This is a genomic window from Bacillus pacificus (assembly GCF_020861345.1).
In the GTDB taxonomy this organism is placed as follows: Bacteria; Bacillota; Bacilli; order Bacillales; family Bacillaceae_G; genus Bacillus_A; species Bacillus_A pacificus.
Map to the genome: position 1 here is coordinate 3,050,130 of NZ_CP086328.1, position 115,343 is coordinate 3,165,472.

A 115,343-nucleotide genomic window follows, 5' to 3' on the forward strand; every position below is an offset into this window, starting at 1 on the left:
AAAATCTTCAGTGTATAATCATTATACACATAAATTAAAATGAGAAGAGTTAACACATAAATTAGAGCACACTTAATTGCAATCCTCTTTGTTTTACTAAAAAATGATGAGGATTCTTCTCCCGTATTAAATGCCCCTTTACTTGCCTGTCTAAAAGTATCAATAGTCGCTAAAATATGTAATATGACTGCACCTAAAAATAATAACCCAACATACATTAATGTAATTTGATCAATTGAATAATTTGACATTCCCGGGATTATCAACATTGTAAATGTAATAGTACCTAGCTGAAACGCATATAACAGTACCACAAGTGTTTGTAGTTTCTGAAATTTAAATGGCATCTTAGGAAACAGATAAATAATTAAAAAAATTACTTGAAGACTATAAAGCACTAACTCAAGGCTAACAATTATTTTATCAAAGAGAGTCGGGTAATAACTCCAACCAAACCTTATTAACCCTACAATAAGAAAAAACATTATTAATGAAATAAAAAACATCGTTCCAAACATAAACCCTGTAGCCCAGTCGGGACTTAAGCGGTTCTTACAAGTACTTTTAAATTCATTTAAATCTTCTTCTTTTATATTCCACATATAATTACACCATCTTTTCTAAAATCATGTAATAACTCTATTTTTGTAGACAAACTGAAAGTAAATAAATGTTTTTAGTATTTCATATTAAACTAGCCTTTTTTACTTTTTTTAACAAACACAAAATACAGCGATAGCATTAGTATTAAGCCTATTCCACAAACCAATACACCTCCATATTCTTTCTGGTATAAAAAAATAAACATAGTAACAATATAGCTCGGTATTGACAAAATAATGAGCCACTTCCCCAGAAACTCTGCTATTTTATATAGAATTAAAAAGATAAACATAATCCCAACAATAATAGGTGCTATTACACCTTCAAAAAAACCTTTTTCTTTTTTTACGGCTTTAGAATCTTTATTCAAGATCTTACATTCCTCCCTTTACTAGTTAATTTATGAATAATGTATTCATTCTATCTTCAATATAAGTTTACGAGTATCATTTACAACTTTCATTTCAGTTTTTGTTTCGCTTTTGTTCTTTCTCTCTTATTCTTTTTCTATTTGCTATAAATTCTTGGCATTCCTTTTCATGTTGTTCCCACGTAATATTAAATGATGGAAATTTAAAGCGACAATACACCAATAGGACGAATTCTGCTGATACTACAGCGAATATATATAATATTATTGTTTGTACAACATAAATTGCTATTTGGCTAAATGTATAATTAAGATTTAGAAAAATTAATATAAGTAGAACCATTACACCAATTGTCATTCCAATCGATAAATATAATTTTGCGTTAGTAAAAAATGAGACAGCTGGCCCTTCCGATTTATATCCTCCATGTTTTGCCTTTTTAAAAACATCAATTGTAGTTACAATGTGAGTACAAAGCGCCCCTAACATTATTAAACCAATATAAACTAACGTTTTATTATTACTTGGAAAATCAAACATTCCTTCAACCATCATAACGATAAATGGTAATGTTGCTAATTGAAAAGAATAAAATAAAGTCACGATGGCTTGGAGTTTCTGTAATTTAAAAGCAACCTTTGAAGACATGAAAATTATTAAAAAAATCAACTCCAAAATGTATAACTTTACCTCAGATCGTACCAAAAATGTTTCAAATGGTGTTAAAGAAATCTTATCACCGTTCAGCAAAACACCTAAAAACATGATGAACATTGGTATAGAAGTATATACAAAAACTCCCCCATAAAAGATTCTTATATAATCCGGACTTAATCGATTTTTATTTACAATTTTGAAAAAACCTAAATCTTCTTCCTTTATTTTAAGCATTCATCTTTCCTCATTTCGACGCAAAACTTATTTTATTTCTTTGGCTTGCTTTTTTTCCTTTTCTTCATAAAGCTTTAGTCTTTTCTGACGTTCCCTTTCATGCTCCTCCCACGAAATATAAAATGATGGAAATTTAAATCTACAATAGGCTAATAATTGGAACTCTGCTGCACCTATGGCTACCGAATATAGTATAAGGGTCAATACGGCATACCAACCTATTTGCTCCATCGTATAATCATTATTAATATAAATTAAGATTAAGAGAGTTAATACACATAATATAGAGGCAATCATTAAAAAATCTTTTGTCTTACTAAAAAATGAAACTGAATTTTCCCACTTACTAAATGCGCCTTCGCTAGCTTGCTTAAAGGTATTAATCGTTGTAAAAATATGAATAATAAAAGCTCCTAACAATAATAAGGCTACATAAGTCAATGTAATACGATCATTTGAATAACCAAAAATACTCGAAACAACTACTGTTACAAATCCTATAGTCGCAAGCTGAAGTGCATATAACAATATAACTATAGCTTGTAACTTTTGAAATTTAAAACGGGCTTTGGGAAATAGATATACAATAAGAAAAATGATTTGTAAGCTATACAAACATAACTCTATTTTAATAATTGTTTCCTCTAGTAAACTAGGATATACTGACCAACCAAATTTCACCAAACCATAAATTACACCTAACATGATTAATGAGGTGTATATGATTGAACCTAGCATAAAACCTACAGTAGCCTCAGGACTTAAACGATTTCTACATGTTATTTTAAATTCATCTAAATCTTTTTCTTTTATATTCCACATCCAAGTTTCCCACCTTTAACTACCTTTACTTAAATCATATAGATTAAAAATAAAAACCTTCTTATAGCCTCCATATTTTTCTTTTTTTAAAGTATGGATTGTAATTACAATATGAGTAGTAATCGCTCTTAATAATAATAGACCTATATAACATACGGTTAAATTTTCACAAGTATATCCAAATATCGCTTCAATTAATACATACGCATACCCTACCGTTGCAACTTGAAACGAGTTAAACACAATTACAATGGCTTGTAACTTTTGTAATTTAAATCTTAATTTCGGAAATGAATAGATAATCAAAAAAAGGGTTTGCAGAATATATAATACTAACTCTACACAAACAAATATTCGTTCAAAAGATTTTGGATAAGCCTCCCAACCAAGTTGTAAAAACCCAAAAACAATAAAAAACATCGGTAATGAAGCGTATACAAAGACTCCAACTAAAAAGGCCATTACACCATCAGGACTTAATCGGTTTTTATTTGTAATTTGAAAAAAGCCTAAATCTTCTTCTTGTATTTCAAGGATTCACCTTTCCTCATTTCGATGCAAAACTTATTTTATTTCTTTTTCTTTCTTTTCTTCTCTCTCTTTATAGCGCTTTAAGAATTCCTGGCGCTCCCTTTCGTATTCCTCCCACGAAATATAAAATGATGGAAATTTAAATCTACAATAGGCTAATAATTGGAACTCAGCTGCGCCTATGGCTATCGCGTACATGATGAACGTAAATATAAAGTAACCAAACATTATGCTCAATGAGTAATTATTTTGTATATAAATTAAAACGAGAAGAATTAGTACATAAATTACCACACCAAACATTACATTTTTCTTTGCCTTATTAAAAAATGAAGTAGATCTTTCTCCCATATTAAACGCACCTTTACTTGCTTGTTTAAAAGTATCAAATGTTGTTACACCATGAACAAGTATTGCTCCTAATACTAGTAAACCTACATAAATAAGCGTAATAAAATTAATAGAATAATTACTCATCCCTGGAAGAACAAATGCCGTAAGACCTATAGTACCTAACTGAAACGCATATAATAATATCACCAATGTCTGGAGCTTTTGAAATTTAAAACGTACCTTAGGGATCAGATATATAATAAAAAAGATTACTTGTAGGCTATATAACAACAATTCCATTCTAACTATTACTGTGTCAAAAAGAGTCGGATAGTAATCCCAGCCAAATCTAATTAATGCTACAAAAATAAAAAGCATCAATAACGAACTATAAAGCATTCCACCAAACATAAACAACATAGCTCCTTCAGGGCTTAAACGATGTCTACATGTTATTTTAAATTCATCTAAATCTTCTTCTTTTATGTTCCACATCCAATTGTCCCACCCTTAACTACATTCCCTTAAATCATGTAGATTAAAAATAAAAACCTTCTCATTTTGATGAAAAGAGAAGGTTCTATTAATCTCAGATATTGTTACATTATAATAATGATTCTTTTTAAGCTATTTCATAGTGCTCTGCTATTTTTTTACACATCTTTTTATATTCCAGCATCCACTCTGCTATTTCTTCTTTCTCTTCGTCAGTGGATTTTTTCTTATATTTAAAACCAATCACTTTCATATCCGAAAATACTTATTCTTCCATTTCCTCATCTACCGGAATACATTGGATAATAACTTTTGTTGTGTTTGAAACTTGTACAAAAATTTCAAATGTACCAACAAACATAGCAACCGTTCGGGATAATTCTTTATTACTCATATATAAAACCCTTGCAAGTTCTTCTGCAAGTTCAGGATATATAAACAATACATCAATCATTTCAGCAGCTATTATGCAATCATCTACTGATACTTTCTCCAATATTTGCTGCTTAATTAATTCCCCAGTTTTATCCTCACACTCTTGCTGAAAATACACAGTTTTTTCTTTTGAAAATAACCACATATGTAGGCCCCTTACTACTAAAAACAACAATTAGAACTCTTAATTCAAGAATACCTTTATATACTTCTATAAAACAAAACTAAAATTAGGGTTTTACTTTTCATATCTTTATTACTAAAAGTGTACTAAATTATTATTGTGTATCTACTGCAATTTTTATTTCAACATACTGTAACTCTTCATCACCACTAAAAATATGGTAAATAGGTGAGATCATATCAAGTTCATTATCTTCCATATACTGAAGAATCTCAGCATATGCATACTCTGTTAATGTTTCAAAATCTCCTGCATATCTTTTCATTAGCATGTTATCAACATAGTAATAACTTCGAAACTTCATTGTTTCTGATTTAGGAATACTACTCTCATATACTGGCATAAATAATTCAATAAACATATCTCCATCTGATGGTACATTTTTCAGCGCATAAAACATTGGACCTTTGACCGTTAAATTCGCTTGCGCAATTTCTGTCAATAAATCTTCTATTATTTTTTCCATATCAGTATAGTGAAAAAAATATTCTCTCGATACAACATTTGTATAAGCAATGCTTTGTTCCTCAACTATCATCGCACTAATTCACCTACTTCAATAATAGGAGCATAAATATCCAACCACATATCACCATATACATCTAAACATACGTGATAAAAGCTACTATCTAATTTCATATGATTCTGTTCAGCAAATTCATTTAAAACACGATAAGCGTCTTCAATATCACCATCTTCATCTGAGAATCTAACACAAAGTGCTTCTTCAATAAGAATTGCATCAATATACTCATAAGGTGAATCCTCTTCCATATTTACCCTTCCATTCACTGGGACACAATACATATATTCACCATATTCCGGTTCATTCTCTAATGGTGAATACGTAAAAAGAACAGGTCCTATTGGGTATATATCGTTATGAACTACTTGATTTCTAAGTGCGATAGCTGGTAACAACCAATCATCTTTTTTTACTATTTGAGTGATGCTTATTAAATTTAAAAGCGATAATGCTTTATACTGAACTTTCATAATCTCTACCCCTTATACAGTGATTTATTTATTTCTTCACAAATAGATTCTTCCACGCACATAAAAAAAACAGTTTATGACTATCATTTACAAATCTCATTTCAATTTTTATTTTTCTTTTGTTCTTTTTCTCTGATTCTTTTTCTATTTGCTATAAATTCTTGGCGTTCCTTTTCATGTTGTTCCCACGTAATATTAAAAGATGGGAATTTGAAGCGACAATACACCAATAGGACGAATTCTGCTGATGCAACGGCAAATACATATAATATTATTGTTTGTAAAAAATAGAACACCATTGGCTTTAGCGCAAAATGAATACTTGCAAAGATTAATATCAAAAGGACAACTATATAAATAAACATTCCAATTAACATCCAAAGTTTTGTATTAGTAAAAAATGAGGCTGACTCCCCTTTTAACTTATAGCCTCCATATTTTGCTTTTTTAAAAGTATGGATTGTTATTACAATATGAGTAATTATCGCTCCTAATAATAATAGACCTACATAAAATACTGTTAGATTTTCACAAGAATATCCAAATATTGCTTCAATTAATACATACGCATACCCTACCGTTGCAACTTGAAACGAGTTAAACACAATTACAATGGCTTGTAACTTTTGTAATTTAAATCTTAATTTCGAAAATGAATAGATTATCAAAAAAAGGATTTGCAGAATATATAATGCTAACTCTACAGAAACAATTATTCGTTCAAAAGATTTTGGATAAGCCTCCCAACCAAGTTGTAAAAAACCCAAAATAATAAAAAACATCGGTAATGAAGCATATACAAAGACTCCAACTAAAAATGCCATTACACCATCAGGACTTAATCGGTTTTTATTTGTAACTTTGAAAAAGTCTAAATCTTCTTCTTTTATGTTCCACATTCACTTATCCTACTTTCAAATTTTATATTCATCACCAAAATATTGACTTCAATTTTTTTATAACTGTTACATTCTCTTTCGTAAATTCTTTATAATTTCCAGACTTTAAATTATCGTTCATATTTACCGCCCATTTTACTAATTTCTTTGTTCCGCTAACTACACTTTCGCCTCCCAATCTATCAGATTTTGTGTTTAAGCCTACTGAGATTAGAACACCAGCCACTGCGCCTACCGCTCCTCCTGCCAAGGTACCAAGTGGTCCTAACGCAGTCCCAATCGCTGCTCCAGTTGCTGCTGCTCCCGCTGCATATGCTAAGTCCACACCTGTATCTAATGCAACATCTCTTACATCCTGTAGCTGAAATCCATCATCTTGTGACTGTATAATATTATCTACAACTGTCAACCCCGTTCCCATAATTGCCACACTTTTGAAGAGCGTCCCAGTACCTTTGAGTTTTTTAAATGTCTCTGGCCATTTCTTAAAATTAAATTCGTCAATGCTCTTTTGAAATTCGGTCCCAAATGAATCTGTCCATTTATTTTTAAATGCTTTTAAAAAACCTTCTTCCTTCCGAGTCATCATAAAATCTTCACCCGCTTTAAATTCAGGCAATTTATAAATATCTTTTTTTGCTTGTTTTATTACATTTCTTGTTTCGTTGTTGTACTTGACTTTAAATTTATCTTTAAAAATAAATTTAAAAATAGCATCTTCATTTGCATCTGTAGCTAAAAGTTTGGAAGCCGCTACAATATCGGCATCGTTTAAAGTTTTAAATACATATGCCCCTTTTCCTTTTCGAGCATTAACATCAAAATCAACACCAAATCCCAAATTTTTTTTCATGTAAACAAGGCGTAAATAACCAGAAAATAATCCGACTACTCCTTTTTTCGCTTTACCCGTATATCCCGCAATCATTTTAGCTACTCCAACTATAGATGCGAAGGTTCCTTCAGACATAAGTTTTTCGGTTGTATCACTAGAAAAGTTCCCTTCAGTCTCTTGTATTTGTCTCATAGCACCATCTAATCCGCGTAACATGTCATCAAAATTTTGAAGATCATTTTGTTGACTATTGTAAGCCTCTAGTTTTTCTAACGTATCACTGATTTCTTTTTGACTTTTTTCAACCCCTTCAGAAATTCCTGATGATGGGGGATAATGGATCGGAACAATATCATTAATTGAACTGATAGTCTGTTGTGCTAATTCATTTGATTGATTAAAACTGTTACTATACCCATTAATTTTTTGCTTTACATTATCTAAATAACTCCCATAAATTTTCGTATCTGCATCACTATCAACAGAACTATTAAAATCTTCTATTGCTTTTTCAAATTGCATGCTTAAGCTTTCTGCTGCGACCATACAACCTGAAATAACACTTCCATGAACTCTAGATAAATGGCCTTTAATTCCATCAGCAGCAGCACCTTGAAATGAATTAATCTCACTAAAATCCGCTATCTTTCCTAATAATGATTCAAACTGTTGATTCAACTCAGTGGCACTTGCTTGAAATCTACTTTGAAGTTCTTTTACTTCTTGTAACTCTATATTTTTATCCACGTTTCTCCCTCCCTATTTTGCATGATAATTTGAATCTATCATTCTTAATTGCTTCTCAAGTTGTTCGTCTTTTTCAACTATTTTCTCCCCAGTTTGTTGTATTTTATTTAAGTCATTTTCTAATATCTGTTCGTATCGCTGCACCTTTTGAGATAACTGTTCAATTGCTTCACAATATTGAATCAGCCTAGTCAAATTCGTACGATGTAACTGCATACCATTAAATTTAGTCTTACCTAAATCACTAGCACCACTTTTCAAATCACTTACTTTCGCATCAAATACCCCTTTATTTAATTTAATTTCCCCCATTTATCATTTCCCCGCCTTCTGTACTTCTACTTGAATACTAGCGTCAACCATTGAAACACTTCTACTTAGAGAAAGAATACTAGACTCACATGTAGCGATTTCTCTTTCAAGCCGCCGTATAGCTTGGTCGATGTCTTCTTGCACTCTCCCTAGTTCTCCGATAAACTTCCCTAAATTCGAAATGACTTGTTGTTCATATGTTTCTTTAAAAGTAGTTGCTCTTTGCCCCTTCCAACTACTCTCGTTTATTTCTAAAGACTTAAATTGCTCTTGATTTTGTTTAATTGCTTCAATATTATTTACAAATTTCCCCTTAGCAGTTATTAGCCTTCGTAGTTTCATTTGTAATTCAGCCAATTGCCCTTGTTGATGACTTATACTACTTAATAAACCCGATTTTTGACTATTTAATTCCTCTATCCCCATGCAAATCCCCCCTTAAATAGTTGGCACTTTAATTCTAGTAGCAAAACGATTTTCAACAAAATACCCTTCAAATGGATTTAATTTTGTACTACTTAAATCTTTATTAGATACATCGAAGACCATTTGGCCTGATGATTTTCTAAGTAAAATAACATGAGATTGCGTTTTTATTGTTTTTGAAACTAAGTCGTATCGACTGTCAATTGAATCAACATCACAGCCAATTACGAAGTGGATGCCCATAAATGCACCATTTGTTATTAATTCCGCTAAACTATATATATCGCTATCTTCTAAATTACTTAAAATATCATTTACATCTGCAATTACGATTACAATCGGCTTAAATTTCTTAATAAATTCTGCCGGATTCACTGTTTCACTTGATGCTTCCTGCTCCTCTTTAAACGCCGCTTCTCTCGATTTATAAGCGTTTGTAACTTGTTTAATCGTTTTCTCAATTCCTGTTTTTTCAGCTACATATAAAGCAGCGCTCTCTCTATAGTTTGAGAAATTTCGTGTTCTTGTATCAATTAAACCTAGGTCAAAGTGTCCACTGTCTGCTAACTGTTGAAGGAATTGATGAACTACATTTTCAACTTCATCTTTCTTAATTCCCCCTACAACAATATTAGACGCTTCCGTTAAATCTAATTTGAGAGGCGTAACGTTTTCTGTCTCTACACCAAATGTTAGTTTGCCTGCTTCAATAATTTTTCTTGTTTCTGGCCATGCAATGAATTCCTTGTATTCCAGAACTTCAGGTACCATAGGAATTGCTTTCGGTCTTTCTCCATCCCAGAAGGAATCCATCTCTTTTCCTTCAGCTTGTATATTTTCAATTCGAGTAAGGACATCTTCTCCATTTGTCGGTAAAGCTGTTTGGAAGATTGTTGGTTCGTCAATTTTAACTAAACCACGGCCTGCTAATTCTTCAATTTTTAAGTCTGTTCTTCCTACAATAGCTCTAGATTCTGCCTCATCTATCATATATAGAGCAATTTGTAGTTTAATATTTGTATTTACTTGTACTCTCAATGCATTTTGACGTGTAGCCGTAAGCATTAAATGAATTCCTACTGCTGCCCCTTCACGTACAATTTGTGCAATAATGCGTTCAAAGTCTTCGACAAATCCAGCTTCTCTAACAGCATCATAGTTATCTAACGTAATTAATATTGTTGGTAATACTTCTTTACTAGCTCTCTCATACATTTCAAGACTCGCAACACCATATTTACTTAGCAATTGCTTTCTATCTTTTAATAGGTCTTCTATGCGACGAAGAAATTTCTCGCATTTTTCAACTTGGTCTAATGTAATGATGTCTGCCACATGCGGTAAAGATTTTAATGGCATTAAACCGTTCGTTCCGAAGTCTAATAAATACACATGCAAATGCTCCGGACTATGCTGACGAGCTACATCCATAATGACTGATTGTAAGAATGTTGATTTTCCATAGCCTGGACTTGAGAAGACCGCTACGTGCCCGTCTTTACTAATATCTAGTGTTAATGGTGTTTGTGATTGTAATTCAGGCTGATCTAGTAGACCAACTGTTGCTTTTAATGGTTTCTTTTCTTTCGTCCATGCTTCTTTGAACTGAATAGCGTGTAAGTCTTGTAAATATACGCTTTCTGGAAGTGGTGGTAACCACGGTCTAGCTAACGCTTCAATTTCATTTACTTCTGCGTAATCGTGAATGTAGTCAATAACAGCATCCAGTTCAGATGGTACGCTTATTACTTCTTTACTACTACCAAGTCCACTTAAGTCTTCGCTTAATATTTCATATTGTCCTAGATCATTTATTGCATATATTGTTGCGTCTAAATGTTCTTTATCTTCTTTGTTTTCTACATAGTCTGCTCCACTCCAAGCTGATTGGAATAGTTCATATATTTCATTATTCCCAACTTGTAAGTAAGCACGTCCTGGTAATGTAATTTCAGCAGCATCTGGTGTTTTTAAAATTTCATTACTATCTGACGTATTTTGAACTTTTAATGCTAGTTTAAATTTCGAGTTACTCCAAATTTGATCATCTACAACACCACTCGGTTTTTGCGTAGCTAATATTAAATGGATTCCAAGTGAACGACCGATACGCGCTGTTGAAACTAACTCTTTCATAAATTCTGGTTGTTCTGACTTCAGTTCCGCGAATTCATCACTAATTAAAAATAGATGTGGCATCGGTTCACTTACTAAGCCTTCTTTATACAGTTTTTGATACTGATTAATATGGTTTACATCATTTTCGCCAAATAATCGTTGTCTTTTTTGTAATTCAGCTTTAATTGATGCGAGCGCTCTCATACTTTGTGCTCCATCTAAGTTCGTAATTGTTCCTAATAAATGCGGTAAGTTTTTGAATAAATTCGCCATACCGCCGCCTTTATAGTCAATTAATAAAAAGGCTACTTCGTACGGATGGAAATTAACTGCTAGAGATAAAATGTACGATTGTATAATTTCCGATTTACCTGAACCTGTTGTACCTGCTATTAACCCGTGTGGTCCGTGTGCTTTTTCGTGTAAGTTTAAGTTTACGATATCTTCTTTACCACGTAATCCAAGTGGTACAGCTAAAGATTTATGCGCTGCATTTTTCTCCCAGCGACTTGTGATATTTAGTTCTTTTACTTTCTCAACACCGTACATCTCTAAAAATGTTACACTTTCTGGGATACTATTTTTTAAGTTTTGCAAATGATTTAAAGGTGCTAATGCTCGTGAAATGTCTTCTAAATTGAACCCTTTCGGTACGTGATTGAGTTTAAATTGACGGTTTACAAGCTCTCCTTGTTCTAAGATGATGTTCCCTTGTTTTGCATCACTTATATCAATTACCGTTTTCACGTGCTCTGGTAAACTTTGCATAACATCTTGTACAAATACAAGTGATACACCTAATTGACTTGGATCATCATTAAAGAATTCCATAACAACATGGTCTAGTATTAGTTTTTCATCTGTAACGAGAACAACATAGTGCGGTGCAAAGTACATTTTTTCATTCGTTGAACTTTTTTCATCTAGTTTTAATTTTCGTTCTTTCAATATTTGATACAAACTATTTAACACTTGATCACGGCTACGGTCATGGTATACAAATCCACGTACATTTATATCGCGAACACTTCCATGTGGTAACCAGCGCATCCAATCCCATTTTTCTTTTTCTTCTTCCGGAAAAATAGTAATAAACTGCAAGTCATAATAACTATGGAATAAAGCTGTTTGTGCAACTAATAATTGTAATTGCTCTAACACTAAAGAACGTTGGCCAATATAACCGACTGGTCCATTCATTAAATCTGTTACAACTGGTACATCTTCCAATGATAGATAACGCTGTCTTAGTTCACGTGCTATATCAATTAATTCATCTTTCGTTTGACTAAATTCTTCTTCATTAAATTGAATTTCAAAACTCGTATTAGCTTGTCCTGTTCCAACGCTAAATGTTAAGAAATCATGATGTAACATTGTTTTTTCATAAATACGTGGATTTACTTGCATAGCCATATTACGTATCACTTCAACATTTGGATAATGATAATGTAATGCATGACGCTGTTTTTCACTTTCTGCATGTAAATCTTTCGTTTTTTGTTTTATATACGCTCTATAACTTTTATCACGTTCAACAATGTCAATTTTATATTGCTTTAAATTTTTTATATATGATGTGACAGAAACAATAATTGTTACTAATGTCATCGCAATCGATGCAATAATAAACATCCCATATTTCATAAAGATAGCAAGTAATACTGTTACGACAATCATGACAAGAGAAGGTGCAATAATTCTCGCCAAATGCTCAGTCGGTTTTGATGGCATACTTGAAGGTTTTGCAATTGTCATTTTCTCTTCTGGTTCACGGTAAATAATACGCGGTGAACGATGATAATCTGGATAACCACTTTGATAATTTGTTTCTGATTCTACTAAAATAGGTAACGTAGATTTCACGTTCTCTTCTGAAGAAAGTACTTGAATGTCTTCATTGCCTATTTCTACTAAAACACCATCAAAATATAATACGTCTCCCGCTTCTAACATAACGCTATCTTTTAGCTTCGTATAATTATGAAATACATCCCCATCATATACATTCACTTTAAAAGAATCGTACAACGTTTCACGAGATAGCATTAAATCTACATTTGTCCCAATAATAGAAATATCATCATAACTGTTTTGACTAATTGTAAGAGAATGTTTCGTTCCGATATCAAACACTTTAGTTGTGCCGATAATAGAGATAAAAATTTTCAAGCTCACATCTTTAGATTTTCCAATCTCAAATTCCTTATTGAATTCTATTAATTGATTTTGTACCATCCAAGCATTTACTTCATTATTCCACTTTAACTCTACTTCTTGTTCTAAACTTGGATTTGTAATATCATTTGTCCACTCTTTTCCAATCGACACTATTGATTGCTCATTTGGATGTAATGTGCACTTATATATTTTGTCTCCATAAGTCAATACTAATAGTTGCTCCATGCCTGTTCACTGCTCCTTTTCAACTGTCTCATCAAGTGCTTACTCTTTTTTCTCTGTGTCCGACAAATTTTTATCACTTGATGAATTGCCATATTTCTTTTTATATTCATCTAATTGTTGCTCATATGTTTTTAATTTTTGATCACGTTCTTCTCCTGATAAGTCCGGATTATTTTTCAGTGATTCAATTTGTTTAACAAGGCCGTACATAATAAGCTGCGGATCATCAAGTGTCTTAGCTAAATCTAATGATTTATCAAAATTACCTTTTCCGTTATACATCCAATACAGCAAATACTTTTCATCACTTTTCAAACTAATATTTTTCATAATTGATTTCTTTTGATCTTCACCTAGTTTTTCAACTGTAATGTATGCAAATGCTAACTCATATTTAGATGCAATCGGTAATGATTCAAATTCCTCTTCACTTAACTGCGTAATGACTTTGTCATAATCAGTTGCTATGAAACCCGCATTTGCTTCTAATAATTTATTTTGATAAGGAAGTTTTATAAAAGTGAAATATATTAAAGGAGCAGCTAAAATAACTGTCGCCGCTATGAAGGAAAAAGCTAAGTATTTAAACGATTTATAGCTTTTTTTAGGTACTAGCTGCATATTTTTTTCTGTTTTTGTTTGTTCCTTCTCAAAGCTGTCATCAAGAAACTGCAGTAATGCATCTAAACTTTCCATTTGAGCAACTGTCTGTTCAAATGTTGTTTCTTTTGCATCTTTTAGTAACCCAGCATATAAATCATCAAAATTGTGCTTTTCGGAGAATAAAGCAATGATTAGACACTTATATTGTGTTAAAAATTGCTCTTCTAATAACGGGGTTGGTGGAACAATATCTCGAATTCCTCTATGTATAATACTTGGTATTAAATTAGCATTAAAAACTATATTGGCTGGATGTAAAAAGAACGTGATTCGTTTATTTAAATATTTACGAAACTGCGCAACATTCCGAAGTAGTCTTAATTTCTCATTTCTTCTAAAACGGCTAAGATCGTCCCACTTATATAATTTTTTATCTACTTGATATAGAAACGTAAACATATCATCCGTTTCTTCTATTGTTAATGGTACAAATTCAGATGATACGCCCGTAATTATATCGAATTGACGGAAGTCTTTTATACGTGTTTGAGATTTGGTCATCTCCAATTTCCAATTTTCTTTTTCTATTTGAAATTGATAGTTCATTGCATCAATTTGAATTATTTTTTCCGTCATGTTTATCCTCTTCTCCTTTTCTTTATAACCAGTAATAACTTATTTTCAAAAAACTAAAAGTAAGAAATATTCTTTATAAAATTTGTAAAATATCTCCGTCTGTTATTTGGTGATCAATTAAACGATCATTATCTGTTAAAACAATTGACTTATTTTTCACTTTCATTACAAAATGTGAACCTTCATGATTATCAATCTTTAGCGTATCTAATAAGTTTTTCAATAAATATTTAATAGATTGATGATTCGGAATACGCAAATCATATGTATTTCCATTCCATTTACGAAAATCTACCGTTACATTAATATGCGTTTGTATTGCCATTACTTTACCTCCAATTTTTCCGAAGAACCGTATAAATACCTATACAAATAAGTAAAACACTGCCACCTAACAATATGATTACTGTTGTACCGATTGGCTTTTCATTCATTGTTTGATTACTTGCTACTTCATCAGCGCTTTTTCTTACAATGTATTCACTACTAAACAAACTATTTTTCGTATCTTTAACACGATTATTTTCTTTTTGTTTTATAAAAAGAGAATCTCTTAAGGATTCCATCTCTTTTTGTTCTTTCTTTTTCTTTTTTTGAATTTCTTCTTCTATATCTTTATTAAATAATTCAATTGATGCTTTATCTAATTCCGTTTCCTTATGTTCCTTTTTATTTTTTTCTTGGTCTTTATCTTCAAAGCGTTCTACTTTAAACTGAATCTTTCCATCATCACCAAGATAACTGTCGGCCGCGCTCCTTATCGGTAGCGCGACAAACAGTAAAAGGAAACAAATAAATGATAGCTTAACCACTATGCTCCATTGTTTGATCATTTACTTCTTTTTCCTCCCATTTCTTGTGCCATACAAATAGATTACTAACTAATCCTATAATGGCAATTACAAACAATACGATAAAAATAACTTTTCCTGTATCTTTACCGCTAATAAAATCATTTAGAAAACCTTCTATATATTGAAGCGGTGAAAATTGACGCAATTTACCTACAGAAGACATTTGATCTACTTTACTTCCAACTGCTTCAGTTAAAAATAGATACATACTTAAAAATACTAGTAAAATAAACATCCCTACCATTTTTATTTGTCGCAGTAAGTATGTTGAAACCAATACAAACGCCATCATAATGATTGTGATAAACGCAATCCATAGTAAACTTTGATCCTGGCCAAACTTTAAAAGACGGCCCGAAATGATTCCTATACTGATTCCTTCCACAATCGATATTCCAAATGCTACTACTGTAGTTGGTACATTCATATCAATTAAAGAGAATCTCTCTTCAAAATGATCTGATTGCGTTCGTTTCTTTTCTTGATTCGCAATTGCATACGCTGTAAATAACGCAACAATGAAACAAGTTAATACGATTAAGTATGGCGTAAAAGCATTACCTGCTACAATTACCCCATCATTTTGTTTCTGAACTGGACTAGCTAAAAACTCATATAGCATCTCATTTTGACGATCTCCAATACGACTATTCGCCAAAATCTTCGTAAAGTTTTTCGAGAATGCTTTATCATCTTCCATTTTCTTCGTAAAATCATTTAATAACGAATCTGCTTTCGAAACAATTGTCGTTCCACTTTCCTGAATTTCTTTTGCTTGTCCATTAATTTGATCAAATGTTTTATACACATCATCTGATGTCGCTAAACTATGCTTCGAACTCTCTACTAATGACTGAGTTTGCATCGTTAAAGATTTAATACCAGAGTCTAATGATAGTACAGCTGTTTGTTCACCTGCATTATTAGTCGTTAATACTTGTTGTTCTTCAGCTAGCTTTAAGCTACTCTCACGCCATTTCGCTAAACCTTTTAAATATTCACCTAAGTTTTGATTCATACTAGTTGCTTGCTGCATCGTTTCATTTAACTTCTCTGCTAGTAGTATTGAATTTTGATCTGCACTAGTAATAAGTTGTTGGTAAGAGTCTATTTTTTGTTTTAACCCCATCATATCTTGCTTTACTTCACTCGTAATACTAGCTGAAACAAGATTTGAAATTAAATCAATTACACTTTGTTTATTTAACATATAATACAATGAATGATCCGTCGCAATCGCATCTAAACTTCCCTCTTCAAGCTTAGGACCTACATCATTTGTTCTTAAATCAATCCCATAATACACTTGATAAAGACTCATTAAACCTTGATAACTTTGAACGGTCTCAACTGCTTCTTTAATTAATACATTAGATGTATTATCTGTTAACTTCTCAGTCTTTTGATGTACAACATGATTATTTGTACGTTCAATAACTGTTGAGCCACCACCTTGATTTTGGTTTCCACCATTTCCATTATCTGTTCCCGTTCCGCCTCCTGGGTTTCCACCATTTCCATTATCTGTTCCCGTTCCGCCTCCTGGGTTTCCACCATTTCCATTATCTGTTCCCGTTCCGCCTCCTGGGTTTCCACCATTTCCATTATCTGTTCCCGTTCCGCCTCCTGGGTTTCCTTCGGTATTATTACTCTGTTCTGTCTTTTGAATGATAGGCTTGTTAACAGTGTTTACTAGCGGCATTATTCCATACTGCGTTTTATGAAATACATTTTCTACTTTTCTATTTTCTGTTTTTGTTCCTTCATTCTTTTTATTTGGTTCTTCTTTTTTAGGTTCTTCTTTTCCGGTACTAGTTTCTTTCTCGTAATTACCATTCAATTTCCATTCCCACGTTACTGGAGAGAAAACATCTATATTGATACTTGGATCTACTAACTTCACATGAAGGCTAATTTTCAAATCTCCCTCATTACGTGCTGATATTGCAACTGCTCCGTTTTGCAAGAATTCACTTGTACGGTCCACACCATCAATTAATAGTGAATCTGTATTACCATATAACTCAAAGCCACTCGGAATAGTAATATTCATAGTTTGCGAAGAATCCATTCCAATTACTTTCGCTGTATCACTGAATGTAATTCCATCTTTAGCCAAACTTTCTTTTACTTTTTTAATTGGGTTTCCTAAAGATATTTTATTGACTGGATCATAATTAAAATTATTTTCTTTATTATATTTATTCGTAAATTGGATTACGTTTTTCAGTTGTAATTTCGTTACATCCGGCAAATCACTTTGAACGATTTCTTCCATGTTCAAACTAGGCAACTTCGCAATTAAATTTTCAATTTGTTGCTTAATACGAAGATCTGGTTGTTTCATTAACGAATTTATAACTACTTCGTGTTGTCCATCATTTGATATAGACTTTTGTAATCGTTTAAGAATTGTCGCTTGTATGTCACTCTCTAATTTCCCTGCAAGTTCTGTATCATATTCTGACACTTGTTTTTTTACATCTGTTAAATATTTTTGTATTGCTGAAGCATCTGCTAAAATATTAGGATCTTTCTCTGAAAGCGTAAATTGATTTGCGATAATTTTATTTGCAGATTCCAATGCGCTTAACTGCTTTAAAGTATCCCCTGAATTCATATCGCTCATATACTGATTAAATTGATTTGTAAAATTATTCGCTAACAGATTATTATCAGTTTGCATTTTTTGAAAGTTATTAAATCCTTCTAAATACGTATTATTAGATTTATTCCCTTCTTCTAATGCTTGACCAAACCCTTTTAAAACATCTTGGAATCCTTTAAAACTATTAACAGAAATACCAGTGTAATCTTGTACCGTTTTAAATTGGTTTGTGTAATTTGCCAGCGGGCTATGTACATCTTTTTTATACATAGTCGTTTGATTGATCCCTTTTTCAATTATTTTACCTATATTATCTTGTGCACCTTGCAACTTACCGATAACACTTGCAAAATAAACATCGATGATTTGCTTATTAAAATCTTCTAAAATAGCAGAGGCTGTATTTTCTGCCTCAGCTTTCAAATCTTTATTTCCAGTTGCATTTACTTTGTAATTTAATGTTAATTTCTCTGGAAGTTCTGAATCAATCGCAACAGCTTTTCTTGAAAAATCGTTAGGTATTACAATCATCATATTGTAATTATTATTTTTCAAACCACTTTCTGCTACACCACGACTCACTACGTACCATTCTTGTTTCGTGTTTTTATTTACATTTTTTACAAATTGATCTCCAAACGCTATTTTATTCCCTTCAAATACAGTACCTTGATCTTCATTTACCAATGCAACTGTCATTTTGGGCGTGGTGTTCTCATTTGCTTTTTTAACATTTTGGTTTAACGCTAAATAGGAGATCCCTGTTGATAACACAAGAGCTAAAATAATAAACAACAAGATGCTCCACTTGAACTTTTTCACTACTTATCACTCCTGCAACTGCGAGTCTATTAAGTTAAAGACTTCGTATCTTACTCTAGTTTTAAAGTAATTTAGCCATACAACCTATAGTTGCATGGCTAAATTATATATTTCTTTTTTATCTGTCTTATTGTAGACCGAAATTACGAGAAAGATCTTCGTCATGTCTTGCAACAGCTTCTGCAGTTTTATTAAGCTGCATATTAATTTCTTGTAATAGCTGTGCGAAGTTTTGTACTTTTGGCTTTAATTGATTGAACTGTTGATCAAAGCCTTCGAAAGCACGACCTTCCCATTCTCCTCTTAATTCATTTTGTAAGTTTTGTAATTGACGTAAAATGTCCTCAATTTGATTTGCACTTTGTCCATATCGAGTCGCTTTCGATTTAAGCTCCTCTGGTGACATGCGAATTTGTCCTGCCATTATTAAATCCCCCTTAAAATTTAAAAATAGTAAAATTAACCAATAATCAATTCTACAAATTGATTATATCAATAATTTAAAAATTTCTAAACAAAAAAATGATATTTTTCCAAATTTTCTCTTTTACTATAATAACATTATATTATATAATTCTAATTTAGTATTTTTGAGGCATACTCTATAAATCGACTATAAATTTAAAGAAAACCTTTTATTTTATATATCTTTAAGAACTTATCCATTTTTTATTCCAACAATAAATTGGTTACTAAATCATGATTTTCCCACCTCCCACTCACGATATTTTTCTCACTTCAAAGTCATAATTACCTGTCTTTCAACAAAACCAAACTCTTCGTACATCTCTTTCGCAAAATTTCCAGCAAATACATTCAAACGAATTTCTGAATAATTCTTTTTTAATTCCTTAATACCAGCCTCCATTAATTTTCTTGATAATCCTTTCCCGCGGTACTCTGGAAAAACATACAATTCATATATAAAACCTAGTTTTTCATGAGAAAAATAGTCCGTATTTTCTCCTATTAATATCCATCCCATTACATTGTTTTCTTCTTTAACGACTAAATAATATGCTCCCTTTTCTACAATCGGCCTTGTAATTTCAATTGCTTTCTCTGTACTTAACTGACAATTTCCCCTCGTGCCTTCAAAAAGCGATTGAGCTGCATATTGTATTATTTCGTTCGTGTCTTCTCGGTTTGCCTTTTCTATCATTTTTCACAACTCTCCTCTTTAATAGGCATTAATATTGCTTGTTCAAGTTCCTCCGACTCAACCACAATTGCCATCAATCCCTTTTCCGTACTCGTTTCATGAAATTCGCCCTTCTCCCAAAACACAGCTTGTCCCGCTTCCACCTTCACTTTTTCTTTATCTGCCCCACATACATATCCTTCGCCGTCCACAATAAGAAGCAGTTGCGATACAACTGCTTCATGATATCCAATTATTCCATTCTCTTTTAAATGCATAGCACCGATATGTATATTCCCTTGATGATTTACTATTTTCGACATTATGAAATTAGATTGAAATGCTGTGATTTGCTTTCCTACTTTTTCACTAAAATCAAAAATCTTCACTTCTAGTCCTCCTTATATGTATAAAACCATCCTTACTGTCTGCATCATATGTCCTTCAAAATCTTCTTCAAATTCCTCTAATTGCGCAAAACCTTTCGCTTCATAAAAACGTTTTCCTTTTTCATTCGCTGCTTCTACATGAATGTATAGTTTCCGAATTCCTTTTAATACCGTTAACCCTTTTTGTAATAAAGCACTTCCTATCCCTTTCCCTTGTTGATCTGGTAACAAATAAATCGCGCCTAATTCTGCTTCGTTTTGCAGTCTAACAGGTGAAAAATTTGCAAAGCCAATTACTTCTCCCTCCTCTTCTGCAACGAATAAATGTGTATTCTCAAGACGATATTTCATTTTTTCGTCAGAATAAGCCTCGTCTAAAAAACTGTCTTGAATCTCTCTCGGAATAATGCCTTCGTATGTATCATACCAAGCTATTTTCGCTACTGATTGTACAGCATGAATATCTTCTTGCTTCATTTCTCTAATTACATATGTCATCTCGATGTCTCCATTCTCTTTAAATTATATTCTGCTAATATACGAGAAGAAATGGCAGAACCATTTTCATAATCCACCTTTATTAATTTTAATTTCTCAATTGAAGCTGTTGCATGATCAAATTTTTCATAAATATATTCCATTACACGTAAAAACTGCTTTGTATATAATCTATTTGCAATCGTACAATGCGGAACCCATTTTCCCGGTACGTAATATGAATTTGGGTTGTCATGAAAAATTTTTAAATAATCATGAAAAGAATGATGAAGTTTTAACAATTCATCGGTAACAGTCGGTGCTAGAAAGACCGTTCCGTTAGTAGGAAAAACTCCAACAGAAGGAAAAGTTACTGGGTCCGTATTTTCTTGCATAGCTACAAACTCTCCTAATTTCTCCTTATACAAATGAACATCTAACTCATTATAATCAGCTAACGTAATATGAGGTTCTACTCCGGCTAATTGATTTTTGCCAATGATATTTGTTAATTCATTTTGCAATTCTGTAATTTTATTAGTAAACACACGATCAAATGTAGCAATAATAGCGTACATATCCCTTCACCTCTTTGTTACACATAGTGCTTCCCATTCTTCACGAATCATCCCCATTCGAATAGAATCATAGTACGTTCCGTTATAATAACGACATTTGCGCATTCTACCTTCTAAAGTCATTCCTATTTTCTCCGCTACTTTCATCATTCGTTCATTACCAGACCAAGTCGTGAGCCCTACTCTACCAATCTCCATCTTTTCAAATAGTAAATCCCGATATAACGTTAACGCTTCTGTACCGTAGCCGCCATTCCAGTAAGCCGGATTATAAATGACAATTCCCATCTCCAACCAACGCGTCGGTTTATACTCCCAATAAAATCCGACCGTCCCTATAACTTGACCGTTATTTTCTATAATTAAATTGGATAGAGGTTCTTCTTTTAAACGAGTTTGCATCTTCTCCTTATAGGATGAGTATTCTTGCATTGAAAACGGAAAATACGGTGCATCCCATTTTTTCCATTCTGGATTTTCTTCTTTAAACACGAGATTCCATAATGTTTTTATATCTGATTCTTCAATTGTACGAATTGTTACTCTATCCCCTTTTACGATTACGCTTTTCATAATTTCCTCCTACGTTCCTCTTTATTTCATATATAATTATAATATTTTTTCTGAAAAATCAAAACAAATATCGTTTATTATATTGTATAATTTTGTTATAAGATACCAATTATTCATGTAGAAAGCTGGTGATTCAATGAATAATCGATTTAGTATCACTTTGTTTCTCACTATTATTACGACAAATATTATTCTCTATTTCTTCTTACCATTACGTATTGTTACGAAATGGGACTTCAATGGAACACCTACGTCAATGATGGATAAAAGTACTTTTGTGATCGTAAATATAATTATATGTTCCTTCTTATTCTTTTTATTTTTAGCTTTATCTAAAGCAGCGAGTAACGAGAAATTTCTCCATTGGATCGGCAACACAATGTTACTATTCTTATTTTTTGTTGATATTGTCATTGCCCTTATCGCCCTTGGCTTTTCACTTCCTCTTGATTATTTCATATTTTTAGCATTAGGGCTTTTATTTATATTAATAGGTTATTTCAGTTCCAAAATTGATACGACTAAATCAACCGTTTCATTGGAATGGAATGATAAGCACCTTGAAAAAAGAGCTTCAAATATTTGTAGTATTTCAATGATGATAGCAGGTATTTTCCTAGCGGGGCTTCCATTTATCGTCTCTGCTCCATATAGAGGTTATGCTATACTAGCAATTATTTTAGGAATGACGCTTGTCATTTTACCGAGTACGATTTATTTACTTATTAAAGATAGCAAGCAATCTACTTCTTAAAAAAATAGGAGGTTACATCCCTCCTATTTCAGCTAAATATTTTCTTTTTCGTCTTTTCTATCTCAACTAAAATTCCTTTCTCTATCCAGCCTTCTACTCCATCTTTTTTAATTAAATCATATCCTGAGCAGCTACCATCAATGAGAGAAACAATATCCCCTTTTTTTACGCTTATTTGCGCACAAGATATATCCGTTTTCACTGTGTATTCACCTGAATCAAGTTGCCTAATGTATTCATCTTTCACAGAAAGTAATGTATTCGTTTCCTTTTGCCTACATATTGTGTAATCTTGCTTCTTCTCAATAGGCTCTATGTAATAATGTGGATAGGTAACCCCGCCCTGCATTGTTGCATCGGCATGAAAATCTGCTATTACTTCATACTCTGGAAAATAATCAACATATGTATAAGAAAACTTATCACTTGCGCTTGTCCTCTGAATAATAAATGCATTTAATTGTCCTGCCTCTTTAATCGCATTTCCGCCGTCAATTGCTATAATCTTTTTCTCCTTATCAATAACTGGATTGTTAGACGGTGCCTTCTCTGAGTAGTTTACAACAGGCCAATGACCAACAACTACATACTTATTTGCTTTATGTGATTGATTGAAAAACTCCGGCATTGCTGTTGCATTTTTTCGTTCTGTTTCTTTCCAATCCTCTCTATCTTCAAGGCCAGCATGTACAAAGATATAATCTTCCGTTTCAATCGCTGTTGGTAATTCTGTTAGCCACTTTATTTCTTTTGAGAAATGACCCATCAATATGTTTTTCACTTCACAAATATCACTTTCTTCATGAACGGTAACATTCAATTGTGCTAGCCATTCATTGAAAATTGTATTTTTTCGCGTACACAAATAATTTATTAAAGCAGGATTTTCATTTACAAGCGCTTCAACTATAACTTCACAATTCCCTTCAACAACATGAACATTTGAATTGTTCTTTACAATATTCATGACATAGTTTACGACGCCAATGCTATCTCTTCCTTTCTCACAAAGATCACCATTAATAATTAAATAATCTTCATCTTTAAAATTAACTTTATGTAGTAATTCCTTAAAAAGATCTAATTCTCCATGAATATCAGAAATAATAATGACTCTTACATCATTTGGTATAAATAATTCCTTTATTTTTTCCAAGTTTAAACGCTCCTAACATTCTCTGAATTCAATATTCCGTTGTTAATCTCTAACATTCGACAAATTATATTACTAGACCTGTCCCTAATCCAAATCTGAAAAAGAAAATAGGTTCCATATATTTTTACATACGGAACCTACTTAATATTATAACGCTTTATAAAAAGAATAGCTTACCTTATTAAAGCCCTCTCTTTCATAAAAACGATGTGCATCAATTCTTGGAAACGCAGATGTAAGAACGATAGAACTGCATCCTTTTTCTTCCCCCCATTTTTCTACATATGACAGCAGAACCTTACCATACCCTTTTGATCTGTGAGCTTCCGCAGTTACAAGGTCATACACAAAAACATGTTTCTCATTATAAAAATTCGTACAAATCGCTACACCAGCTAGACTAACAACTTCTTCATCTTCATTACGTAGCGAAAATAGTTTATAATTTTCTTCTTTCATTTTTTGAAATAAAGAACTTGCCTCTTCTCTTGAAATTTTCGTTCTCAATTGTTGTAATACGGGAAATACATCGTGTAAATCTGCTTCTGTTACTACTGCTTTAACATTCATTATGATTCGCCCCTTACTATTTATAAAATTTTCTAAATGTTATATCATCATTATAGAAAGAAACTGCCCTTAGTTTAAGTGACAGTTTTATTCTTTTTTATAAGGCCAGTATTAAAAGGAGCGTCTACAAATGGATCTGACTATCCCATTAGTGTTACAAAGTAAAACACCTATTTATTTACAAATTTACGAATATATAAAACGAGAAATCTCTCATGGATCACTACGTGCTGGTACACGCCTTCCTTCTCACAGAAATTTAGCTATACAACTTAATGTAAGCCGTATTACAGTTGAATCCGCTTATCAACAATTACTAGCTGAAGGTTACGTAGAAAGCAAACCGAAACGCGGAATTTTTGTTGCGGAAGTTGATATTGATGTCATTCAAAAGAAACAGCAAATTGCATCAAACAGTGCTAACAATAAAGAAAAAGAACAATATGATTATGATTGTAGTCAAGGACTTATTGATCAAAAAGCTTTTCCGATAACAAACTGGAAAAGAGCATTACACGAAACTTTATTTCAGTATGAAGATGAATTATTTGCTAAAGAAGATCCACAAGGTGAGCTCGTTCTACGAGAACATATTTCAAAATATTTATATCATGCTCGCGGGGTACATTCTTCACCTGATCAAATTATTATTGGAGCAGGTACGCAGCCTCTTCTTTGGCTACTCCTTCAACTACTTGGTTCAAAAAAAGAATACGGAATCGAAAACCCTGGATTTCACCGTATACCTGCTATGATTCAAAGTTCTGGACTTCCTGTTCACCCTATCCCTTTAGATGATAAAGGAATTCATATTTCTGCTTTACGTGAATCGGGTTCCAATGTGGCATATGTCACTCCATCTCACCAATTTCCACTCGGAATCATTATGCCGTTATCTAGAAGACTCGAGTTATTAAAATGGGCGAATGATTGTAAAGGGTATATTGTTGAAGATGATTATGATGGAGAATTTCGCTATATTGGAAAACCTATTCCTTCTTTACAAGGACTAGATTCAAATGAACGTGTTATTTATATGGGAACTTTTTCGAAATCTTTTTTACCTTCTTTACGAATGGGATATATCGTTTTACCACCTCATCTGCTAAAAACCTATAAAGAACTTGGTGGTATGTATAAACAAACAGTTTCTACAATGCAACAACTTACCTTTGCTACCTTTATTCAAAGTGGGGATTGGGAACGTCATATTAACCGAAGTCGTACGTTATATAAAAGAAAGCATATTTCTTTAATTAAATCTATTACAAACGAAATGGGGAATAACGTGCATATACTCGGTGAACAATCTGGACTTCATATTGTACTTCACGTTCATAATAGTATGAACGAACAAGAACTTATTCATGCAGCTGCAAAACAACGTATTAAGTTATACCCTCTCTCGACATACGATTCTGTTCATAATGTGAGGGAGGAGTCATATGTATTACTTGGTTTTGGTAGTATTCCAGAGAATCGTATCGAAACCGTTGTCCAATTATTGAAAGAGGCCTGGTTCCCCAAATAAGAATAGCTCCACGTAAGTATAACTTACGTGGAGCTATTTCATTCACTATTTTTCTGATCTCGCTGCCCTTCCCGGACGTTTGACACCAGTTGTTTCTGTTGAATAAGACGCTTCAATTATAGCAGTTGGATCTACAGAGAGAACGAGATCTTTCATTTTCGGATAAATGAAACGGTTTGTAATACAGTAGATGATTCTCTTATGTTCTCCTAAAAAACCACCTTCTCCATGTAGATATGTAACGGATAATTGCAGTTCTTTCATAAGTAGATCGCCTATTTCTTTATTTTTACCAGAAATAATCATAACGCTCTTTCCTTGATTAATACCATCTAATATGAAATCAATCATCTTCGTAACAATATAGAAAATTGCTAATGAGAACATCGCTTGTTCAATTGAAAACAAAATGGCAACAAAGATGAAAATAACTGCATTTACAGCAAGTAAAAATGTACTAATTGGCACTTTAAAATGTTTATTCATCCAAACAGCTAACATTTCTGATCCATCAATTGCTCCGCCCATTTTTACTACAATCCCTACACCAACACCAAATAGAACTCCTCCATAAAGAACAATTAACAATTCAGAAGTTGTAATTGCTGGAAATGGTTTTAAATAAATCAATCCGAGTGTTGTCACAACGTTTGCATAGGACGTACGGATAAAGAACTTCTTTCCCATTACTTTTGCAGTAAATAATAAAATCGGGATATTAATTCCTAAGAACACCCCATAAAGCGGTAACCCAGCAACTTTATTCGCCATAATAGCAATAGCCGTTACCCCGCCATCTACTAATCCGTTAGGTGCTAAAATAAGCTCCAATGAACCCGCTACAATAATCGAGCCAATTGTTAATAATATGTATTCAAATACTTTCTTCATTCATTACCCCCAAAACTTATATATTTTCTTAGTATTATTTTAACGTAATTTCAATGCTAATTCAAAGATATCAGTTTATATACACAAAAGTTTCACCTTTACAATGATTTTTTATGTAATTTATTTATAGAAACACACTTACATATTACAGTAAGTGTGCTCCAAACATTTATTTAAGTTTTGAGTATGAATTCATTTTCATTTTTAATATTTCATCAACTGCCCTATTATAACCACCAGCATTTCGAAGTGACTCTCCAACTTTACGACTTTTTTCCTTAAACGTTACATCATCCATCACTTTCTTTACAGACTCACGTAACATTTCAGAAGTTAATTCTTTGCGATTAAGCCTTATTCCAGCCCCTACTTCATTTACTCGTTTCGCAACTAAAGGCTGATCTCCTGTTACCGGAATTACAACTAACGGGACACCGTAATATAGTGCTTCACTCGAACTATTCATACCGCCGTGTGTTACGAATACATCAGCATACTGTAATAGTTCTAATTGCGGCACATAATTATACAACTTAAAGTTATTCGGAATGTTTTCAAATTGACTTATATTTATCTTCTTACCAACAACTAATACGACTGTCGCTTCTACATCTTTAAACGCTTCAAAACATTTTTCATATAACTCAGGTTGTTCATTAAAAACTGTTCCCATAGAAATGAAAATCAATTTTTCATCTTTTAAATCTTCCATAGGAAAGCTACCTACTTCTTTTCGAGTAGCAATTGATGGGCCAACAAACTTATACGATTCATCGAATACATCTGAACGCGGCTGATATTCCTTTGAAGTATACACAATTGTAATATCACCAGGATGGTTCATAATATCATACATACTATTACATTTCATTCCATACTGTTTGTTCCATTTTTCCATTCCCGCTAAACACGATTGATACAATGGATTCGTTTCATCTACTTCTCTTGATTCATGTTCATCGTTAAAAGTAATGTACTGATTAAAAGCAAACGTTGTACAAGAAGAAACACTAGGTAACTTTAAAACATTGGCTATAATACGTCCTACTGGAAAGTGATTATCATATATCAAATAATCGTACTTTTCCCCTTTTGTTTCTTCTACAATTTGAGTAACAATACGTTCTGATGCTTCCATCATATGAGACAGCATCGTCAAAGGACTCCCACCTTCATTTACTCGTTCCATAATATTAATTTGAGAGAGGAAATTCTCAAACACTCGGAATTGTGCACCCGTTGCTTCAATCTTCTTTCTATAATCTTCAATACAATACGAAACAACTGTCTCCCCTCGCCGAATTAACTCACTTACAATAGCTAAAGTCGGATTTATATGACCTTCTCCAGGGAAATTTATTACGAGTACGTTTGCCATCATATTCTCTCCTATCTAATATTATTAATAATTAATTATATTAATCAATTTAAAACTATTATAAAGGAATCTATTCTATTTCTTCACATTTTTCTCTTCATTTTATTATTGAGAAATATTTTTCATAACCTCCGTTATACCTCTATTGAAAGTCCGCTTAACTCTTCCTTTACTGAAAAATATTAAATTTATATTTGGGTATTTATACAGATTTATCATCAGAAACATTATTTTGATAATTCATACAAAAGTAGAAAAATATAATTTCTACACTAATTTCTCACCATGAATGTATTTAAGTTCTATATTGTCCCTATCATTATCCACTTGCAACATATTCTGTTATATAATGAATTTATCGAATTTACAGAAAAAAGGAGCCTCTTCATGCTACAACAATTATTTACTTCACCTATTTTATCTGTTCAAACTTTACACCCAGGTTATGAAGATCATGCAAGCGATGTATTTCTCGTCCAAACAGAAGATGAAGAAGTCATCGTTCGTTCTTCTAAAATGACTGAAGAACCAAACAATGATTTTTGGTGGGGATGCAAAAACCTTTTTGGAATCGATCCAAGGAACGTACATCATTTAGAATATATACACGAATTATTGAAAAAGCATACTAACTTGCCCATCCCCACTATTTTGCAAAAACATATTTTAAATGGCCGAAAGTATGTTAGTGTCGAAAAACTAACAGGAAGTACGCTGCAATCCTTTGTCGGACAATCTGATTCAATTTTATTCAGCCTTGGAAAAGGACTAGCAGAAATTCATTCGTTTCAAGCAGAGTTTATAGGAAATCCATCAGGTACTTTCCAAGTTCCACTAGAAGAATTTAAGTCTCACATATTAAAAGTCAGTAAAGAACTTGTAAATAGGTTTTATTCCGATAATACGAGCATCCGTAACGCATTTCCTACTTTTGAACAACAACTTTCTTCCTTACCGGTACCAAAGGAAGCAACGCTCGTTTTAATTGATATGGACCCTACTCAGTTTTTATCAGATGGCGCAACTATTACAGGTTTAGTAGATACAGAAGCTTACGCAGTTGCTCCCCGAGAACTTGATTTTATCAGCTTAGAATATGTATTTACAGAAAAGGAAGCTCATGCTTTTAAACAAGGTTACGAAACCATTATGCCTATTCCTAATCTTGTAGAATGTAGACATCCCTATCGATATTTGTACCGGTTATTATCTATTCAGGGCAGTGTGGAGTTAGAGAAGTGGCTAAGTCATCCATCCTATTTTTAAATACGAATGTGAGGAATTATAAAATGAATATTGAACGAAAAAGTGATAGGAACGATTACAGTTTCGAAGCAAGAGCAATCTACTATACTATCAGGATTTGCCGTTCATCCTTCCTATCAAGGTAAAGGATACGGAAAAGATATTCTTAGTTATATGGTACATACCCTTATTACAAAAGGAGCTTCAACAATTGAATTAGACGTTGAAACGAAAAATAACAATGCTTTACAACTCTATACACAATGTGGTTTTGAAATGAAAACGAAGCATGACTACTATAATGTAATGAATTTTGAGGTGAATGCATGTGTCTAAAAAACTAATATATTCTGATTATGATATTTTCGCATCCATTTATAATAAACATTGGGGGCATTTTGCTGAACACTCCTATCTACTTTTGGAAAAACTTGTTTTACAATATGCACCACCACATTCTCATATTTTAGATCTTTGCTGCGGGACTGGTCACCTAACTAAGAAATTAATCGATAATCATTTTGTAGTAACTGGTATAGATGGTTCTGCCCAAATGATTGAATACGCACGTCAAAACGCTCCAAACGCAACCTTTATCGTCGATGATGCTCGCTATTTCAATATAAATGAGCAATTTCAATATGTTATCTCTACTGGCGATAGCTTAAACCATATTTTGAAATTAGATGAATTAAAAAGTGTTTTTCATAATGTCTACTCCGTATTGCATAGCGAAGGTACATTCGTATTTGATATGAATATGGAAAAAGGATTTCTTGAAAATTGGATTGCTTCATTTCATATTTCAGCGGATGAATATGTTTGTACGATTGATTCTACATATGATGATGAAAATAAAAAAGCCATCATGAACTTTATACTATTTCAACATGACATAGATAATAATTGGGCAAGAAGTGATTTTTCTTTTGAAGAAGCTTGTTATTCAAATGAAGAAATAATTTCTTCACTAGAATCCGTAGGTTTTAAAAACATTCAAACACACGGTACAAACAGAGCGTTTTTCATTTGTCAAAAATAAAAAAACTGAATCATATCGATTCAGTTTTTTCTTAGTATATTTACAATAGCAGTCGTTTCATTATTTTCTTTATAAACTCGCGGGATTCTTCTGTCTAACATACATGTAACTTCATAGTTAATTGTACCTAACATATCCGCTATTTCTTCTACTGCGATGTTTTCTTCGCCTTGTTTACCGTAGAATACTACTTCGTCTCCCACTTGTACTGGCATTGCTTTTGAAACGTCTAACATAAGCTGATCCATACAAACACGACCAATAACAGGTACTCGAACTCCATTTATTAATGCATACCCTTTATTAGATAACTGACGGTTATAGCCATCAGCATAACCAATCGGTACAGTGGCAATCCATTCTTCACCAGTCGTTACATACGTATTCCCATAACTTACACCGCGATTTTTCTTCGCATGCTTAATATGGGCTACTTTTGATTTTAACGACAACGCAGGCTGTAGAGAAACAACTGAATGATCTACCTCTTTTGAAGGATACATTCCATAAATCCCAATACCTACACGAACCATATTTTGAAATGTATTGCTAAGTTCCATTGAACCTGCACTATTTGAACTATGAATATATGGAATATGAATCCCTAATTCTTTTGCTGCATTGACAGCTTTCTCAAATAAACTTGTTTGCATATTCGTATATGATTTATCGATTTCATCTGCCGTAGAGTAATGTGTAAACATTCCTACTACCTCCACATACTCCATACGTTTTAATTCTTCTAAAAATGGTTTAACCTCTTCTTCTTGTAAACCGATACGACTCATCCCTGTATCAATTTTCACTTGAATTTGCGCTTTCTTTTGAAGACGGTTTGCGATTTCATTTATACCTTGTAAATCTTCACTTCTATAAACAGTCATCATAACGTCATATTGAATTGCTTCTTCCGCAGCCGCTACTGACGTATAGCCTAAAATTAAAATCGGCACGTTAATTCCTGCTTCTCTTAACTCTATCGCTTCATCTACAAATGCAACTGCAAGCTGGTTTATTCCCGCTTCAATAGCAGCTTTCGCAACTTCAACTGCTCCGTGGCCATACCCATTCGCTTTTACAGCAGCCATCATTGCAATATTTTCATCATTCACACGTTTTTTAAATTCTTTTACATTATGTTTTACTGCATTTAAGTCAACTTCAACAATTGTATCTCTTCCATATTTCAAACTCATTGGTCTAACTCCTAACTCAATAATTGCATTCCATTCTACTTCACGTTTCATATGACCTTTTACAATATAATACTTTTCAATATGCTAGTCAAACTACTAGAATTTTCGGAATTTTGAGTATGATATAATACCCTCAAGAAACTATTATATACGGAGAAGAGGAGAATTACAATGTTTGTACAATCTGCATTGCATCAACTTAAAGTTGCTGTTGATACTTCTATTCAAATGCTGGATCAATATACTGAAATTGATTTGAAAATAGCTCCGATTCAATCGAAGCGTTCATTATTTGAAATGTATGCACATCTTTCTCTTATTTGCCATGCTGATTTACTCATTTTAAATGGTAGTACGGAAAAAGAGCTGCATACTTTCTATAAAGAACAAACACCCGAAACAATTGCGCAAATGCAAAAAACGATGATACAGGGCTACGATTTACTTTCTAAAACTTTTTTATCCTATTCCAATGAACAATTAGCAGAAATGAAGACTGCTTATTGGGGTATTTCTTACTCACGCTTTGAATGGTTGCTGGAAATTGTTGCCCACTTTTATCATCATCGTGGGCAAATTCATCTTTTATTATGTGAGCATATAAAAGATCCTAACATACCTTTATTTCAATAAAGGTATGTTAGACGATATGAAACTTTTCTAAGGCGAATAAAATACCACCTTCACTCGCTTTCTTTGTAACAAAATCAGCTCTTGTTTTTAACTCTTCTCCACCATTCCCCATCGCAATACCTAATCCTACATACTGCAACATCTCAATATCATTTCCCCCGTCGCCAAAAGCAACCGCTTCTGATTTACAAATATTTAAATGCTCCAATACTTTTTGAATTGCAGTTAACTTCGATACTTTACTATCTTCCAATACATTTATGACATAACCATGAAAACGTTCGAATGTAAGCATCGGGTACTTTTCAATAAATTTTTGAGATTCCATTTCATCCGCATACAGACATAAACAATAAATCTCTTTAGACAAATCCTTGCTTTTTTCAGGATACTTCTCTAAATTCAACGTCTCGCTAAGCGCTTGCATTACACGCTCATTATCCGAGGCTATTCCGTTCATTGCAAAATCCTCGGTAAAATAAGAAATACCGTGACCATGTAATTCAGCAAATCTCGAGATATCATGAACGATTTCACGTGAAAGTACTGATTTATGTATAACTTTTTCACCACATTTTATATGGGCACCATTTGCAGAAATAAACGTATTTATGCCTAGTTCCATAAATTGCGAACATAAGCTATATGGTCTCCCTGTCGTAACAACTACATGAATCCCTTTATCTATTAACCTATGTATCGCTTCTTTTGTACTTTCGTGCATACTTCTATCAATCTCACTTAAAAGCGTACCGTCAACATCGAAAAATACAACTTTGTACATAATTTTCTACATCCCATCCAAATGATTCGTATCATTAATAAAATGTACCGTTTTTTGTTCGCCATCCATTTCAATTAAGCTTATTTCCGTATCTCCCATTTTAAAATAATAATCCATTGAAATGGGCATTTTGAAAAACGCACGTAATAGACTATTTATTACACCACCGTGTGCAACAATTGCAATTCGGTCATACGTATTCTCTGTCACGATTTTAGAAAAGATGCCTTCTATTCTCATTCTAAATTCAATAAACGATTCCCCGTTTTCAAATCGGTCATGAAGAAACTTTGGCTCGGGATGTTTCTTAGCTTCTTCAAATGAAAGACCTGCTTGAACTCCATTATTGAACTCCATTAATTCCTCTTCTAATTGAATTGGGCACCCAATTCCCTCTGCTAACGTTTCACCTGTTTCGCGAGCACGTTTTAATGTACTTGCCCAAATGAAATCTGGTGGAAAATCTTCTTTCACTTTCTGTACAAGCCTTTTCACTTGTTGTCTTCCCTTTCCTGTTAATTCAAAGTCAGCTCGTCCTTCATGTACGTTTAAAATATCAGCTTCTGATTCTCCGTGGCGTATTAATAATATTTGCACTGGTTTCCCACTCCCCCATTTAATATCCACAAAATCCCATTATATCATATTTTAAATTTTCTTTAACAAAAATATATTACTTTGACAGTTTTTTAACCCATCTAGTAAACGTGTTAATCCACTTAACAATCCCAAGCACTCTAAACTTATTATTCTGTCAAAAATGACAAACAACAAATTCCTATCCATAATGACAAAGGACTAATATTTTTATCCTATCCAAAAATAAAAAGAGAAATGCCACACCCCATTTCTCTTTTCACTCCTATTATTCTTTTGGTGTATCTGAAGAAGGTAATCTCTTCGCCTGTTTTTCTTTAAAAATTTCACCAATCGCCCCAAGAGTACCAAGTGTTTCAATTGCATTAGATGGAATAAAGACTTTATTTGCTGGCCCTTTCGCAACTTCAGCTAATGATTCAAATGATTTGTAGGCAAGTATACGTTCATCTAAATTCGCCTCGCGAAGTAATTCAATTCGATTTTGTTCTGCTTTTGCAATTTCCTCAATCGCTCTTGCTTCCCCTTGCGCTTCTAATTCTTTTGCTTCTTTAATACCTTCCGCTTCTCGAATACGTGCTTCTTTATCCCCTTCAGCCATTAAGATTTTACTTTGCTTCTCCCCTTCAGCACGAAGGACTTTATCTTGTTTTGCAGCTTCAGCTTCTAATATGATCGCACGTTTATTACGCTCTGCTTTCATTTGTTTTTCGATTTTATGCGAACGTAAACAGTTAGTGAAATGACATAAATGTTGTTATATCAACGATGATGTTCTATTTCCCTAACTTTATTAGGGAAATAGAACATCAAATTCTCAGCAATCATATTTTCAATGGTCATCCTAATTTGCCTATTCTTGAATTTTAAATTTAACCTGTATTAAACTCTAACAATTGTTCACGATTAATAAAGATGTTTCTTTATACAAACACCCCTGGAATATTTATATTTACACTTTTAGGCTACTAAGCAAACCCTCTTAGCTGTCCCCTCTTAAAACACTTATTTCAACTCACTTTCAAGTGTTAATATGCATATCATATAGTGGGACTCGGCATCCTACATTTCGTTAGGATACCCGCATATACTATTATGGGTGCATTCTGCATTAACACTGGGAGGTTCTTTTTTATGTCTCTTAATGACGAGGACAATTTTCTAGAAGACGATGATGAAGGAATTGAATTAAAAACAATCCCCATTTCAGAGTATGTAAAACTACGACGTGAACAACGAAAACAAGAACAACAAACATTTGAAGACAAACTAAAAGTCCTCAAAGAAAAAACAGCTAGATTAAAAAAAGAACTAGGATACTAATATTAAAATGCCTCCGAATAATTTAATTCGAAGGCATTTTTTCTTTTTATAAATCAATATTTTTTTCCATTGCCATAACATCTACAAATTCTCCGTCTAACTTACCTTGGTTTTTAAAAACTCCTACTTCACGATACCCCATAGAACGATATAAACCTTGCCCTAATGCATTAAAAGGAAACGTAAACAATACAATCTTATAAAAATCATTTTGTATAGCAACCTCTTCAATCTTTTGTAATAGTCGTTTTCCTATCCCTTTACCTCGTTGCTCTCGGTCAATATAAATAGATAAGTCAGCAACACCGTTATACGCACAACGATGAGAATAGGGATTTAAAGACACCCACCCTACAATTTGTCCTTCCATTTCCGCCACTAATACCGCATATCGTTCTCCGCGTTTTACGAACCACTCTTCCATATCATGAATGGTCTTTTCCTTTTCTTCTAATGTAGCAATTCGATCTTTTATTCCTTGGTTATAAATGCGTGTTATCGCTTCAATATCAGTACTTTGACACTTCCTTATCTCCATATTCATACCCCTTTTTCAAATTTATAAGAAAATTATAAAGGAAAATAGTTGCATTTTGCAAATATTATTGTATAGTATAACTATAGCAAAGGAGGAATTAGTAATGAACGATGCAAGAGAACTATTTCAAGTATTCGCAAGACGTTTTGGTTTTTTAAATAAAAACTGTTGTAGTATTGGTGGGGTAGAGATTTCACTTGTTCAAAGCCACATCTTATATGAAATTAGCAAACGTGATCAACCCTCTATGCAAACCGTATCAGAAACTCTAGGTATGGATATTACAACATTTAGCAGACAAATCCAAACACTTGTGAAAGGAAAATTTGTTACAAAAACGCCTTCTCCACAAGACCGAAGAATTTATACCTTGTCCCTAACCACAGAGGGAACATTTGCTGTTACTACAATCAATGAACAAATGAATCAATATTTAAATGAAGTGTTCTCAAAAATGAGTCCATTTGAAAAAGATATGATATTAAATTCTATTCAGTTGTTAAACAACGCAATGCAAGATACTGATGTTTGCTGTAAGCCACTTGCTTGAGCAAAGTATTTTGCTCTTTATTTTAAACCAATACTTGCAAAATGCAACTATTTTAAAAGGGGGAATTAACATGTGGGAAACCATTCTTCGCGATTTCTTTTCTATCGCACTTGAATTAACGCTCTTATTTGTTGGTATTTCGTTCTTTATTCAAGTCATTCAAAGCTTTTTGCCATACGACAAGCTAGACGTATTGCTCTCTAAATCAAACTTTCTATACAGTTCTTTCATTGCTATCGTATTTGCTTTTATTACACCATTTTGCTCTTGCTCAACGATTCCAATTGTTGTGAACTTATTGAACAAAAAAATTCGATTTGGAACAGTTATGGTATTTCTGTTCTCTTCACCAGTCCTTGATCCAACGATATTAACACTTATGACTGCAACGCTAGGTGTAAAAGTGACGCTTACATATACGGTCATTACATCCCTATTATCCATTATCATTGGCTACACACTTGAAAAATTAGGATTCGAAACAGAAGTCAAACAGGTAATTATGAGTGGATATGAAGAAAAAACACAATCATTTAGCTTAAAAAACGCTTTTGTTGAAGTGTTTCAATTAATGAAGACAGTATATCCTTACCTAATCTTTGGTGCACTAATTGGAGCTGTTATTCACGGAGCTGTACCTACTGAATGGATTACAAACTATTTAGGAGGTGATAATTGGTGGCTTGTTCCGATTGCTGCTATTATTGGTATCCCATTATATATTCGTCTTTCTACGATGATTCCAATCTCGCAAATCATGATTGCAAAAGGAATGGCATTAGGTCCAGTTATGGCATTAATGATTAGTTCTGCGGGTGCAAGTTTACCAGAGATAACATTGCTAAACAGTATTTTCAAAAAGAAATTAGTCGTAGCATTTATTCTTTCAGTAATGAGTATGGCAACACTTTCAGGATTTTTATTTTATTTCATATAAAACAGAGGAGGAATTACCATGAGTATCTTTAAAAAACTATTTCAGAGCAAAGAAAAAGATTGTTGCAGTATTAAAATTGAGGAAGTAAAAGAAGAAAAGAATGATTCAACTTCTAAAAACACTGATAATAAATCAAAGTGCTGTAAATAATAAATATATAATAAGAAAAACATCTGCCTATGCGTCAGATGTTTTTCTATTGCGTAATATCATTTCTTATATCATTACTCAATCATGTTTTAATTTACTTTTTTCCACACGAAAAAGAAAGGAATCCTGCTGTTTTGCACAACCACTTACAAAAAACTCAATTTCTCCCTGTTCAATTTCTTTCTTAATTATTTCTTTACAAACATCAGTCTCTACACTTTTATTTTCCCCAGCAAATTGATCGCTTAAATTGTCATAAGTATATTTCAAGGATTTTCCATCAAATTTCAAATCTTGAAATATCGGGTCTCCTTCATGTGTATAGTTTGTCACTCGTATCGTATCTTCTTTTTTGTTAGATAGATTCATTAAGAACTGTTCAAATCTTGCTAAATTAGCAACTTTGCTTTGTTGATACACAATGTCGCCTCTTTTTATTGCTTCCTTAGAACTATAGCCTTTACTATTTGAACAACCGAAGGTAGTAATAACAATCAAAAATAGAATCACAGTGAAGAACAATTTTTTCATTTTCTCCTCCAAACTGATTATTTAGATTCATCCCCTTAACCTTTAATATATTCCAACATTCATCCTTCATTGCTTTAATTCTAAAATATAATTACATTTCCCTTTAGCTATTTTAAATAATGATTTAATAACATTACCTTATTAAAAAGATACGAACTGGATTACACACAAGTACTTTTATTGATTTATCAGCAAAAATAAAGACCAAATCGCATAATGATTTGGTCTTTATTTTTATATGATTACTTTTGCTTTAAAACAAAAGAACTATTTAATATTTAACAGCAGCTTTCTCCACCGTGGAAGACTAACCCTGATTCTTCGCCTTTTCCTTCAAAATCAATAGTCAGTTTATCTACTGTATCTACAATTTTTTTATCAATTGCGATCTCTACCCCATTAATTGTTTGTACAATATCATCTTCCTGTGCTGTAGCTAACGCCATTCCCCAACTCGGCCCGCAACATCCTGCACCTTCAAATGAAAAACGTAATGTGGATACACCGTGTTCTTTCATAACCTCTTCAATATATGCCTTTGCTCCATCTGTAATAATCATAGTATTCTCTCCTCTTCTTTTTTATTTTTACACTGTTAAGTGTTTCAAATTTTCATAGCCAACAATATCTTGTGCTTTCCAAGGAATCACCACATATTGTTCATTCGATTTTTTTTCAATTTCACGCATCCACTCTATTTCGGACATCGCTCTACCCTGTAAAATATGGTCTTTTGTGTTTGTTGCATATAAACTTTGATTAATAACCCACCAAGTTGGTGTAATACTCGCACGTTTTAAATCTTCTTGTAGACGACTCGCTTCAAATACAGGTGTAGCTTCTGCTAACGTAACAATCACAACTCCTGTTTCTTTCGGATTACGAAGACGTGGTAACAATTGCTGTACCGAAACTGGAACTTCACCCGTAGAACGTTCAATTTCCTTATGATATGAATGTGCCGCATCTAAAAGTAATAATGTATGTCCTGTTGGTGCTGTATCAATAACAACAATTTCATTATTTGCTTTTTCTACAATATTGGCAAACGCACGGAAGATTGCAATTTCTTCTGTACAAGGAGATCGTAAATCTTCTTCTAAATATGCTAAACCTTCTTCGCCTAACAACTCTCTTGACTGATTTAGAATCTCTTCTCGGTAATTTTCTACCTCGACCTTAGGATCAATACGACTTACAGATAGATTTCCATGTAGGGATTCATGGTGCATAACATGTTCTAAGTGAGCCGCTGGATCAGTAGTCGTTAAATGAACCTTGTGTCCCTTTTCTACCAAACCAACCGCGACTGTAGATGCGACCGTTGTTTTACCTACACCGCCTTTTCCCATTGTGAAAATCACCCGTTGTCCTGTTTGGTGTATATTCTCAATCAAGTCTTTTAAAGGTGTTGTTTTTATTTCTTTTTCTTCTAATGTACCTACATTAAAAGTAGCATTATCCATGAATAACTTGCGAAGATTTTCAATACCAGTGATATTAAATGGCGCTAAAGGAACCTCGTAAGTTATAATTTGTTTCAATTCATTTGGCATTTGTTCTAATGCCTTTGTTTGTCTCTCATAGAACGCTTTTGATACTTCATCCTCTTTCACATGATTTTGCATCATACCATTAATGAGTAACATTTGATTCTGTACACCAATGTCTCCAAGTTCTTTTGAGGCTCTTGCCGCTTCTTGTAATGGAGATATATCTGGTCGGGTTACTAACACCAACGTTGTTTGTTTCCCGCTAGATAGAGCGGTAACTGTTGCTTCATACAATTTTTTCTTCTCACCTAATCCAGCAAGTGGCCCAAGACAAGAAGCACCATGTGTACTTTCTTCTAAGAACCCACTCCATGCCGTTGGAAGTTGAAGAAGACGTAATGTATGACCTGTTGGTGCTGTATCGAAAATAATATGATCGTACTGTTCTGTTAGTTTTTTATTTGTTAATAACGATGAAAACTCGTCAAATGCAGCAATTTCTACAGTACATGCTCCTGATAGTTGTTCTTCCATTTGATTAATAACCGCTTCTGGAAGTTTTCCACGATACGGACCCACCACACGCTCTTTATACTCATTTGCCGCTGTTTCAGGGTCTAAATTTGCTACGAATAAATTGTTTACACTAGGAATTTCTACTGGATGATTCGTTAGTTCCATATTAAACACGTCTTGTAAGTTTGAAGCTGGGTCTGTACTTACAAGTAACACACGTTTTCCTTTATCAGCTAATGTAACTGCCGTTGCACATGCAGTTGATGTTTTCCCCACACCACCTTTTCCAGTAAAAAATAAAAATGGCGTAAATTCTATTGTCTGTGGATTATATAAACGAGTCATGTCCATACCTTCTTTCTCTTTACTTTTTCACGTTTAAACCTAAACGTACACGAGGCTTTTGACTTAACTCTTCTTCTGTTAATCCTGTTAATGTAACAAATTCATCATTTGATAAGTGTGTTTGTTCTTTCACTACTTCACCATCAACAAGAGTAACAGGAAGTACTTCAGGACCTTTTTCCATTAACAATTTACTAATCATTTCATTTGAAGCAAATGCATCTGGTTCACTTGCTAGGTTGTAACGTGTAATATCAAAACCTTTATTTTTTAAATTGTTAACAGCCACAGAAACTCGAATTAACTCAGGGTCTACACTTGGACCACAAACACCTGTTGAACAACACATTGCTGGATCATAAATTTCAATTTTTTTCATAGTTCTTTCCCCTCCTATATAAGAAGCCGAGAACGAATTCTCGGCTATGTTTTTGATTACTCACCTGTTTCTGCAAATTTCTTAATGCGTGCACTAATCTCGTCACGCACACGTTGAAACACTGACCAATCTTGTCCTGCTGGATCATCAAATCCCCAATGTTCATGTTTCACATGTGGAGGAATTGTTGGACATACATCTCTCGCATGTCCACACAATGTCACAACAAGGTCTGCTTTATTTAAAATGTCGAGGTCGATTATATCTGATGTTTGACCTGTAATATCAATATTTACTTCATTCATTGCTTTAATTGCATTTGGGTTCACACCATGTGCTTCAATTCCTGCAGAGTATACATTCCATGTATCTCCTAAGTATGTTTTTCCAAATCCTTCAGCAATTTGGCTACGGCAAGAGTTACCTGTACATAAGAAATAGATTGTTTTCTTTGTCATGTTTGTTCATCTCCTAATATTTCTGTTAGTTACAGCAGTTATCATCACAAGTAGTTGCACCTTGAGGTAGGTCTACATGACGAATCATATCTTGAACCAATTCATAGTATTCACTTTCTATATTTATGGAGTAATAAATCCATTGTCCACGTCTTTCTTCTTTTACAAGCCCCGCATCTTTTAGCTTGCGTACATGCTGACTAATAGAAGGTTGGCTCATTTTAAATATATCTACAAAGTTACAAACACAATATTCTTGTTCATATACCATTCGCATTATTGCTAATCGCGTTTTATCTCCTAGTAATTTCAGGATACTTGATACCTTTTCAATTTCTAATGTTGTTTTTTGCATATCTCAACCTCCTTTTCTACATCATAAGTATATAAGCATTTGCTTATATATTCAACCAAAAAGAACCCATTATTCACTAAAAAACGTTCTTATAAATTTATAAGAACGTTTTTATAAGGATTACCTTGACAATTCAATCCAATTAATTATTCTCAAAAAAAGGAGGGATGATTTTGAAATATATTTTATTATTCATTTTATTTTCTTTATATGCTTGTTTACTGTTCAGTTATTGTCGTATTAGGATTAATAACTTATATTTCAGTAGTTTATTCAAAGCAATGTATTACATTAGTATGTTATCCACATATTTTTTCATCCTCTATATTTATATCATTTATCAAAATCTAATATTTTTGGTTAGTTTCTTTTTATTGATATTTTTACACTTATTAATAACATTATATATAAAACTAAAATATTAATTACATGTTAGTAACATGTGCGATAACTAACCCTATCAAGGGTACTAGTGAGACAGCAGTAATTATGACTCTATAATTATTTCGAAACTTCTTGCTTTCTTCCTGTAATACTTTTAAGGTACTGTTGTAGATTTGTAGTACATTTCCAGAATTCCCATAATGTTTGAGTGCATCCTTTAAATATTTATTAATTAACAATTCAGCATTTTGATCTGCAAACTCCTCATCTTTCGTTTTTATAGCAGCAAAATAACCACCCAATGTTACTGATACTAAGCTCATGACTACCAAAAAAACATACAATACATCATACGAGAATCCTTGTATATAAATATAACCTAAGTAAAAAAGAGCATAAATTATACTTATACCTGCAAAAGTAAAAAATAAGTATTGAAATAATAATAACTTTTTAAACCAACTGGGATTATTAATATTATTAACCAAATGCCCTACCTCATGTGCGATTGTTTTATAATTACCTGGTTTACTTCCCTCACTATCCATATCTGTTAAATTGAAAACTGATGTATGTTTAAGGCTATATTTTAAATGACTTTGTTTATTAGTCTTACCAATTTTATATGTAGCACTATTTTGATATTGCTGCACTAATATATAATCCAAAAATTCTTTTCCCTTCATGGATAACTCCCTTTACCGTTTTTAAATAATTATATCTCTTCCCTCCAATTAATAATATAAAAATCCGAAAAAACATTAGTTTCATATTTTACAATATTCATCTCTCTGACTAAAAATTTCTTGTCCATTCAAAATACTTGAAAAACATATAATCAAACGCTAATATAAGCGTATACTTATATAAGTGATTGATTATATATTTCAAGGAGGAGAATAAAGTGGGGAAAGTCAGTAAGAACTTATCTTTTCTAGACCGCTATTTAACATTGTGGATTTTCCTAGCTATGGCATTAGGTGTATTCATTGGCTATGTATCACCAAGTTTTGTTGATCATCTAAATTCTTTACAAGTAGGAACAACATCTATTCCGATTGCAATTGGACTTATTATTATGATGTATCCACCACTCGCAAAAGTTCGATACGAGGAAATGTGGCGCGTATTTAAGGACTGGAAAGTGCTATTATTGTCTTTATTTCAAAACTGGGTCATTGGACCGATTTTAATGTTTGTATTAGCAATCGTCTTTCTACAAGACTATCCAGAATATATGGTTGGTTTAATCATGATTGGTTTAGCACGTTGTATTGCTATGGTTATTGTTTGGAATGACCTTGCACAAGGCGACCGTGAATACACTGCTGGTCTTGTTGCCTTTAATTCCATTTTTCAAATTTTACTGTACTCTGTATACACATATGTATTCGTCACAGTATTACCGAGATGGTTAGGTATGGATAGCTTTGTTGTAGATATTTCAATGGGTGAAATCGCAAAAAGTGTTGGTATTTATTTAGGTATTCCATTTATTTCAGGTATGTTAACACGATTTATTTTTGTAAAAACAAAAGGACGCGAATGGTATGAATCGACGGTCGTCCCTCGTATTAGTCCATTAACTTTAATCGCTTTACTATTTACGATTGTAGTGATGTTCTCTATTAAAGGTGAAATGATTGTTCAGTTACCAATGGATGTTGTACGAATTGCAATCCCATTACTTATTTACTTTATCTTAATGTTCTTTGTTTCATTCTTCTTATCTAAGAAAATGGGAACAAGTTATCCTGTTGCTACTTCTTTATCATTTACAGCAGCAAGTAACAACTTTGAATTAGCTATCGCAGTTGCAGTTGGAGTATTTGGCATTCACTCAGGTGCAGCCTTCGCAGCAGTTATCGGCCCATTAGTAGAAGTTCCTGTATTAATTGCACTGGTTAACGTAGCTTTAAAATTAAGAGACAAGTTTTCGCATAGAAAATCATTATAATTTTATGTGGTACTAAAAAGAGAATTTATATAAAATTAAAACATTATATAAATAAACAATTAAGATAGATAAAGCGTTATTTTCTTTATCTATCTTTTTTACTACAATATAATTTCATTCGTTTTTTAGCAATTAAGTTTTTATTGAACCAATAAAAATTAAATAAAAGCAATGCAAATGCTGTTAAATGTTGTTAAATCTTCTTAAAGATATTATATAATATAAATAATAAGCTTTTAGGAGGTGAATATTTATGGCAGGAAATAATTCTTTAGATAAAAGCAATCTGACCGATCGTTTAGATCGACATCTCGACTGGATTAAAAGTTGTGATACTAAAGCATCTATTGTAATTGCAGTACTTGGTGTATTTCTTACAATATTTACATCAGAGAATTCTATTAAAATGTTAAAACAGATTCTTTCACAACCCCTTCAACACATTAATTTTGCAAATCTTTTATATCTATTATTATTTGTTATTTCGTGGGTTATTTTTATATATGGAGTTTATTGCTTAGTTAGAGTGCTGGTTCCTCGATTAAGTAAAGATACACTAGCATATGAAGGCATTTATAATGATTCACTTTATTTTTTCGAAAGTATAGCTAAAAATAACTTTAGAGAATTTAAAGATAAAATGAATAACTCTCAAGACGATGACGAAATAACAGATATTTTGTCACAAATTTATGTAAACGCCAAAATTTGTACAATTAAGTATTCTTATTACAGTAAAGGTATTAAATGTGCTGCTCTTGGAATTGGAGGCGTACTAATTTTATATGTAATGGGAATGATTTTAGTGATGCTAGGGGGATTTAAGTAATGGATTTCAAAGATTATGACTATAAGGAACGTAAGAAAAAAGTAGAAGAAATTCTTGATAATACAGATAAAGTTAATGAAGTAGATAAATTCCCACGAGATGAAGATTTCACCTATACTAATGGTTATAAAGCTTGGGCTGGTGCTATTTTTGTAGATTTAAGAGATTCAACGACTCTGTTTTCAGGAGAAAATGATGTAGATATAGCGAAAGTAATACGAGGATTTACTTCTGAAATTATAGAAATTTTAAGAAAAGATACGGATAATGATTTAAAAGAAATTGGAATACGCGGAGACTGTGTATATGCGGTATATTCAACACCGCTTCAAAAAGATCTTTATGATATTGCAAATCGAGCTTTTCATATAAATACTTATATGAAAATGTTGAATAAACTACTAGAGGAAAGAAGCCTTCCTACGATAAAAGCAGGGATTGGTTTAGCAACAAATAAAACTTTAGCTGTTAAAGCAGGTAGAAAATCCTCTGCAATTAATAACTTAGTTTGGATTGGTGAATCTGTAACGATAGCCGCTAAATTGTCTGATTTAGGTAATAAAAATGGAATTGGTGCAATTGTAATGTCTAGTACGTTTTATTCAAACTACATAGAAGTCCAAAAAAAATTACAACCCAATGACGGTGTGGAGAACTGGTGGACAAGAGTATACGATAGTTCTTATGGAACGTATTATCATGGCAAACCAGTCAAAACACATTTTAATAAATGGATTGATGATGGAATGAAGGACTGAATGTATGATTAATTTGTTAATTATACTTTTCAACATTACAAAAATAAAAGAGCTTAGAAGTTCTAAGCTCTTTTGTTTTTTATTCTGTTAGCAGTTTCTTCTTTAAAAACCATAATCGTCTGCAATAGAACCTGAATTGCTTTCTTTTAATGGAACTACTTTCATTTCCTCTTTTTTTGTTTCATTATCATTAAAATTATAAAGAAGAGTCATATCACCAGCAAACATAGACATTAATACATCCTTCACAACAGGGTCAGCCGTTTTTCCCATGTTCATAACATTGACAAGAGAGTTTTTATGCGATTTGCTATGATGAAAAAGTGTTATTATCCCCTTTTGCAGTTGTTCGATTTCCTCTTGAAGTTTACGTTTTTCTTTTAAAAGTTCTATATTTTCTTTGTTTAATTCTTTGATTGATTTTCTGTCTTTCTCCATTAAACGCATAATTTTTTTTGCTAATTGTTGTGGGTTAGTATGATGATCATCTACTAATTTTGCGATATCAACAAAATCCTTTCCAAAACTACCATCAACCACTTCAATTAATGTCTTATTTTTCATTTCGTCGATTAGTTCTTTTCCTCGATATGGAGAACCTCGATATTCCTTTGACCAAAAATCCTGTGAATATCCTTTAAAAGGGACACCATTTGCCCTTATTTTCTTATCTTTTACCAATTGTTTATTTAATTGAAACACACTGTTATATGTTAGCTTTAAATGGTTACCATTTAACTCCTTTAATCGTAATTGAATAATTTCATGTAACTCTTGTTCATCGAATACTATTGGTTTTCCAGCCATTTTTCTTCCTCTTTCTCAATTAAATTACTTACTTCTAATACGTCTTCATTTGACTTTAATGCTACAAATAACTGCTGTATTAAAGCATTTAATTCGTTTGCTTGTTCATTTATTTTTCTTTCTGTATGTGGTCTTATATCAACTTCTTTACCAAAGCTCTCTAATTTAAGTTCTTGATGCATTTGATAAATAAAAGCTGCCTTTTCTTTAATTTTTTCTACAGAAGGTTTAATGGTTTCTTGACGTATTATCTCTTTTTGTTTTTCAATATTTTCCCGCTTTGGTTCCACCCACCATTTGGAGCAAAACACACAGTGTCTAGAATGTTCACAAGGCATTGATAAATCTGTACAGTGACCTAAATCCATTTCAACACATTCATTTAAGGGAACTGGAGGAGAAACTGGCATATTGTTTATCTTTTCTCTTATTACGATATCTTCAAAATCTAATCCTTTTATACCATCTTTCGATAGTTTATAAATTTCTGTATCCACATAGAACCCGATATTTTGTTGATAATGATATTGTGCTTTTAATGTTGTATGTCCACCCAGTCTCGCAATTTCTATTGGTGATATACCTTGCAAAAGTAATGAAGTAAACGTAATGTGCCGAGTATCATTTAAATTTACTTTCTTTTCTACTGTTAATTTATATTTTTTGAACACTATATCTTCATAAAATCTTCCTACTAACGTAGATAAAGCTTGCCAATTAAAAATTTCATGGTATATTTTATTTTCTCTGCCTGTTAGTTTAAATTTTTTAGCAGCGAATACAATAGAAGGGTAAGAAATAAGTGTTTTGGTTTTTCCATAGCCTACTGTTAAATTGATATAATTATTAATTAGTTCGTACATTTCCTTATCTATTTCTAACGTATCAGTTACACCTAACGTCTTTTTTTCAAAATTAGGATTTCTTTTTCTACGAGGTAGTCGTAAAAAGAAGCGATTCCCATCACGATTGATACAATCTCTTTTTATATTACAAAACTCTATAGGCCGCATAGGTATAATATTTGTTATTTTCCACCACAACTTCACTGGAAGGAAAAACAAAAGCTCTTCTTTTGATAAATCCTCTTTAAAATATTTTTCTATACAATTAGCCAATTTAAAAACGTCTATTGCTCTAGGAAGTTCCCTGACTCTCGTTTCGGCGGAAAGACTGTTTTTTAAAGAAATAAATAGGTTCTTATATTTCTGTAACTGCTCTATTTCACAGAAGTCAAGAAAAAACAACCAACTTGTCACCTTACTTCTCTTAGTTTTAGAAACTTCAGCTAAATCACGAATTCTTTCTTCCACCACATCAGGTGAGTCTTTAAAATAATTTGTAATTTGTAAAAAAACCAAAATATTAGCATATATACCACGAATGTGTTTAATTGAAAATTGTCTACTCAAATTAAGAATCCAACACTTAACGATAAGTACAAAATCCTCTGAAATATGACTTTGAAATTTAATCATATTCTGTAATCTTTCAAAATTAAAGTGAGCTCTTGCAGCTCTTTCTTCCATCAACCAAATCCATTTCTCGCTTTCAAAATCCCCCTGTAAAACAATACCTTCTTCAACTAAACTTTCATAAATAATTATTGCTTCTTCTATACTTTTCTTCAAATCAAAACGTTCATCTGAGAAACTATCAAAGTCTATTTCATGCTCAAAAAAATCAAATTCTATATCTTGCATATGTCTCACTTCCTTTTACTTGATAAGGTCATAAAACGAGAATCTATTTCTTTTGGATATGGTACTTGATTGACAAGTGCACGAAATTCTTCTGCGTTTGGTTTTATAAAATCATAAACTATTTCTTTTCCGAATTCTTTTATCGCTTCTGATAATAGCTTCAATTCCAAATGAATAAGATTCGATTTTTTTAATTTCATCCCTGTTCTTGTTTCATTCACATAATCCTTGATTCTTGCAACAATACTTTCCCCAAGTGAACTTAATGCATAAAAGGTTGGAATAGCATAAGGACAATGAAAGCAGTTTTCTAGATGAGTATTTTTACAACCAGATTTTCCAAACAAACAGTGCACATTCTCATTTCGACTTGGTAATTGTTCTGTATACAATAAATGTAATTCTCTCGTTGCTTCTTCTAATGTTTTCCCTCTAATATAATCGACTACTGATTTTTGCTTCTCATCAAACTCATTCATAAATCCTGCGGTTGATTCAATTTTAAATATGTCACCAAATTTTTGAGTTAATTCTATAATTTCATTTGTTCTTTTTTCTCTATTTGATGATTTCCCCAATACTTTCTCAAGAAAAAGATCAGGAATAAATCCGAATTCTCCTCTTTGAAACAGTTGTTTAGTTAAAAAATGAAATTCTTCTTTCGGAATATGAACATAATGTTTAATTGTTTCTACATCCTTATGTCTTCTCATTAATTTCACCAATGTTGCCGATTTTTCACCTTTCTCTTGTTGTGCAAGGAGAATATAAATAATTGTCATTAGTGTTTCATTCATTTTTCTTGATGAAAAAGAAAAATTATCTTTATGTTTAAAATTAGAAAAAAACACTTTATGATGTCGATCAGTAAACATATTATATTTCGTATTAAAGTTTATTAGAAAAGGATGATTAGAACCTTGTTGTTGATAATAAGATTCCAACAATAAAACAACTGTAGCAAATGCTTCTGCTAAATCGTCAGAACAAATAAAATATCCTTTTACTTGTGTCTTAGAAATAAGTAATTCTTGTTGTCGCACTCGATTTACAATTAAACGTGCCGTTTGGAAATCAACTCTATAATTAATCATGTCCTGGACGCTAGGAATATATATATTCGTCAAATCTATTCGTTTAAATGATGTGACGTCTCCATGCCTCCATGCGTTATTTAAATGAATGATTACATACAACCATGTTGAAGCATATGTACTATCATTTTCTTCAATCAACATACGAACACTTTTTTCCAAATGAATATCAAATTCATTTACATACTCTTTTAAATCCTTATATATATCGTATTTGTATATTTCTTGTTCCCCTTCACTCAAGGGGTCTTTTTTCTTTTGTTTTGGTATGTTGATTTTATTTATATTGAATGATTTTTTCGCATACCCATCTTCAACTACATCATAATTCACCTTTTCTAAAAACTTACACAAGATAGCTCTTCTTGGGGTCGAATCACTCATACTATGATTCATAAATAAATTAATATCATTCGAAGTAAGAGCATAAATTTCTGTCACTTCATTCTCCTTTAGGAGTTTAATAATAAGTTGCGTTACTTTTACGAAATTTTTAATTTTGCTATTCATTGTTTTTTCTGCGGCATGAGAGGAATGTAGTATTTCAAAAACATGTGTAAACCATTTTTCTTTTGTATATTTTGTTTGCTCCCCAAATGATATTTTTAACAGTTTCAGCCTATACTTAAAATTTTCATAGTGGCTTTCTAGCGAAGTATTTTCTAATTGCTGTTCTACTTGACGTTGTTCTCTTCGTTTCTCAACATCTTGTTTTAAAAAGGCATGTTCAATGGTTGATAACCCCTTATAACGAGCATATCTTGGAATTTTATGTCGCTCCAACGAACAGGGGGATTCTAAAGCACTCCTTGAACCAAGAATTTCTAAAGTTTCTGCATTAGTATAGTGTCTATTCCAAAATTCCTCTTGTTTTTGAACATAATACTGTACGTCTTTTTTTAAATAAAAAACAGCTCGATTAGTGGGGTTTATTGAATTAATACGGTATTCTTTTAACATTCTTCTAAATTGCGGTTCTGTCATATTCAACAACTGTAATGTTTTCTCTTTTGTTAAAGTAACTCTTGATCCAGATAATTTCTCTTCTTCCTGTTTTCTTATTATTTCTTCCTTTATTTGATTAAAATCTTCATTCCGATAGAAAAAAACCCTTCCATTAATCTGAATAGGAGTAATATTGCACCTTGCTTCAATATAAAGTAACGCACTCGTACTTATTTTAGGAAATTTTTTCATTAGCTCTAATCTTGTTTTGTGATGTTCTAAAAATTGATGAAGGATTTCTTTTCTTATAAATCTTCTGTGATTTCTAATAGAAGCAATTGTATAATTAATGGTCTTTATGGGTAATCCTAAATTACTAAAAATTGCATCTATTTTATCTCCTTTCGCACTTTTTATCCCTAGCAATTGGGTTGCTTCTTTAAGATTATAATGATTTTGAATAATGTCGTTTTCTTCCTCTATAAATGCTTCTAAACTATTTAATTCTATTTTTCTACCTTTATATTTCACTAAACCTTTTACAACTAAACTTCGAAGTTGATCTCTAGACTTTTTATTTTGAATATGCTTATATTTTGGATTCGTTAGCAATTCTTTTATTTTGATGTAGTCTCTCTCCATTATTCCACTCCTTTTCAATCCTCTACATAGATTTCAACTAGAGACAAATTATTGATTGCGTCTGATAGTTCCTCTTTGATTGTTAATTGATCTACATATGACATTACTGCATCTAATGTGCTATCACCACGGGCCGCAGCTACTTGAGCTGGAGACAATTTTGTTTTTGTAAATAATAAATTAGTAAATACTCCTCTACCTATATGTGTAGACCAACTGGAGTCTTTAAGTAATAGATAATCACCATATCGGCTAGGATTTTGTTTAAGTAATGCTATAAAATGTTTTTTAATGTCATTAAACCATTTTGAATACACTTCACCTGTCATTGGAGCTCCTTCTTTATTAATAAAGAGTGCCTTTTTATGTCTATTCTTTACTTTTAACAATTGTTTCATATGATCTTCAAATAGTAATTCAAATAAAGGATTATAAAATAGTGGTTGTTTACGTTCTTTCTTTACCTGTGAATGTGCAGTATTTACATTCCCAAATAATAAGTCTTGTCTATCAAACACATCCAGTGTCACCGATTTACTTTCTCGATGTACAGCATCAATCGTTAGATTAACTACTTCTCCCCTTCTCAAACCGCCAAACATTTGCATATAGATGCCTAATACCATAGATGGATACATTATTTTAGCTAATTGCAGGAACTCATTTATCAATCTATCATTTAAATGTGTTAAAGTATTACTTGGTTTTTTATTTTTTGGCGGATAAACAGTACTAAATGCAGGATGGCGGAAAGGTGACTCTAATGTTTGCTTATTTGAACCTTTTATGAGTTTTCTCTCTAATTCAAATTCAGGTTCAATTATGCCTTGCTTTATCAGATATTCATAAAAAGCAGTTAAAATAAGTTCTCTCTTTTCCACTGTCTCTCTTCTATTTTTTCTCTCTACAGAAAGACTGGTTATAAATCTACTTCCATGGATATATTTCAATCCATATAATCCCTTATCTCTTAAAGAAAGAAATGTTTTATCCTCCTCTTTTACTTTATCTCCTATAAAATTTAAAAATATACATATAGTAGTTGCTACATCCTTTTGATAGTTAAATGACTTCCCTCTATACTCATACATGGTTTTAATAAAATCTGTTACAGGACTAGGGTATTTTCTTCCTGTTTCTTTACTTTCTATCATTATAGTAATGACTCTTTCATATCCCCCTTCTCCATTAATAGAAGGTATATTATCTTCTTGAACCTTATATCTCATTTTTCTTCCTCCCCCATAAAACGAAAAAAAGCAACTCCTCTTCCATAGGGTTACTTGTTATATCACTAATTCTATTATTCTTTAGGAAATTACAAAACCCTTCATATATCAACAAATCCAGGCAATTAATCTATCAATTTTCTTAATTCCCAAAAAGCTATCCGCATAATCCATTGATGCTTGCACATCTTTCGGCGGATTAATATCGACAACTTCAACACGTTCAATGCGAACGCCCCATTTTTCTGTAGCTTCATCAAGTGCTAAGCGAATTTCTGTTGAAATTTTTTCACGACCAGATAACGTTTCATCCAGTTCCATTTTACCAATGATTTGACGCATCGTTGCTGAAGTAATGTTACGTACACCGTATTCATAGTTCGAAATACCATATGTCGCAAGTTCCGGTTCAACGACTTGATAGAAAATAATTGTATCAATTTCCACTTGTACATTATCTTTCGTAATTACCTTCTGCGGTGGTACATTCGTTTGTTGAATACGCAAGTCGTGATATACGCGAACACGATCCACAATCGGAATTAATAAATTTAATCCCGGCTGCATAACACGCTGAAACTTACCAAATCTTTCAACGACTCCAACTTTTTGCTGTGGAATAATTTTGATTGTTAATGCGATAAATGTAACAACAATTAGTGCGAAAATAATCGTTAACGTTAATGCTACCATATTTATTCACTCTCCTTTTTTACTTGTAATATAGTACTATGCCTCTTTATAACAATAACTTTTTCTCCGGCATCAATTGGATCATCTGCAATAGCTGTCCAAGTATCTCCATCCACTTTCACAATGCCGTTCGCCTCATTTGTAATCGCTTGCATAACAATCCCTTTTTTACCTGCAAGCATATCTACTGTATCAGTAAAACCTTTTGCTTCCCGAAAGTTTTTTGATATTCTTTTCGTAAAGAAAGTCAATGTTAAACTTACAATCGCACCAGCAACAACTTGTAACAGTAGTGCTTCAGGAACAAACAAAGCAATAAGACCTCCGACAACAGCTCCAATTCCAAGCCAAAGCATGTAAAATGTAATCGACAGCATTTCCGCAATAAATAAAATACCAGCTATTATAAACCAAATTACCCAAGCAGCCATATGCAACCCTCACTTTCTTTCTCATTTTCTATATGTATATGAAGAAAAGAATGGTTTATCCGCCCTTTCTCATACGTGGGCGCTTACTACAAGCTATTGTACATTTTCACTGTTACAATGAGTATTATTAAAATACTATATTAATATATTCTTCATTATACATGAAAATCCCTTTCAAAAAGTGACAAAAAATTTAATTCTTTCAAAATTTATTTTTTAAATTATAATTATTATAACTACTGTCACATTTTCCCCAGAAAGGTTGTGTGCTTATTGCAAAAACATTCATTGACTTACTATCTAGGATCGAAAATATGCATTACTCTCGCTGACATCGTATACGTAATGATTATTACAACTCATATGTATATCACAACGAAATCAGCTACATTAACTGCTCTTTTTCCATTATTACAAGTCATAACTAATCTTATAGCAAATATATCTGCACCACTTATAATGAATCGTTTTCCATCTTATTCATTACTTTTTACACTGCAGTGGATAAAAACTGCTCTATTATTTTTATTAATGATATTATTCCCGATCCTTTCCACAAACATTGTAGTACTATTCATTTTCATTTTTTTCATTTCATTATGTAGTGGCTGGAGCGCTCCATTACTATACGGTATTCTTCCGCGCCTTACACCGAAAGAAAAATTAGTAAAAGTAAATAGCATTTTTTCCTTTTCCACACAAATTGCACAAGCCGCTGCTTATTCATTTACAAGTGTTATTGTGCTTCTTATCGGTGCTTCTTCTACACTCATGATGAATAATATTTTGATGATTTTCGGATGTGTTGCACTACACTTTTCATTACGTTCCATACATACTGAACGAGTAATAGAGCCTTCTTCTTCAAAAGGTGATACTTTATTGGAAGGTTGGAAGCTCTTATTTCAAAACCCTTCTCTCCGTACTGTTACATGTATGGACTTAATTGAAACTTTTGCAGGGACGATATGGATGGGTGCTATTACGATGGCTTATGTAACAACTGTCCTTCATAAAGGAGAAGAATGGTGGGGATTTATTAATACAAGTTATTATGTTGGGACGTTAATTGGCGGTCTATTAGCGTGGAAAATGAGTACATACATTCAAAACAATTTAATACGCTCTATGGCGGTAGGCTCTCTTCTGTTTAGTATTCTTACATTTTTATATGGTATGACAAGTAGCGGCTTTATTGCGCTTTTTCTGTGCGTTCTAATGGGACCATGTTATCAAATTAGAGATATTTCTCAAACAACAGTTCTACAATCAAGTGTCGCTCCTTCTTTACTATCAAAAATGTATACAGCTCATGGTGCTCTTCTTTCGACAGCTTCTGGTCTTTCTATGCTGAGTGTTGGCATTATTACCGATTTGTTCGGTGTTCGTACGATTTATATTCTCGCTTCAATCCTTATATTGTGCTCTGCTTGTTTATCATTTAACTTATTAAAATATGATAAGACAAAGCAAAAAAACATGTCACTTTAATGAACAAAATAAATAGGACAGGATTTCCTGCCCTATTTATTTTATTTATGATAAGTTAGGAGATTTCCGATGCTTTGTCGCTTGTTCAAAAGCGTATGCGAGTTTAATTAAAGTCCCCTCACGAAAAGCAGTGCTTGCAAGCGTAATTCCAAATGGTCTCCCGTTATCCATATATCCCGCAGGTATTGCTATAGACGGATAACCTGCTTTCGCACATATAGTGGAGCCTATATAAGAAGGGAACAGAATCGCATCAAGATTATATTTTTTCAGTGCAAAATCAATGCCTTGTTCTTGTGAAAAATATATATCTTCTAATCTTGCATTTAAATATTGTGGATTTCTTAACGTATTAGGAAAATCTTTTCTTCTTTCTAACTTAGTTTGTCCATATCTCAGAGCTCTTTCTGCTATGTTTTCATTAAACTCCATTAACTCTGAAATAGAATGTACTGGTATAGTAGAAGGCAATTTGGAAAGATAGTTATCTAAACTATGCTTTAATTCATAGAGTGATACACCCCAGCTCCATTCTCTATGAAAAGACGGGATATTAATATCCTCTACTACTGTCGCACCCTTACTACGTAATACTTCAATTGTTTCCTTAAACAATTTCTCATCATACTCACCAGATTCATAATAATCTTTTGGTGCATTGCTATATACACCAATTTTCGCTCCATTTAAACCATTAACATCAAGGTATTTTGTATAATCATGCTCTGCTATCCCTTCACTTTTATAAGTAGCTACGTCTTTCTCATCTACCCCAGTTAGCCCCCCTAGTAAAATAGCGGCATCTGTTACTGTTCTAGCAAATGGGCCGGCTGTATCTTGCGAATATGTGAACGGAATAATACCTCTACGACTAATTAAACCAACAGTCGGTTTAATACCGACTACAGAGTTTTGAACAGCTGGACTCAAAATAGAACCATCTGTTTCTGTTCCAACCGATACTACTGTAAAGTTAGCAGCAACTGCTATGGCAGATCCTGTACTTGAGCCACCAACAAACATATCATCCTCACCCGTACCGTAAGGGTTTATTGTTTGCCCACCTCTCGCACTATATCCAGCCCACATTTCAAATGACATTGCATTTGCTAATTCTGTCATATTTGTTTTCCCTATTATCACTGCTCCTGCTTCTCGCAGCTTCGTAACGAGAAATGCATCTTCACTACTTATATTTTGTTCTAACGCAATCGTACCTGCACTTGTATGCATAGAGTCATTCGTTTCAATATTGTCCTTAAGTACAACAGGTATACCGTGTAGTGGACCTCTTACACCTTTTGTTTTTCTTTCATGATCTAGCGCTTCTGCAATAAAGATAGCCTCCGGATTGATTTCTAAAATAGAATTGATTTTCGGTCCGTCTTGATCATACTTTGCGATTCTATGAAGGTAATACATAACTAATTCTTTTGAAGTTAATTGCCCAGCTACCATTGCTTTTTGTATATCATGAATTGTTAATTCTTTTTGTAGTAGTGTATTGAACTGAATCTCCATCGTCATTCTCCTTCTATAAAGCCTTTTATTGATAACATGTATCTATTACTTGTTCATTTTCTCCGCTCCTCGCATATACAAATACAATCCAATTAAAAGAATTCAACTCACCACTGTAAAAACCTTTTATTTCCTGAAAAATAAAAAAAGTCTGAAACGAATTAACTTCCGCTTCAGACTCTTTTATTATTTTACATATACCTCATCTAACAAATGTAAAAACTCACCTTGTTTCCCCTCTAATTCAGGGCATTTTGCAATATCAATCCATTCGTAGCAAAATACTAGGCCTTCATCTTCCTCACCGGCACTGACAATATGTTCCCAACGATTTTTTACATCTGTTAGTAATGTTACGTGGAAGAAATGACGTTTTTGATATTCCTTTTTTTCTTTCACATGTATGATGTAATCAGCTAGGAATCGTTCTATGCATAAATGACGTAACCCAGACTCTTCTTGTACTTCACGTAAAATCGCTGCTTCTAGCGTTTCCCCTTCGTCAACTGTTCCCCCTGGCACTTGTATACCAGCTTCAGGTATATCACGATGTTTAAAAACAAGCAGTTGCATAACTCCTTCTTTTTCTCTTGTCACATATGCGTGTACTTTTTTCTTATATAACACCGTCATAATCCTTCTCTCCCCTCAATTGTTCACTGCGCTACTTCTTCAAGTGTCAGTTGATTTTCATATAAATATGTAGCTTGTGGATTTCCCACATACCTCACGTGCCATGGTTCAAATCGATAGCCCGTAATCGATTCTTTCTCTTTTGTATATCGAATGACAAAACCAAATTTATGGGCATTTTCAGAAAGCCACTGCCCTTCTTTCGTTTCACCAAAAATTGTCTCTAACTGAAACTTAGCAGATTGTGATGTGATATCCATAGCTAGTCCAGTTTGATGTTCACTCGTTCCAGGAACTGCACTCGACATTGCTGTTTTTGCTTCTCCATCTTGTTTTTTATACATTGTATTTAACGCTTTTTGCCGATCAAAAGATCTAAATCCAGAGACTGCAAATAAGAAAACACGCTCCTTATCCGCTTGCTGAAACATTTCCTCAAGCGCACCGGCTGCCTCTTTCCTCATTTTTTTCTTTTCTTGATCACCTTCACTAGAGTAGCGCACTTTCGGAATAACTAAATCTGGCGGTCTATACCCGTCTGGTAAACGCCTACTTTTATTCACAAGCACAAGCATCGAATTCGGATTACTAATTACCGCAATATCCCCATCCATATTCGCAATCGTTTCTTTTGCCTTCGGAAATATGTTATTTACATTCACCTCGCGTGCTTGCTTATCCTTATACATTTTATAATTGATTCCCGCTACTCCAACAATGAGTATCGCCGCTACGATACCAAGTAGTATCCATCTTTTTTTCATATAACGACCTCTTATTTTAATAATTTGGCCATTTCATACTCATCGATGTTCTCTCCATCGATAATAAGAGCAGCTCTTTTGACACCTTCCTTCTCAAATCCAGCTTTTTTATATAGTGCCTGAGCTCTTGTATTGTGGGCCATTACCGTTAATTCTAAACGCCATACACCATGTAATCTTGCCCACTTCTCGACCTCTTTAAACAATTTAGTCCCAATACCTCGCCCACTATACTCTTGCAAAATCCCAATTACAATACTTGCTACATGTCTCTTTCTTTGAATATGATTTCCATTCACTAAAATAAACCCTACTATTCTCTCTTCTTCAACTGCTACCAATATTGTTGCATATTTATTTTCTACAAAGCGCTGAATCATTTGCTCTTGTTGCTCGGCTGTGAATTTCCTTTCTCCTGGTTCATACAACATAAATTTTGTTTCTTCATCTAATTGCTTACTTAATTGCAAAAATGATGCTGCATCTTCTACTTTGATTTCCCTAATCATTTCAATCACCCTACCAATTTCATAATAAAAAGCTTTCCTTGTAAAAAGATTTTCTCTACTTTCCCGAAAATCCCTTTGTAAATCTCCCAGTATAATTTGACAAATTTCGATATTACTATAACATGGACAAATTATGTCTATTCTGTGACACATCATTAATTACAAAAAAACGCAAGCATTACACTCACGTTTTTTCAGACTCTCGCATTCATTTCTGTTTCACTTTATCCATTCACTTTTTCTGCCTGCCAGAAATATTCACCAAACGCTTTAGCTAGCGCATCAATCGATCGATTTAGTTCTTCCTCTGTATTATCTACGCCACCAACTTCAATTAATATCGCTTGTCCTGACAAATCTTGATTGTAGACACCATTTCCTGTTTGGAATCCTTTTTGAATGACACCACGACTAACGCCTGGATATTTCTTACTAATCGTCTCATGTAAAGCCGTTGCTAATTGCAAGTTTTTTTCATAGTTTTTGTTACCTTTCCCTACTACAAACGCAAGCTTCGCATATGATTTATCACCGATTATTTTTGTCGTGACATTTTTCCGAGCACTATCACGATGTAAATCAAAGAAGTATTGTAATTCTTTATTGCCGGCCATTGCTTCTTGTACAATTTCCCGTGACATTTTATAAGAACTATTACTATTTAACCCTTTACTAATCAACTTTTGACCAACATCAGTCTTGTCGTTAGTTGCTCCGATTCCTTCATTTGCTAATTGTTCACGAAATCGGTCGCCGACTATTGAAATATTCGTTACGGAACTTGTGGCTTTATTCGGATTTGGATCATTTGTTAAATTCAATAATGGCAAATAAGATTCCCAGCTATGCGAATGATAAATAAATGCAACTTGTCGTTTTCCTGTCGTTTGAGCTGGTTGCTTTTTCTCTTTATTCGTATCCGGCTTTTGAGCCTGTCCACCTTCTCCAGTCCGTTCTTTTACTACTTCTTCAAGTGGAACGCTCGACTCTATAGGCAAGTTAGAATAATTTGTTCCTTCCCCCGCAATAACAATTTCTGTATCGTACTTACCGAAACCAGGTAGCTCTTTGCCGACAAAACTGCGTACATCGTTAAAACGAATATTCGTAGCCATAGAAAAGAGAAACGAAGATATTGAAAAATCTTGATTTAAATTTCGATATTCCTGTGTAAAATAATGATTCTCTTTCCCAAGAACGTACATGTAACCATTCATTGATAACTCATTTAACCAATTATATAAATACGTTGACTTCGTCTCTTTCATAGAGGTTACCATCATACTAATAAGAAAAAAAGTCGCTAGTACTGTAGCAATAATAAATAATACTAACTTACGTACACTCGTGAATTTCACATAAAAAAAGCCTCGATTCATACTATCACCTCTCTATTTCAAGTTATGTACAAGCTCTAGAGAATAGACCGTCTAAATTCCGGCTATATTGTTAATGAGGTGAAATGAATTGAAACTACTAATAGGAACACTACCCGTTGTACTATCATTTATTTTTTATTGGCTTGCTAAGCATCCTACCATCCGTGTTGCGTTACATATTTCAGCATATCTAGCACTTTATGTACTCGGTACAATCATTTCTATTCATATATATGATGTTTTAATACAAGACTTAGTTTTTATGACAAGTATTCATGGGATTTTACTAAATCCATTTTTTCTTATATCAGGAGCGTATATAGGGATATACACTTTGTACCTACTTTTGTCCTACATTATTACAAATATAAAAAATGGAGCGTAATGAAATGCAACCACCGTTCATCTGTCATACATGCAAAAAAAGAATTACGCGAAAGAAAGATCTTATTACTACCACATGGTACTTCCGCTTTTATGTATTTCATAGTGATTGTTTTAAACGACAGCAAGTTTTTATCTCACGATTTATCCCTGTGAATACACTTATTAATTTCTTTCTTATTATATATGGGCTGATTGTTGGTAGCATTCTTATGACTACAGAGCCATCTATCATTTGGCTTGTTTTCTTACTTCCAATTTTATATCGGTTTCTTTCCTATTATTATGTTGAACGCTTTTTCTCTAAATGAAAGTTAGACTTTCCTCTAGGAATACTTAAACATTCCCACTCATTTTCTTTTAACATTTTACCGATGTAAATCATTTGTCCAATATGCAAAGCATAATGAGAAATTTGTCTTTCAATTGCTTGCATGACAGTATGTGCTTCCCCGCGAATATATACTGTCTGCAATAAATGTTCTGACGTTAGTGCATTCATCGTTTTAAAAACATATTCCCAACCTTCATTCCATGCTGCGAGTACCTCTTTCTTAGAAGAATAACCACCTTCAAATTCAGCATCTCGGTTACGATCTATTTTTTCACCGTCAGATGTTAAAAAATCCGTCCATCTAGAACGCATATTACCGTGCAGATGCTTAATTATAATTGCTATGCTATTTGTTGCTTCATGAGAAGACCATTCAATCTGTTCATATGATAATTGTGAAAGCACCCGTTCCCCTTGTTTCTTTGTTGCTTCAAAATTCGAAATAGCACACTGTACGTATTCGCGTCCAATATCCATGTTCCCCCGCCTTTACATTAACTAATTTTTGTTCCATTTGGTAATTCCATATTAGGCTGCAGTAATACAACATCACCCGCTTCAGGTACTCCTCCTAAAACAAGTACTTCTGATTTAAATCCCGCTACACGCTTTGGCGGAAAATTTACAACAGCAACGATTTGCTGACCGATTAAATCTTCTGGGTTATATCTCTTCGTAATTTGAGCACTTGACTGCTTCATTCCAAGCTCTCCAAAATCAATTTCTAGTTTAATCGCTGGAACTCTCGCTTCTTTAAATTCCTCTGCATGTGTTACAGTCCCAATCCGTAAATCCAAAGTTAAAAAATCTTCAAAATTAGCCATTTTATCACTCCTTTCATTTATTACTTAGACAAAACAAAAAAATCCCCTTTAAAAAAAGAAAGGCGCCTAAGCACCTTTCTTTTGTAGTTCACTTGATTCATTTGATTTATAGAAGAAGAAACCGAGGATCCCGCCAATACATGATGGGATTAGCCATCCTATTCCTTCATTATATAATGGTAACATTTGTAGTACGTTAGAAATCGCGTCAATTTTAATCTTCGCACTTTCTAAACCGTTAAAGAAACTAATTAATAATGCACCTAAAATAGCTCCAATATAAATGGTATTGCGCTTCCCAATCCATTTATGGAAGTAAGAAAGTACGATTAATACGATTGCAACTGGATAAATGATCATTAACACTGGTAAAGTAACTGCGATTAATTGCGTTAAACCTAGGTTAGATACAATTAAACTAAATACACATACCATTGTTACAATCGTTTTATGCGAAAGTTTTGGGAATAAGTTTGTAAAGAAGCCAGCACAAGCTGATGTTAATCCAACAGAAGTTGTTAAACAAGCAAGTACAATAACAAGTCCTAATAAAATTTTACCACTTGTTCCATATAACTCATTTACAACATTCGTTAAAATAAGTCCACCATTCTCTGATACCCCAAGTGATGTACTTGTTGAACCAAGATAAGCAAGTGATAAATAGATTAACGTTAAACCAAGTACAGCGATAATACCTGATACTACTGTTATTTTTGCAATTTGATTACTCTCTTTTATTCCTTTAGAGCGGATAACTTGTACAACTACAATTCCAAATACAAGCGCACTAATTGCATCCATCGTTAAATATCCTTGAATAAATCCACCAAAGAAAGCATTTTCCTTGTATGCCTCTAGCGGTGCAGCTGGTTCTCCAATCGGATCAACAATTGCCTTTCCGACAATTACAGCAACAATTAATACTAACAATGGTGTAAGAAATTTCCCGAACCAATCCACTAATTTTGATGGATTTAAAGATAAATACCAAGTTATTCCGAAGAAAATTATAGTGAAAAGAAATAGCATGTACCATTCGGAAACTAATGCCTCTGATAAAAATGGCTTCATACCCATTTCAAATGAAACGGCTCCCGTACGCGGAATCGCGAAAAAAGGTCCAATCGCTAAATAACTAATCAATGGGAAAACAAACGCAAATATAGGGTGAACTCTAGAAGATAGCGCTTTCAAGTCCCCCTCTACAAACGCGACAGCTGTTACAGCTAATAGGGGTAATCCGACTCCCGTTACGAGGAATCCAATTGTAGCAACCCAAACATTCTCTCCAGCTTGTTGCCCTAAAACTGGTGGGAAAATTAAATTTCCTGCTCCTAAAAATAGTGCAAATAACATTAAACCAATTGCTACCGTATCACCTGGCCTTAAACGTCCCTTCATGCTTTTCATTTGCATAGCACTTTTTCATTGTTTATCTCTATTTTCACAATATGCTATGCATCCTCCTCTCTGTTCAAGCTGATAAAATATGCCCCTTACAAAGCAGTGTCTTTCTCCATAATTTCTCCAATCCCCTTATTTTTACTCTAATTATTAATTTTTGATTTTTTTGAATTTTTAAATCATTAGAGTGGTATTGCGTGGAGTATAGTTGTCAGACCTCTTTGTTTTTATCACACATATAGTAACATATTTAGTTGAAAAATAAAAACATATTTTCAAATTGACTTTTTTGAAAATCAAAATTATCTACATTTTTTATTCTTTTGCACAAATATTGTTTCAGACTCACTTATTACCCTATCGTTATTTTCAAATAATTTTATACACGTAACATAACAAAAGCCATCCAACATAATTAGACGGCTTTTGCATATTATTCTATCGTTTCAACTTCACGTGGATTTTTCATCTCTTCCACATACACCACTCTAAATCCGTGATCTTCTAAATCTTTCAATAACGTCTCTAATTCCCCATCGTTAAACTCTTCTCCTAATGTAAACATAATTCTACGAACTAATAAGGCATCGTTATCAAAAGTCATTAAACTTTGGATACCTGTATATTTTTTTAATACTGTCGATAATTTTTGAATAGCCCCATTATAATCTTGTGTCCCAATCATGACAGAATATTTACTAGAATGAACGCCCCAGGCATCTTCTAATAGCTCAAAAACCTTTTTATGCGTTAAAATCCCAAGAAAGACTCCTTTTTCATCAACTACTGATAAATAAGGTAATTTTTTTATTGTAAAAAATACTTTAAAGAACGAAGAGTCTTCTCTGACATATCCTTCTTTATCGTTTAATAATCGTAATACATTTTCTTCCAGAGAACCTTTATATTCTAAAATATCTACTTTATATATATTCCCTAAATATTTCTCTTTTTTTTCATCTAAAACTGGTACACAACGATAACCAGTTTTATTTAAATGTTCTAGTGCTTCCCCTATCGTAATTGAACTTGAGCAAAATAAAACTTCCCTTTTCGGCACATAATTCCCTTTAATCCTCATAAACAGCCTCCTTATGTTAAAATACTTTCTGTGCCATAACTATATTATATTTTCAGAAAAAAATAAATGATTTATTTTATTTTTCTGAAAATTATTCATTTTCTTGTCATAATTTATTCACCTTTCATTCAATTCTATCCACTACAATACTAAACTTCTTTAAGAAAAATATATTGTAACTTACTCCGAAAAAAGCTAAAATAAAAATAAGAATCTTCTGAATATTCAAAGAGTAGGTGGTTACATGTCTTTATTGCGCTCACACATATATAAATTTATCGTTGGTGTTCTCATTATATTTATCATTAGTCCTATTCCAGCTTTATTCATTACACATAAATACTCATACATCACCGGCTTTATAAGCATTTTCCATAACTTCGCACAACTTTCTTCGATGACAATTCCAAAGATTGATTGGATGCACGAATCTATCTTTTTCTCAGCAAATCAGATGGTACATACTGCTAATCAATCAACACCGTTATTCCCTTACATGTGGGAAATATATTTTTTATCGATTGTTCGTTTTACCTTTACTCTTGCAATCGGATTCTTCATCAGCTTAGGGATTGGCCATTTATTTTTTAAAGCACCTCAATCGGTTAAAAAGTTCACTTCTTTATTAAGATGGATTCCTTATTCTTTATGTACTGTATTATTACAATGCGCAGTCTTATTACTACTCCTATACATCACAAAATTTATAAAGATTCCTTACTACTCATCTTTTATCATCGTTTGTAGTACTTCCATGATTATCGTTATGCAAGCAATAAAAAAATGGATTCCTTTCTTAAGTAATACAAATGAATATGAAATAAAACAAGCTTCTTTCCTTGTAGATACATTGTTTTTAGCGCTTACTTCGAATCATAAATCTATTTTAGGTTCCATTATTCTTTCATTCGTTTTTATGGAATGCGTTTTTCACGCAAGTGGACTATTGCAATTTATCGTTCAATTCGGCGGAAATGCACCTATTATTGTTACAATTAGCTTATTACTTTTGTATATCCCGTATTGTATACTCTCATTCCTTCAAACGCTATGGACGACAAACCACTTTAAACAACAATCATACGCTTTAACGAGAAGTATTCCAAAACCTTAATTTGAAATAACCCTCTAGAATCTGAAAGTAGAGGGTTATTCCTTTTGTATAGCGGACAAAATAACAGCAAATTCAAAAACCATTGCAGAAACATACCAATATTTACCCTTTTTCTTTGACTATTCTTTTCATTTGGATTTATTATAAAAGTATAACATAATTGCAGGAGGTGACATCTTTATTCCAAGCGACGGAATAGAGAATACACTTGGACATATTAAATATTTTTCTCATCATTGTACTTATCCTTATTTCCGGCTTTTTCGTTGCATCAGAATTCGCTGTTGTAAAAGTACGAAAAAGTCGAATTGACCAGCTTGCAAATGAAGGCAATAAACAAGCTTTAGCTGCAAGAAGTGTCATATCTAATTTAGATGTTTATTTATCAGCTTGTCAGCTCGGGATTACAATCACTTCTTTAGGGCTTGGTTGGCTTGGTGAACCAACTGTGGAACATTTACTACGACCGCTCTTTGAAAAGATTAATATTACTGGAACAATGGCAAATACTTTATCCTTTATTATCGCTTTTAGCGTGATTACATTTTTCCATGTTGTATTAGGTGAATTAGTTCCAAAGTCTTTTGCAATTCAAAAAGCAGAGGCAATCACACTTAAGTTTGCACGACCACTTATTTTATTTGATAAAATTATGTACCCGTTCATTTGGTTACTTAATAGTACGGCTATCTTTTTCACAAAACTACTCGGTTTAGAACCTGCGAAAGAAAATGAACTGGCCCATTCTGAAGAGGAACTACGACTCATTTTAGGTGAAAGTTTCAAAAGCGGCGAAATAAATCAAGCCGAATATAAATATGTAAATAATATTTTTGAATTTGATGATCGAGTTGCGAAAGAAATTATGGTCCCTCGTACAGAAATGATTTGCTTATCTACTGAAAATACGTTAGAAGAAAATATGGATATCGTCGCAACTGAAAAGTATACACGCTACCCTATCATCGAAAAAGATAAAGATGATATTATCGGTATGATCAATACGAAAGAAGTATTTCATGATCAAACGAAAGGCATTCATAAGCCACTTGAATCTTACATACATCCAGTACTAACTGTCTTTGAAACTGTTCCAATTCGCAAAACGTTAGTTCATCTACAAAAGAATCGCGTTCAGATGGCAATCGTTATGGATGAATATGGTGGTACGGCTGGACTTTTAACAATGGAAGATATTCTCGAAGAAATTATTGGAGAAATTCAAGATGAGTTTGATGTGGATGAATCACCTATGATTGAAAAGCGTACGCCGAAGCTTACTGTTTTAGACGGTAAGGTGCTCATTTCTGAAGTGAATGATATGTTTGGCCTACATATTGATGATAGTGATTTAGATACAATTGGAGGTTGGCTCCTCTCTCAAGCAGTGGACTTAAATATTGAGGCTGGTTATTCCATTGAATTTGCCGGTTTTCAGTTTAAAGCACTAGAACTTGATGGACATCAAGTGAAAAAAATTGCGGTACATAAATTAGACACGAAGAAGGAGCTATAAAGTGACAGTATTATTAACAATCTGTATCATTGCCTGTTTTATTGTTTCATTTCTTGCCTTTATTTACCCTATCATTCCAGGCATACTCGCTGTCTGGGCTGGATATTTCATTTACCATTTCAGTATAAATGGTGGAGAACTAACAACTTCCTTTTGGATTATTCAAGTCATTTTCACACTATTCATTTTCGTTGCTGATTTTATTGCAAATGGATATTTCTTAAAAAAATACGGAAGTTCTAAATGGGGAGAACGTGTCGGTATGATTTCTATCATTGTCGGCTCTTTCTTTTTCCCACCATTCGGTTTAATTATCATACCGTTCTTATCGGTATTTATTACAGAACTCATGCATAAAAAAGCGCCAAAAGACGCCTTTCTAGTAGGAGTTGCTACTGTAGTTGGTTTTTTAAGCAGTACAGTAGCGAAAGCCATTCTCCAAATCATTATGATTATCATATTTGTATGTTATATCGTCTTTTAACCATCCCAATTGCGGGATGGTTTTTTAATAGGAAATACCTACTCGGCTATTCTCATATTTGTTTTTACTACATAGATTCCACGTAAATTGCGCTGTATCACCAACTGTTATTTTTGCTCCTCCTTCTGGTAATACATCTTTTTCAGTTCGATATATACCTGTCACATCACCGTCAATTAAATGCGTCGGACAAACGACCGTCCAGCATAAATTACTACTACTAAGTATCTTATATGCAGCTAAATGATCTTCTGCTGCTGTTGTCGACTTTCTCTTTGATTCCGTTGATTGAAAACGATATAAATTTAGATTTGTTCTTGCTTGTAAAATACCGGCTGTTCCTATTGTAATGATTTTACGAACTCCTTCTTCTTCCATTTTCTTTATAATTTGTGGCATACTCTTCGCTAACGTCCCATTTTGATCCGTTCCAAGTGCACTAATTACTATATCGCTTCCTTCTATCGCTTTCTTTATATCATTTTCATTTAATACATTACCTTCTATAACTCGTAATCTTTCATGGTTTATTTCTACTCTACTTGAATCACGCGCTAATGCAGTCACTTCTGCTGAATCTTTTAATGCTAATTTAATTATGTTTGAACCTACTCGCCCTGTTGCTCCCAATATGCACACTTTCATTTGTTTTCCCCCTCTTTCATTCTTTCTCTATTTTTCAATAATCTTAATCAATTTACAACAAAAAAGCTTCCTCACATAAAAGAGGAAGCTCTATTATTACATTATTTCTTTTCTTTAGAATCCGTAGACTTCTCAGTTCCACTTGTTTCTTTATCCTTTTTATCCTCTTGTTGTGTTGTTGTATCGTCTTCTTTCTTCTTGTCCTCACCTTTACTACAACCTACCATTAATAAAGAACTTGCAAGTGCCATAGCAGTTAATGATTTAACCCATTTGTTCATTTGCGTTTCCTCCTTTTGATAGAATATGTACAATCCCATATTACTCTCTATTTTTAAAGGAAAGATTGAAAAATAGTAAATAAACGGTAAATATTTGTAAATTTTCTGATAATAGATATATACATATAGTCATTTTTTCTCCACAAAAAGTAAAAAACTAAGGCGCCTATCTTTCCGCCTCAGTTTCTTATGCAAACTTCTCCTTTTCATATACATGTTTAATCTTATACTCTTTCTTCACGACATATTGCCATACACTATAGGCATAACGATTCATTTTCAGGAAGCAGTTTTCTAAAAACGAGCGAAATTCTGGATTTGCAACTTCAACTGCCACTTGAGCAAACTTTAACGCTAACCGTTTCAAATGCGAAATATAACAAGTTGCAATATAAATATCACCTGTATATTTACTATCAGTTTCCTTTTCCATTTCATGAAAATGAAATGAAATTGGTTCACAAGTTATATGCTGTACATTCTCTCCTTCTTGAAAATTCACTTGTTCATTATATGCTTGCAACATATATGGTAAATGATGCTGTAATAGCTCCTTTAATTCTTCGTCTCTTACCTGTCCTGTATACTCCCCAACCTTATATATAAGCATATAACTATACCTCATCAATTCTTTCATACAATCCATGAAAGTGCCTCCCTACTTTTTGTCTATATGCTATAAATATGATGCTATAACATTTGCTATTCTTGCTAAAAACCAATCCCATTTACTAATTTTCTCAAAATCTTCTTCCGAAAATCTTTTTGATTTATGGAAGTCTTCTTTTAGTCGATCCCATACGTCAGCAACAACTGTTTTATCATATACGACACAATTAGATTCACAATTTAAATAAAAACTTCTATTATCAAAATTCGCTGTACCTATATCAACAATTTCTCCATCAATGATTGTTACTTTCCCGTGAAAAAAACCATTCCGATATTGATAAATCTCCGCTCCAGCATGGTTCATCTCTCTCAAATACGGGTAGGCAGCTTGTTTTAACAATACTGCATCACTTTTAAATGGTACGAGAATTTTCACATTGACACCGCGGTTTAATGCACCTTTTAACTCTTTCATCATTTCTTTACTTGGTACAAAATATGGTGTAGCAATAATTAAAGACTTTTTAGCCTGCTTTAAAAGCGCTCCATATTTTTCCCATAACCCTTTTCCATCTGAAAATAAATATTGATATTTTACATTCCCAATTGCAGGTAGACTTTCATGTACAGGCATTTTTTCTCCTGTATCTTCTTTCCAGTCAGCAGCAAATTGTCTTTCCATATCCGTGGCACCATTCCCAATGACTCGCACATGATAATCACGCCACGGGCCAAATTTCAGATCTTGTCCAAGGTATTCCTTTCCGATGTTAAAGCCGCCGATATATGATACTTTTCCGTCTATCGTAACAATTCGTCTATGGTTTCGCTGATGCAACGAATAGAATAAATGTTTCAATTTAGGTTTTTTACTAAACGTAAACTGGACACCGTTGCTTTGTAGTTGACGAATTGTCTTTTTCTTCAGCTTATATCCACCTATTCGATCGACTGACAATTGCACTTCTACTCCGCTAGATGCCTTTTTCTCGAGCAACTGTAAAAACTCTTTGCTTATTTCATCTTTACCTACAATATAAAAATGGATATATATGTACTTCTCCGCCTTACGTATATCCTCAAATAAATTCGTATATAACTCTTCACCGTTCGTATACAGTTGAAATTCACCTAATCGAACTTGTCCTACTTCATATTCACTAGCCATTTTTTTCCCCATTTCCACATCGATGTTCATCCAAATGAATACACCTATTACACAAAGGATTACAACGAAAAAGTGTTTCATGGATATTTTCCTTTCTCCACTTACTGTTATTTCTATATCTTCCCTTTTTTAATACAATATCATTCAAGAAAATATGTCATTGCATGATATATGTCCATATCAAACGATAGCTCATTTGCATATTGTATGTTGTATCTTAAAATAAAAGGAGGAAATAACAATGGGCTTCGCACATGGTAATGGATTCGCGCTATTAGTCGTATTATTTATCCTCTTAATCATCGTCGGTGCTGCTTGCTTCTGCTAAGTAGTTACAGTCATATGATATGTGGATGAAAAAACTATAAAAGCGGACACCTATTGTTAGGTGTCCGCTTTTCATATGAAAAACATTTCAGTCCGTTATAATACCTTTAACGACTTAATATTCAACTTAAAAAGTTAGTAATGTGGCTACTTTCTTACTCTCCGCCTTACGTATATGACGTTGTTCTGCACGCAATACAGCAATGCGATGTAATTCTTTCTCTTCTTCTGTTTCAGGAATTACTCGAGGAACTGGAACTGGATTGTTCTCCTTACTAAGTGCAACGAAAGTAACAAATGACGTTGCTGCGATGCGCTTCTCACCTGAAATTAAATCTTCTGCTACTACCTTCACAAATACTTCCATAGACGTTCTACCCGTCCAAATTACAAAGGATTCATAACTCACACAATCGGTAGAACGAACAGGATGTAAAAAATCTACCCAATCCATAGATGCTGTGACGCATTCTTTTCTTGCATGCCTCGTCGCTGAAATAGAAGCAACCATATCCATCTCGGCTAATATCTTTCCACCAAATAACGTATTATGATCATTTAAATCTGTTGGAAATACTCGGCTCGTTTTGAACACCCTTGATTCATTGGCTGTTTTCCCCTTTACTTCTGTCATTGTTATCACCCCTTTAATGATGTATCCCTAATATCTCAATAATCACTATACTAAATGAACTACACGTTTAATATTAACAACATTCAGAACTCTTAGTCCATAAAAAAGAACCGATGTTATCAATCGGCTCCTCTAAATACATATTGCTCTTTCGGTTGTTCAACTTTATTCCATTTCGTTACTTCTAAAACAGGAATATTCGCATGGAATGGCTGATAAAATTCCGTTGATATTTCTCCTTCAACTTGAATCCAATCATCATTGGTCCATTCTACCCCTTCTGGCTTTTTCACTAACATACCATATACACCAGAATCCGCTACACAATGTATAATACCGAAACGGAATAAGAAATATTGTTCTTTTTTAGAAGAATCATCTTTGAAAACAAACCCTTTAAAAGATAATTTCTTCCCAGTAAACTCGCCAGGATAATTATAAATTGTTTCCATCCCTTTTAAGAAATCTTCATCTTTTAAAGCAATACTATCTTTCGTAACAAACTCTTTCTTTCCTTTTTCCATTACACCACGGTATCCTTCTTTTCCGTAATATATACTCGTGTCAGGCCTTAAAAATTGCCTTCTCATAAATGGATCTGTACTTTCCGCTTGCGCAACAGGAAAATGAAATCCTTTCGCCTTAACAATATCTGAATCTAACGTTGCAATCGGGAAAAACAAACCTGAGACAATTGGAAAACAAAACAATGTGTACGAAAATGCTTTTTTCCACCATGTGTTTTCATCTTTTGAATGGTCATGTCCGCAATGGCTATGATCACAACCACAATTATGCTGTTCTCTTTCTTTTTGATGTTCTTTTTGGAAAACGATTATAATTTGAACAACAGTTAAAAAACCTAATATAATAGCTGCTGTTTTTGATAAGTAGGCATACTTCATATTAATATACTTCGTAATATTACCTGAAATATGAAGCTGCGCGATTAAGATTGTAAAACCTAATAATATATATGCTCGAAACATAACCTACCACCCCATCGCATAAATGAGTAGTGAGCTTGCATAAACAACAAGTGTAACTGTAACTGTAACGACAATTACAAATTTTGTTTTAAATGTCGCAAGCATCATAAACATATTTTTAATATCCACCATCGGTCCATATACAAGGAACGCGACAAGTGACGCTGTTGAAAATGTACTTTGGAATGACGAAGCAATAAATGCATCTGCTTCTGAACAAAGTGATAAAATGTAAGCAAGTCCCATCATAACAGCTGGTGAAGAAAACGGACCTTGTCCTATAGCAAGAAGTGTTGAAGTTTGTACGAACGTTTGAACTGCTGCTGCAATTAACGCACCTAATACTAAATATTTCCCCATCGAGAAAAATTCCTCAACAGCATGCGTACATACATCCCACATTTTTTTACGTAATGGACGCTTATGATTCACTTCTGGGAAGTGATCATCTCGTAATTGATGTTCTTTAAACATAAATGATAATATAATTCCAACGATAATTGCTACGATAATCGCTACAATAGAACGATACCATACCATGTGCATACTACTTCCAAAGGCAACGTATGTTGCAAATAATACGACTGGATTAATGATTGGTCCAGTTAACATAAATGCAATCCCGGCATATGGCGGAACCCCTTTTCCAATTAATCGCCTTACAATCGGAACGATTCCACATTCACAGCCTGGAAACATCATCCCTAAAAAAGTAGCCATTAAAACAGACAGAAATCGGTTTTTCGGCATCCATTTTGCTACCATATCTTCTGTAACAAACATTTGAATGAATCCTGAAATAAATACACCAATGAGCACAAAAGGAAGTGCTTCGATCAATATGGAGATAAAGATTGTATTCATTTGCAGGAATGCTTTCGGTAATTGAAACAATTCCATGATGTATTTCCTCCAACTTTTCATTAACAATATGTAATTTTAACCCTATTTCATTAATTGAACAAGACTTATACGAAATTCCCCTCTATCATATACATTACATTTCATAAGCTATATTCTATTCAAAACTTTCGATTTCATAGCAAAAAAGCTGCTCTAGCGCAGTTATATAACTATGCTAGAGCAGCTTTCTTATCGTTAAAAGTAACGTTTCTTCCAAAAAACAAATGCTAATGTGAAAGATAGTGTTACACATATTATAAGTACAATTACAAAACCGTGCGCTTCCCCTTCAAACGGAACTTTTACGTTCATTCCAAAGAAACTAGAAACCATCGTTGGTAACGATAAAATGATTGTAATAGACGTTAACAGTTTCATAACACTATTTAAGTTATTTGATATAACGGAACTAAAAGTATTCATCATTCCACTTAAAATGTGACTATATATTTCCGCCATTTCAATAGCCTGTTTATTTTCAATTAATACATCTTCTAATAAATCTTGATCGTCTTCATACATTTTTAAAAATGTACTGTTACGCATTAACTTTTGAATTACGATTTTATTCGCCTTTAATGATGTGGTAAAGTAAACTAAACTTTTTTCAAGACCTAGCAATGTGAAAATCTCTTTATTTTTCATCGACTGATTTAATTGATGCTCTAAATCAATTGTTTTTCTGTTAATTTGCTTTAAGTATCTTAAATAATAAGTAGAAATCGTATATAAGAGCTGAAGTGCAAATCGTGTCTTTTTAAACGTATAAAATTCTTTAATACGTTGATTAATAAAACGTTCAAATATTGGGTTTTCCTCTAAACAAATTGTCACAAAACAATCTGGCATAACAATCATACCTATTGGAATCGTGTCATAAATCGAATTTCCTTCTTCATCATGTCTAACTGTTGGAATATCCACGATTATTAAAGTATTACTGTCTTCCTTTTCAATACGAGAACGTTCTTCGTCATCTAAAGGGTCTTTAATGAAATCTAAGTCTACATTTAAAGTTTGTACTAGATATTGAATTTCTTCTTCCGTTGGATGAAGTACATTAATCCAGCAACCCTTTTGCATTTCCTCAATCTCTTGTAGTTTTCCGTTTCGGTCTGTTAAATAAATATTTAACATACTATCACCCCGATTCTTTTTACATGTAGGAATCTACCTCTCTTACATAACAGTTTTTGAACCGCCATTCTCAGCATATGAAACATACGTTTAAATTTCAATAGAAAAATTATTTTGAAAACGTTTTTACAAGAAAAATATTTTAAACAAAGAAAAAGACAGAGCGCTCTCTGCCTTAAAAAGCTTATGTTGCCTTTATAACATATTTAGAAAGCATCCACAAGTTAAAGCCAACTGAAATCGTGTAACCAGCGTATGTTGAAATAATAAAACTTACATAATCGAAATACGGAAGCAATACAATATTTAAAACTATCTTTACAATAATGCCAATCACTAACCCTAGCACCGTTTTCTGTTGCTGATTGATTCCTTGGAGCATCGCAGCTGTTACTGTAAAAAGCGAAAATAGTATACAGGCAGGAGCGTAATACTGTAAAATAATACTTCCCATCTCTGGATCATTTCCGGCGCCGAATAAAAGAGTATATACCGGTTTTGCTAACATCATCATTCCAATCGCCGCTGGTACCGTAATACCTACTACTAATAGATTCGTCCTCGTAAAATGTTTGTACAGCAACTTCACATTTCCTGCTGTATAAGCTTTTGTCATCTCAGGTACGAGTGACATACTAAAAGCAGTCGCAACGGAAACTGGGATAAGTACAACCATCTGAACAAGTCCAATTATTGCATTAATCTTCTCTGCTTCTCCTTGCATATATCCCATTTGTATAAGCAATTTATTAATTGTAAATGTGTCAATCGTCTGATACAACGGAATTGCTAAACCAACCACAACAAATGGTATTGAATATGTAAAAAGCTCCTTATAGAGTGAGAAAAAAGATTTCGTTGTTTGTGGTATACTTGCCATTTCTTTTTTCTTTAAGTGCTTTCTCCTCCTTATGTAATACGCACTTAAAACAGTTAGTCCACCTATCGCTCCCATAAAAGCACCGAATGTTGAAATACCAACAGCTAGTGAGATAGAAGCTTTTAAAATATATATAACGACAAAGCTTCCTATCAAGATGGTTAATACCCGAAAAAATTGCTCTACAACTACACTTAGAGCAGAAGGCCCCATCGATTGGAACCCTTGAAAAAAGCCCCTTAATAAACTCATGACTGGTACAAGTATTAACGCAAAACTTACAATTTGAATATTAGTAGTGACCGCCGCTATACTATTCCCGGTTTGATCATTTCCATCGATTACAAGTTTAGCCAAATGCGGAGCTAGCATATACAACGTAAAACACGAAATAATTCCCATTATAAACATAAAAACAATTCCACTTTTCAGCACTCTCTTAACCGTATGATAATCATTTAGTTGATCATATTTTGATACCATCTTTGAAACTGCAAGTGGTAGTCCCATCGTCGCAATGCTGAGCATAATTGTATATGGACGATAAGCATACGTGTATAAAACATACCCACTCGTACCGACCATAGCTGTAAATGGTATAACATATATAAACCCTAACATTTTAGATATCATCGTTGCCATTGTTAAAAATATCGTTCCACGTATAAACGGTGACCCTTTCATCACATTCCCCCGCTACACTTTATTATTACACATTATGGACAACTCTTTTTTTTTAGAACCGAAACAAGTAAAAAAAGCCAATGAAAAATCATTGACTTTAACGCGCTGCTTTTTTCTTTTTGAAATACTTTAAACCGAAGTATAGAGCAATAAAGAGAATCGCTCCTATAATTATGTAATGTGTGTAATCAGATGCATATTCTTTAATATGTCGCCAATTTCCACCAAGCTTTTCACCTAAATATATAAATAGTATTGACCACGGAATAATCGCAACTACTGTATACAGTGTGAATAGTTTTAATGGCATCTTAGCTAATCCTGCTGGAATAGAAATTGCATGACGTACGACTGGGATAAAACGTGCCGAAAAGATTACTCCTGCTCCGTAACGCTTAAACCAATTTTCTGCTATGTCTAAATGGTGTTTATTAATAAGCAGATATTTCCCATATTTCTCTACAACTGGACGTCCTCCGTAGTATCCAAGCCAGTATAAAAAAATCTGTGCTAGCGTACCACCGATCGTTCCTGCAATAACAGCACCAACAAAACTAATTTTCTCCTCTGCCACTAAAAAACCGGCATATGAAAGTACAATTTCACTTGGGATAATTTCAATCATTAAACCGAGCGCTACCCCAAAATAACCTAAGCTTGCAAAGAACTGCAATAACTGTTCTATTATATTTGCTAACATTTTATTTTCTATCTCCTTTTTTCTTCACATACCATCCCATTATTACATAAAGGTTGCATTCTGCCAATATCTTCATTCCAACATTATTATCGGCATAAGCATTATTAATCTATTACTATTTCTTTCTGAGGTTCTTTTATGTAGGCAAACATTTGTTTAATTTGCTCTTCTGTATTTCTAGCAATCGATAAATTAGGCAGTTCATCCTCACCAAAAAACTCCACATCATCTGTTTCAATACTAGTTTTCTTTTCACCACCAATAATTTTACAGCCAATAAAAATTTTATATACATGCGTTGCTGAAGGCGATGGTTGATGTTTTTCTTTATCAAATATAGCGAGTAGCTTAAAATGATCTACTTCAAACCCTGTCTCCTCTAAAACCTCTTTTGCTGCTACTTCTGTCGGCGTATAACCGATATCAGCCCATCCACCTGGCAATGCCCATTTCCCATCACTTTTTTCTTTCACAAATAATAACTTTTCATTTTGAAAAACGACTGCTCTTATATCAACTTTAGGTGTTTGATAGCCTGTCTCGCTTGCAAATAACTCCTCTACAACTTCCCAATCTGTCTTAGTGTAATGTGACATCATCGAAATGGAAATATCCCGTAATTGTTGGAAACGTTCTATATCATACACATCCTTAGAATACGTTAAACCCGCTTGAGCTATAGATTGTATTTGTTTTGCCCACTCAATCCATTTTACCGTCATGTTTCCACATCCCCATTCTTTATTAAGTACATATTACGTCAATTCTACCAATACATCTTTATTATACAAAAAAAGAGATTGATAATGTTCCAATCTCTTTCAAAATTAATCCAATTCATGTAAATGATCTTGTATATACTTTCTTCTTTTATTTATATATTCCTCAATCATATCAGCTTCTTGATCAAATGTTTCTAATTTTTCTTTCATATATGGATCTTGTAGTAAATAAGGACGGATCGATTCACACAAACTTTCTACTTTCGGCATCATAAATGAAACGGTAAATTGTTCTGCTAATATTTCTTCTAAAATACTTCGGTATTGTTTTCTAAATATAGGTATATCTAACAATCTTGCACTTAATGTGTTATAACCTTGAATACGAATATACTCATGATTAAGTGGTCTCCCTTGTACATCTCGCCCCCAAGTCGCATCATAATCCCACGGTATCACTTCAAATAAGTTCGTTTCATCGTTATGATATAGTGCATAGTTATGAACAAAACCATCAAAGTTTTGCGTAAAAATGACGCCAGCTAACCACCTTAAATATTTGTCTACATGCAAAAACTTTCCAATTTCTTTTTCATAAGCTTCCCTTGACAAAGCGTTCGCTTGAAATACAAATTCACTCAGCTGTTCTTCACTATTTTCATTCGAATATTTAAATTCATAACCTGCAAAAAGCTCGGTCTTAACATCTTTATCTCTCTCACTCATTAAAGAAAAATTTGCATCATCATCTATCGCATAATAAATAGAACCACTCGGTAATCCTCTATTTTTCAAAAAGTTTTCATCAACTGATTCTAACTGTAAATATACACCTTGAATTTGACCATTAATTTTTATAAACACATGTTGTGATTTCGGTGAAAGTACACCAATATCATGAAAAAAGTCTAAAGATAATTTATTTCGTATGAGAGACGGATCCATAAACTCAGAATTTAAATGAAACTCTTTCGCACCTTGAAATTTTTTCGGCTTGTAAAACATAACATGATAAGATTTCTTCTCAAATTCACGAATATGAGCACCCCGGTATACGATATCAATGTCATACTTCTTTTTTCCATAAGTTAATTTTGCTGGCACTGGACTGTCTGACCAAATGTCTTTTTTCAATTCCACTAGGTTCATTGGATGAATAAAAAAATCATATGAAGGTAGCATATTTTCACATCCCTTCTCAGTTCTCTTCATTCAATGTATGCACTTTGCCTTGTCCATACATCCGCTATCAACCATTTATATAAAATTACACTCTTGTCCTGTTCAGAAAGATACCTATATACATATCCTGTTAATGAAAAAGAATACCTTTTCACCTGAATACATGATAAGGAGGATTTCTATGAAACGTGATATTAGAAAAGCTGTTGAGGAAATCAAAAGTGCGGGGATGGAAGATTTCTTACATCAAGATCCAAGTACGTTTGATTGTGATGATGATTGCACTACAAAAATAGACTGTAGCGAAGATTGTAACTGCCCTACAACAAAATGCACTCGCGTGAAACATTGTACGTTCGTTACAAAATGTACGCATGTAAAAAAATGGACATTTGTTACGAAATGTACACGTGTTCGCGTTCAAAAATGGACGTTCGTTACGAAAGTAACACGTAGAAAAGAATGTGTGTTAGTTACAAAACGCACTCGTAGAAAACATTGTACGTTCGTTACAAAATGTGTACGCTTTGAAAAGAAATTTTACTGGACAAAACGATGTTACTGTAAAAAATGCGAATTCTTCCCTAATGGACACGGTGGCTCTTGCGACGATTCGTGTGATGATGGAAAGAAATGGAATGATTGCAAAGGTTGCGGACATAAATTCCCATCTTGCAAAAACAAGAAATTCGATCACTTCTGGTACAAAAAACGCAATTGCTAGTTTTTCATACAAAAAAGGCCGTTTTCACGGCCTTTTTTGTATGCTTACTGAAAATGACTTATATCTGCAAATTGCTTCACTTCACCTTTATCTTCTTCAAATTCTATAATACTCAAACTAGCACTATGCATAAATGGATCATCCCACACATTTTCTATTTCAATACCTGCAAAATGTCCTACAAGTAGCTTTGCCGCTGCCGCATGAGAAACAATTAATATATTTTCTCCTTTATGCTTTTCTAATAGAATCTGCATCCCCTCAATTACCCTTTTATGAACAGCCTCAAAATTTTCTCCTGATGTTGACTGAAAAAGATGTGGTTCATACCAAAATAACTGTATGTCGTCTGGGTATTGCCTTTCTATATCATCAATGGTCTGTCCTTCCCATATACCCATGCTAATTTCATAGAAATGCTCATCCGCGATTATTGGTATATCACGTTCTCCCTTTATTAACTCTGCAGTATGAAGGGTTCTTTCACTCGGACTACTATAGATCGCATGAATAGATAAATCTTTCATTCGCTCTCCTAATTGCTTAGCTTGCAGTATACCGTTTTCAGTTAAAGCAGAATTTTTCCGTCCTTGCATTCGCTTCGCTACATTCCATTCCGTTTCACCATGCCTTGTTACATATACCGTTGTCTTCACTTCAATTCCCCCTTACCATGTTGGCCGCAATTCCCAAGGTTCTACTCGTCCTACAATCCATTCATTACATTTACTTTCAATTCCTTTTATTACCCCATCCGATATTTCTTCATGAGTAAGCCATCTTGCGTATGTATCTTCTAATATAAAACCTAAAATTATTCTATGATAGCTACATCGCGTACCGCCTATTTTTTGTGAGGCTATTCTCGACGCTTTACTGCCTAAAATATGAAAAACTTCGTATGTTTCAGACGACAAGTCTAATTCTCTACAAATAAGTGATAACGCATCCTTTGCACTTGAGTGTATCCATGCGACAACTAATGTTATTGGGCCATTCCGCTCAATTGTGTTTTTAATAGCTACCTTTACATCGTCATCATTATGATACTCTAACGGAAGGCATGTAATATTTTCTGGTATAGCACTCTCTCGTTTAACATTTTCTAATTTCACTTCATCTCTTCCAATAATAGAAACATGAAACTCTTGCTCACAAAGCCACATAGACACCCTCTTTAGCATTCCTGTTCCGCCAATTACTAGCGCATGCAACTTCTTTTCCTCCTTAGTAAAATGTCATATGAGGTTTATCTTCCCTATAATAATTAAGTCTGTCTTGCAATGTCCCTGAATGAAATTCAAACTTATGCCCGTCTGGGTCAACAAAATAGATAGATTCACAATCCCTTACATCACGTTCTCTTCCTTTTAAAATATGAACATCATTTTCTTCTAATCGCTGCAGTAGACTTTCAAAGTCTTTCTGTTCAACAGAAAACGCAATATGTGTATAAGATTGATAAATCTCATTTCTCGGAATATGTATTTCTTCATTAAGTGCTACCCATACTCCACATATATTAAAATATGCAAGTTTTCTTCCTCTAACTAATAATTCTCCTTCCAATACTTTTTCGTAAAATTCAATAGAATCTTCTAGATTAGATACTGAAAAACAAAGATGATTGATTCCGTTTAACAACTATAATTCCTCCTATACAAATAAAAGATGAGCGAAAATTCACTCATCTTTTATTATACTATTTTTTTGTAATATATGCCCACTTATAACTGAAGTCCCCACCAAACGTATGATTCGCAATACCTTTTACGTACGGTTTCTCTAAATATGCTGTACTTTGTTGATACGTAGGAGAAATGGCAGCATCTTGACCAATTAAGATTTTTTCCGCTTCTGCAAGTGCATTCCAGCGTGCTTTATCATCTTTTAATAGTTCTCCTTTTGATTTCGCTACTAACTCATCATACTTCGGATTAGAATAATCCATTTCGTTAAATGAGCTTCCAGTAACAAACATATCAATATAAGTCATTGGATCTGGATAATCTGGACTCCATGCAGATAAAGAGAATTCATATTCAAATTTCTTTTCTAAATCTAACTTCTGTTTATATGGCTGTTGTTTTAAATTCACTTTAATACCAGGTAAGTTTTTCTCTAACTCTTCTTTAATAAAGTCTCCTACTTTTTTACGACTACCGTTATCATCATTTAGTAATTCGACTGTAATTGTATCTTGGCCAAGTTCTTTCTTTGCTTCTTCCCATAATTTTTTTGCTTTTGCTGTATTATCTTTACTGTCACGGAAATTTTTATTTACAGTACGGAAATCTTTCCCATCTGGTCCTGTCGTAAATTTTTCAGGTACTAAGAAATACGCTGGCAATGATCCGTCATTTAAAATAACATTTGCAATTCCTTTTTTATCATATGCTAGGTCAATCGCTTCACGAACTTTTTGATTTTTAAACGTTGCATTTTTTTGGTTAAATCGTAAGAAATACATACGTGGATCTAACTTCGTTTTAAATTCATCTGGCTTATTCTTTTTATATTTATCAACAAATTCAGAAGTTAAAATAACACGGTCCGCTTGATCACTATCATATAAATTTACTCCTGTGCTTGTTTCCTTCACAATATTCACATTAATTTCTTCTAACTTCACAGTATCTTTATCCCAATAATTAGGGTTTTTCTTTAACTGATAACTTCTTTCATGTTTCCATTCACTCATCGTAAACGGTCCATTATATAATAATTTATCTGCTTCTAATCCGTATTTATCTCCTTGTTCTTTCACATATTTTTCATTTAAAGGGAAGAATGTTGGGAATGAAGTAAGCTCAAGGAAATATGGTGCTGGTTGTTCTAATTCTACTACTAACGTTTTATCATCCTTCGCTTTCACTCCTAATTGATCTAACGGTAACTCTCCTTTATTTACTTTCTGTGCATTTTTCACATCAAATAAAATAAATGCATACTCAGCTGCCGTTGCTTTATCTAATGTACGTTGCCATGCATATACAAAATCTTGTGCTCGAACTGGATCACCATTTGACCATTTCGCATCACGTAATTCAAATGTATATGTCTTTTTATCTTCACTAATTTTCACGTCTTTTGCCATACCTGGAGTTGGTTTATTATCCTTATCTAAACGATATAAACCTTCCATTGCATTTACAAAGGCACGGAATGATACAGAGTCTGTTGATTTTGACGTATCCATTGAAGGAATTTCAGCTGTTTCTAGTAAGTTTAATACTTGTTTATCTGCTGCCCCCTTACCTGTTTCTTTCTTCGTTGTAGATGCCTTCTCCCCATTTCCGCAACCTGCAACTAATACACTAGTCGATAATGCAACTGCAGCAATCGTTGTTGCCTTTCTCTTCATTGTTCCTTCCCCCAATCTATATGTATAAAGTGAAACTTTAATCAGTGGGGGGTATTCATCCCCACTGATTATTAGTTGAACCAATCGGGCTTTTATGGGCAGTTGCCCCCCACCTAACTTCTTTGCTTTGACTGAATTTTGAGGTGGGGGTCTTACTGCCCATTAAAGCGGGATAAATGAAAGCCAGTATAATACATATTATTATACAAAAGATTCAGATTATTTCAAATATTATTTTCGTATATATAAAAAAAGAAGCGGATAGAGAGCTCTTCTATCCACTTCTTTTTCTATTGCTTTTACTTGTAATCCATCCTCTATGTCAAATGGATTTTGAACTTTAAATATTTCGTCCATTATCTTTAAAAATTCTTCCTCATTTTTAGATTCGCCATTAATCATAAGTGAGTATGGCTCAACCTCACCTAATTTATAATCAACAACAAATTGGATCGTAACCTTTTTCTTCGACATATCCGGACTATCCCCTTGGAACTCTACCAATTCTAATCCTTCAGTGCCACGATAATATGCCCAACCCGGATTTCTAAAATAATTTTCAAACGATTCACCAATTGAAAGGAATGGATATTCATATAGCGAGCTTGTACGAACTTTTTGAATAATATCTCGATCAGTCGGGAAAAAGAAATGGCTGATAAAAATACTAGCAACCGCTAAAATCGTAACAATTGTTGCTCCCATTTTACTCGTTCCACCACTATCACGAATGAGGTACTTTTCAACCGATCCATCTTGAATTTCTCTTGCTTTTATTCGATATATACGCCTTTCTGCAAATTGATAATATAATCCATTCGCAAAAATCGCCATTCCAAATAAAATAAAAACGAGTAATAGAAACGTAAGAGGCACCATATTAATGATCGGCAATGCTACGTTGAAGCCCATATAATAAGAAAACGCATCACACGCTAATAATAACACTACAAATAAAGCTGCAGGTAAATAATACTTACGATATCCGAGCCAACCTACATTGAAAATAGCTGCCCAACCATTCCAGCTCCACCTAGCAATCCGCTTTTCCTCAAGCTCCCATTTCCTTTTGTAATACGGATATTGTCTCCCTACATATACTTCTAATTCCTTGTCTATTAGCGAGCTTCCTTCACTCTGTTCAGTATGCAAATTCCGCTGGCAACTTTCACAATTTAACTGATTTCCCTCGCAAAGTTGCCCACAATTTATACATTTCAAAACAATCCCTCTTCCCATCCATACGTCATTTCAAAATACCTTCGTGTTTTAATAACCACTCTTTCCTCCATAAACCACCCGCATACCCAACAAGTTTTCCGCTCTTCCCTATTACACGATGACACGGAACGATTATTGAAATGGGATTACGACTATTTGCTCCTCCTATTGCTCGTACAGCTTTCGTATTTCCGACCTTCTCGGCAATATCTAAATATGAAGCACTTACGCCATAAGGAATAGTATAGAGCGCATCCCATACGTTTTTTTGAAATGATGTTCCCTCAGCAGACAACGGGACTGTGAACTCTTTTCTATTCCCCTTAAAATATTCATCTAGCTCATTTATACATTGATCTATCATTTCATTTATATGTTCTTCTTGTCTCTCATCAACAAATATAACAGACGTAATTCCTTTATCGTTCGCTGTAATTTCTAGCAAGCCTAATTCACTTTCATAATAAGCTTGGTACATATGTCATCCTCCAATTCAATTCATATTCATTATTGTAACACGAATAGACAAAATTTTTCGTATAAGCGTTTTATTCGAGAAACAAAAATGAGAATGATACAATGTAAGAAATTTCAATCTAGGAGGCTATTGGATGAATTACAAACTTTTTTCACCTTATACAATTAAAGATGTTACATTAAAAAACCGGATTGTTATGTCACCTATGTGCATGTATTCATCGGAAAACGGGGATGGCCAAGTAACGAATTTCCATCTCATTCATTATGGAACAAGAGCTGCCGGTCAAGTTGGTTTAGTTATGATTGAAGCAACAGCCGTGTTACCTGAAGGTCGAATTTCAAATAAAGACTTAGGCATTTGGGATGACAGTTTAATTGAAGGCTTACATAAAACGACAAGTTTTATACACGATAATGGTGCAAAAGCTGCCATCCAACTCGCTCACGCTGGAAGAAAAGCAGAATTAGAAACAGATGCGTTAGCTCCTTCAGCCATTCCATTTAATGAAACAATGAAAATGCCAATAGAGATGAGCAAACACCAAATTAAAGATACTGTATTAGCTTTTCAGCAAGCTGCAGTACGATCCAAACAAGCTGGATTTGACGTTATTGAAATACACGGTGCTCACGGTTATCTTATTAATGAATTTCTTTCTCCACTTACCAATAAGCGGACTGATGAATATGGTGGTTCACCTGAAAACCGCTATCGTTTCTTACGCGAAATCATTGACTCCATAAATAAAGTTTGGAACGGACCGTTATTTGTCCGTATTTCAGCAAATGATTATCATCCTGACGGGTTAACAGTTCAAGATTATGTTCAGTATACGAAATGGATGAAAGAACAAGGAGTAGATTTAATCGATTGTAGCTCTGGGGCTGTTGTACCTGCACGCATCGATGTTTATCCTGGGTATCAAGTACAATATGCTAAACATATTAAAGAACATGCTAACATTGCAACTGGTGCAGTTGGATTGATTACGACTGGGGCACAAGCAGAGCAAATTTTAAATAATAACGAAGCAGATTTAATTTTTATCGGACGTGAGTTACTTCGCAATCCTTACTTCCCACGAATAGCCGCCAATGAACTTGGCTTTGAGTTAGAAGAACCGTATCAATACGAGCGAGCGCCTGGGAAAATCAGTACCAATAAATAAAACCGAGAAGCTTTTCTTCTCGGTTTTATTTATTCTATCGTTGTAATTTCATTCGAATTATAAATGTGGATACCTGATTCTTCTCGCAATGCAGTTATATACATCCCTTTTGCCACATCTTTAGCTGAAATTGGTTTATACTTTTTGAAGGCTCCTTTAAATATAAAAGGAATCATACGAGATAATTTTTCCGCCATTCGTTCACCAAAGCGAAATTCTTGTCGATTTCCTACTAATAAAGATGGCCTAAAAATGTGAATACCACCGATTACTAACTTTTGCAATTCCTCTTCCATTCTTCCTTTCACTTGTGAATAAAAGAAAAACGATTTAGGATTCGCTCCCATTGAGGACACAACAAGGAAATTTTGCACCCCTTGTTTTTCAGCTAAACAAGCCGCTCGTAACGTATATTCATAATCTACCTTTTTGAAATTAGCTTTCGTTTTTGCTTTTTTGATTGTTGTTCCTAGACAACTAAATACGTCATCTACAGCAAAGAACTCTTTATATTCCTCTAATGCCAAATAATCTACTTGCTTTTGCTGTAACTTTTCATGTTGCCATTGCATTGGTTCTCTTACAAAAATAGTAACCGAATCGTAGTAATCTGATTCAAGTAATAGACGCGTTATCTCTTGCCCAACTAAACCACTTGCACCAAGTACTAACGCTGTTCGCTTATTCATATATGCATATACCTCTTATTTTACTTTTCTCTCCTTTAGTAACATACAACTTTTAGGAGTTTCCTTCTCTCATTTTACCACAAGTAAAGCACTATGCGTACGCATAGTGCTTTACTCACTCTTTTTTCTCATCTTTCTCTCGTAATTTTGTTACGGTTGATGCATCTCCTAAATTACTTATTAATCTTCTTAAAAAAATTAAGACTACGGCTAATGGTAGTACTACCGCTAATATCAATAAAATAGCTTCCATTAAGTAACCCAAATACTCATCCCCCTCTACACCCTCCTTTCATATATATGAACACTGCGTTGTCACATATGCATGTATTTGCAAAAATAACACATCTATATTTGACAACTTTATAACAAAATCAAATCGGAATGATTATTATTTATTGCAACTTTATAAAAGATGTATTATACTAAGTTCGCAAACTAAAACGTAATTATTCCGTTTTGTATTAAAATGATATTTTTCTTCTATAATTGGGGAAAATATATCCGTAAAAAAAGAAAAGAGGAGAACTTCATGCCTAAAAGATTGACTATACTTTCATTCTTACTTATTTTCACTTTAATTTTTACTGGCTGCTCAAATACAAAAGAAGGTAATGCCAAGAAAGACAGAAAGCTAACTGTTTATACAACTATTTTTCCTCTTGCAGATTTTGCAAAAAAAATTGGTGGTGACTATGTAACTGTTGAAGCAATTTACCCACCTGGTGCAGATTCTCATACATTTGAACCAAGTCAGAAACAAACAGTACAAGTTGCAAAAGCCGATTTATTCGTTTATAACGGCGCTGAATTAGAACCATTTGCTGAAAAAATGGAAAAAACATTACAAAAAGAAAACGTTAAAATTGTAAATGCATCAAAAGGTATTGAACTGCGTACTTCTACTGAAGAAGAGCATCATGATCACGGAGACGGCCATAAAGAGGATGAACATCATCACGATAAAGACCCACACATTTGGTTAGACCCTACTCTAGCAATGAAACAGGCAGAAAAAATTAAAAATGCACTTGTAGCATTACAACCTGACCATAAACAAGAGTTCGAAAAAAACTTCGCAGCACTTCAAACAAAATTTACTGATTTAGATGATCAGTTTAAAGCAGCAGTTGCGAATGCAAAAACGAAAGATATTTTAGTTTCTCATGCGGCTTATGGATACTGGGAACAACGCTATGGCCTGAAACAAATTGCTATCGCCGGTATTTCAGCTTCTGATGAACCATCTCAAAAACAACTTGCTGACATTACAAAAACAGTAAAAGAACATAATCTAAAATATATTTTATTTGAAACATTTTCTACTCCAAAAGTAGCATCCGTTATTCAAAAAGAAACAGGTACAAAGATTTTACGCTTAAATCACTTAGCTACTATTTCTGAAGACGATGCGAAAAATAATAAAGATTACTTCACTTTAATGGAAGAAAACGTAAACACATTGAAAGAAGCTACTAACTAACCAACTTTTGATAAGAAGCTGAATACGACATTCAGCTTCTTTTTTATGTGTTTCTGCTTGACTTGACCAAAATAACAAGTAAAATTATCCATATTAGCTTTCAAGCTATATCATTTTAGAAGGTGAGTTGGAATTATGACTCTTCACATTTGTGAAGTAACAGAAAAAAATTGGCGTTCGGTAGCTGCTTTAAACGTCGCAAAAGACCAGCAGCAATTTATTGAAAGCAATGCGTTTTCTTTAGCAGAATCATTATATGAGGGAAACGGAACGTCAGTAGGTTTATATGATGGAGAAACACTTGTAGGATATGCAATGTATGGATGGTATTGTGAAAAACGTAAAAGCGTATGGTTAGATCGCTTTATGATTGACCAACAATATCAAGGAAAAGGATACGCAAAACGTTTCCTTCGCTTGCTCATTCAATTCTTACAAAATAAATTTGAATGTAAAACAATTTATTTAAGTTTACATCCAGATAACAAACTTGCAATGGGATTATATGAATCATTTGGATTCCGTTTAAATGGCGATATTGATGATGAAGGCCCTGTTGTCGGTGTTGTAATGGAGTTACTTTTAGATGAACATACAAGCCTGTGAAAACAGGCTTTTTTATTATCCTTCATTTTTTGCAATCTAGCATTTTTCTACAAAGTGCTTAGTTAATCCAAAAAATAAGCCTGCAATATGCGCAGACTTATTTCACACACTCCTCGAAATGTGCTTGGAACCATTCTTTATTAATATCTTTTCCGATGAAAACAACTTCACTTACTCGATCTTCGCCCTCTTGCCACTCTCTATCATACGAAGCAGCAAATAACGTATGTACACCTTGGAAAACGATACGTTTATCCACTCCATCAATCGATAAAATTCCTTTGTAGCGATATAAGTATTCTCCTAGTTCTTGAACGACAGCTGACATCCACTCATTTAGTTTTTGTAAATCTAACGGACGCTCTTCGCGTAGTACAAACGATTTTACACCTTCTAAATGATTATGCTCTGTATGAGGATAAATTTGTAACGTATCTTTCGTTTTAAACGTTTGAATTTGTAGTAACGATGGAATATCCACATCACAATTAGTCGACTGAATTAACTTTGCAGTCGGGTTTATTCCTTGAAGTTCATGGAAGAGATTTTCTTTTTCACTCTCTTCAATTAAATCTAACTTATTCACTAATACAACATCAGCAAATGCGATTTGTTCTTTTGCTTCTAGCCCTTTTTCAAAATGTTTATGTATATGATAACTATCTACTACTGTTACAACACCGTTAATTTGGTATGCAGATTGAATAACAGGATCTAAAAAGAATGTTTGAATAATAGGACCTGGATTTGCAAGACCAGTCGTTTCAATTACTAATCCATCAAAGTCCATTTTCCCTTCTGCTTTTACGTCCAGTAATTGTTTTAACGCAACGAGTAAATCCTCACGTACAGTACAGCACAAACAGCCGTTTGTCATTTCCATAATTTCTTCTTCAACATTCATAATCAACTGATTATCAATACCAATTTGCCCGATTTCATTTACGATCACCGCTAATTTCTGACCGTGATTCTCTGATAAAATACGATTTAATAATGTCGTTTTCCCTGATCCAAGAAAACCAGTTAATATTGTTACTGGAATCATGCCTTACATCTCCTTATAGCTATATGTTTCTACATTATAGCATATAGAAAAAATCGTTTTTATAGCAAAACATATTTATTGTTTGTACGCCCCTCAAACTATATAATAATATGTAGTAAGAAAGCCTTTTCAAAATAATAATCATTCATCAAGGGGGTACTTATAATGGAACGAGTTCAAATGGCCGAAACGCTAGAATTTTCTCGTATTATTCAAGGGTTTTGGCGTTTAGCAGAATGGAATATGACGAAACAAGAGTTACTTTCTTTCATTGAAGATTGTATGGATATGGGAATTACTACTTTTGATCACGCTGATATTTATGGCGGTTATACGTGTGAAGGACTGTTCGGAGAGGCATTACAACTAAAGCCTTCCTTACGCGAAAACATGCAAATCATCACAAAATGTGGAATCGCTCCCCCATCACCGAAATTTCCAGAGCGTTATGTTGCTCACTACAACACTAGTGCAGAACATATTATTCAAAGCGCAGAAGCTTCACTTAAAAATTTACATACAGATTATATTGACGTATTACTTATCCATCGTCCTGATCCTTTCATGGATCCAAATGAGGTGGCAGAAGCGTTCTCTCGCTTAAGACAAGAAGGAAAAGTTCGTCATTTTGGTGTATCTAACTTTTTACCTTCCCAATTCAATATGTTAAGTTCATACTTAGATTTCCCGCTTATTACGAACCAAATTGAAGTATCAGCTCTGCAACTTGAGCATTTTGAAAAAGGAACACTTGATTTATGTCAGGAAAAACGAATCAATCCAATGATTTGGTCACCTCTTGCTGGCGGAGAAATCTTTACTGGTCAATCAGAACGCGCTGTACGTGTACGTGAAACTGTGCAAAAAGTTGCTACTGAGCTAGGTGTTTCTAGTATCGATACGGTTATGTATGCTTGGTTACTTGCACATCCAGCTAAAATGTTGCCAATCATCGGCTCTGGTAAATTAGATCGTGTTAAAACAGCCGCTCTTGCTACAAAAGTTAACTTAGACCGTCAACAATGGTTTACAATTTTCGAAAGCTCTAACGGACATCCTGTACCATAATGCACAAAAAGAAGAGCCGTTTCTCTACAGCTCTTCTTTTTCATATGTATTTCTAGTCATCGCAAATACACACATATCCCTTAATCCATTTCCATCTACTGCAACACTCGCACTTTCTAACGTACCTTCTAATTTAAAGCCCAATTTTTCAGGGATCGCTCTACTCTTCTTATTTAAAGCATCACAACGAATTTCTACGCGGTTTGCTTTCAGTTCAGAAAAAGCATAATCTTTTATCCCCTTTGCAGCCTCGACCATATAACCCTTTCCACTAAACCTCGAATCAATCCAATACCCGATTTCAAATTGTGGTATATCCCAATTAATGCGATGCAATCCGCTAGATGCGATAAACTCGCCTGTTTCTTTCGAAAATACTAGTAACCTTAAATCCTCACGCTGTAAAAATTGAATATGTGACTTTCTAATGCTCACTTCTACTTCTTCCTCTGTTTGCTCTTTTTGTGCAAAAACCATCCATGGTTTTAATTCTTTCATAGAAGCTTGAATGGCATCGTATACAGCTTTACCATCACCCGGTTTCGGCATTCGAATCAATAGCCTTTCAGTATAAAATTCAGAAGGAAAATCGAATAATAACGGATTCACTTTCAACACTCCCTATAATTCTTTTATATATAATAATATCCATCTCAAACTATACAGTAAAGAAATTTCTGAATTTTATACATTTAATTCATTTACATCTACCGCAACACGAACGCCAGATTCAATTGCCCCTTGTATCCATCCGTGATATAACGTTGTATGGTCTCCAGCAAAGAATATTCTTCCCTCTGGTTTGACAATCGCTGGTTGCAACTCTGATTCTTGACCTGCCTGAAATAGAGCAAACCCTCCAAGTGCATATGGATCCAACGTCCAACTTTTTGATATACCAGATAAGAATTCATCATATACTTGACCACCTAATATCGTTGCTAAGTTTTGTAATGTGTAATAAATACGATCTCCCTTTGATAAACCATCCCATAACAACGCATCATATGACCACGTATAGCTTCCTAGCATCATAGCTGGTCCCTTCTCTCCAATTCCATAGCTTGGATAATAAGCGTAACGAATTGGCAAATCTGTTATAATTCTGCCACCTAACTGTCCTTGTTCTTCCCAAAATCGACTTTTAAATTGAATTCCTATTTTTGTCGCTGGCATATAATGCAATTCACGAATTGCTTTCCATTTCTCATGAGATATAGAATCAAATGGATCTACTTCTACAAACCGCATTGTCGAAAACGGAATGGTAACAATAACTAAGTCCCCTGTAATACTACTATATTCAAACGTTTCTTCGTTTCGATAGAAAGCTGTCACACCATTATCATGCTGATGTAGCTTCATTAATTTTTGATTATATATAATATCTTCCTCTAATTGTGGTAAAAAAGATTTTGGCAATCTATCATTCCCGCCTATTATTTCACAAAATCCGCTCTCCTCTTGCATAATGTATAAAAAACGTAATGTCTCAACGAATGACCTTTCTAAAAAACCTTCTAAATCCAACAAAACGCCAATCATCTCAATTGTTACTGGTGAAAAGTAAGTATTATATTGATAAGGGTGATATTTTAAAAATTGCCCTGTAGAGTATCTCCCGAAATCCTTTACTACAACATCCCAATTTTTCTCTGGGTTCTTTTTAATAAAATTTATAATAGGCTGCACCGCTAACAATAATAGCTCCTCAGACGTTTTCCCAACTTCATTCATTTCCACAGGATACTTTAATATATTTGGATCTTTTTCATATTGTTTTAATGTCGTTTTTCGGCCGTTTACGTAAATAATATCAGTCTCATTCCTATTAATAAAAGGGCTTACCTGTAGCCCAAATTTTCTTATATATGCCATCGTTAATGTATGCGAATACGGAATTCTCATCGCCCCTACATCCAAATATAAACCGGTATCTTCCATTCTAACTGTCTCTATGCGGCCACCTACCCGGTTGTTTGCCTCAAAAATCTTCACTTCATGTCCCGCAGCTTTTAATAAAGATGCCGAAACTAATCCAGCCATGCCGGCCCCTACTACAATAATTTGCTTCGGGCTCGTCGTCTTCTTTAATCCTTTATCTATAATTTTTAACGTTTCATCCATCTCCGTGTTATACATTATATCTTTCTGCACAATTCCACCCCTTACTTCATCAAATGGGCATTAGTCGTTTAGTGCATTTTATTCATAAATTTCTATAAACATAACAACAGAGCAAGTTGAATATTCACTAAAAATACATAAGAGATCGCTCTCACATCTCTTCACGCTTCGTATAATATAGCAACAGCAAATAAGGAGTGGTTGAAAATGAAACCAACTTACGACTACAATGCTACAAAGAAGTATTTAGAAGAAAAGAAACAACAGCTATGCAACAAACTTAGTAATATGCATCTATCTAAAAAAGAACGTGAACAACTAAAACTTGAGATTGATAACTACGAATATATTCTAAATGTAGTCGAAATGAATCATTATGAACGAGGATTTTCACGTTAAAAGTGGATATGTAATTTATCCACTTTTTATTTTGAGCATTTCATTACGCATTTTTCGTAAGTAAATATATAATAGGATGTACATTAAGATTGAGAGGTATATTCTATGATCAAATTAAGTGTATTAGACCAATCCCCTATTTCAGATGGTAGTACGGCAGCCCAAGCTTTTTCACATACAGTTACGCTTGCGCAAGAAGTTGAAAAACTCGGCTATACACGCTTTTGGGTATCAGAACATCATAATTCTGTAAGCCTTGCTGGCTCAAGTCCAGAAATACTTATTTCTCATATTGCAGCGAAAACAGAGCGGATGAGAGTCGGTTCGGGTGGTGTCATGTTGCCACACTATAGTCCGTATAAAGTTGCTGAGAATTTCCGTGTTTTAGAAGCGCTTTATCCAAATCGTATTGACCTTGGTGTCGGCAGAGCACCTGGTGGTATGCCCATTGCAACTCGCGCACTTCAAGAAGGAAAAATGGTCTCACTTGATCAATATCCAGAGCAAATTGCAGATGTTGCAATGTACTTACATGATCAAGTACCAGAAAACCATCATTATGCAAATTTAAAGGCTACTCCTGTAATTCCCACATCTCCTGACATGTGGTTGCTTGGCTCTAGCGGAGAGAGTGCAAAGATTGCCGCACAACAAGGTGCTTCTTTTGCATTCGCACAGTTCATAAACGGATACGGTGGACCCGAGGTAATGGAGGCCTATCAAAAACAATTCCAACCTTCCTATTTAGGAGATAAACCAAAATCAATCGTCGCTATTTTTGTTATTTGCGGTGAAACAACTGAAGAGGCGGAAAAAATTGCTTCTAGTTTAGATTTATCAATCTTATTACTAGAACAAGGAAAGCGTACAACTGGTACACCTTCTATTGAAACTGCACAAAATTATTCATACAGCGCCTATGATTTATTCCGTATAAAAGAGAATCGTCAACGTATGATCGTCGGTGATCCCTCTTCTGTGAAAGAACAAATCGTAAACTTAAGCAAAGCGTACAATACTGATGAATTTATGATTGTCACAATTACTCATCGATTTGAAGATAAATTAAATTCTTATCGCTTACTAGCGAATGCTTTTCATTTATAAGGATAAAAGGGAGATACATCCATTATGATGCATCTCCCTTTCTTACTACTTATTACTTTTGTCTTCTATATATTTAATAGCTTCTTTTAATAGTTCATCACACAAAAAAAGACAACAATATATTTATTGTTGTTCTCAATACATCTACCCACTCTTTTGTTTTTTTCTATCTGGTTTACTTGAAACTAAATAATGTTTTTCTGAAATATATAAGTCTCTTTTTAATATACGATCTAAGTAAGGTCCTAGTTTCATTCCGCATATGAGGCGATCTTCACTACCTTCTACAATTGGAAACATTTCTTTTTCTGTTACATACTGATCTACTGCCTTTTGTACGATATCAATTTCTTTCACTAAGTTTAAGTTTTCTTCTGTATGTTCAAATACCTCAAGCGTTTCCTTCGTAATAAGAAAATGGTTTGTTGGAAATGCAGGTAAATACGGCTTTAACAAATCATAATTCACTGTATAATCATCATTTACTAATACTGTATAAACGATATTAGCATTCTTTTCTAAAAACTTGGCCATCGCTTGTTCCAATTCATCTTTCGTAATTTCACGCTCTTCTTTTCCAGTTTTGAAAAAGCGAAACATCGCATCGCCTCCTTTTTACTATATTATAGCATAAAAGAAAACTGAAAAATCACAAAAAAGTCATTGAAAGAATTTTTCAATGACTTTTTTCTTTATATTCTTATATTTATCCCACTTTAATGGGCAGTAAGCCCCCCACTGATTAAAGTTTCACTTTATTTTAAGAACGCACTTAGCATCCATACATGTTGTTCTAATGTTGTATGAATTGCTAACAACATGTCCGCTGATGTTTCATCGCCAGCTTCACCAGCAACTTCCATGCCTTCTTTTAATTCTTGAATCAATGCAGAGTAATCATTCACTAATGTTTGCACCATTTCTTCTGCAGATTCCTTGCTTGTCCCTTCATTCACACTAGATGTTGCCAAATATTCTTTCATTGTCGCTAACGGCTTACCTTCCAATGCTAAAATACGTTCTGCTAATTCATCAATATACGTTCCAGCTTCATTGTAAAACTCTTCAAATTTCTCATGTAATGTAAAGAAGTGTGGTCCTGTCACATACCAATGATAATTATGTAGTTTCACATATAACACATTCCAGTTTGCTACCTGCTTGTTTAATACTTCAACAACATTTGTTTTCGTACTCATACAATCCACTCCTCTTATCATTTCATAATGTTTGTCTTTTAAGAACCTAGTTACATATTACCATACTTTTCCTATCCTTTCGAACGATTGGCTCATATGTAACAAAGTTTTAACACCTTTAATACTTCCCTAATATCTTTTCATTCATGTATGTTTTCTAACAGTTCATACGTCTAATTGTCCAAGCTCATACATATGCATAATAGTAAATCAAGCTCATCGTAGTAGAAAGAGGGATAACATGGACAATCAACAATGGCAAGTAGCAAAGAAAGTCGCTGCTACTTATATTGGAACAGTCGTTGGAGCTGGATTTGCTACTGGACGAGAAATTGTTGAATTTTTTACAGTGAACGGATTTTATGGAACTATTGGTATATGTGTAAGTGGATTTTTTTTTATTTGGCTTGGCACAAAGATGATGTTACTCTCCTCACAAATCGGTGCATTTTCAGCGCAAGAATTTAACAAATACTTATTTGGGGATGTATTTGGAAATGTTGTAAATACACTATTATTACTCGTATTATTTGGTGTAACGAGCGTTATGTTATCAGGCGCTGGAGCGGTATTTGAAGAGCAACTTCGTTTACCAAGACAACTCGGTATTTTCATTACAGTAATCGCCTGTCTCATTATAGGTAGTCGCGGGTTACAAGGGGTTTTTGAAGTTAATACACTTGTCGTACCTATTATGATGATTTTCATTATCGGACTTGCTATTACAACGTTTTTTCACGGTACAACTCCTATTAGCAATACTATTCCTGCAGAAAGCTGGAATATGAAGTGGATAACTAGTCCTATTACATATGTCGCCTTAAATCTTTCTCTCGCCCAAAGCGTCCTCGTCCCGTTAGCCAGTGAAGTAAAAGATCGAAAGGCCATTTTATGGGGCGGTATTTTAGGTGGGGCAGGACTTTCTTTAATATTATTATGTAGCCATTTAGCTATCTTATCAGTCGACCAATTTTATCAATATAACATTCCAATGGCTGAAGTCATAAGAAAATTCAATGCCACTTTTCACTTTTTCTTTGTTCTTATCATTTTCGGTGAAGTATTCACAACTTTAGTTGGCAATGTGTTCGGAATGACAAAACAAATGCAATCCATCACTGGCTGGAAAAATAACAATATTATTTTCTTCATTTTACTAATAAGTTATTGCTTTAGTTACGTTGGTTACAGTGAATTACTCCACATTCTATATCCTATAATCGGGTGGGTCAGCATCATTTTACTTCCAATTATTGCTTTTAAACAACTTCAAAAAACATAAAAGAAGCATCCATGTTATTGGATGCTTCTTTTATATGTTCATTCACAATCATCACATACTTCCCAGTACGGCCCCATTTCGAGTGCTAAATACGGCTTTAATTGCAACCGAATCATCCGACTAGGCATACGTTCTAAAACGAATTGAATCCCTTCTTCTTCTTCGTCTAATTCAACTTTTGAAATCGCAATTCTTTGCATCGTCGAAATAGGCATTCCATCTTTATATAAAGTGATTTTCACCTCATCATATTCATTAAAATACAATTCAACACTCATTTGATTTTTCAACATTTCATTAACAATTTCATATTTATCATTTCGTTCCTGGATTATATATTTCCAGCCGCCTCTACCTTCTTCTTTCGGAGCTGCTTGAAACAATGTCATCAAATCCTCGTATAGCATAAGATAACCCCTCTCTTACTAAAAAACGATGAGTATTTTATATACCCTTTATCTCTATCACTATCCATATGTATTGTACCATATATCGTCGTTTTTACCGTATTCATTTGCTTCATAAGTATATATAAAACACTTTATTCAATCTTCATTATTATGTAGCTTAATTTATTACTTAATCCCCCCTTACATTTTAAACCTATACCCATTCATTATTTGCTCTCAACAAAAAAAAGAAGAGTGACTTATAACACTCTCCTTAAAAGAATTTCCCCGTAGCTGCTAATGCTAATACTAGTATTAAAATTGTAAATAATAAGGATACAATGAAACTAAAAATAGGTAATGCTTTCTTTTCATTCTTCTTAAAGAGTAACTTTAAACTAAGAAAGATGTTTACTGGTACAAATATAAAATAAAAGTATTTAACAATTTGCACCGAACTATTTGAAAGTGTTTTTAAAATAAACACTTCAATGAGAAAAACCATGAAAAACGAAATACTTAACCAAAATGAGACATAACTAAGCCAAGAATGTCTTTTGGTACCCCAGTACACTCCCATATTTATCTCCTTTATTTGTATTCTATATGATTCTTATTATACACAAAGTTAACAAATACCTCTATTTTTCGACAAATATTATATAAAATATACCTTTAAATATTATAAAAATACTCTCCATCCCCATTTACTTTTATATAATAAAAACAGGCAACTCCCAAATAGCATATTACTATTTGGGAGTTGCCTGTCCTCTGCTAAACTTTAAATCTTTCAATTAACCCTTGTAACTCTTCAGCCATTTGAGATAATGTACCCGCCGCAGAACTAATTTCCTCAATGGACGCTAATTGTTCTTCTGCTGATGCTGCAACGTTTTGAGTACTCGTCGCATTATTCTGCGCTGTCATTGCAATTTGTCCTACCGAAATAGACACTTCATTTGCACCTTTTGACATCCCGTTAGCCGTTTCAACCATCGTTTTAATTTGATCGGCAATTTCATTTGTAGATTGTAAAATCTCAGTAAAGTTTTGCTTCGTTTCATTTGCAATAACAAGTCCAGATTGAACTTCTTCATTTACATGACCCATAGACTTTACTGTCTTACTCATGTCATCTTGTATTTCACATATTAATTTACTTATTTCACTAGAAGATACGCTAGACTTCTCCGCCAATTTACGTACTTCATCTGCAACAATTGCAAATCCTCTTCCGTGCTCTCCCGCTCTTGCAGCTTCAATTGCTGCATTCAAAGCTAGAAGATTTGTTTGATCTGCAATATTTTGAATTACTTCTAATATGTCACCAATTTGCTTTGATTTATTATTTAGTAACTGAATAACCTCATCTGATTGTGAAACAGATTCTGCAATTGACTGCATTTGATTTACTGTTTTTCCGACTAGTTTCCCACCATTTTCTGCTTTTTCACGAGTATGAGCCGAAGCCGTACTAATTGATGATGAACTATTTGCTACATGCTGAATGCCTTCTGTTACATCAAATAGTAACATTGCCCCATTTTCTACACTTGTCGTTTGCGTTGTTGCCCCGCTTGATATTTCGTCCATTGCCATCGTAATTTGCTCAGTCGCTTCACTCGCCTGTCTTACACTTGCTGTTAGCTCTTCTGATGCTGCTGCAACATGTCCAGCCGAAGTATTAATTCTTCCGATTAATGTTCGCAATGCATCTGTCATCTCATTAAATCCTTTTGCAAGTTGACCGATTTCATCATTAGAATGAATATCAATTGTTTGCGTTAAATCTCCCTCACTTATTTCTTTAGAAGTGACAACTAATCTTTTTAAGGGCTTTGTTATAGAAAGTGTCACAAAATAAATAAGTGCCCCACCTATAACTAATGAAATGAACATAACAATTAACATATTATAAAATACAGGCTGCGCAGCTTCAATTACTTCATTTGAGTACATAGTCCCGCCAATTTTCCAACCTGTTTTTACATTTGTAGCAAATACCATTTGTTTTTCACTACCGTCATACGTATAAGAAAAAGCCCCATGATTATCTTCATAAATTTTCTTTGCCCAAGAATCGGCTGCTTTTTCTCCTGATTTTTCTTGAGGGTGTGCAATTATTTTTTGTTTCCCATCTAAGATGAAAGCATATCCCTTTTTACCAATATTAATTAACTTCGTTGTTTTTAATAAATTATCTAAACTTAAATCTACCGCTACAACACCGTTTTTATCTTCTGCTTGTTTTGCAATCGTTACGACAATATGTCCATTTCCTTTTGCCTTATACGGCTCAGTAATTACAATACCACCTTGTTTTGCTACTGCATCTTTATACCAAGAACGTTCTGTTGGATCGTAGTCTGCTGCCATTTGTATATTTGGTTCTTGTACAAATTTTTTATCGTTTCCAGCAACATATACTTGTTCAACATCTTTATTCAAATTGATATATTGTGATAATATTTTTCTTAATTCCTCTTGATTATCCCCTTGATACATATTCCCTTGAATCACCCGTGCAAAATTATTTACATCATTAAATTTCGCCTCAATCATTTGATTGATTAAATTATCTAATATTTTTATATTGTCGTGAGCACTGCTCGTAATTTGTGATTCAAAATTCTTTTTAGCTGTTTGATAAGACATGCCTCCTATAATAGAGACAGCCGCAATTAAAATAACAAAAAATGAAATTAATAGTTTTTTTGCTACTTTCATATCACGAAACCAATTTAATAGTCTACCCATTACAAACCTCCTGCTTTTCAATTTTAAAAGTTAAATCTAACGAATTATAAATATTTCCCATTCCCTAATTATTATTTTCATAACCTATTATGATGAATACTTTGTAAAGTTTAAACAATTAATTTCCCTTTGTCCATATATATGAATAATATTATTATAAAATTTACAAATACAAAAAGCCAAAGGGAACCACCCTTTGACTTTTCACATTTTTTTATGCTGTTTAGAAATCTTTTTCCACTTATCACGCTCTGCCCTTGCAAGAATAGCATCTTGTTTTCTAATGAAATACGCTAGTTCTCTTTGTAATTTTTTATAGCTTTGCAAACGATTTATCGTCATAATCCCGTTATCAATTGCACTATGCACTGCGCACCCTGGCTCATTTTCATGCTTACAGTCCCTAAAACGGCACGTTTTTGCTAGTTCTTCAATATCAGAAAATGTTGTTTGAATTGCATCGCTTCCTTCCCAAAGCTGTAGCTCCCTCATACCAGGAGTATCAATAACTAAACTACCACTCGGTAATCGGAACAATTCACGATGAGTTGTCGTATGCCTCCCTTTACTATCTTCCTCTCGAATATCACCCGTTTTTGCTACTTCAATTCCTATAAGTGCATTTAACAAAGTGGATTTTCCAACCCCAGATGATCCGACTAGAGCAATTGTTTTTCCTGAAGAAACAAATTGCTGCAACGATTCAATACCAGTATGTTCTAAACTATCAACAACGAAGATCGGAACACCAATTGCCACAGCTTCTGTTTCAACGATTTTCTGTTCCACGTCCTCACATAAGCTACTCTTTGTTAAAACAATAACAGGCATTGCACCACTTTCATACGCTAATAGTAAATAGCGCTCTATTCTTCTTACGTTAAAATCATGGTTAAGTGCATTCACTAAAAATAGATAATCTACATTTGCTGCTATTACCTGCTCTTCCGTTCGAGTACCGGCCTCTTGTCTAGAAAAAGAGCTTCTTCTCGGAAAAATACGATGAATAATTGCTTTCTTTTCATTCTCTATTTTCTTTATATATACCCAATCACCAACCGCTGGATAATCACCCTTCGTTACTGCTTCATGCCGAAACTTACCAGACAGCTCTGCCATATATTCACCATCATTACAAATAATTCGATATATATGCTTATGCTCGAGTAAAATACGCCCTACTTCAAAGTTCTCTACAGCTTGTTCCTCAAAAAAAGAATCCCAGCCGAACGATTCTAAAATATTTTGGTTCAAATTGATATCCTCCCTAGTGTAAGCTAAGCGGAAGGATCGCGCGCTAACTTATACAGTCTCGCCCTTTCCATCCACCTTTGTATTTGGTTTATTATTCATATAAGTTATGTTCGCCATAATACATCACCCCGTTCTCATTTTAATTACTCTCATTATATGGAATATCCATACAAAAAGCTACCTTATTTAACTTAATTTTCGAATAATTTATTTTTTATCATTCTAATTTGCCCACGGTGACTCATCTCATCTTCTAGCACGTGAAACCACAAATAGTACTGGTTATGCGCTACACCGTTAAGCCACTTTCTTTCTGACATGAGCCATTCATCACCTTGTTCACCCAAATACTTCAGTGATTCTTCTCGAACACTTTGTAGAAGTTGGACATAATATTTTATTTCATGACCACGAATCGTTTTCCCCGATTCTCCTAAATAGAGTGCGTCTTTCCATATTTCTAATTCTTCCTTTGTAAAGTCACGCTCTTGAAATGAAATAAACTGATGTGCTTTTTCAATAGCTGCTATATGCTTTAGTAACGCTCCAATGGAATTCCCTCCACTCTGTATCATTAAATCTAATTGCTCAACCGATAGATTTTTTATTTCCAGGAATGTTACAGCCCTTGTATGCTCCAGCATGCTGACTAATTCCCCTATATTTTTTGTATAACCATCCACACTTCTTATTCGGTAATCTATATTCATATCACGCACCCCTTTTTACATTCATATTAAGGAATAACTGCTTCATATAATAGACTCATATATATCAGATTTTTCTGATACAATTAAATTGAATATAGAAAAAAACCAAACAAACTTTCTCAATATGCTTCTATGAAATATTAAAAGGAATCAATATAAAATAATCGAATCTTATTCACTAAAAGGAGTGGATTCGATGGAAATGTATCAATGGCTAACTGCTGTTCTCGTTGGTGGCATTACCGGTTTCGTTTCCCATCTAATCAATAACCAAGGTAAGTTATTGCTTCCACGCCGTTTGAAAACTTTTTTTCACTTTGGGTTTTTGACTGATATTTTCACTGGTAGTCTAGCTGCACTTCTTGGACTCGTTTTATTCGATGTCACCTTAATAAAAGAAATTATTAAAGTATCCATTGTGACTGCTATTTCCGGTCAGACTTTCTTACTACACCAAGCGCTCGGTGGTGAGCAGGCTAAAAATAAACAAATTGGGAAAGCTGATGAGAAGATTCAAGAAATTGACAAATTATTACGACGTTAGTCTGTACTTTCTTTAAAAATTATTGCTATAATAAACAATAAATATTTTCTATTGCGTCGTTTGTCAGAAGAAAGGGTGTTTCGTATGACAAAAAAGAAAATAGAAGATTTCTTAACAAACACTGAAAAAGAGGAACTGCTAGAAAACTATAAATGTTTACGAGAAGCCCGCACAAAAAGCGAAGCTAACTATTTTGGAGAAGCGGTAAACCATCTATTAAATAAAGCAAAACAACGAATTATTAAAGATGCAGGCATACATGATGAAAATGCAGCAACTGTTCAATCAAAAAGAAAAGCACTGTTTTAGTTCATTAGCTAAAACAGTGCTTTTATTATGTTATTTTTCACATTACTTTCACATCTATTTCACAATTATAAGTAGTCCTATATGTTATACTCAGTATATCCTTTTCCAAGGAACTATATGCCGATATATTAATCCCTATCTCTATAGGGATTTTTATTTTTGGGCTCTTTTTTTATTTGTAAAGACTTTATGACGCAATTCCTGTTTCACTATTTTCAGTAAGCTTTTCACTTTTTCTAAACAGAAATAAAGCTATAATATATAATAACGCAGTAAAACTACCTACAAATATAAAATTGTGAGATGCTGCAAATAACATTCCTGCCATTGCCGCTCCAATCATTTGACCAATATACATAGAAGCATTCGCTAGAGCGGCTCCTGTTCCTCTTGCTATACTAGACATGTTTTGTAAATGCCTCATCATTAATACAAACAAAATTCCTGTCATAAAAAATAAAACAAAAAATAATAACTCCACAAATATAATGTTATTTACATGAGGAAGTAATACATATAGCACTGCTGTAAATATAATTCCACCATAGAAAGAAAGGTTATAACCAATTTTATTTACGATTCTAGGACCAAAAATATTACCAGTTAAATTTCCTAATCCTAATACGAGCATAGCTGTTCCTATTTCATGAATTCGCAAGCCAAATTGAATAGACAGCCACACACCGAAAAATGAAAATGCAGCAAAATTACCAGTTTGAAAAACAAAATATGCAAAATAAGAAAGTGAAATTTTTGAATCTGTAAGTAATTGTTTATAGCGCTCTAAGATGTTTGTTTTACTTTCACCTATATGAACCGGTTGTATTTCTGGTAATGCTACATAAATAAGAATGACAAGTAATCCTGATAATATACCGATGACGAAGAATGGTGTTGTATAGTGTATCATTGCCAAATACGATCCAACTGGCAACCCTAAAATTTGAGAGATTGATAACCCTGCTGTTGCAATTCCAAACGCCTTTACAATTTGTTCCTTCTCTATAAGAAGCGGAATAGATGCCCACACTTGTGGAGATACAAAAGCTGCACTCACACCTGCTAAAAATCTAAATGTTAACATCCATAGAAAACTCGGTGCCATCCCACATAAAAACGTACTTAAAGCAAAAAAACTCATTCCTATTACCATCACTTTTTTTCTATTTAAGCCATCTGATATAGGACCAGCGATAAGTGCAAATACAGCGTATCCTAAAGCATATGAACTTACCATCCACCCTGACAACTCAGTTGAAATATGATACACCTGTTGTAAAGTTGGTAAAAGTGGTGAAATTAAAAAAGTATCTGTACCGATCATAAACATGATTGTAAAGAATACAGCTAGTACTCTTTTCATTTAAATCTTCTCCTTTTATATAAAGTGAAACTTTAATCAGCCCTCACCAATCGGGCTTTTATGGGCAGTTGATCCCCCCACCTACCTTCTTTACTTCCGCTGAATTTTGAGATGGGGGTCTTACTGCCCATTAAAGCGGGATAAAAAGAGGAAACTATCCCCCTTTCAATTAATCTTCTAAAATAGATTCAATCTCTTTCATGACTTTTTCATTCAATGAAACTTCCACCGCTCTTACACTTTCTCTTATTTGCTCCGCTCGTTTCCCACCAGGAATAACAGTATCAATTCCTTTTTGGTTTAATAACCACGCTAAAGCTAAATGCGATAATTCGAGATCCTTTTCTTTAGCTAAGTCTTTTAATTTTTCAACTTTCTTAAAGTTACTCTTATATGTATTCTCTTCAAATAGATTTACACTTTGACGCCAATCTCCTTTATTCAATTTGAAATCTTCTGTATATTTACCACCTAGTATCCCAAAAGCAAGAGGCCCGTAAGGAATAAATGAAATACTTGATTCTATACAATATGGCAAAAGTTCTTCCCTAGCAGTACGATCTAACATATTATACGGTGATTGTACAACATCTATGTGTCCGTGCTGATTCGCTTCTTTTAATTGCTCTACGTTTACGTTAGATATTCCAATTGAACGAATTTTTCCTTCTTCTTTTAGGCGAGTAAGTTCTCCAATTGAATCTATGTAACTTGTTTCTGGGTTTGTAAAATGTAAATAATATAAATCAATATAATCAGTTTGTAATCTTCTTAAGCTATTTTCTACAGCATTTCTTAAATAGCTCGGTTCATTATTCATATAAACCTCTCCATTTAATAACGGTTGTATTCCACCTTTGGTAGCAAGTACAACTTCATGGCGTTTTCCTTTCAATACTTCTCCCACCAATTCCTCTGATCTACCGAAACCGTATGAATCTGCCGAATCAAAAAATGTAATCCCTTGCCCGATAGCTTCTTCTATTAATCGTTTTCCTTCTTCCTCATTCACATCAGCATATAAATTATGTCCCCCTACAGCGTTTGTTCCTAACCCCAATTTTGAAATATGTAGTCCTGCCTTTTGCAATTTTGTATACTTCATTTTTTCTCCCCCTATATTTCTATTGTTCGAATATATTCGAACAATAGAAATATACCACTTTATATGTTATAGTGCAAATATATTAACTTATACAAGCAGGTGAAAAAATGCGTACTCTCTATCATCCAAATCGAGAAGAAATTCAATTCTCTTCTGTTCTATATGCACTTAGCGATCAAATTCGTTTACAAATTGTAACTATGCTACTAGAAAAAAACGAACAATCTTGTGGCGCGTTAAACATTCCAATCGCGAAATCAACTTTATCACACCATTTCAAAGTTTTACGTGAATCCGGTGTTATGTATACACGCCTTGAAGGAACTCAACGTTTCATTTCAATTCGTGAAGATGACTTAAATGCTAGATTCCCCGGTTTATTAGATGTCATAATACATGCGACAGAGCCATACTAAACAACATCTCATATGAATATGAGATGTTGTTTAGTTTTTCTATTCTTTTAATACTGTGAAGCTTTATTCATTGAGGATTTTGTTCTTCACTATAACTACCAAGTCCCTTCCTAAATTAAAGTCTGAATAAAACGTTTGAACGCTAATACCCCTTCTTCATCTCGTTTAAAAACAGCAGCATCTTCAAGCGCCTGAATAAATTTCCGTCCCAATTCTTCTCTCATAATCTCCTGTATATTTTGTTCATTCATCCTATTTTCATATTTGATTTTTAATTGTTCTGCCCATTGTATATGAGGTGTTGAAATATTACTTGGAATATTAAGTAAGAATTTCTCCACTTCCTGAAGTTCTGTTTTTAAACGAGCAGGAAGTACAGCTAGCCCCATTACTTCAATTAGACCGATATTTTCCTTTTTAATATGTTGTATTTCCGCATGAGGGTGGAAAATACCCAATGGATGCTCCTCACTTGTATGATTGTTCCGTAAAACTAGATCCAATTCGTACATATTATTCCGGTAACGAGCAATAGGAGTAATCGTATTATGTGGAACATCATTCGTAAATGCAAATAAATTAACAGAAGGATCACTATATTCCTTCCACCTCTCTAGTATGTAATCCCCTGCATTTACTATTTGTTCTATGTCGTTACTTCTTAAGCGAATAACTGACATAGGCCATTTAATAATCGAACATTGCATTTCTGGAAATTTAGTTAGTTCAAAATTTAGGTCGTTCGCTGCATTTGCCATAGCAAATTCATAGTTTCCACCTTGATAGTGATCATGTGTTAGAATAGATCCTCCTACAATTGGCAAATCTGCATTGGAACCGAGGAAATAATGCGGGAATTTTTCTACAAATTTTAATAAACGTAAAAATGTTTGACGATCAATTTTCATTTCCCGGTGGTCTGAGGACAATACAATACAGTGTTCATTGAAGTATATATACGGAGAATACTGTAGAAACCAGCTTTCATCTGTAATATTCATTCGAATCATACGATGATTCGAGCGTGCAGGATGTCCAATTCTGCCCCTATATCCTTCATTCTCTATACAGAGTAAACATTTTGGATAATTTGTATTTTCCAATACTCTTTCTTTAGCAATTTGTTTAGGGTCTTTTTCTGGTTTTGATAAATTAATCGTTATATCAATGGCACCATATTCCGTATTTACTTTATAATTTATATTTTTGGCAATTTGCTTCATTTGGATATAATTGCTGTTTTTACTTAATTCATAGAAGTAATTTGTCGCAGCCTTCGGATTTTGTTCGTATTTTTCATAAAATAGAGAATTGATAACGGACGGTTTGGACATAAATACATCCATAATTGCACTTGCTAAAATCTCCTTCTCTTCCAGTACTTCCTCAATGACTTTATGCATACAAGCATATTCAATTAACTCTTCCAATAACTCCGAAATTACTTTCTTTGCGGGCGTGGGCGTTGACGCTTCCACTACAAAGTCATCTAAACGAAGTAAGGAAAGGATTTGGTTCCTTGTATATATTTCATCTTCTTTTTCAATCAATTGAACTTCAATAGCACGATCAATTAACTGCTGGATAGCTTGATATATCATCAGTATATACCTCCTCTAACCTTATAGCGGTTTATGTTGTTACGATGCAAGTTCTATGTACCTTTTATCATTTTATGAACGGACGTATGGGATAACCACCATTCGAATATACGTTTTGCTTTCTCCGAAGAAGCTATTAGCATACTAGAATCGCCCGTTTAGCAAGCTATTTTGTTACATTATACGTACGTAAAAACACTTCTACAATCAACATCTTGTCGTATTTTTTAGACATCTTGCTTTTCACTTTTACCATCTCACTAAAAACATACAAAAGAACATTTTTCAAAAGCAGTTTCCGATGATTTTATGAATACAATGAGACCTATCTCCTTCGAGATAGGCCTCTAATTTACGATATTACACTAGCTATAAAACTACCTTTTTCTTAAATTTAGATTATTTATCTCTGTGACGCTCCACCAGAAGTCACCCTTTCAATACGTAAATTATCTAAAATAAACGTACCCGCTCCGGTATCTCCGTTTAAATTCGTTCCATCACTGAAAATTCCAACATAAGTTTGACCATTCTCAGAACCTGTCACAGTAAACTCTGCTGTTTTTGTGTCAGTAGATGCAGTAAGAGTGTTATTCACACTCAATCCCTTTGCACTCGCAATGTCTCGAACATCAATTTCTTGATCCCCTGAAATAAAGCGGAATGCATTTGCTGTTGTTTGGTAGTCAAATGATACTTTATAAGTTACGCCTGGTTCGAAACGATAATTTTGAGGAATAGTACGGTACAGCAAACCTTTATTTCCAGTGTTCACTTTAACGGACCAACTCCCACCTAATACATCATCGACTAATTTTTTACCTGCCCACCCTTTTTGCGTATATGGAGCATGCAATTCAGACAAATGAATTCTGTTGTCTTCTACACCTTCTGTATTACCAATAACAAATGGGTAAATACCTTGTACTACCGATTCAAAATCTTGTTTAAATTCCGTCGGTGAGACATTATTTTTTAAAGACTTTTGAACGATTCGAATGTCATCAAATTTTGTGTTTCCTTTCCCAGAATCACGGCTTAGAGTTAATTTAGCCCTATTAGATACAGCTGTAAAGCTCACTTGCATGATTTGCATTTTGCTATTGTATCCATCATTTGTGGCATGTGAATCTGCCTTAACATAGTTCTTTTGCAGGCTGCGAAGTGTGTAATTGCTAGCATCTTCTTTCCCACCTGTTACTGTAATTCCAGCCTTTACATCACTATTGTTTTCAACATATACCTCTGCTACATAATCTTTACCCGGTTCCAAACCAGTAAGGACACGGGAAACAGTTGTATCTTTTGATGGACTATCAATGTTTAAGTAGTAATCTCCACTACTTACATTACGGTTGTTTCCAGTTTGATTCGTTCTGATGACGCTTACTGCTTTATTATCACCCTCAATAGTTGTATATGCGCTTACTTTTCCTGTATTGAATCCCCCATCATATATATGAGCATCCTTGCCCCAATTGTAGTCAAGGATTTCCAAACCCTTATCTCTTTTTGGTACGACAACATAAGGAGTTGCAGCACTAGCTGTCAAAGTTATCTTATTATTTACGACCTTTACTTCTTTCACATCTGTTCTACCTTGATCTGTCAATTTGTATACATAAACAGTAGTGGCATTTTTATATTCATCTGGAAGTGTCCAAGTCGTTGTACCACCTTCTAAATTCCAGTGATATAATTTTTCTGAATCAGCAGTTGGATTTTTAAAGTCTTGTTTCACCCAAGGAATTAAATACGCATGGCCATCAAGTATAACATTTCCATTTAGCTTAATAACACGTTCTCTAGCATTGTCTTTTCTAGTTACATCGACAACATCCCCATTGCTTGGGTCCTTCAATTTTATTTCCTTTTCTAAGTTCGTCTTGCTTTTATCCCCTTCTACATTTGTCCAGTTCGTTACATAATATTTTTGTAGGAATTTAGTAGGTAAATTCGTATCAAATGTCATACGAATAAAGTTATCGAAATTCTTATCAGATTGCCATCCTTCGAAACCAGCTAATTCAAATCCACCAAGTAATGGATGGTCAGCAGTTCCACCTACTTCAGGCCAATTCAACACCCAAGAATCTCTTTGGTGATTACTAATAAAACGCAGTACTTCTGAGTTAATCCCTTTACTTTCCGGTCCACCGTAGTTTTTATCAGTAGCCCAATGTTGCCACGTTGAGTAATTGGCCATAGAACCACCAAATTCCGTTGTTAATCTCCAACCTCTATCTTTAAATTGATCTGCTATTCTATTTGATTCCCATTGATTTTGATACCATACATCTAAATAAATAAAGTCAAGATCAGGAACAGCCGTTTTCAATTCATCTAGTCTTTTCGCACGCGATCCAGAATACAAATCTTTTAATTTATTAATTGTATAAGATTGATCTAACCATCCCCATCCTAATGAACTTGGACGATCAATAAAATCATTATTGAAAGCTTTCGCTTCTGGATAAGTTTCTTGAGCATTTATATGGACACCAAATTGGGTATTATACTTATGCCCCTCTTTAATAAGCGTATTTAAATCTTTAACGCCTCCCATACGTTCGCCCACATCACCATAATCTGGATGACCACTATCATGCCCTTCGTTTGCATATCCTTTTAATATGACCGCTTGCCCCAATTCATCTGTAGCAAGAGCAACCTTTTTCACATTATCGGATGTTTTTAAGAATGGTTGTTGCGCTTGTGAGCCGAAATTCATTGCAATACGCATTCCAACATTATTGTTTACATCTTGGTATCCTTTAATGTCTTGCATAATATCACGGTATGCAATCGCCGCATCTTGCCAGTCTGCCTTATTATCATTATTCAAATCTTTAGCAATAGCTATTTTAATAGTTGGTTTATCTTTTTGTGGTTCTGGCATAAAATCTCTTTGATAATAAAGTGCACTAGAACCGATTCCCATTGCTTTTGCACCATTTTTATTTACATATCGATTTGCAACTAAATTTTTATAGCCGTCCACTTCTGAACTAGACCATACACCTGCGCTCAATTCGTCAGTTGACAAGAATGCTATATAATTTTTAGTAGATGTACCTATTTCTCCCATAGAAGAATCTACGCTTACATCTACATCACCTGTTTTCCTAACATCTGTACTAATATTCGTTAATTTAGCTTTTGCACCTTTTTGTTCCGAATTTACCGATATAAAGTTCATATCAGCAAACTCAACCGTCTCGATTTTGGCACTACCATTATTCTTAATTTCATCGAAGCTATAAATAACCTTATTATCATTCACCTTTACAGATACCTTAAATACCGCATCAAGGTTTTTCATTTCATCTACAACTTTTAATGTATATAGTGCTTCACTATCGTTTAACTTTTCAAAGTTTACTTTAGGATAGTATAGTCCACCATTTACTTTCAATCCGTAAACAGGAGCTTCCTGTCCGCTCATTACTTTATCGCCCACTTTGTATTTCACAATCCGCGGGAATACTTGGTCAATTGTGACGTCCATATACTTTGACTTTATTATATTTTCTACTGGTTGAGTATCTGGAGGCTTTGGTGCACTATATTCCTTTATTTTGACATTTGAAATCGTAATATCGGCAGCACCTCGGCTTTTTTCAAATCCTAGTAAGCCAGCTTGATCTACACCACCTGTTAAAGTCCAAGAATCTACCTTTTTACCATCAATGTATAATGTCGCAACATCGTCCATGAATACTAAACGTAAATGGTATGTTTGTTTTGCTTTTAACGGCACGTTTGAAGTCATCGACGTCCAATTGTTTATAGGACCAAAAGTTTCTCCAAAATACTGATCGTTCGTATCTCCTGTTCCCACATATGTGTATGTAGATGAATTTTGAACACGATAGATGAATCCAAAACGATTCATCTTATCAGTATTAGTAGTAACATCTGCTTCAAAAACACCATTTTTAATCGCCTTCATTTGGTTGTAGACAATTCGATTCTTTTGGGTAGATGTAACACCGAAAGTGGCTGAACCATCTTCATTATAGGTAACTTTTCCGTCACCTGAGATAATTTTCAAGTCGCCTTCTTCCAATTTATTATCCGTAATGTCCACAAGTTTTTCATTTCCTGGATCTGTGCCTCCATCCCCAGGCGCCTTTCCTAATTCAATGAGTACTTGACTATTTTTATCTCCATAAGCACCAAGTTTAATCGCTTCCTTACCTGTAAGAAGGTTATTTACATCATTAGATAAGGTAACCGGTCCAAATAAATCTTTTCCATCTAATGTAATATTCAAAGTGGTTTTATTATAATCAATTTTAATAGAATGCGAAGTTCCAGCCTCTGGAAGTGGAACATTAGGTCTAGTTTTTAACCAGTCACCTTTCCCTTGATATTTGTATTCGTAGAACCATCCAAGTGAGTCGTAGCCTACAAAAACGAAATTATTATTGTCAATATAATGAGGATAGAAACCGAATCTAGTATCTTCTCCCTTTGTTTCTGGAATAAAACTATATTCCATCGTTCCTGATTCTTTAGCGACTTTATTCTGCTCTTGAAAAACTGCAGCTTTAGCCCCATTATCGTTGCCAGCACCTGCTCCAAGCCTTGCATATGACTTACCATTTTGTTCTATTAATGCATTAATTTCGTTTCCAACAGATGAAATTGTAATCCATGGATTAGACGTATTTGCCCCTACATGTAGCGGCACAATCATGCTTACTAAAAGTGTTGGCACAATCAACATACATGCAAGAAGGGTATTAAAAACTCTCTTGAAATGCTTATTTTCCAATTCTTCTCCTCCTTTGAATTTAAAATTTTGGTTAAAGACGATACCTGCACATTAATTTTTAAATAAACAAAAACCTGAAAGGCACCGCTTTCACTTATGTTTAGAATAGTTTTTTTAAAGTGCCTCCACAATAAAGATATTGTTTCTTTTTTTAGGTATATTGTCTTTTTAAAAACGCTTACAATACAAAGATATTGTTAGCTTTTTCAAGTGTATTTTTTAGCGAAACCCCGCTAAAATTCAATTAGTTTGATTGTACATGGCAATTAGTACTTACCATTTTCTTTATATATAAAGGGTCCCCATATGCCTTTACCTGAAGCTATAGTTACTACCGTCCTTGCTGTTCTCGATTTTCATTCTAGGTTTTTCACCATGTTGGACACACTAAAAAAAGAGCAGACGAATGTCTGCTCTTAATTTTTCATTCCGTTTAAAAATTGATTCTGATGCAATTATCACTTAAAGATAGAAAGAAATAAAGAACATATAGAAGGAAAGATATCTTACTAACTTTGAAGCTCCGCTGTTTGTTTTACTTTAGCAAACCATGAGTTGGCTGTCTCTTTCAACACGAGATTTAGTTCTTCAGCATTCCTTTTACCAGTATCTTTTAACCAATCACGACCTGCTTGTTCGCCGCTTATAGCAAAAGGTGCCACACCGTCCTTCCAGGTTGCCCGACCACATAACACTCCGTTAAAGGTAGAACCGGATTCTTTAGCAAATTTCAATGTTTCTTGGAATAATTTAGCACTTACACCTGCACTTAGGAAGATAAAAGGCAGCTCAGTTACTTCACTTTGTTCTTTAAAAAAAGAAGCAGCCTCTTCTTTTCTGTAAACGAATTCACCTGTCGTATACCCTTCCACAAAATTCATATCCACTGGAACCTCTACTTTTAAAACATCTACTTGGTATTGAGGTTTCGAGAACTCCTTCATAGCCTCAATCACTTTATGTGGTTTTATTTTTGCGTACTCTTTATTTTTCGCATCATCATTTTCAGCATCATAAGTAACAATCTCCAAAAAAAATGGAATATCTTCAGCAGCACACTCAGATCCGATACGTTCCATATAGACATGTTTATAGTTATTAATTTTTTCATCTTCATCGAAATCATAGTAGAGTAAGAATTTAATAGCATCGGCACCTGCTGCCTTTAATCGTTTCACTGACCATTCCGATAATAAATCTGGTAACCGTCCTACTTCTGACGCATCGTATCCGGTTTTTTCATACGCTACTATTAAGCCTGATTCTTTATGTCGGATCTTTGCCGCTGGCAGTCCGTATTCCGGGTCCAAAAGAATTGCTGTTGCAAATGGTGTTAATTCCTCAGAAACCAATTCTTTGAAACGGATAATGCCCTCATCTCCAACATGACTTGCACCGCCAGACGCAATCATTTTTTTCAACGAACCGCGTTGATCAATAGCCAATGCTCCAATTATGCCATTTTCAGCAGATAAACGTTTTAGAGCTTCCAATTTATTCTTGGTTAGTTCTAACATCAACATTCTCCTCTACCAATCTATTTTTTCAATTTTAATGAGATCAAAGTATTGTTTAAACTTATTTATATTAATATAACCAGTACCAACTTCCATCGTATTTAATATTCCTGTAGTCATCGCCGTTTTAAGAACAGTCTCAACCGTTTGATTTTGATATAATGCCACAGCTAATCCTGCAACTGTCGCATCACCAGACCCAACAGGATTGATCACTTCTATTTTCGGAATCGTAACTCTGTAATAGTCCTCGACATGCCTAACTAAAGCACCTTCACCACCCATCGACATGATAATCCACTCAATTCCAGTAAATAGTTCATGGTTTAATGCTTGCTTCAAATCTATGATTCCCATTTCCATGTTAATGCCCAACAACTGAGATAATTCCGCTTTATTTGGTTTGATGGCAAATGGTTTTTCTTTATGCACCAAGGCGTTTTTCAAAGATTCTCCTGACGAATCTATAATCACTGGAATTCCATTGTTATTACAGATTTTTAACATTTGATAATAAAAGTTATTCGGTAACCCTTTCGGCAAACTGCCCGAAATTGTCACAAGTGAAGCTGTTGTAAGCAGATATTCAAATTTTTCTAAAAAAGTTGCCCCTTCTTCGTTGGATAATGTCGGCCCTGATTCTAAAATCTCTGTTTGCATCCCTTCATGAAGAATGGCAATACAATTTCTTGATTCTTTTTTAATTTTTAAAAAGTCATTTGGAATATTGCTTTTATTTAATTCTTGAACAATGTATTCGCCAATCGTACCACCAATCACACCTGTCGCTAGAACAGCTTCTTCCATTTGAGCGATCACTCGCGCCACATTCAAGCCCTTTCCACCAGCAGTTTTATGAACTGTTTCCACACGGTTAACAACATCTAACTTTAATTCATGAGTCGAATAGGAAATATCGACAGATGGATTCATGGTGACAGATAAAATCATTTGAAATCCCTCTTTCAGAAAAATATTTAAGCTTGAAAACGGCACACACCATCAAGATAGGTAGCTGCTAAATCCATCGCTGGCGTCAGTACTATAAAGTCAGCAGCATATCCTTCAGCGATTTTCCCACATTCGCCATCTAGTTGAATACTTTTAGCTGGTGCCGTACTCGCCATATAAATTGCTTGCTCGGGCGCGGCAATTCCCCAATCGACGACATTTTTTACAGCATCTTTTAATTGCAAAATGCTACCTGCTAAACTTCCACTTTCCAAACGGGCCATCCCATCTTTTACTTTCACAGGAAATTCTCCCAATTGATACGTTCCTTCAGGCATACCTCCGGCCATCATACAATCGGATACCATTACAACCTCTTCTCTGCCGCGGACATTCATTAAAATATTTAAAGCAACAGGGTGAACATGATGTCCATCACATATGATTTCGGTAAAAACATCTTTTAAATTCATGGCTGCTCCAACCATTCCTGGTTCACGATGGTGCAGCGGACTCATACCATTAAAAGTATGAACAAAAATGGATGCACCTTTTTCACTAGCTTGCTTCGTTTCTTCATAAGTTGCATCACTGTGGGCCAATGCTACTATAATCTCTTCTCCTACAGCATATTCAATGAATTCCGCTGCTCCTTTTCTTTCAGGTGCAATCGCAATTTTTTTAATAGAATCATTTGATAATTTCTGCCAACCTTTCAACATGTCAACTGATGGGTCACAAAAATATTTCGTGTTTTGTGCTCCTTTATGCTTTTCAGTAAAAAACGGCCCTTCTAAAAAGATACCTTTAATTTTTGCGCCCTGTACTTTTTTGTAATTGGCACCAATCATTTCAACGACATTATTCAACGATTCTATTGAGGATGTTAAAGTTGTCGGTAAAAAGGATGTAACGCCGCAAGAAAGGAGTCCTACCGATATTTGATTTAGTCCTTCAAAATTATTGTCCATAACGTCGTGATTTCTAAAACCATGAATATGTGTATCCACTAGACCAGGAGCAATCCAATATCCTGCATAATCGATGATTTCTTCCGCTTCTTCTGGCCTGTTCTCTAAAAAGATACCGAATTTTCCATCTTTTATCTCCAAAAAACCAGGACCTACGACCTTCCCCTCAAGAAAAAACTTATCTGCAAAGATAAAAATAGACATGTATGTTTCCCCTAACCTAGTTACTCATATTCGTAGATAGTAACACCTTTAACGACACGGTTCACCGTTCCTGTCGGTGAAGGTGTATCCGGTGTATTACCTACTTTCACGGAGGCTAACAGTGATATTGTTTGCCCAATCATTACAAAAGGTAATGCTAAGTATGCATCTGGTACAGACTGTGCCTCGCTGCCAAATACAAACCTATTCCCAGCGTAATTCGTTTCTCCATCAACCTCGATGGCACATATATAGCTGGCAATGTTGTCTTGTTGCATTTCGTTTAACATATCTAAATCATATTGACGTGTATACGGATTGTTAGAAACAAACACAAAAACTAATGATTTTTCGTTTACAAATGATTTTGGACCGTGCCGGAATCCTAGCGGTGAATCAAAAGCGGTGACAATTTTTCCAGCTGTCAGTTCTAATACTTTTAATTGTGATTCTTTTGCTAAACCTTCTAAACTACCAGAACCTAAGTAAATAATTCGGTCAAAATCCAAATCTACTATCTTTTGGATAGCGTCTTCCCTTTGAATGACACTTTCACCCATTTGATGAATTTCTTTCACTATCTTTGATTTTTCTTCAGTCGATATAGAATCAAAAACAAGTAATGCCGTTAACGCCATGCAAGTATAACTTCCTGTCATTGCAAAACCATGATCATTTGATTTTTCAGGCATCAATAGCAATAAGTTTTTGTCATTATTCACGGCCTGTTTAGCTAATTTTCCATCTTTCGCACAAGTAATCGTGATTTGATACAAATCGCTTACTATTTGCTCAGCTAATTGTACGGCAGCGACACTTTCTGGGCTGTTCCCGCTTCTAGCAAATGAAACGAGTAAGGTTGGAAAATCCTTTTTGAAAAATTGGTAAGGATTTGAAACTAACGTAGTTGTCGGGATACTTAGTACTTCCCACTGTTGTTCATCTACTTTTTCTATTACATAAGGGGTGACTGTATCACCGACATAAGCAGACGTTCCAGCGCCTGTAAAAATAACTCGAACCCGATTATGTTTCGTTACTATTTTTTGCAAAAACTCATCAATTCTCTCGCTCTTCTCCATATACAAAGCAAAGGTTTCAATCCATAAATCAGGCTGCCGTCTTATTTCCGCCGTTGTTATCGATGCGCCTAACGAAACTAATTTTTCTTGACTTAATGTAAACATATTCGTTCACTCCTCTACCTATTTGCCATCATTCTCTCCATAAAGTGAAACTTTAATCAGCCCTCACCAATCGGAATAAAAGAAAAGAAGACCAGCGCCGTC

The 115,343-nt window shown here is 33.8% G+C and carries 122 protein-coding genes and 3 pseudogenes (1 of these 125 only partly in view); 31 read left to right on the forward strand and 94 right to left on the reverse strand.

Translation table 11 applies throughout. The features are described 5' to 3' along the window. From LMD38_RS15960 to LMD38_RS16075, 25 genes are all read right to left on the reverse strand, one after another. Positions 1-602, reverse strand: partial view of a hypothetical protein gene (locus LMD38_RS15960; RefSeq protein WP_062821209.1) — the 5' portion only. 187 nt of this gene lie to the left of the window's left edge; only the first 602 of its 789 coding nucleotides appear in the window; its start codon is at positions 600-602; the stop codon falls past the left edge of the window. Between the two features lie 92 nt (positions 603-694). Beyond that, positions 695-973: a hypothetical protein gene (locus LMD38_RS15965; protein ID WP_001030796.1), complete on the reverse strand. Its 279-nt coding sequence runs from the start codon at positions 971-973 to the stop codon at positions 695-697. 94 nt (positions 974-1,067) lie between these two features. Next, the gene (locus LMD38_RS15970; RefSeq protein WP_062821208.1) at positions 1,068-1,865 is read right to left on the reverse strand and encodes a hypothetical protein; all 798 of its coding nucleotides are present in this window, start codon (positions 1,863-1,865) and stop codon (positions 1,068-1,070) included. A 27-nt stretch (positions 1,866-1,892) separates the two neighbouring features. Next, on the reverse strand, positions 1,893-2,687 hold the full coding sequence (locus tag LMD38_RS15975) for a hypothetical protein (protein WP_062821207.1): 795 nt from the start codon (positions 2,685-2,687) through the stop codon (positions 1,893-1,895). A 15-nt stretch (positions 2,688-2,702) separates the two neighbouring features. Further along, entirely contained in the window at positions 2,703-3,149 is a 447-nt protein-coding gene (locus LMD38_RS15980; RefSeq protein WP_227585646.1) for a hypothetical protein, read from the reverse strand. Positions 3,150-3,251: 102 nt separating this feature from the next. Further along, positions 3,252-4,046, reverse strand: a complete 795-nt coding sequence (locus LMD38_RS15985; RefSeq protein WP_097999317.1) for a hypothetical protein — start codon at positions 4,044-4,046, stop codon at positions 3,252-3,254. 127 nt (positions 4,047-4,173) lie between these two features. Then, a complete protein-coding gene (locus LMD38_RS28635) occupies positions 4,174-4,299 on the reverse strand; it encodes a hypothetical protein (protein ID WP_255262000.1) in 126 nt (41 codons plus the stop codon). 12 nt (positions 4,300-4,311) lie between these two features. Beyond that, entirely contained in the window at positions 4,312-4,626 is a 315-nt protein-coding gene (locus tag LMD38_RS15990; protein WP_062821205.1) for a hypothetical protein, read from the reverse strand. 133 nt (positions 4,627-4,759) lie between these two features. Then, complete coding sequence (locus LMD38_RS15995; RefSeq protein ID WP_000634597.1) at positions 4,760-5,203, reverse strand: DUF5085 family protein; 444 nt, start codon at positions 5,201-5,203, stop codon at positions 4,760-4,762. Next, positions 5,200-5,661, reverse strand: a complete 462-nt coding sequence (locus tag LMD38_RS16000) for a DUF5085 family protein (RefSeq protein ID WP_061667204.1) — start codon at positions 5,659-5,661, stop codon at positions 5,200-5,202. Before LMD38_RS16000 ends, LMD38_RS15995 begins: the two co-directional genes overlap by 4 nt. A 101-nt stretch (positions 5,662-5,762) precedes the next feature. Then, positions 5,763-6,560: a hypothetical protein gene (locus LMD38_RS16005; RefSeq protein WP_062821204.1), complete on the reverse strand. Its 798-nt coding sequence runs from the start codon at positions 6,558-6,560 to the stop codon at positions 5,763-5,765. A 31-nt stretch (positions 6,561-6,591) separates the two neighbouring features. Then, entirely contained in the window at positions 6,592-8,142 is a 1,551-nt protein-coding gene (locus LMD38_RS16010) for a T7SS effector LXG polymorphic toxin (protein WP_062821203.1), read from the reverse strand. A gap of 12 nt (positions 8,143-8,154) precedes the next feature. Continuing rightward, positions 8,155-8,454, reverse strand: coding sequence for a TIGR04197 family type VII secretion effector (locus tag LMD38_RS16015; protein ID WP_044307211.1), 300 nt, complete (start codon positions 8,452-8,454; stop codon positions 8,155-8,157). A 3-nt stretch (positions 8,455-8,457) separates the two neighbouring features. Continuing rightward, positions 8,458-8,880: a YwqH-like family protein gene (locus tag LMD38_RS16020; RefSeq protein WP_062821202.1), complete on the reverse strand. Its 423-nt coding sequence runs from the start codon at positions 8,878-8,880 to the stop codon at positions 8,458-8,460. 12 nt (positions 8,881-8,892) lie between these two features. After that, positions 8,893-13,404: a type VII secretion protein EssC gene (gene essC, locus LMD38_RS16025; RefSeq protein WP_227585647.1), complete on the reverse strand. Its 4,512-nt coding sequence runs from the start codon at positions 13,402-13,404 to the stop codon at positions 8,893-8,895. Between the two features lie 39 nt (positions 13,405-13,443). After that, entirely contained in the window at positions 13,444-14,643 is a 1,200-nt protein-coding gene (gene essB / locus LMD38_RS16030; protein ID WP_016717310.1) for a type VII secretion protein EssB, read from the reverse strand. A 73-nt stretch (positions 14,644-14,716) separates the two neighbouring features. After that, positions 14,717-14,968 (reverse strand): EsaB/YukD family protein, encoded by a 252-nt coding sequence (locus LMD38_RS16035; RefSeq protein WP_016717309.1) that lies wholly within the window; start codon positions 14,966-14,968, stop codon positions 14,717-14,719. 4 nt (positions 14,969-14,972) lie between these two features. Beyond that, positions 14,973-15,476 (reverse strand): type VII secretion protein EssA, encoded by a 504-nt coding sequence (gene essA, locus LMD38_RS16040; RefSeq protein WP_062821200.1) that lies wholly within the window; start codon positions 15,474-15,476, stop codon positions 14,973-14,975. Next, positions 15,448-18,927, reverse strand: coding sequence for a type VII secretion protein EsaA (gene esaA / locus LMD38_RS16045; protein WP_228919812.1), 3,480 nt, complete (start codon positions 18,925-18,927; stop codon positions 15,448-15,450). The genes essA and esaA overlap by 29 nt, the downstream gene beginning before the upstream one ends. Positions 18,928-19,054: 127 nt before the next feature. Next, a complete protein-coding gene (locus LMD38_RS16050; protein ID WP_000918605.1) occupies positions 19,055-19,351 on the reverse strand; it encodes a WXG100 family type VII secretion target in 297 nt (98 codons plus the stop codon). Positions 19,352-19,660: 309 nt separating this feature from the next. Beyond that, complete coding sequence (locus LMD38_RS16055; protein ID WP_062822307.1) at positions 19,661-20,089, reverse strand: GNAT family N-acetyltransferase; 429 nt, start codon at positions 20,087-20,089, stop codon at positions 19,661-19,663. Further along, positions 20,086-20,457 (reverse strand): cupin domain-containing protein, encoded by a 372-nt coding sequence (locus tag LMD38_RS16060; protein WP_016717305.1) that lies wholly within the window; start codon positions 20,455-20,457, stop codon positions 20,086-20,088. Before LMD38_RS16060 ends, LMD38_RS16055 begins: the two co-directional genes overlap by 4 nt. A gap of 12 nt (positions 20,458-20,469) precedes the next feature. Continuing rightward, entirely contained in the window at positions 20,470-20,955 is a 486-nt protein-coding gene (locus LMD38_RS16065) for a GNAT family N-acetyltransferase (protein WP_227585345.1), read from the reverse strand. Beyond that, positions 20,952-21,512, reverse strand: a complete 561-nt coding sequence (locus LMD38_RS16070) for a 2'-5' RNA ligase family protein (protein WP_016717304.1) — start codon at positions 21,510-21,512, stop codon at positions 20,952-20,954. The genes LMD38_RS16065 and LMD38_RS16070 overlap by 4 nt, the downstream gene beginning before the upstream one ends. Before the next feature lie 6 nt (positions 21,513-21,518). Beyond that, positions 21,519-22,085 (reverse strand): GNAT family N-acetyltransferase, encoded by a 567-nt coding sequence (locus tag LMD38_RS16075; protein ID WP_016717303.1) that lies wholly within the window; start codon positions 22,083-22,085, stop codon positions 21,519-21,521. 136 nt (positions 22,086-22,221) lie between these two features. On the opposite strand from LMD38_RS16075, the gene LMD38_RS16080 reads away from it, so the two are divergent. Beyond that, entirely contained in the window at positions 22,222-22,839 is a 618-nt protein-coding gene (locus LMD38_RS16080) for a DUF1648 domain-containing protein (protein ID WP_001065179.1), read from the forward strand. Positions 22,840-22,867: 28 nt separating this feature from the next. Here LMD38_RS16080 and LMD38_RS16085 read toward each other — a convergent pair whose 3' ends face one another. Next, a complete protein-coding gene (locus LMD38_RS16085) occupies positions 22,868-23,995 on the reverse strand; it encodes a metallophosphoesterase (protein WP_062822309.1) in 1,128 nt (375 codons plus the stop codon). A gap of 147 nt (positions 23,996-24,142) precedes the next feature. After that, positions 24,143-24,565 (reverse strand): GNAT family N-acetyltransferase, encoded by a 423-nt coding sequence (locus LMD38_RS16090; RefSeq protein WP_001101048.1) that lies wholly within the window; start codon positions 24,563-24,565, stop codon positions 24,143-24,145. A gap of 130 nt (positions 24,566-24,695) precedes the next feature. On the opposite strand from LMD38_RS16090, the gene pdxR reads away from it, so the two are divergent. Beyond that, complete coding sequence (gene pdxR / locus LMD38_RS16095) at positions 24,696-26,096, forward strand: MocR-like pyridoxine biosynthesis transcription factor PdxR (RefSeq protein ID WP_062822310.1); 1,401 nt, start codon at positions 24,696-24,698, stop codon at positions 26,094-26,096. 45 nt (positions 26,097-26,141) lie between these two features. Here pdxR and LMD38_RS16100 read toward each other — a convergent pair whose 3' ends face one another. Beyond that, entirely contained in the window at positions 26,142-26,987 is an 846-nt protein-coding gene (locus LMD38_RS16100; RefSeq protein WP_000755119.1) for a YitT family protein, read from the reverse strand. Positions 26,988-27,156: 169 nt separating this feature from the next. Continuing rightward, the gene (locus LMD38_RS16105; RefSeq protein WP_016717298.1) at positions 27,157-28,365 is read right to left on the reverse strand and encodes a macrolide family glycosyltransferase; all 1,209 of its coding nucleotides are present in this window, start codon (positions 28,363-28,365) and stop codon (positions 27,157-27,159) included. Positions 28,366-28,752: 387 nt separating this feature from the next. On the opposite strand from LMD38_RS16105, the gene LMD38_RS16110 reads away from it, so the two are divergent. From LMD38_RS16110 to LMD38_RS16120, 3 genes and pseudogenes are all read left to right on the forward strand, one after another. Next, complete coding sequence (locus tag LMD38_RS16110) at positions 28,753-29,631, forward strand: nitrate reductase (protein WP_062822311.1); 879 nt, start codon at positions 28,753-28,755, stop codon at positions 29,629-29,631. Between the two features lie 27 nt (positions 29,632-29,658). After that, positions 29,659-29,946 (forward strand): annotated as a pseudogene (locus LMD38_RS16115) (GNAT family N-acetyltransferase); the annotation flags it as partial. After that, positions 29,939-30,652, forward strand: coding sequence for a class I SAM-dependent methyltransferase (locus LMD38_RS16120; RefSeq protein ID WP_062822313.1), 714 nt, complete (start codon positions 29,939-29,941; stop codon positions 30,650-30,652). The pseudogene LMD38_RS16115 and the gene LMD38_RS16120, both read left to right, overlap by 8 nt. A gap of 20 nt (positions 30,653-30,672) precedes the next feature. Here the strand turns inward: LMD38_RS16120 and alr are convergent, their stop codons facing one another. Next, positions 30,673-31,848 (reverse strand): alanine racemase, encoded by a 1,176-nt coding sequence (alr, locus tag LMD38_RS16125; protein WP_011040256.1) that lies wholly within the window; start codon positions 31,846-31,848, stop codon positions 30,673-30,675. 171 nt (positions 31,849-32,019) lie between these two features. Between alr and LMD38_RS16130 the strand changes: the two genes are divergently transcribed. Continuing rightward, on the forward strand, positions 32,020-32,481 hold the full coding sequence (locus tag LMD38_RS16130; protein ID WP_062822314.1) for a DinB family protein: 462 nt from the start codon (positions 32,020-32,022) through the stop codon (positions 32,479-32,481). Between the two features lie 7 nt (positions 32,482-32,488). Here the strand turns inward: LMD38_RS16130 and LMD38_RS16135 are convergent, their stop codons facing one another. From LMD38_RS16135 to LMD38_RS16145, 3 genes and pseudogenes are all read right to left on the reverse strand, one after another. Next, on the reverse strand, positions 32,489-33,265 hold the full coding sequence (locus tag LMD38_RS16135; protein ID WP_016717293.1) for a Cof-type HAD-IIB family hydrolase: 777 nt from the start codon (positions 33,263-33,265) through the stop codon (positions 32,489-32,491). 6 nt (positions 33,266-33,271) lie between these two features. Then, a complete protein-coding gene (locus tag LMD38_RS16140) occupies positions 33,272-33,862 on the reverse strand; it encodes a histidine phosphatase family protein (protein WP_062822319.1) in 591 nt (196 codons plus the stop codon). Positions 33,863-34,130: 268 nt separating this feature from the next. Then, positions 34,131-34,577, reverse strand: a pseudogene (locus tag LMD38_RS16145) (SPFH domain-containing protein); the annotation flags it as partial. A gap of 419 nt (positions 34,578-34,996) precedes the next feature. On the opposite strand from LMD38_RS16145, the gene LMD38_RS16150 reads away from it, so the two are divergent. Further along, positions 34,997-35,185, forward strand: coding sequence for a hypothetical protein (locus tag LMD38_RS16150; RefSeq protein ID WP_048540294.1), 189 nt, complete (start codon positions 34,997-34,999; stop codon positions 35,183-35,185). A 46-nt stretch (positions 35,186-35,231) separates the two neighbouring features. Here LMD38_RS16150 and LMD38_RS16155 read toward each other — a convergent pair whose 3' ends face one another. Next, on the reverse strand, positions 35,232-35,729 hold the full coding sequence (locus tag LMD38_RS16155; protein WP_048540292.1) for an arsinothricin resistance N-acetyltransferase ArsN1 family A: 498 nt from the start codon (positions 35,727-35,729) through the stop codon (positions 35,232-35,234). A 97-nt stretch (positions 35,730-35,826) separates the two neighbouring features. Between LMD38_RS16155 and LMD38_RS16160 the strand changes: the two genes are divergently transcribed. The 3 genes from LMD38_RS16160 to LMD38_RS28640 all read left to right on the forward strand — a co-directional run bounded on the left by LMD38_RS16160 (position 35,827) and on the right by LMD38_RS28640 (position 37,360). Beyond that, a complete protein-coding gene (locus tag LMD38_RS16160) occupies positions 35,827-36,273 on the forward strand; it encodes a MarR family winged helix-turn-helix transcriptional regulator (protein WP_048540290.1) in 447 nt (148 codons plus the stop codon). Positions 36,274-36,343: 70 nt separating this feature from the next. Further along, positions 36,344-37,210, forward strand: coding sequence for a permease (locus tag LMD38_RS16165; protein ID WP_048540287.1), 867 nt, complete (start codon positions 36,344-36,346; stop codon positions 37,208-37,210). A gap of 18 nt (positions 37,211-37,228) precedes the next feature. Beyond that, positions 37,229-37,360, forward strand: a complete 132-nt coding sequence (locus tag LMD38_RS28640) for a hypothetical protein (RefSeq protein WP_095209521.1) — start codon at positions 37,229-37,231, stop codon at positions 37,358-37,360. 78 nt (positions 37,361-37,438) lie between these two features. On the opposite strand, the gene LMD38_RS16170 is transcribed toward LMD38_RS28640, so the two are convergent. The 7 genes from LMD38_RS16170 to LMD38_RS16200 form a co-directional block, all read right to left on the reverse strand. Then, complete coding sequence (locus LMD38_RS16170; protein WP_048540285.1) at positions 37,439-37,891, reverse strand: DUF4362 domain-containing protein; 453 nt, start codon at positions 37,889-37,891, stop codon at positions 37,439-37,441. Between the two features lie 278 nt (positions 37,892-38,169). Further along, on the reverse strand, positions 38,170-38,451 hold the full coding sequence (locus tag LMD38_RS16175; protein WP_048540283.1) for a HesB/IscA family protein: 282 nt from the start codon (positions 38,449-38,451) through the stop codon (positions 38,170-38,172). A 27-nt stretch (positions 38,452-38,478) separates the two neighbouring features. Beyond that, positions 38,479-40,245, reverse strand: a complete 1,767-nt coding sequence (gene arsA, locus LMD38_RS16180) for an arsenical pump-driving ATPase (protein WP_048540300.1) — start codon at positions 40,243-40,245, stop codon at positions 38,479-38,481. Positions 40,246-40,264: 19 nt separating this feature from the next. Continuing rightward, positions 40,265-40,624 carry an arsenite efflux transporter metallochaperone ArsD gene (gene arsD / locus LMD38_RS16185; protein ID WP_048540281.1) on the reverse strand — a complete coding sequence of 120 codons (360 nt, stop codon included), beginning with the start codon at positions 40,622-40,624 and terminating at the stop codon, positions 40,265-40,267. Between the two features lie 56 nt (positions 40,625-40,680). Next, complete coding sequence (gene arsC / locus LMD38_RS16190) at positions 40,681-41,082, reverse strand: arsenate reductase (thioredoxin) (protein ID WP_048540279.1); 402 nt, start codon at positions 41,080-41,082, stop codon at positions 40,681-40,683. Between the two features lie 25 nt (positions 41,083-41,107). Continuing rightward, entirely contained in the window at positions 41,108-41,437 is a 330-nt protein-coding gene (locus LMD38_RS16195) for an ArsR/SmtB family transcription factor (RefSeq protein ID WP_048540277.1), read from the reverse strand. A gap of 425 nt (positions 41,438-41,862) precedes the next feature. Next, positions 41,863-42,507, reverse strand: coding sequence for a hypothetical protein (locus LMD38_RS16200; RefSeq protein WP_048540273.1), 645 nt, complete (start codon positions 42,505-42,507; stop codon positions 41,863-41,865). Between the two features lie 284 nt (positions 42,508-42,791). On the opposite strand from LMD38_RS16200, the gene arsB reads away from it, so the two are divergent. From arsB to LMD38_RS16215, 3 genes are all read left to right on the forward strand, one after another. Continuing rightward, entirely contained in the window at positions 42,792-43,778 is a 987-nt protein-coding gene (gene arsB / locus LMD38_RS16205; protein ID WP_228920368.1) for an ACR3 family arsenite efflux transporter, read from the forward strand. Positions 43,779-44,031: 253 nt separating this feature from the next. Next, on the forward strand, positions 44,032-44,607 hold the full coding sequence (locus LMD38_RS16210) for a Pycsar system effector family protein (RefSeq protein ID WP_048540270.1): 576 nt from the start codon (positions 44,032-44,034) through the stop codon (positions 44,605-44,607). Beyond that, positions 44,607-45,365, forward strand: a complete 759-nt coding sequence (locus LMD38_RS16215; protein WP_048540268.1) for an adenylate/guanylate cyclase domain-containing protein — start codon at positions 44,607-44,609, stop codon at positions 45,363-45,365. The genes LMD38_RS16210 and LMD38_RS16215 overlap by 1 nt, the downstream gene beginning before the upstream one ends. Positions 45,366-45,467: 102 nt before the next feature. On the opposite strand, the gene LMD38_RS16220 is transcribed toward LMD38_RS16215, so the two are convergent. The 6 genes and pseudogenes from LMD38_RS16220 to LMD38_RS16245 all read right to left on the reverse strand — a co-directional run bounded on the left by LMD38_RS16220 (position 45,468) and on the right by LMD38_RS16245 (position 52,909). Beyond that, entirely contained in the window at positions 45,468-46,172 is a 705-nt protein-coding gene (locus LMD38_RS16220) for a hypothetical protein (RefSeq protein WP_048540266.1), read from the reverse strand. Next, positions 46,154-47,875: a site-specific integrase gene (locus tag LMD38_RS16225; protein ID WP_048540263.1), complete on the reverse strand. Its 1,722-nt coding sequence runs from the start codon at positions 47,873-47,875 to the stop codon at positions 46,154-46,156. The genes LMD38_RS16220 and LMD38_RS16225 overlap by 19 nt, the downstream gene beginning before the upstream one ends. Before the next feature lie 5 nt (positions 47,876-47,880). Next, a complete protein-coding gene (locus tag LMD38_RS16230) occupies positions 47,881-50,556 on the reverse strand; it encodes a hypothetical protein (RefSeq protein WP_048540260.1) in 2,676 nt (891 codons plus the stop codon). A 14-nt stretch (positions 50,557-50,570) separates the two neighbouring features. Beyond that, positions 50,571-51,785: a site-specific integrase gene (locus LMD38_RS16235; protein WP_048540258.1), complete on the reverse strand. Its 1,215-nt coding sequence runs from the start codon at positions 51,783-51,785 to the stop codon at positions 50,571-50,573. A gap of 168 nt (positions 51,786-51,953) precedes the next feature. Beyond that, a pseudogene (locus tag LMD38_RS16240) lies at positions 51,954-52,478 on the reverse strand (SPFH domain-containing protein); the annotation flags it as partial. Between the two features lie 2 nt (positions 52,479-52,480). Continuing rightward, positions 52,481-52,909 carry an NfeD family protein gene (locus tag LMD38_RS16245; RefSeq protein ID WP_000741991.1) on the reverse strand — a complete coding sequence of 143 codons (429 nt, stop codon included), beginning with the start codon at positions 52,907-52,909 and terminating at the stop codon, positions 52,481-52,483. Between the two features lie 264 nt (positions 52,910-53,173). On the opposite strand from LMD38_RS16245, the gene LMD38_RS16250 reads away from it, so the two are divergent. Continuing rightward, complete coding sequence (locus LMD38_RS16250; protein ID WP_080454402.1) at positions 53,174-54,400, forward strand: MFS transporter; 1,227 nt, start codon at positions 53,174-53,176, stop codon at positions 54,398-54,400. Positions 54,401-54,445: 45 nt separating this feature from the next. On the opposite strand, the gene LMD38_RS16255 is transcribed toward LMD38_RS16250, so the two are convergent. The 5 genes from LMD38_RS16255 to spoIIP all read right to left on the reverse strand — a co-directional run bounded on the left by LMD38_RS16255 (position 54,446) and on the right by spoIIP (position 59,206). Next, positions 54,446-55,921 carry an amidase family protein gene (locus LMD38_RS16255; protein ID WP_016717290.1) on the reverse strand — a complete coding sequence of 492 codons (1,476 nt, stop codon included), beginning with the start codon at positions 55,919-55,921 and terminating at the stop codon, positions 54,446-54,448. A 186-nt stretch (positions 55,922-56,107) separates the two neighbouring features. Beyond that, a complete protein-coding gene (locus LMD38_RS16260) occupies positions 56,108-56,554 on the reverse strand; it encodes an NUDIX hydrolase (protein WP_016717289.1) in 447 nt (148 codons plus the stop codon). A 23-nt stretch (positions 56,555-56,577) separates the two neighbouring features. Then, positions 56,578-57,318 carry a M15 family metallopeptidase gene (locus LMD38_RS16265; RefSeq protein WP_000747655.1) on the reverse strand — a complete coding sequence of 247 codons (741 nt, stop codon included), beginning with the start codon at positions 57,316-57,318 and terminating at the stop codon, positions 56,578-56,580. Positions 57,319-57,329: 11 nt separating this feature from the next. Further along, complete coding sequence (locus LMD38_RS16270) at positions 57,330-57,827, reverse strand: GNAT family N-acetyltransferase (RefSeq protein ID WP_016717288.1); 498 nt, start codon at positions 57,825-57,827, stop codon at positions 57,330-57,332. A 224-nt stretch (positions 57,828-58,051) separates the two neighbouring features. Then, positions 58,052-59,206 (reverse strand): stage II sporulation protein SpoIIP, encoded by a 1,155-nt coding sequence (gene spoIIP / locus LMD38_RS16275; protein ID WP_001079296.1) that lies wholly within the window; start codon positions 59,204-59,206, stop codon positions 58,052-58,054. A gap of 88 nt (positions 59,207-59,294) precedes the next feature. Here spoIIP and LMD38_RS16280 point away from each other — a divergent pair, with 88 nt between their 5' ends. Both LMD38_RS16280 and LMD38_RS16285 read left to right on the forward strand, forming a co-directional pair. Further along, positions 59,295-59,591 (forward strand): hypothetical protein, encoded by a 297-nt coding sequence (locus LMD38_RS16280; protein ID WP_016717286.1) that lies wholly within the window; start codon positions 59,295-59,297, stop codon positions 59,589-59,591. 4 nt (positions 59,592-59,595) lie between these two features. After that, positions 59,596-59,901 (forward strand): hypothetical protein, encoded by a 306-nt coding sequence (locus LMD38_RS16285; protein ID WP_061182705.1) that lies wholly within the window; start codon positions 59,596-59,598, stop codon positions 59,899-59,901. On the opposite strand, the gene LMD38_RS16290 is transcribed toward LMD38_RS16285, so the two are convergent. The 4 genes from LMD38_RS16290 to cbpA form a co-directional block, all read right to left on the reverse strand. Next, the gene (locus tag LMD38_RS16290; RefSeq protein WP_016717285.1) at positions 59,874-60,401 is read right to left on the reverse strand and encodes a DUF1572 domain-containing protein; all 528 of its coding nucleotides are present in this window, start codon (positions 60,399-60,401) and stop codon (positions 59,874-59,876) included. The genes LMD38_RS16285 and LMD38_RS16290 overlap by 28 nt on opposite strands. 17 nt (positions 60,402-60,418) lie before the next feature. After that, positions 60,419-60,748: a chaperone CsaA gene (gene csaA, locus LMD38_RS16295; RefSeq protein ID WP_001263033.1), complete on the reverse strand. Its 330-nt coding sequence runs from the start codon at positions 60,746-60,748 to the stop codon at positions 60,419-60,421. Positions 60,749-60,814: 66 nt separating this feature from the next. Further along, entirely contained in the window at positions 60,815-62,152 is a 1,338-nt protein-coding gene (gene brnQ4 / locus LMD38_RS16300) for a branched-chain amino acid transport system II carrier protein BrnQ4 (protein ID WP_073531294.1), read from the reverse strand. Positions 62,153-62,588: 436 nt separating this feature from the next. Continuing rightward, entirely contained in the window at positions 62,589-63,236 is a 648-nt protein-coding gene (cbpA, locus tag LMD38_RS16305; protein ID WP_049113683.1) for a cyclic di-AMP binding protein CbpA, read from the reverse strand. Between the two features lie 244 nt (positions 63,237-63,480). Here cbpA and LMD38_RS16310 point away from each other — a divergent pair, with 244 nt between their 5' ends. The 3 genes from LMD38_RS16310 to LMD38_RS16320 all read left to right on the forward strand — a co-directional run bounded on the left by LMD38_RS16310 (position 63,481) and on the right by LMD38_RS16320 (position 66,350). Beyond that, entirely contained in the window at positions 63,481-64,350 is an 870-nt protein-coding gene (locus LMD38_RS16310) for a hypothetical protein (protein ID WP_000055298.1), read from the forward strand. Between the two features lie 208 nt (positions 64,351-64,558). Next, positions 64,559-65,866 (forward strand): hemolysin family protein, encoded by a 1,308-nt coding sequence (locus LMD38_RS16315; protein ID WP_016717280.1) that lies wholly within the window; start codon positions 64,559-64,561, stop codon positions 65,864-65,866. Between the two features lies 1 nt (position 65,867). Then, a complete protein-coding gene (locus LMD38_RS16320; RefSeq protein ID WP_061182980.1) occupies positions 65,868-66,350 on the forward strand; it encodes a DUF456 domain-containing protein in 483 nt (160 codons plus the stop codon). A 24-nt stretch (positions 66,351-66,374) separates the two neighbouring features. On the opposite strand, the gene LMD38_RS16325 is transcribed toward LMD38_RS16320, so the two are convergent. The 4 genes from LMD38_RS16325 to cls form a co-directional block, all read right to left on the reverse strand. Beyond that, positions 66,375-66,995 (reverse strand): NAD(P)-dependent oxidoreductase, encoded by a 621-nt coding sequence (locus LMD38_RS16325; protein WP_062822317.1) that lies wholly within the window; start codon positions 66,993-66,995, stop codon positions 66,375-66,377. A 101-nt stretch (positions 66,996-67,096) separates the two neighbouring features. Beyond that, positions 67,097-67,276, reverse strand: a complete 180-nt coding sequence (locus LMD38_RS16330; RefSeq protein WP_001045960.1) for a hypothetical protein — start codon at positions 67,274-67,276, stop codon at positions 67,097-67,099. Between the two features lie 187 nt (positions 67,277-67,463). After that, complete coding sequence (locus LMD38_RS16335) at positions 67,464-67,922, reverse strand: spore coat protein (RefSeq protein ID WP_000340557.1); 459 nt, start codon at positions 67,920-67,922, stop codon at positions 67,464-67,466. A 30-nt stretch (positions 67,923-67,952) separates the two neighbouring features. After that, positions 67,953-69,137: a cardiolipin synthase gene (gene cls / locus LMD38_RS16340; RefSeq protein WP_062822318.1), complete on the reverse strand. Its 1,185-nt coding sequence runs from the start codon at positions 69,135-69,137 to the stop codon at positions 67,953-67,955. A 160-nt stretch (positions 69,138-69,297) separates the two neighbouring features. Here cls and LMD38_RS16345 point away from each other — a divergent pair, with 160 nt between their 5' ends. Next, the gene (locus tag LMD38_RS16345; protein WP_000505094.1) at positions 69,298-69,384 is read left to right on the forward strand and encodes a YjcZ family sporulation protein; all 87 of its coding nucleotides are present in this window, start codon (positions 69,298-69,300) and stop codon (positions 69,382-69,384) included. A 126-nt stretch (positions 69,385-69,510) separates the two neighbouring features. On the opposite strand, the gene LMD38_RS16350 is transcribed toward LMD38_RS16345, so the two are convergent. The 8 genes from LMD38_RS16350 to cotH all read right to left on the reverse strand — a co-directional run bounded on the left by LMD38_RS16350 (position 69,511) and on the right by cotH (position 77,214). Next, positions 69,511-70,017 (reverse strand): acyl-CoA thioesterase, encoded by a 507-nt coding sequence (locus LMD38_RS16350; RefSeq protein ID WP_000141171.1) that lies wholly within the window; start codon positions 70,015-70,017, stop codon positions 69,511-69,513. Between the two features lie 119 nt (positions 70,018-70,136). Then, the gene (locus LMD38_RS16355; RefSeq protein WP_016717276.1) at positions 70,137-71,006 is read right to left on the reverse strand and encodes a TIGR03943 family putative permease subunit; all 870 of its coding nucleotides are present in this window, start codon (positions 71,004-71,006) and stop codon (positions 70,137-70,139) included. A gap of 3 nt (positions 71,007-71,009) precedes the next feature. After that, positions 71,010-71,906, reverse strand: coding sequence for a permease (locus LMD38_RS16360; protein ID WP_000418724.1), 897 nt, complete (start codon positions 71,904-71,906; stop codon positions 71,010-71,012). 198 nt (positions 71,907-72,104) lie between these two features. Continuing rightward, on the reverse strand, positions 72,105-73,046 hold the full coding sequence (locus tag LMD38_RS16365; protein WP_000932390.1) for a magnesium transporter CorA family protein: 942 nt from the start codon (positions 73,044-73,046) through the stop codon (positions 72,105-72,107). A gap of 184 nt (positions 73,047-73,230) precedes the next feature. After that, a complete protein-coding gene (locus LMD38_RS16370) occupies positions 73,231-74,610 on the reverse strand; it encodes a putative polysaccharide biosynthesis protein (protein WP_011040245.1) in 1,380 nt (459 codons plus the stop codon). Positions 74,611-74,707: 97 nt separating this feature from the next. Then, entirely contained in the window at positions 74,708-75,310 is a 603-nt protein-coding gene (locus tag LMD38_RS16375) for an undecaprenyl phosphate transporter UptA (RefSeq protein WP_049113522.1), read from the reverse strand. 104 nt (positions 75,311-75,414) lie between these two features. Further along, positions 75,415-76,032 (reverse strand): NUDIX hydrolase N-terminal domain-containing protein, encoded by a 618-nt coding sequence (locus LMD38_RS16380; protein ID WP_062821915.1) that lies wholly within the window; start codon positions 76,030-76,032, stop codon positions 75,415-75,417. Between the two features lie 105 nt (positions 76,033-76,137). Next, a complete protein-coding gene (gene cotH, locus LMD38_RS16385) occupies positions 76,138-77,214 on the reverse strand; it encodes a spore coat protein CotH (RefSeq protein WP_000937980.1) in 1,077 nt (358 codons plus the stop codon). Positions 77,215-77,395: 181 nt separating this feature from the next. Between cotH and exsB the strand changes: the two genes are divergently transcribed. After that, the gene (gene exsB, locus LMD38_RS16390; RefSeq protein ID WP_227585347.1) at positions 77,396-77,938 is read left to right on the forward strand and encodes an exosporium protein ExsB; all 543 of its coding nucleotides are present in this window, start codon (positions 77,396-77,398) and stop codon (positions 77,936-77,938) included. Between the two features lie 44 nt (positions 77,939-77,982). Here the strand turns inward: exsB and LMD38_RS16395 are convergent, their stop codons facing one another. From LMD38_RS16395 to LMD38_RS16420, 6 genes are all read right to left on the reverse strand, one after another. After that, positions 77,983-78,594, reverse strand: coding sequence for a phosphoserine phosphatase 1 (locus LMD38_RS16395; RefSeq protein WP_016717273.1), 612 nt, complete (start codon positions 78,592-78,594; stop codon positions 77,983-77,985). A 12-nt stretch (positions 78,595-78,606) separates the two neighbouring features. Further along, a complete protein-coding gene (locus LMD38_RS16400) occupies positions 78,607-79,152 on the reverse strand; it encodes a short-chain dehydrogenase (protein WP_016717272.1) in 546 nt (181 codons plus the stop codon). Positions 79,153-79,165: 13 nt separating this feature from the next. Further along, on the reverse strand, positions 79,166-79,582 hold the full coding sequence (gene fosB, locus LMD38_RS16405) for a FosBx1 family fosfomycin resistance bacillithiol transferase (RefSeq protein ID WP_000931692.1): 417 nt from the start codon (positions 79,580-79,582) through the stop codon (positions 79,166-79,168). A 58-nt stretch (positions 79,583-79,640) separates the two neighbouring features. Further along, the gene (locus LMD38_RS16410) at positions 79,641-81,302 is read right to left on the reverse strand and encodes a peptide ABC transporter substrate-binding protein (RefSeq protein WP_062821917.1); all 1,662 of its coding nucleotides are present in this window, start codon (positions 81,300-81,302) and stop codon (positions 79,641-79,643) included. A gap of 231 nt (positions 81,303-81,533) precedes the next feature. After that, positions 81,534-82,523, reverse strand: coding sequence for a DUF2628 domain-containing protein (locus LMD38_RS16415; RefSeq protein WP_153019378.1), 990 nt, complete (start codon positions 82,521-82,523; stop codon positions 81,534-81,536). 25 nt (positions 82,524-82,548) lie between these two features. Continuing rightward, positions 82,549-83,001, reverse strand: coding sequence for a methylated-DNA--[protein]-cysteine S-methyltransferase (locus LMD38_RS16420; protein WP_062821919.1), 453 nt, complete (start codon positions 82,999-83,001; stop codon positions 82,549-82,551). A 133-nt stretch (positions 83,002-83,134) separates the two neighbouring features. Between LMD38_RS16420 and namA the strand changes: the two genes are divergently transcribed. Beyond that, entirely contained in the window at positions 83,135-84,172 is a 1,038-nt protein-coding gene (namA, locus tag LMD38_RS16425) for an NADPH dehydrogenase NamA (RefSeq protein WP_062821920.1), read from the forward strand. Positions 84,173-84,201: 29 nt separating this feature from the next. On the opposite strand, the gene LMD38_RS16430 is transcribed toward namA, so the two are convergent. Continuing rightward, the gene (locus LMD38_RS16430) at positions 84,202-84,861 is read right to left on the reverse strand and encodes an oxidoreductase (RefSeq protein WP_001042754.1); all 660 of its coding nucleotides are present in this window, start codon (positions 84,859-84,861) and stop codon (positions 84,202-84,204) included. 115 nt (positions 84,862-84,976) lie between these two features. Further along, positions 84,977-85,126, reverse strand: coding sequence for a hypothetical protein (locus tag LMD38_RS16435; protein ID WP_000540927.1), 150 nt, complete (start codon positions 85,124-85,126; stop codon positions 84,977-84,979). A gap of 267 nt (positions 85,127-85,393) precedes the next feature. Here LMD38_RS16435 and LMD38_RS16440 point away from each other — a divergent pair, with 267 nt between their 5' ends. Beyond that, positions 85,394-86,344 (forward strand): metal ABC transporter substrate-binding protein, encoded by a 951-nt coding sequence (locus LMD38_RS16440; protein ID WP_228919814.1) that lies wholly within the window; start codon positions 85,394-85,396, stop codon positions 86,342-86,344. A 135-nt stretch (positions 86,345-86,479) separates the two neighbouring features. Next, the gene (locus LMD38_RS16445) at positions 86,480-86,950 is read left to right on the forward strand and encodes a GNAT family N-acetyltransferase (protein WP_000172424.1); all 471 of its coding nucleotides are present in this window, start codon (positions 86,480-86,482) and stop codon (positions 86,948-86,950) included. A 97-nt stretch (positions 86,951-87,047) separates the two neighbouring features. Here the strand turns inward: LMD38_RS16445 and LMD38_RS16450 are convergent, their stop codons facing one another. Further along, positions 87,048-87,998, reverse strand: a complete 951-nt coding sequence (locus LMD38_RS16450; protein ID WP_061182989.1) for a CobW family GTP-binding protein — start codon at positions 87,996-87,998, stop codon at positions 87,048-87,050. A gap of 165 nt (positions 87,999-88,163) precedes the next feature. Here LMD38_RS16450 and LMD38_RS16455 point away from each other — a divergent pair, with 165 nt between their 5' ends. Further along, positions 88,164-89,066, forward strand: coding sequence for an aldo/keto reductase (locus tag LMD38_RS16455; protein ID WP_061182990.1), 903 nt, complete (start codon positions 88,164-88,166; stop codon positions 89,064-89,066). A gap of 24 nt (positions 89,067-89,090) precedes the next feature. On the opposite strand, the gene LMD38_RS16460 is transcribed toward LMD38_RS16455, so the two are convergent. Beyond that, on the reverse strand, positions 89,091-89,675 hold the full coding sequence (locus tag LMD38_RS16460) for a GNAT family N-acetyltransferase (RefSeq protein ID WP_001068760.1): 585 nt from the start codon (positions 89,673-89,675) through the stop codon (positions 89,091-89,093). Positions 89,676-89,750: 75 nt separating this feature from the next. Continuing rightward, positions 89,751-91,223, reverse strand: a complete 1,473-nt coding sequence (locus LMD38_RS16465; protein ID WP_062821921.1) for a flavin monoamine oxidase family protein — start codon at positions 91,221-91,223, stop codon at positions 89,751-89,753. A gap of 177 nt (positions 91,224-91,400) precedes the next feature. Between LMD38_RS16465 and LMD38_RS16470 the strand changes: the two genes are divergently transcribed. Both LMD38_RS16470 and LMD38_RS16475 read left to right on the forward strand, forming a co-directional pair. Next, positions 91,401-91,592 (forward strand): DUF3896 domain-containing protein, encoded by a 192-nt coding sequence (locus LMD38_RS16470; RefSeq protein ID WP_000805517.1) that lies wholly within the window; start codon positions 91,401-91,403, stop codon positions 91,590-91,592. A 105-nt stretch (positions 91,593-91,697) separates the two neighbouring features. Then, positions 91,698-92,699, forward strand: coding sequence for an LLM class flavin-dependent oxidoreductase (locus LMD38_RS16475; RefSeq protein WP_000594053.1), 1,002 nt, complete (start codon positions 91,698-91,700; stop codon positions 92,697-92,699). 144 nt (positions 92,700-92,843) lie between these two features. On the opposite strand, the gene LMD38_RS16480 is transcribed toward LMD38_RS16475, so the two are convergent. Both LMD38_RS16480 and LMD38_RS16485 read right to left on the reverse strand, forming a co-directional pair. Then, on the reverse strand, positions 92,844-93,299 hold the full coding sequence (locus LMD38_RS16480) for a DUF3939 domain-containing protein (protein ID WP_000488187.1): 456 nt from the start codon (positions 93,297-93,299) through the stop codon (positions 92,844-92,846). A gap of 155 nt (positions 93,300-93,454) precedes the next feature. Then, positions 93,455-93,898 carry a Dps family protein gene (locus tag LMD38_RS16485; RefSeq protein ID WP_000105198.1) on the reverse strand — a complete coding sequence of 148 codons (444 nt, stop codon included), beginning with the start codon at positions 93,896-93,898 and terminating at the stop codon, positions 93,455-93,457. A gap of 241 nt (positions 93,899-94,139) precedes the next feature. Between LMD38_RS16485 and LMD38_RS16490 the strand changes: the two genes are divergently transcribed. Continuing rightward, a complete protein-coding gene (locus tag LMD38_RS16490; protein WP_000370194.1) occupies positions 94,140-95,180 on the forward strand; it encodes a YkvI family membrane protein in 1,041 nt (346 codons plus the stop codon). A gap of 38 nt (positions 95,181-95,218) precedes the next feature. On the opposite strand, the gene LMD38_RS16495 is transcribed toward LMD38_RS16490, so the two are convergent. From LMD38_RS16495 to LMD38_RS16515, 5 genes are all read right to left on the reverse strand, one after another. Beyond that, positions 95,219-95,587: a DUF3979 family protein gene (locus LMD38_RS16495; protein ID WP_000965086.1), complete on the reverse strand. Its 369-nt coding sequence runs from the start codon at positions 95,585-95,587 to the stop codon at positions 95,219-95,221. A gap of 256 nt (positions 95,588-95,843) precedes the next feature. Beyond that, a complete protein-coding gene (locus tag LMD38_RS16500) occupies positions 95,844-96,149 on the reverse strand; it encodes a hypothetical protein (RefSeq protein ID WP_000539578.1) in 306 nt (101 codons plus the stop codon). 197 nt (positions 96,150-96,346) lie between these two features. Then, positions 96,347-98,329 (reverse strand): HAMP domain-containing methyl-accepting chemotaxis protein, encoded by a 1,983-nt coding sequence (locus LMD38_RS16505; RefSeq protein WP_000533117.1) that lies wholly within the window; start codon positions 98,327-98,329, stop codon positions 96,347-96,349. 204 nt (positions 98,330-98,533) lie between these two features. After that, on the reverse strand, positions 98,534-99,583 hold the full coding sequence (rsgA, locus tag LMD38_RS16510) for a ribosome small subunit-dependent GTPase A (protein WP_001073055.1): 1,050 nt from the start codon (positions 99,581-99,583) through the stop codon (positions 98,534-98,536). 191 nt (positions 99,584-99,774) lie between these two features. Further along, positions 99,775-100,293, reverse strand: a complete 519-nt coding sequence (locus LMD38_RS16515; RefSeq protein WP_062821922.1) for a DinB family protein — start codon at positions 100,291-100,293, stop codon at positions 99,775-99,777. A gap of 196 nt (positions 100,294-100,489) precedes the next feature. Between LMD38_RS16515 and LMD38_RS16520 the strand changes: the two genes are divergently transcribed. After that, positions 100,490-100,837 (forward strand): DUF4257 domain-containing protein, encoded by a 348-nt coding sequence (locus LMD38_RS16520; protein WP_000426318.1) that lies wholly within the window; start codon positions 100,490-100,492, stop codon positions 100,835-100,837. Between the two features lie 84 nt (positions 100,838-100,921). After that, positions 100,922-101,146: a hypothetical protein gene (locus LMD38_RS16525; RefSeq protein ID WP_000162606.1), complete on the forward strand. Its 225-nt coding sequence runs from the start codon at positions 100,922-100,924 to the stop codon at positions 101,144-101,146. A gap of 187 nt (positions 101,147-101,333) precedes the next feature. Here the strand turns inward: LMD38_RS16525 and LMD38_RS16530 are convergent, their stop codons facing one another. Continuing rightward, on the reverse strand, positions 101,334-102,509 hold the full coding sequence (locus LMD38_RS16530) for an MFS transporter (RefSeq protein ID WP_000832304.1): 1,176 nt from the start codon (positions 102,507-102,509) through the stop codon (positions 101,334-101,336). 169 nt (positions 102,510-102,678) lie between these two features. Continuing rightward, positions 102,679-103,614, reverse strand: a complete 936-nt coding sequence (locus LMD38_RS16535) for an aldo/keto reductase (RefSeq protein ID WP_061183126.1) — start codon at positions 103,612-103,614, stop codon at positions 102,679-102,681. A 107-nt stretch (positions 103,615-103,721) separates the two neighbouring features. Between LMD38_RS16535 and LMD38_RS16540 the strand changes: the two genes are divergently transcribed. Then, entirely contained in the window at positions 103,722-104,030 is a 309-nt protein-coding gene (locus tag LMD38_RS16540; RefSeq protein WP_001259915.1) for an ArsR/SmtB family transcription factor, read from the forward strand. Positions 104,031-104,140: 110 nt separating this feature from the next. On the opposite strand, the gene galT is transcribed toward LMD38_RS16540, so the two are convergent. The 6 genes from galT to LMD38_RS16570 all read right to left on the reverse strand — a co-directional run bounded on the left by galT (position 104,141) and on the right by LMD38_RS16570 (position 115,241). Next, complete coding sequence (gene galT / locus LMD38_RS16545) at positions 104,141-105,631, reverse strand: UDP-glucose--hexose-1-phosphate uridylyltransferase (protein WP_016717262.1); 1,491 nt, start codon at positions 105,629-105,631, stop codon at positions 104,141-104,143. A 403-nt stretch (positions 105,632-106,034) separates the two neighbouring features. Further along, positions 106,035-110,411, reverse strand: coding sequence for an endo-alpha-N-acetylgalactosaminidase family protein (locus LMD38_RS16550; protein WP_062821923.1), 4,377 nt, complete (start codon positions 110,409-110,411; stop codon positions 106,035-106,037). A gap of 509 nt (positions 110,412-110,920) precedes the next feature. Next, entirely contained in the window at positions 110,921-111,928 is a 1,008-nt protein-coding gene (gene lacD, locus LMD38_RS16555; protein ID WP_016717260.1) for a tagatose-bisphosphate aldolase, read from the reverse strand. A 12-nt stretch (positions 111,929-111,940) separates the two neighbouring features. Next, on the reverse strand, positions 111,941-112,879 hold the full coding sequence (locus LMD38_RS16560; protein ID WP_016717259.1) for a hexose kinase: 939 nt from the start codon (positions 112,877-112,879) through the stop codon (positions 111,941-111,943). 26 nt (positions 112,880-112,905) lie between these two features. Beyond that, on the reverse strand, positions 112,906-114,054 hold the full coding sequence (nagA, locus tag LMD38_RS16565; RefSeq protein WP_062821924.1) for an N-acetylglucosamine-6-phosphate deacetylase: 1,149 nt from the start codon (positions 114,052-114,054) through the stop codon (positions 112,906-112,908). 20 nt (positions 114,055-114,074) lie between these two features. After that, on the reverse strand, positions 114,075-115,241 hold the full coding sequence (locus tag LMD38_RS16570; protein WP_016717257.1) for an SIS domain-containing protein: 1,167 nt from the start codon (positions 115,239-115,241) through the stop codon (positions 114,075-114,077). Positions 115,242-115,343: the final 102 nt, after the last annotated feature.

Bases quoted from the DNA above. Each gene is read 5' to 3' on its own strand.
- cotH (WP_000937980.1), bottom strand. From the start codon at position 77,214: ATGCTACCTTCATATGATTTTTTTATTCATCCAATGAACCTAGTGGAA.
- LMD38_RS16170 (WP_048540285.1), bottom strand. From the start codon at position 37,891: ATGAAAAAATTGTTCTTCACTGTGATTCTATTTTTGATTGTTATTACT.
- LMD38_RS16485 (WP_000105198.1), bottom strand. From the start codon at position 93,898: ATGAGTACGAAAACAAATGTTGTTGAAGTATTAAACAAGCAGGTAGCA.
- nagA (WP_062821924.1), bottom strand. From the start codon at position 114,054: ATGTCTATTTTTATCTTTGCAGATAAGTTTTTTCTTGAGGGGAAGGTC.
- LMD38_RS16515 (WP_062821922.1), bottom strand. From the start codon at position 100,293: ATGAATATAGATTACCGAATAAGAAGTGTGGATGGTTATACAAAAAAT.
- LMD38_RS16175 (WP_048540283.1), bottom strand. From the start codon at position 38,451: ATGATTATTACAGATGGAGCAAAGGCATATATTGAAGAGGTTATGAAA.
- LMD38_RS16050 (WP_000918605.1), bottom strand. From the start codon at position 19,351: ATGGCAGGACAAATTCGCATGTCACCAGAGGAGCTTAAATCGAAAGCG.
- LMD38_RS15990 (WP_062821205.1), bottom strand. From the start codon at position 4,626: ATGTGGTTATTTTCAAAAGAAAAAACTGTGTATTTTCAGCAAGAGTGT.
- LMD38_RS16235 (WP_048540258.1), bottom strand. From the start codon at position 51,785: ATGAGATATAAGGTTCAAGAAGATAATATACCTTCTATTAATGGAGAA.
- LMD38_RS16330 (WP_001045960.1), bottom strand. From the start codon at position 67,276: ATGAACAAATGGGTTAAATCATTAACTGCTATGGCACTTGCAAGTTCT.
- LMD38_RS16285 (WP_061182705.1), top strand. From the start codon at position 59,596: ATGCAACCACCGTTCATCTGTCATACATGCAAAAAAAGAATTACGCGA.
- LMD38_RS16255 (WP_016717290.1), bottom strand. From the start codon at position 55,921: ATGGAGATTCAGTTCAATACACTACTACAAAAAGAATTAACAATTCAT.
- LMD38_RS15975 (WP_062821207.1), bottom strand. From the start codon at position 2,687: ATGTGGAATATAAAAGAAAAAGATTTAGATGAATTTAAAATAACATGT.
- essB (WP_016717310.1), bottom strand. From the start codon at position 14,643: ATGACGGAAAAAATAATTCAAATTGATGCAATGAACTATCAATTTCAA.
- LMD38_RS16520 (WP_000426318.1), top strand. From the start codon at position 100,490: ATGGAAATGTATCAATGGCTAACTGCTGTTCTCGTTGGTGGCATTACC.
- LMD38_RS28640 (WP_095209521.1), top strand. From the start codon at position 37,229: ATGAGTATCTTTAAAAAACTATTTCAGAGCAAAGAAAAAGATTGTTGC.
- LMD38_RS16110 (WP_062822311.1), top strand. From the start codon at position 28,753: ATGCTACAACAATTATTTACTTCACCTATTTTATCTGTTCAAACTTTA.
- LMD38_RS16070 (WP_016717304.1), bottom strand. From the start codon at position 21,512: ATGTACGCTATTATTGCTACATTTGATCGTGTGTTTACTAATAAAATT.
- LMD38_RS16470 (WP_000805517.1), top strand. From the start codon at position 91,401: ATGAAACCAACTTACGACTACAATGCTACAAAGAAGTATTTAGAAGAA.
- essA (WP_062821200.1), bottom strand. From the start codon at position 15,476: ATGATCAAACAATGGAGCATAGTGGTTAAGCTATCATTTATTTGTTTC.
- LMD38_RS16230 (WP_048540260.1), bottom strand. From the start codon at position 50,556: ATGGAGAGAGACTACATCAAAATAAAAGAATTGCTAACGAATCCAAAA.
- LMD38_RS16325 (WP_062822317.1), bottom strand. From the start codon at position 66,995: ATGAAAGTGTGCATATTGGGAGCAACAGGGCGAGTAGGTTCAAACATA.
- LMD38_RS16005 (WP_062821204.1), bottom strand. From the start codon at position 6,560: ATGTGGAACATAAAAGAAGAAGATTTAGACTTTTTCAAAGTTACAAAT.
- LMD38_RS16440 (WP_228919814.1), top strand. From the start codon at position 85,394: ATGCCTAAAAGATTGACTATACTTTCATTCTTACTTATTTTCACTTTA.
- essC (WP_227585647.1), bottom strand. From the start codon at position 13,404: ATGGAGCAACTATTAGTATTGACTTATGGAGACAAAATATATAAGTGC.
- LMD38_RS16475 (WP_000594053.1), top strand. From the start codon at position 91,698: ATGATCAAATTAAGTGTATTAGACCAATCCCCTATTTCAGATGGTAGT.
- brnQ4 (WP_073531294.1), bottom strand. From the start codon at position 62,152: ATGAAGGGACGTTTAAGGCCAGGTGATACGGTAGCAATTGGTTTAATG.
- LMD38_RS16360 (WP_000418724.1), bottom strand. From the start codon at position 71,906: ATGGAATTGTTTCAATTACCGAAAGCATTCCTGCAAATGAATACAATC.
- LMD38_RS16365 (WP_000932390.1), bottom strand. From the start codon at position 73,046: ATGTTAAATATTTATTTAACAGACCGAAACGGAAAACTACAAGAGATT.
- LMD38_RS16335 (WP_000340557.1), bottom strand. From the start codon at position 67,922: ATGGATTGTATGAAAGAATTGATGAGGTATAGTTATATGCTTATATAT.
- LMD38_RS16135 (WP_016717293.1), bottom strand. From the start codon at position 33,265: ATGTACAAAGTTGTATTTTTCGATGTTGACGGTACGCTTTTAAGTGAG.
- LMD38_RS16210 (WP_048540270.1), top strand. From the start codon at position 44,032: ATGGCAGGAAATAATTCTTTAGATAAAAGCAATCTGACCGATCGTTTA.
- arsC (WP_048540279.1), bottom strand. From the start codon at position 41,082: ATGACAAAGAAAACAATCTATTTCTTATGTACAGGTAACTCTTGCCGT.
- LMD38_RS16020 (WP_062821202.1), bottom strand. From the start codon at position 8,880: ATGGGGATAGAGGAATTAAATAGTCAAAAATCGGGTTTATTAAGTAGT.
- LMD38_RS16165 (WP_048540287.1), top strand. From the start codon at position 36,344: ATGTGGGAAACCATTCTTCGCGATTTCTTTTCTATCGCACTTGAATTA.
- LMD38_RS16355 (WP_016717276.1), bottom strand. From the start codon at position 71,006: ATGTTTCGAGCATATATATTATTAGGTTTTACAATCTTAATCGCGCAG.
- LMD38_RS16570 (WP_016717257.1), bottom strand. From the start codon at position 115,241: ATGTTTACATTAAGTCAAGAAAAATTAGTTTCGTTAGGCGCATCGATA.
- LMD38_RS16450 (WP_061182989.1), bottom strand. From the start codon at position 87,998: ATGATTCCAGTAACAATATTAACTGGTTTTCTTGGATCAGGGAAAACG.
- LMD38_RS16410 (WP_062821917.1), bottom strand. From the start codon at position 81,302: ATGAAGAGAAAGGCAACAACGATTGCTGCAGTTGCATTATCGACTAGT.
- LMD38_RS16270 (WP_016717288.1), bottom strand. From the start codon at position 57,827: ATGATTAGGGAAATCAAAGTAGAAGATGCAGCATCATTTTTGCAATTA.
- LMD38_RS15995 (WP_000634597.1), bottom strand. From the start codon at position 5,203: ATGATAGTTGAGGAACAAAGCATTGCTTATACAAATGTTGTATCGAGA.
- LMD38_RS16055 (WP_062822307.1), bottom strand. From the start codon at position 20,089: ATGATAGAAAAGGCAAACCGAGAAGACACGAACGAAATAATACAATAT.
- LMD38_RS16380 (WP_062821915.1), bottom strand. From the start codon at position 76,032: ATGACGGTAAAATGGATTGAGTGGGCAAAACAAATACAATCTATAGCT.
- LMD38_RS16220 (WP_048540266.1), bottom strand. From the start codon at position 46,172: ATGGCTGGAAAACCAATAGTATTCGATGAACAAGAGTTACATGAAATT.
- LMD38_RS15980 (WP_227585646.1), bottom strand. From the start codon at position 3,149: ATGGCCTTTTTAGTTGGAGTCTTTGTATACGCTTCATTACCGATGTTT.
- arsB (WP_228920368.1), top strand. From the start codon at position 42,792: ATGGCATTAGGTGTATTCATTGGCTATGTATCACCAAGTTTTGTTGAT.
- LMD38_RS16370 (WP_011040245.1), bottom strand. From the start codon at position 74,610: ATGAAAGGGTCACCGTTTATACGTGGAACGATATTTTTAACAATGGCA.
- LMD38_RS16090 (WP_001101048.1), bottom strand. From the start codon at position 24,565: ATGAATGTTAAAGCAGTAGTAACAGAAGCAGATTTACACGATGTATTT.
- LMD38_RS16195 (WP_048540277.1), bottom strand. From the start codon at position 41,437: ATGCAAAAAACAACATTAGAAATTGAAAAGGTATCAAGTATCCTGAAA.
- LMD38_RS16530 (WP_000832304.1), bottom strand. From the start codon at position 102,509: ATGAAAAGAGTACTAGCTGTATTCTTTACAATCATGTTTATGATCGGT.
- LMD38_RS16375 (WP_049113522.1), bottom strand. From the start codon at position 75,310: ATGTTAGCAAATATAATAGAACAGTTATTGCAGTTCTTTGCAAGCTTA.
- LMD38_RS16130 (WP_062822314.1), top strand. From the start codon at position 32,020: ATGTTTGTACAATCTGCATTGCATCAACTTAAAGTTGCTGTTGATACT.
- namA (WP_062821920.1), top strand. From the start codon at position 83,135: ATGAATTACAAACTTTTTTCACCTTATACAATTAAAGATGTTACATTA.
- LMD38_RS16065 (WP_227585345.1), bottom strand. From the start codon at position 20,955: ATGACATATGTAATTAGAGAAATGAAGCAAGAAGATATTCATGCTGTA.
- LMD38_RS16225 (WP_048540263.1), bottom strand. From the start codon at position 47,875: ATGCAAGATATAGAATTTGATTTTTTTGAGCATGAAATAGACTTTGAT.
- LMD38_RS16080 (WP_001065179.1), top strand. From the start codon at position 22,222: ATGAATAATCGATTTAGTATCACTTTGTTTCTCACTATTATTACGACA.
- cbpA (WP_049113683.1), bottom strand. From the start codon at position 63,236: ATGAGGATTAAAGGGAATTATGTGCCGAAAAGGGAAGTTTTATTTTGC.
- LMD38_RS16260 (WP_016717289.1), bottom strand. From the start codon at position 56,554: ATGACGGTGTTATATAAGAAAAAAGTACACGCATATGTGACAAGAGAA.
- LMD38_RS16345 (WP_000505094.1), top strand. From the start codon at position 69,298: ATGGGCTTCGCACATGGTAATGGATTCGCGCTATTAGTCGTATTATTT.
- LMD38_RS16525 (WP_000162606.1), top strand. From the start codon at position 100,922: ATGACAAAAAAGAAAATAGAAGATTTCTTAACAAACACTGAAAAAGAG.
- LMD38_RS16505 (WP_000533117.1), bottom strand. From the start codon at position 98,329: ATGGGTAGACTATTAAATTGGTTTCGTGATATGAAAGTAGCAAAAAAA.
- LMD38_RS16265 (WP_000747655.1), bottom strand. From the start codon at position 57,318: ATGAAAAAAAGATGGATACTACTTGGTATCGTAGCGGCGATACTCATT.
- LMD38_RS16155 (WP_048540292.1), bottom strand. From the start codon at position 35,729: ATGAATATGGAGATAAGGAAGTGTCAAAGTACTGATATTGAAGCGATA.
- LMD38_RS16480 (WP_000488187.1), bottom strand. From the start codon at position 93,299: ATGTTTCGCTTTTTCAAAACTGGAAAAGAAGAGCGTGAAATTACGAAA.
- LMD38_RS16500 (WP_000539578.1), bottom strand. From the start codon at position 96,149: ATGGGAGTGTACTGGGGTACCAAAAGACATTCTTGGCTTAGTTATGTC.
- LMD38_RS16160 (WP_048540290.1), top strand. From the start codon at position 35,827: ATGAACGATGCAAGAGAACTATTTCAAGTATTCGCAAGACGTTTTGGT.
- csaA (WP_001263033.1), bottom strand. From the start codon at position 60,748: ATGGCTAATTTTGAAGATTTTTTAACTTTGGATTTACGGATTGGGACT.
- LMD38_RS16420 (WP_062821919.1), bottom strand. From the start codon at position 83,001: ATGTACCAAGCTTATTATGAAAGTGAATTAGGCTTGCTAGAAATTACA.
- LMD38_RS16455 (WP_061182990.1), top strand. From the start codon at position 88,164: ATGGAACGAGTTCAAATGGCCGAAACGCTAGAATTTTCTCGTATTATT.
- pdxR (WP_062822310.1), top strand. From the start codon at position 24,696: ATGGATCTGACTATCCCATTAGTGTTACAAAGTAAAACACCTATTTAT.
- cls (WP_062822318.1), bottom strand. From the start codon at position 69,137: ATGAAACACTTTTTCGTTGTAATCCTTTGTGTAATAGGTGTATTCATT.
- LMD38_RS16560 (WP_016717259.1), bottom strand. From the start codon at position 112,879: ATGATTTTATCTGTCACCATGAATCCATCTGTCGATATTTCCTATTCG.
- exsB (WP_227585347.1), top strand. From the start codon at position 77,396: ATGAAACGTGATATTAGAAAAGCTGTTGAGGAAATCAAAAGTGCGGGG.
- LMD38_RS16445 (WP_000172424.1), top strand. From the start codon at position 86,480: ATGACTCTTCACATTTGTGAAGTAACAGAAAAAAATTGGCGTTCGGTA.
- LMD38_RS16215 (WP_048540268.1), top strand. From the start codon at position 44,607: ATGGATTTCAAAGATTATGACTATAAGGAACGTAAGAAAAAAGTAGAA.
- LMD38_RS16100 (WP_000755119.1), bottom strand. From the start codon at position 26,987: ATGAAGAAAGTATTTGAATACATATTATTAACAATTGGCTCGATTATT.
- arsA (WP_048540300.1), bottom strand. From the start codon at position 40,245: ATGACTCGTTTATATAATCCACAGACAATAGAATTTACGCCATTTTTA.
- LMD38_RS16430 (WP_001042754.1), bottom strand. From the start codon at position 84,861: ATGAATAAGCGAACAGCGTTAGTACTTGGTGCAAGTGGTTTAGTTGGG.
- LMD38_RS28635 (WP_255262000.1), bottom strand. From the start codon at position 4,299: ATGAAAGTGATTGGTTTTAAATATAAGAAAAAATCCACTGACGAAGAG.
- LMD38_RS16105 (WP_016717298.1), bottom strand. From the start codon at position 28,365: ATGGCAAACGTACTCGTAATAAATTTCCCTGGAGAAGGTCATATAAAT.
- LMD38_RS16350 (WP_000141171.1), bottom strand. From the start codon at position 70,017: ATGACAGAAGTAAAGGGGAAAACAGCCAATGAATCAAGGGTGTTCAAA.
- LMD38_RS15985 (WP_097999317.1), bottom strand. From the start codon at position 4,046: ATGTGGAACATAAAAGAAGAAGATTTAGATGAATTTAAAATAACATGT.
- LMD38_RS16150 (WP_048540294.1), top strand. From the start codon at position 34,997: ATGTCTCTTAATGACGAGGACAATTTTCTAGAAGACGATGATGAAGGA.
- lacD (WP_016717260.1), bottom strand. From the start codon at position 111,928: ATGTTAGAACTAACCAAGAATAAATTGGAAGCTCTAAAACGTTTATCT.
- LMD38_RS15970 (WP_062821208.1), bottom strand. From the start codon at position 1,865: ATGCTTAAAATAAAGGAAGAAGATTTAGGTTTTTTCAAAATTGTAAAT.
- LMD38_RS16245 (WP_000741991.1), bottom strand. From the start codon at position 52,909: ATGGCTGCTTGGGTAATTTGGTTTATAATAGCTGGTATTTTATTTATT.
- arsD (WP_048540281.1), bottom strand. From the start codon at position 40,624: ATGAAAAAAATTGAAATTTATGATCCAGCAATGTGTTGTTCAACAGGT.
- LMD38_RS16015 (WP_044307211.1), bottom strand. From the start codon at position 8,454: ATGGGGGAAATTAAATTAAATAAAGGGGTATTTGATGCGAAAGTAAGT.
- LMD38_RS16535 (WP_061183126.1), bottom strand. From the start codon at position 103,614: ATGAAGTATACAAAATTGCAAAAGGCAGGACTACATATTTCAAAATTG.
- LMD38_RS16290 (WP_016717285.1), bottom strand. From the start codon at position 60,401: ATGGATATTGGACGCGAATACGTACAGTGTGCTATTTCGAATTTTGAA.
- LMD38_RS16540 (WP_001259915.1), top strand. From the start codon at position 103,722: ATGCGTACTCTCTATCATCCAAATCGAGAAGAAATTCAATTCTCTTCT.
- LMD38_RS16495 (WP_000965086.1), bottom strand. From the start codon at position 95,587: ATGCTATACGAGGATTTGATGACATTGTTTCAAGCAGCTCCGAAAGAA.
- LMD38_RS16310 (WP_000055298.1), top strand. From the start codon at position 63,481: ATGTCTTTATTGCGCTCACACATATATAAATTTATCGTTGGTGTTCTC.
- alr (WP_011040256.1), bottom strand. From the start codon at position 31,848: ATGAGTTTGAAATATGGAAGAGATACAATTGTTGAAGTTGACTTAAAT.
- LMD38_RS16075 (WP_016717303.1), bottom strand. From the start codon at position 22,085: ATGAAAAGCGTAATCGTAAAAGGGGATAGAGTAACAATTCGTACAATT.
- galT (WP_016717262.1), bottom strand. From the start codon at position 105,631: ATGATATATCAAGCTATCCAGCAGTTAATTGATCGTGCTATTGAAGTT.
- LMD38_RS16000 (WP_061667204.1), bottom strand. From the start codon at position 5,661: ATGAAAGTTCAGTATAAAGCATTATCGCTTTTAAATTTAATAAGCATC.
- LMD38_RS16035 (WP_016717309.1), bottom strand. From the start codon at position 14,968: ATGGCAATACAAACGCATATTAATGTAACGGTAGATTTTCGTAAATGG.
- spoIIP (WP_001079296.1), bottom strand. From the start codon at position 59,206: ATGAATCGAGGCTTTTTTTATGTGAAATTCACGAGTGTACGTAAGTTA.
- LMD38_RS16200 (WP_048540273.1), bottom strand. From the start codon at position 42,507: ATGAAGGGAAAAGAATTTTTGGATTATATATTAGTGCAGCAATATCAA.
- LMD38_RS16490 (WP_000370194.1), top strand. From the start codon at position 94,140: ATGGACAATCAACAATGGCAAGTAGCAAAGAAAGTCGCTGCTACTTAT.